Below are 85,198 nucleotides of genomic sequence, written 5' to 3'. Positions count from 1 at the left end.
TCAAAGAACTCGGATTCCTATTCTTTTCTGATTATTACCGACAAGTCACAACGTAAACTTAGGAACCGCCGTATACCGAACGGTACGTACGGTGGTGTGGGAGGTCGGCTGCTCAATTAATGAGCAGCCTCCTACCCGATTGGAAACTTAGCTCAGAAAGGATATTTCCTCGTGATGTAGAATAAATGAGAATTACTCAGGTGGGAATTGGTGGAAAAAAGGAGGTATACAGGATTGCACGGCATCCGAGTCATTTTATTTGATCTTGATGATACTCTTATTCATTTTGATGACTACTGGAAGGACAGTTTGATCGAAACCTTCCGGAGGCATCCGGCTACCAAAGCCATCGATCCTAAGATTTTGTTTGATCTGCTTTGGGAAAGGAACAAAGTTTATGAGCAACTTTATCATAATCAGGTGATCACACTGAGAGAATTCCGAAATCAACGATTAATCGATACAATGGCACTCATGGATTGTGAGATGGGTGAGAAGACCGCGGACGACTTCAACGATCTTCATAAAGAAACGAGCCTGCACTTTATGAAAGCCGATCCGGAATTAGTTGCATTATTAACGGACCTCTCTGCGGTCTACCAATTAGTCATAGTCACAAACGGACTAAAGACCAGGCAGCACGATAAAATTGACGCACTGGGGATCAAAGCTTTATTTGCCAAAGATTCGATTCTCATTTCGGAAGAAGTAGGTCATGAGAAGCCAGATATCGAAATGTATAATCAAGCATTATCACGATTTTCAGTTCGACCAGAAGAGGCTTTGTTTATAGGGGACTCCTGGAAAAATGATGTCGAGGGTCCGATTCGTGCGGGCCTCAGAGCAATCTGGTATAACAGAAAAAATGAGCTTATTCCTAGGAATGGAATTCAACCTTATGCCATGATCAGAACCATTCATGAATTAAGAGAGATATTATAATACCTTAGGCGGTGACCCCATGGAATCCATCCAGCTTTTATTAGCCCAGAAGTTCGGAGACATCGAAAACCGTATAACTCAGGCGCTTGACCAGCTTAATGATGAGCAAGTCAACTGGCGGCCGAACGAATCGAGCAACAGTATCGCCAATCTGATCATTCATATGTGCGGAAATCTCAACGAGCGCGTGGGTAAAGGGATCCTGCAGAAGCCATATTCTCGCGATCGGGACCAAGAGTTCGAGTACACCTACACCGCGAAAAAGGAACTGCTCGACCTAATGCGTGCCACGTTTGAAGAGACGATAATCACCACCAGTCAAGCGACGGACGACATGCTCGAAGCAACTCAAACGGTGCGTCAAAATGAGCGAACGAACCTGGACATCCTGCTGCAATGCGCGACACATATGTCCGAGCATCTGGGGCAGATTCTGTATATCGGCAAAATGCTGTTGGACGAGCAGTACATCAGCACTTCGATTCCAAGGAGTAAGAGGTGAGAGCATGCGAATGCGAGCGGAAAACGAAGTGCTGGACCAGCTCCAACAATACGCGCAAACCGACCCGAAGGTCCGAGCCGTCCTGTTGAACGGTTCCAGAGTGAATCCGAATGCACCTCAGGATTTGTTTAATGATTACGATGTGGTTTTTGCTGTAGATGAACCGGAATATTATGCACGCCATCAAGAATGGATCGGCACGTTTGGTGAGCTGATTATGATGCAGCAAAATACGATTCAGGAGCATGGGGAGCAATGGTATATTTTTCTCATGCTGTTTATGGATGGCGTTCGAATAGATCTCAGCTTTAAAAAGGTGGAGTATATCAATGCTCACGATGAAGATAGCTTAACGAAGGTGCTGCTGGATAAAGATCAGCGGATCAAGCCGTATGCGCCGCCAAGCGATCAATCCTATGTGACCCATTGCCCGTCGAAACAAGAGTATGATGACGTGCTCAATGAGATCTGGTGGTGTTCGACGAATGTGGCCAAAGGGATATGGCGGGAGGAGCTCTCTTATGCCAAATTCATGCTGGATGTGATCGTCAAAGATGCTGTCATCAAGCTGCTCTTGTGGCATGTGGGCCTTCACCATGACTGGTCCGCGAATGTGGGGAAGGCTGGAAAATGGCTGGAAGACTTTTTATCGCCGGAGCTGTGGGAAGCTTTTGTTCGCACATATCCTGGTGTCCGTTATGAGGAGCTATGGGATGCGCTGCTGGCCACGGGCGAGCTGACGCGAACAGTTGGCGTGGAGTTGGCCGAGCGGCTGGGATACGACTACCAAGTGGAGGATGATCGGCGAGTGACGGCTTATCTGCATAAAGTTCGGCAGCTCCCGAAGGATGCGGAATATTTTTGATGAAGGTGGGAGGATCGAAGGTTGGGCTATATTGATGAATTGCGGGCTTTAGTGGGCCATCGTCCACTTATTTTGGTCGGAGCGGTGGTTGTCGTGGTGGATGCCGACGGACGGATCTTGATCCAGCAACGCCGATTTCCTTATGGCCGATGGGGACTTCCCGGCGGATTAATGGAGCTGGGGGAGTCCGTGGAGGATACGGCCAGACGAGAGCTGTTTGAAGAAACGCAGCTGACCGCAGGAGAGCTGAAGCTGATCAACATATACTCGGGTCCGGAGCAATTTATTCGGGCGGCCAATGGAGATGAGTTTTATGCGGTGACGACGGCATTTTATACGACGGAGGTGGAGGGGGAGCTGGTGATCGACCCCACTGAAGCGCTGAATTTTGAGTATTACCACCCCAGCGAGCTGCCAGAGGATATGGTAAAAAGCCATCGGCGCATTCTTCAAGAGTTTCTGGAGCGCCATTATAGTGTAACCCAACATCTAAGAGGTGTCGATGACGATGACGAGAGCAGAAATTGAAATTGTAAAGCCGGATAACGCCGCCCTGCTGCAATTAATAGATCAGCTAGATGCCGATTTATTGGACCGTTACCCAGCGGAAGAAGTGCATGGGGTAGATTTTCAAGACCCTCAGATTCATGAGATTCTATTTATTGTTGCTTACGTGGATGGCCAAGCCGTTGGCTGCGGCGCGATTCGACCGCTCGATTCGGAGTCCGTGGAGCTCAAACGATTTTTTGTAGCGCCAGATTACAGAAACCAAGGCATCGCCGCGCAAATGCTTCATTTCCTTGAGCAAAGAGCGGTCGAGCGCAAGTACCAATTCATTCGACTGGAAACGGGAACGATGCAGCCGGAAGCCAACCAATTTTATGAAAAGCATGGGTACGATGAAATTGCGCAATTTGGTATGTATGTGGGCAGCGAGTACAGCATTTGCTATGAGAAAAGGCTGGGCTGATTACGGACGAGGCACATCATGGAGCGCCGCCTCATACGTATGGTATCGTCAATAGGAGACGCATGTCCCCTGCTGATGCGTTTTTTTGGGCTGTACTGCAGCTTATACTCGGAATCAAGTGGAACCAAATACATAAATTACCTCCGCTTCGGTGAATCTAAACTAACTGAAATGTAATGAGGTGGAGGGTTAGCCCAATGAGTTACGCAAAAGGAGAAGCGTCATTACTTCGTGAACCGAATCAACGCAAATTGTTGTTCAGCGCCGGGCTCAGCTGGCTGTTCGATGCGATGGATGTGGGCATCATTTCATTTATTGCCGCCGCCCTGACGCTGGAATGGAAGCTGAGCGCCCAGCAGGTCGGGCTCTTGACGGCGATCAATTCCGTCGGGATGGCGGTGGGAGCGGTCGTAGCCGGCTCGCTCGCGGATCGATATGGACGCCGATCGATCCTGATCTGGACGCTGCTCATCTTCTCCGCGGCCAGCGGGCTGTCGGCGGTGGCGGCTACGTTCACCGTGCTGTGTACGCTGCGGTTTTTCACCGGCTTCGGGCTCGGCGGCGAGCTGCCGGTCGCTTCGACGCTCGTCTCCGAATCGGTGGCGCCGAGGGACAGAGGACGCGCCGTTGTTCTGCTGGAGAGCTTCTGGGCCGTCGGCTGGATCGCATCGGCGTTGATTGCGTTTTTCGTTATCCCGCACTATGGGTGGCGGATGGCATTCGTTATCGGCGCGCTTCCAGCGTTGTATGCACTATATCTGCGGCGGGCAATTCAAGATTCACCGCGGTATACGGAGCAGCAAAGCCGTAAGCTTCCATTTGGCGAACGGGTAGCCTCGGTATGGTCTGCAGATCATCGGCGATCCACGCTGACGGTTTGGATTCTGTGGTTTATGGTGGTGTTCTCGTATTACGGCATGTTCCTGTGGCTGCCTTCCGTGATGGTGATGAAGGGCTTTGGGCTGGTCAAAAGCTTCCAATACGTCCTCATCATGACGCTGGCGCAGCTGCCGGGCTATTTTACTGCTGCGTATTGTATCGAGGCGTTCGGTCGGAAGTTTGTCTTAGTAACCTATCTGCTGCTCGCGGCGGGCAGTGCGTTATGGTTCGGCAATGCTGCAACGGAGGGGAGCTTAATCGGGGCGGGCATATGCCTGTCGTTCTTTAACCTAGGGGCATGGGGCGGGATGTATGCGTACACCCCGGAGCTGTACCCTACGGCGGTCCGGTCTACCGGGGTCGGTCTGGCCGCTTCCTTTGGGCGGATTGGCGGCATCATCGGCCCGTATCTCGTAGGGCTGCTGGTGGCGAGGGGGACGGCGATCACGGCGATTTTTGTGATCTTTTTTGTGGCGATGGTGATCGGGGCGATGGCGGTGCTGTTTTTCGGGAAGGAAACGAAGGGGATGGACCCGGACCGGGAGGTCAGCAATCGGTTCGTCCCGAAGCGGGTGTAACGATAGCTCATCATGCTGCCATTGCTAAAAGGAATGCTGCTAGGGCTTTCCATCGCTGCGCCGGTCGGACCGATCGGCATCCTGTGCATTCGACGCACCCTCGCTTTCGGCAGGCTGTACGGCTTTTTATCCGGCTTGGGGGCGGCAACGGCGGACGCTTGCTATGGCCTTGTCGCGGGCCTCGGCTTAACGCTGATTATGAACTTCCTGCTCGATCAAAAAATGCTGCTGCAAGCCGCCGGCGGCCTTTTCCTGCTTTACTTCGGCATCCAAACGTTTCGCTCGAGTCCAGCCACGGACCCGGCGAAAGCGAAGAGCGAATCGCTGCTCAGCGCTTACCTCAGCACGCTGATGCTGACCTTGTCCAACCCCATGACGATCCTATCGTTCGTGGGGTTGTTTACCGGGCTGGGCCTAGGAGCTGGCCAAGGTGCTTTATCTTCTACAGTTGCTTTTATCGCGGGGGTATTTACGGGCTCGGCGTTATGGTGGCTCACGATCAGCGTGATAGTCGGCATTTGGCGGGATCGGCTCAAGACGGGCGCGCTGAAGTGGGTAAATCGAATCTCCGGGGTCATTGTGATCCTGTTTGGCATCATCTCCCTACTTAGCCTTCTGTAACTTATAGAAGGCTGTTCGCGCAGCATCCGTACAACCCGAACAACTACTTGCCGTTGTTTCGTGAAGGCTGAAGCAGCGCAGGCCAGTGACCGACGCCTAAACTTTTTCATCGCAGGAAGCAGGGAATTCCTCCATCGATCGGGAATGAACATAGGATGAACTTAACTTGGAAGATATCAGATCTGATCTAGTCGGAGAGAGGATGATCCATATGAACATAACGATCGTGGGAGCGGGCGCGGTAGGCGGATATTTTGGCGGGAGGATGCTGGAGGCGGGCCTGGACGTTACCTTCCTGGTCCGGGAAAAACGGGCGGAGCAGCTGCGTGCCACCGGTTTGCGGCTTCGCAGCTATTACGGGGATGCAGAGCTTCACAACGCCAGCCTGGCGCTTCACGCCGATGAGATCAAGGCATGCGATCTGGTGATCGTGGCGGTCAAAAATTACCAGCTACCAGCCGTTATCGATTCGATCCGCAACCTGGTTGAGCGAGGGGCGTTGGTGCTGCCGCTGCTCAATGGCGTCGAGCATTTTGAGGTGCTGAAGCAAGCCTTTGGGGAAGCGGCAGTGCTGGGAGGCATGTGCCAAGTGATCGCAACCTTGGATGAGGAAGGGGCGATCGTGCAAATCGGCCAGGCGCAGGAGATGGTGTTCGGACCGCTGAGTCCTGGGCAGGAGCCGGTTGCCCAAGCGCTTAGCGAAGCTTGCGCCGGAGCGAAGATGCGTGCGATGTATCGCGAGGACATTTTAGCGCAAATTTGGCAAAAGTACGCTTTTATTACTGCATTCTCCGGGATTACGACGGCGTCACGTCTCACGATCGGTCCAGTGATCGCCTGTGACGCGAGCCGCGAGGTGTTCCATCGGGTGCTGACGGAGATGACCGAGTTGGCTGCTGCCAATGGCGTACCGCTGCCAGAAGGGTTTGCGGAGCAGACGGTCGGTCGGATGAGCAAGCTTCCCGGCGAGTCCACCTCCTCGATGCATAAGGATTTCCTCAAGGGCTTGCCGCTCGAGGTCGAAAGCCTCCAAGGCGGAGCGCTCCGCATGGCGGCGGGGACCGGTATTCTTTTGCCGACAGTTTCGACGCTGTATGGCTTGATAAAGCCGTTTGAATCGGGAAGCACTCCCAATAAAGCCTGACTGACCAACCAGATGAGCTGTCTCTTATGAAGAGTCGGCTTTTTTCTTTGCTTTTTTGCAGAAACAAGTAAAAATTATGGATATAAAGTAAAATTCGCCTCATTTGAACCGGCACTCTCTTTCCCTATAATCAGGTTAGGCACCAGAAAATGTAACCTAATTGTGGAGGGTAAGGAGCATGAGCCGAGCGTGGACCAAAGTCGATTTGCTAACCCGCCTTGCCGACCGCACCATTGGCGGAAACCCGGACGAGCCGCACAACGATACCGGTATCGGACCTAATATTTGGCAGTGGCACCAGGGCGTGGCGCTGTATGGGCTTGTCAAAGCGTACGAGACGACGAATAAGGCGAAATACAAGGAGTTTATCCGGAGCTGGGTGGATGGGCACCTGGAGCGCCGGGATTTTGGCAAAAGCATCAACACCACCGCCCCGCTGCTCGCGGTATTGAAGCTGTACGAGTGGACAGGTGAGCAAAAATATTACGATCTATGCGAGGAATTCGCAGATTGGTGCATGGCGGAAGCGCCTCGTGCGGAGGAAGGAACCTTCGAGCATTCGTGTACGGCCAATTCATATCCGAACCAAATTTGGGCGGACACCCTGTTTATGGGCTGTTTGTTCTTGACGCAGTGGAGCCGGGTGACGAAGCGCCGAGTGTATGCAAGGGAAGCGGTCAGGCAGTTTGCGCTGCATTACAAATATTTGCATGACCCTGCAACTGGACTGCTGTATCATGGGTACTACGGCAATGAGCGCCAGAAGCGGGGAGTCATCTGGGGCCGGGGGAACGGCTGGTATGCCGCTGCCTTCCCGGAAGTGATTTCGCTGCTCGACTCGGAGGAACCGCTTCGCGAGACGCTGATTGCCGATTTCAAGAGGTTTATCAAAGGCGTTGCCGAGGCGCAGGATACGAGCGGAGCATGGCACACCGTCATGAACGCGCCGCATACATATCTGGAGCTGTCCGCTACCGCAGCGTTTACATACGGTCTGGGGCAGGCCATCGAGCGGGGCTATTTGGACCGAGCTTATGTTACGCAATATGATCGCGGTATCAACGCACTGATCCGTCACATCAATGAGCAGGGCGAGCTGACGAGCGCGTCGGGCGGCACCTCGGTGATGCCGAACCTGGAGGATTACAACGCCGTGAAGTATGCGCCGACGTATTTTGCCCAAGGGCTGGCCATGATCGCTTTAAGCGCCGTGTAAGCCGATTATCGAAACCGCTTCCAAATGCATTTGGTTCAAAAAAGAAATCAATCAGGGGTGACCTTCATGAAAAAACGAATGACGACCGCCATTTTGTCGCTGGCCTTGCTGGCCGCCGGATGCTCAAGCAGTGCGGGAACAGGAACGAGCACCGGTGAAGCGCCGAAGACCGGAGGAGGGGGCTCGGAGAAGAAGGCGGAGCAGCCGGCCGCTGCCAAGGTGTCCAGTGAGCCGGTGGAGCTGGTCGTGTTTTCCTCCAGCGGCGACTCTTTAGAGAGCTTTAACGAGCGTTTTGGAAACGCTATCGCGAAGAAATTCCCGAACTACAAGATTAACTACATCCGCAACGAAAAGGGCAAAACGCTGCCCGAGCTGCTAGCAGCCGGCCAAGTGATCGATATTTATTTTGATTCGATCCGGGTGTTTATCGGCAGCCTTCAGTACGACATGCAGCTCGACATGGACGATCTGGTGAAAAGCCATAACGTGGATCTGTCGAACCTGGAGCCGACGGCTCTCGATGGGATGCGCAAGCTGTCCGGCGGCAAGCTCTGGGGCATTCCGGTCACGAACAGCAACATGGCGCTGTATTATAACAAGGACATTTTCAACAAATTCGGCGTTCCGCTCCCGAAGGATGGCATGACTTGGGATGAGGTACTCGATCTGAGCAAAAAGCTGACGCGCTTCGAGGATGGCAAGCAGTTTCTTGGGCTTGGTGTGGCGACCACGCAAATGCTCAGCATGACGCAGCAATCGCTGCCGATCGTCGATCCGAAATCCGGCAAGTCTTCCTTATCCGACGACCGCTGGAAGAAGATGTACTCCACGCTTTATGAAGAACCGGCGAAGCCGCAGGGCTACCGGGAGTATATGAAAACGATAAAGGGCAACATCCCGAACGTCGACGAGTTTCATAACAAGCAGAACCTGGGCATGCTTGTTTACTTGAGCTCGTACTTCCAGGTGAATGCGAAAGAGCTCAAAGGCGTCAACTGGGACATGGTTTCCGTTCCGACCTTCAAAGATATGCCGGGTGTCGGCGTGCAGCCTTATCCGGGCTATTTCAGCGTTACCAAGCAATCCAAGCACAAGGATGATGCCATGGAGGTTATTAAGTACTTGATTTCCGACGAAGTGCAAATGCAGTTGTCCAAGACCGGCACGATGTCCGCGCTGAAGACGGATGCAGTGAAGAAAGCGTTCGGCGAGCAAAGCGAGTACAAGGATCACAACCTGAAAGCCGTTTATTTCAACAAATTCGCCGAAATGTCGCAAAAAACGAAGTATGATAACGCGCTGCAAGACGCTTATTTTGCTCCGATGAAGCAGGTGGCTTCCGGGGATGTGGACATCAATACTGCGCTTCGCCAAGCCGAGGAAGTGGCCAATAAGAAGCTGGACGAAGAAAAGAAGAAATAACGAGGGATGGCAAAAGACCGGGTAGAGACGAAACGCTCTCGCCCGGTTCCATTTTTTTTTATGGCAATCGGCGGGTGGACTCGGTATAGTAGAAGACAATGAGACATGGATTTGAAGCGCATTGGAGGCTGGATTCATCATGAGGAAGCGGACGAAACAAACGACGCTCGTGGCCGTGCTCGCAGCGATTGTGCTCGGCTCGACAGCCATCGGATTGCTGACGTCGAAGGCATGGAATGCCGCTGCAGGCGTAAAGGAGGAGCCAATGGAAGTGCAGCAAACAAGTGCTGGTGCACAGGTTCAGTCGCCGCCTGCTGCATCGCAAGCACAGGGGCAAGGGAACGGGGGTACGCTGATCGCTGCGATGACGAACAATTTGCTTCTGGAAGCGCTGTATAAATTTCCGACCCGGCTGGGCAGCGGGTTCGCGCCAAGCGGGGCGGTGAGCGTGAACAGCGACTGGGAGCAAGGCAAGAAGGGCTCGGTCATGTATATCGAGCAGCAGCGCTACGGAGCGGATTATGTGATCGCGGGCCTGATGACGAAGAAGAGCGACATCATGGATACCGGGATGAAGGTGATCCAGTGGGGCTTTGATCATCAAGGGGCGAACGGGGGCTTCCCGGATACGGGTGATCCGTTTCACAGCACGGAGTTTTTCTTGGAGGCCTCGTCACGGGCCATGCTGCTGCTGAAGCAGAACGGGGATCCGGCCTATACGGAGACGGTGGCGAAGTATACGCCGAAAATTAGTGCCGTCGCGCACTGGATGATGCTTCCCGAGGTGAAGACGCGCGGGAATAAGAACAATGCGCCTTATTCACACCGCCGGTGGGCTGATGCCGCAGCGCTGGGTCTTACCGCCGAGCTGACGGGAGAGCAGGCGCTCGCTAAGGAAGCGGAGGCATATGCCCGGGAAGGGCTGACACTGATGAAGCCGGACGGCATGTTCCCCGAGAAGGGCGCAGGCGATGCCAGCTACCAAGGGGTAGGGATGCTGTTCGCCGCCCGCTTCTATTATGTGTGTCATGACGAGGAACTGCGGGGTCAGGTGAAAGAAGCGGTCCGCAAAGGGCTGGATTGGGTGCTCGCGAATATGAACGACAATGGCGACATCGTCTATGACAATGCCCGGACAGGCGTAGAAGCCGGACGATCGGGTGCGATCAAGACCTATGATTACAAATCGCTCCTGTTTGCCCTCGACTTGGCTTCGCACATGACAGGCGATTCGAAATATGCCGAGGCGGCTCACAAGCTTGCGCTTGGAAGGAAATGGATTAGTGGTTGATAGGCTTGTTTTGATAGCGCTTTTCCGGTATGCTAAAGGCAAAAAGCGCAGCCGTTTGGGAGCTTGTGATTGGTGAGGGTGTTATGCAGAAGAAAAAGACGCGCAAAGGGTATCAGCTTCGACTGGACGAGATGATTCAAGCTTTGCGAGATGATATTATATCGGGCCGGCTGGCCATCGGAGCCTTCCTGCCCTCCGAGAGCGATCTCGAGAAGCAATTTCAAATCGGCAACAGCTCGGTCCGCAAGGGCTTGGAGCAGCTGGTCGACGAAGGACTCATCGAGAAGATCCCTAGGGTAGGCAATCGCGTCATCAGCCCCGGACCGGAGCGTGTGACGATCAAGTTCGGGTACTTCGGCTCGCTCGGCAAGCAAGTCGAAATGGAAGCGCTTATCAAAGAATTTCATGCTCAGTTTCCGCATATTCAAGTGCAATCGCTGGAGCTGCCGTCAGGGAACTTCAGCAAAGCGCTGAAGGAATATATGGAAGCGGAGCTGCTGGATGTCGTCTTGATCAACAACAATACATTCCAAGACTTCGTTGAAAAGGACTGTACGCCGTTATTCGAGCCGCTGGAAGCAGGCGATTCGTTCCCTTCGTTCTTAACGGAGCCTTTCAGTCGAGAGGGGCAGCTGCTCGTTCAGCCGTTCGTCTATTCGCCGGTTGTTTTGTGCTACAACAAACATCATTTTCAAGAGCAAGGGGTGCCGGAGCCGGACCGCAGCTGGTCCTGGAACGATCTATTCCGTTATGGAGAGCAGCTGGCCATCCCTAATGAGCGATTTGGCTTCTACTTCTATTTGCCGTCGCGCAACCGTTGGCCGATCTTTTTGCTGCAGAGCGGTTCGGAGTTCCATAAGGACGAGACGGGGTCGTATCAGCTGCGGGGAACCCCGCTCATGGATGGTCTGGAGGAGTGCAGGGAGCTCCTTCGCCGCACCGATGTGTTTCCGGCGATGTTGTCGGAGAGCAGCGACGATGCGGAAGCGTTTTTTCAGGACGAGAAGGTGTCGATGATTATGACGACGTACTTTTTCCTGAACGAAATGAAGCAGGCGCAGGTACAGTTTGATGTAGCGCCTCTGCCGTTGCCTCATGTGGGCGATAACAAGACGCTTTTGATCATTGTCGGGCTCGCTGTCAACAGCAAGTCCAAATCCAAAGAGGCGGCCAAGCGGTTTGTCCAGTTTTTGTCCTCATATGAGATGCAGCTGCGTCTACGCACCCGCACACTGAACATTCCCGCACATGAGCGGGCAAGCGAATCGTCGCAGGACGAGCTGGCGTATCGGCCATCCCGGTTTTCCATGTACCGCGAGCTGGAGCCGACCTATCATTTGATCACGGCGTTAGGACTCCGCAATGAGCAGCTAAAGGCGATCCAGAGGGACGTCATGCTGTTTTTGTCCGGTTTTCATGATCGCGAGACGCTGTGCGACCGGGTGGAACGCAAGCTTCGTGAATCGGTAGTCATAGTGTAAGGGGTAAAAGGGATTCGATCATTGGACTTGTCCAATGCGAATCCCCTATTTTTTAGGGCGACGCTTTTGGTCCTAAGTTCGTTGTGAAAATGTGTTGTTGACCGCGCTTACATTGTCATATATAGTTAGTTACGGGGTTAGTAGAGGGTTACATATCGAGGCGGGCTAGTCTAGTTTGATTGCTACTGGGGAGAGTGACGACATGATCTATAACGGAATCAAGTTTCATAACACGGTACAATTGGAAAAGAAAGAGCATCTCGGAGGACTGAGACTTCACCGGTTTCCGCAAGAGGTTCGGCATGCGATCGGGGACAAGGGCCGTACCAAGGCGGTCCAGTCCAATAACTGTGAGCTCCGCTTTGTTACGGAGGCGCCAACGGTTCGGGTGACGTTGTCGTCGCTGGAAACGAGCGGGAAGGTGCTGGTATTTCGCGGTGACTTTTTCCACTCCTCGCATCAGCTTCAGGCGGGCGCCATCCAGACGATTACACTGGAGGTACCGGAACGGTTCGCAGAGGTGAATCCGGAAATTTTGTCCAATAGGGCGTTTTCGCAGGGCGTATGGCGCATTTTCTTCGAGCGGTTTACGGCGGTCTTTTACGATATCGACGCCTATGGTTATGAGGTGCGTCCTCCGCAGGCTGATGAGGTTCCGCGTCTTACTTTTGTCGCCTACGGCTCTTCCATTACACAAGGGGCTGGCGCGCAAAGTCATTACAACTGTTATGTCCAGCAGGCGGCCCGACGTCTCGAGGTCGATGTGCTCAATCTAGGCTTGAGCGGTTCCTGCTTGTGCGAGCCTGAGATTGCCGATCACATTGCGGAGCGCAGCGATTGGGATTTTGCATTCTTCGAGCTGGGTGTCAACATGCGATCGGTGTTTACTCCTGAGGAGTTTAAGAGCCGGGCAGGCTATGTACTGGATCGCGCCATGGAGCGCCATGGGGATAAGCCGATTTTCTTGACGACGATTTATCCGAACCGGGCGACCTATTTTAAAAATGATTCCCACGCCTTCGTAGACCACGAACGGAAGTTTAACGAGATTTTGCGCAACTATGCACTGCAAAAAAATCACCGCCAGCTGCACCTCATTGAAGGCAGCGAGATTATGACGGACTTCACAACGCTAACCAGTGATTTGATCCACCCGTCGGATTACGGTCACCTGCTGATGGGTGAGCGTTTGGCAGAAATTATGAGGCCGGTCGTAGAGCAGCTTCGGACCAAGCATACCAACTAGACGAACAAGGAATGATGAGGCGTGAAAATAGAAGATAAGGTTGCAAGATACGGTTGGGCGCAGACAGCATTAAATCAGCTGCAGGCGGAGCTGGACGAGGCGATGCGTGTAGAGACGGATATTCCGGTCGAACCGGGAGGCTGGTGGCATCAATATGTTTGCCCGGAGCATCATAGCGAGCTGTTGTTTGATCCGCACGAGAATGATGCCTCTGTATTTACGTGTCCTCACGGCTGCAAGCTGGAGGGAGAGCCTTACCGTGGGGCGTGGCTCGTGTTCAAGCATCAAGCGATGGCCCGCCGTGCGCTGGAGGCTGCGGTCGTGTATGCCGCCACCAAGGAGTTGCGCTATGCCGAGTGGAGCCGCAGCATCTTAGAGCGCTATGCGCAGCAGTTTCCGCTCTATCCGGTTCATCCGGATTCGCAGCCTTGGATGCTTCGCGGACGCGCTTTCCATCAAGCGCTGACGGAGGCGTCGTGGGCGACCACGTTGATGCGGGCTTATTTGCTGCTTCGGGATGAAGGTGTGTTTGATAAGTCCGGGCTCGATGAACCGTTCCGGCTGTTCTTTTCGATGCTTGAAGAAAGTGTAGCTCAGGCTCGTGAGATTCTGGTGGAAGAACGTCAAAAGCCGGAGAGCAACTACACCGCTTGGCTGAATGCGGAGCTGGCTTGTCTTTACGCTTTAAAGCAAGATCATGTGAAGATGCGTGAGATTATCGAGGGAAAAGCAGGTCTGCGCCATCACCTGACCATTGGGGTAAAGCCGGATCAGATGGAATACGAGGGCAGTGTGTATTACCACGTGTTTGTGCTTCGGGCTTATCTGATCGCAGCGGAAATGGCGACTAGACTCGATTTTTCCGTCTACGACATGCAGGGAGAGCAGGGGCAATCGTTCGAGGGCATGCTGGATGCGTTGGTGCTTTTGGCCAGCGGCAGCGGTGAGCTTCCTTCCTTGCACGATGGTCCGTACGAGCGTGTTCCGTATTCGCGGGAGATTGCGGAAATTTTGGAAATCGGGATGATGCGCTACCAGAAGCCGGAATATATCCCGTTGCTCATGGCGGTCTATCGGACGCTGAATGAAGAAGGGGCTAGAGCAGGGCTTGAGGCGCTGCTGTTAGGGGAGGGCGACGGAATGGTGGATTCGAAGCCGATTCTTAAGCCTGCGGTATGCTTCGAAGCGTCTGGCTTCGTAGTAGGGCGGTTGGAGAGCAGTCCGCTGGCTTTTTACACCGACTTCGGCAAGCATGGCGGGTCGCATGGGCATTTTGACAAGCTGCATCTGACCCTGGAGCTGCAAGGGGAGTGGATTGCCCCGGAGCTTGGCATGGTGCCTTACGGATCGGCGCTGCGAAAAGAATGGTATGCGGCGACGGCGAGCCACAATACGGTGTTGGTCGGCGGCAAGTCCCAGCAGCCTCATGAAGGTGAGTGCGTCTCGTTTCAGCAAGTGGATGGCGCTGTGTACTCGTGGTTGCGGTCGAGGGAGGCTTTTGAAGGGTGCACGTTGAACCGGCACTTGTACTTAACCAAAGAGTGGCTTTTGGACTGGTATGTGGTGGAGCTGGAGGAAGCGGCCGAGATCGACTGGTGGATGCACGCACCGGTGCTGACGGCTTCGCAGCCGAATCACTGGCGGCCTGACGAAGGCGTATTGGAGGAGCAAGGAGCTTATTCCTATGTCAAGCGGAGGCTGACCTGGAAAGGCGAGTATGGAGCTTTATGCCAAACGCTGCTGGAGGGAGAGCGAGGAGGACGCGTTACGATGTCCAGCTTGGCGTTTCCGACCTCGGCTTTAACGATCGTTCAAACGCCTGGTACCTCGAAAGACCCTTCGCGATCGTTCCATGGACTGCTTCATCGGCAAACCGGGCGCATGGCCGAATTTGTGACGGTGTATCGGGCCGGCGAGGAACCGGTGGATATCGTCTGGCTGGGTACGGATGCTTCCGGGAACAAGGCGGTTCAATTGCATGTCGCGGGCCAAACCTGGGGCTGCGCGCTGGAGGTCGAGGCAGGGATACGTGTCAGTGTAGTTTAGTTGATGGATGCATGTATGGAGCATGGAGAGGCGGAATTTTCCTTTCGAACATTGAACCGGGAGAGGCCGCCTTTCCGTTTAAATACCTCTTTAAGCTGGAATGGGAAAGGGGAACCGATGAAGCGATTGCTAGGTGAAAAAGCAAGCTTACTCCGCCTAGGCGGGCTGCTCCCGGTGCTGGCGCTGTCGGCCTGTGCGGGCTTACATTTGACGGGTTCTTCCGTCATCCCGTCGGCTTCGGCCTCGGCGCAGCTGGAGTCAGCCGCAGTGTCTCCTGTGGTGGCGCCAGTGGCAGCAGAAGCCTCGGAGCCGGTGGTGGAGCTGTTCGCGGACCAGTTTGATGATCCGGACAGCTATGGCTCTACCGGCGGCATTGCGGTGCCGGCGCCATGGGTCCAGGAAGGAAAGGGCGGGAACGTGGCCAAAACCTCCGCCTCCTCTGCGGCTCCCTCGCTGCCCAATATGGTGAAGCTGGACGGCTTGGATGCCCTCTCGCTGCTGCTCGACACGACAGGCTTCCGCCATCTGAAGCTGAACTATGCGACTAGGGCGTCGTCTTATACCAGCGGTTGCGTCGTTGTGGAGTGGTCCGCGGATGACGGGGTCACGTGGACTACGCTGGAGCAGTTCAAGCCGCCGCAAGGCCAGAGTAGTGAAGGGATCAAGAAAAAGTCCTGGGCCTTAAGCGATGCCGCTGACAACAATGCCCATGTCAAGCTTCGATTCCGCACGGAGGATACCGTGAAGGCCAATCTGTACCTCGACAGCGTGTCCGTTACAGGGCAAGCCATTCCTGGCGTGGCATCTGCGGCGACTGCGGTTAGAGAATCCCCGGATGCGCTCGCTGCAACGGTCAATAAGCCCTTTAACGCACCGAAAGGGGTTAAAATGTATGAAGACGTTGAGATCGGCACGGCAGGGAAGCGGCCTTTGTATACGTCGATCGCCGTTCCGGAAGTGGCTCCCGACAGCCCCATGCCTGTGGTTGTCTATATTCACGGCGGCGGCTGGAATCATGGCGGACGGAAAGATGCGCTGAGCGCGATCAGCAGCTATGTGACCAAGCGGGGCTACATCGGCGTGACGCTTGATTACCGGCTTACGACGGAAGCGCCGTTTCCGGCTCAGGTGCAGGATGTGAAGCTGGCGATCCGTTACTTAAGGGCGCACGCCGAGCAGTATCATCTCAATCCGTCGCGGATCGGGGTGTGGGGCTCGTCCGCCGGAGGCCACCTGGCATCGCTTCTGGGCACGACAGGGGATCTCGTCTCCGGCCAGATCGATCTGGAGGGCACTGGAGGCTGGGCCGAGTATTCGGACAAGGTGCAGGCGGTCGCGGACTGGTATGGCCCGGCCGATTTTACGACTGATTTTGCCAATAAGTACAGCTCGGTTACAGCACTGCTAGGTGGGAAGAACGCGAGGTCCGTATCCGAGCTGGCGAAGCAGGCGATGCCTGGCACGTATGCGTCAGCTTCAAATCCGCCATTCTGGATCCGGCACGGGGAGGCGGACTCGACGATTCCGTACGCGGACAGCGTGGCCTTTGCCGAGCAGCTGAAGGCGGCTGGGGTCGAGGTCGTCGATTTTAAAACGGTGCCCGGCGAGGGTCACGGCTTTACCGGCGACGCTGCCGCTCAGGCGACAAAGGAAGCGTGGGCGTTCATGGACCGCTACGTGAAGAACGCGGCCGTTTCCGAGCCGATCGTATACAAGGCGGAATTGGCACCGTAACTCAGACAACAAGGAGGACACGATAAATGAAAGCCTCGATCAAAGTTTCACTCCTCATCGCAGCCACGGCTATCGCGATGTGCGCCACAACTGCGTGCGCTGTGCAAAAGCCGAGCAGCGGCAGCAATGCCACCGGATCAGCGCAGCCGGCACCAACGGCCACACCAGCCGCTGCGCTGCCAACTGCAGAGCCGAAGCCCCTGGTGCTGGCTTCGCCCGATAAGCCCGGGCTGTACAATGCCGACGGAGCGGCGCACCAGCTGCACGCCGACAACCCCGTCAAAGGCAAAACGATCAACGTCGTCGAGCTAGGCGCCGATCCGGCGGATAACGACAAGGACGACACCATCGCCATTAATGCGGCCATCAAAGCGGCTCAGCGGGGGGACGAGGTGTATTTGCCGAACGGCGTGTACAACTTGAAAAGCGAGCTGTCCACTGACAAAGCGGCCAATATCGAGCTCAAAAGCGGAGTCAACCTGCGCGGAGAGAGCCAGGATAAGGTGATTTTGCTGTCCAGCTTCGATAAGAGCGGCTCAAATACGAAAGTCATCAAAGCGCTGGGCTTAGAGGATATCGTCATCTCCAACCTGACGGTCAGCTCCGTTTTCAAAGGCAAATATACAACGGACCATGTGAACAACAATCCGGATCGCGGCGGTCCGGTGACCGGCATCTATATTGAGGATGCATCCGGCAAAGGCTCGCGCAGCATTACCATCGATCACGTCACTGTGGAAAAGTATCAGCGCATGGGCATACGCGTCAGCAACAGCCGGGATGTCATTGTCCGCAACTCCCTGTTTCGTAATGCTACCGATCTCGGCGGTGGTGGAGCAGGGTATGGCATCACGTTCCAAGGGATCCCGAAGACGGACCGCAAAGGGACCGATAACGACTCCTTGTTCAACCTGGCAGAAAACAACCGCTTCGAGGGGCCGTATATTCGTCACGGCGTGTTGATCCAATTTTACTCGCATAACAATGCCGTGCGCGGCAACACGTTCCACCAGACGCAGCTGGATTCCATCGATTTGCACGGAGAATTGGAGTATTTGAATGAGATTTACAACAACAAAATGGAGAACATTACCGGCGGCGCAGGCATCGGACTAGGCAATACGGGCGGCACCGCTCCGAGCAATCATTCGGCATCAGGACCGCTGAATTACATCCACGACAACACGATCACAGGCTCGCGCAACGGCATCACGGTCACGATGGGCAGCCCGAAGACGATTATCGAGAACAACACGATTACCGGAAGCAAGGTCAAGAACGGCACCGGCATTACGATCCAGAATGGACCGGATACGATTGTGCGGGGCAACCAAATCACGGACAACACGGCCGATAACTTTTGGGGTATTCTGCTCACGCACGATCCAGGTGATAAGAATGCCAAGGCCATCGGCGAAGGCGACCCGAAAGGCGTGCAAATCTCCGGCAATAAGGTGACGGGCAACAGCAACGGCGTCAAGATTGCGCAAGGCACCGATATCGTTCTGAAGGATAATCAAATCGAGCAAAACCGTGGATCGAACCTGGTCAATCAGACGGCGGGAGGTAAGTAAAGTTTTAGATTCTTATTATTTTTATTGATTTATAAATAAAAGTTAAAAAGTGGAAATAACAGCAATCATCACCAGCCTTGATTTTACATTAGGATAGGTGCAAGAGCTGATCCGAACTCTTCTTCACAGATTCGCTATAGTGACGGTTCCCTTTTTTAAACGAAGGGAGGTGCGCGAACAGAAAACGAACGCCTTTGATGGTAGTGGCAGATGCATGCAGACATGACACAACCGGACAAACCGAATCTAAAATGCGGTGAAGGAGAGGAACTTAATGGTTAAAAAGCGCAAATGGTCGGCCTTGATTATGCTTGTCGCGATGCTGGCTTCGCTGTTCGTTGCGATGCCAAGCGCAATGGCGGCGACGCTCTTGAGTGAGGATTTCGAAGACAGTGTGGCTAACGGGTTTTCCACGGAAATCGGCGCGTTCAGTGTGGCTACGGACGGCACGAAGGTGTATGCAACGAGCTCCGCGACGGCGCGCAGCTATGCCGGCAATAGCACATGGACCAATTATTCGGTACAGGGCAAAGTAAAAGTCACCTCCTGGAGCTCCACGACAAGCTATACCGCTGGACTGCTTGGGCGATATACGGATTCGAGCAATTACTACTTATTCGTCTATGAGCTGGGCGAGCTGCGGCTGAAGAAAAAAGCGGGCGGCACCATCACGACGCTTGCCAGCAAGGCCTATACGTTCAACCTGAACACTTGGTACACCTTCAAGGCCAACATGAGCGGTTCCAGCCTCGCTTTTTATGTGAATGGCGTACAGGAGCTGACAGCCACAGACAGCACCTTCTCATCCGGGAAAGCGGGGTTGATCTCGATCGCGGGCAATGAATCTCACTTCGACGATATCCAAGTAGCGGACATCGTCACCGCCTCTTCTTACGATAACGCCGTGCTGGCCGATAGTCCGGTCGGCTACTGGCCGATCTCGACCAGCGTCACAACGGACCAGACCGGACACGGGATGACCGGTACGTATACCGGCAGCCCGACGGCTACGACGCTGCCGAACGGCGAAGCGGCCGTTGCGTTCAACGGTGTGGATCAATACATGACGATCGCGGATAACGATTATCTGGAGGTCACACGCACCGGGATCATCACGATTGAAGCCTGGATGCGGCCGGATGTCCTGGAATTCCCGCATGCGGAAAGCAGCGGCTATGTTCATTGGATGGGGAAAGGAACCTCAGGCCAGCATTCCTGGGTCGCGCGGATGTACAGCTACACGAACACCGAGAACCGTCCGAACCGGATCAGCGGGTACTCGTTCAACCTGAGCGGGGGACTCGGAGCCGGGTCCTATTTCCAAGATACCGTGACCGCCGGCCAATGGATCCACTATACCTTGGTCATCAACACCGTGAACACGGACGCAACCTATACGACGGGCTACACCAAGATTTTCAAAAATGGCGTCCTGCGCGATCAAGACAAACTATCTGATTACAGCATCATTCCGGGCAACGGAACCGCACCGATGCGAATTGGTACGCGCGACCTGAACTCGTTCTTCCAGGGGGCGGTTGGAAAGGTGGCAGTGTACGATTACGAGCTGACTCCAGCACAGCTGACGGCCCACTACAACGCCATGACGCAATAAGCAGCGAATATGCACCCAAAACAAACGCAATCCCGGCAAGCAAGCCGCTGGGATTGCGTTTTTGCTTGCTTTTGCAGATTCATGAATTCTTATCAATTTTATGGATAGTTAAAAAAAAGCGAACCTTTCGAATTGCTCGCTATATTCAAGACAGCGCCGGCCGGGCTATGATAGGCTCAAGCAAATGATAACGAAATCTTAACGCCTAGGAGGTGCCCATGGATAATACAGCGATCCTTACATCGAAGAAAGAAATCCCGCGCTCGACACCGAAACAGGCGATGAAGTCGCGGTGGCAGCATTGGAAGAAAGGGAAGTATTTGCTGCTTCTGTTTTTTCCAACATTCCTCTATTACTTAATCTTCAAGTACGCCCCCATGTTCGGCCTGATCATTTCCTTCAAAAATTACAACTTGTTCAAGGGCGTATGGGCCAGCGATTGGGTAGGGTTCAAGTATTACTTGCTGTTTTTTCAAAACCCGGACTTCTTCAAGCTGCTGAGGAACACGATCATGCTGGGACTGTACAAAATCGTCTTCGGCTTCTCCGCTCCCATTATCCTCGCCTTGCTGATGAACGAGGTGAAGCGGGTCTTCTTCAAACGCTTCGTGCAAACGGTCAGCTACCTGCCTCACTTCATTTCCAACGTCGTGGCAGCGAGTATGGTGCTCATGTTCTTGTCGCCTTCGAGCGGGATCGTGAATCATTTTTTGCAGTCGCTGGGAATGACGCCGATTCACTTCATGGCGGTGCCGGAGCTGTTTCGTCCGATCTACGTTATATCGGAAATTTGGCAGCACGTAGGGTGGGAGACGATCATCTATTTGGCCGCTCTCACGTCGATCGATCCCCAGCTGTATGAAGCGGCGGAGATGGATGGAGCCGGAAGGTGGAAGCGGATGGTGCACGTCACTCTTCCCGGGATCGCTCCGGCGATTGTCATTCTGCTGATTTTAAACGTAGGGCACGTGCTGGATATCGGGTTTGAAAAGGTGTTTCTGATGTACAACCCGGCTGTGTACGAAACGGCGGATATTATAAGCACCTATGTGTACCGGACGGGGATTAGCCAAGGAAACTACAGCTACGCGACGGCGATCGACCTGTTTACAGGCATCGTGAGTCTAATCTTCATTACTTCCGCCAACTGGGTCGGCCGAAGGCTCGGCGAAACCAGCTTGTGGTAGCGGGCAGAGAGGAGAAGAGAACACCGATGAAAGCCAAATGGGGATGGGCCGATCTAGTCATTACCGCTTTGCTGCTTGTCGTGGTCGTCGCCACGCTGTATCCTTTCTTGTACATGATCGCCGTATCGTTCAGCCAGGACATCTATGTGCTGAAGGGTGAGATTACGCTGTGGCCTAAAGGGTTTAACCTGAAAATGTATGACATCGTGCTCAAGGACCCACGGATCTCGAGCGCTTATGTGAATACGATTCTCTACGTTGTTATGGGTACGGTGCTGTCCTTGTTCCTGACCTCTATGGGGGCGTTTGCCATCTCGAAGAAAGAGATGCCGCTGCATCGAACGTTTACGATGATGATTGTGTTCACGATGTTTTTCAGCGGGGGCATGATTCCAACCTTTCTGGTGGTCAAGCAGATCGGGCTGATCGATACCATCTGGTCCATGATCGTGCCGACGGCCATCAGCACCTGGAACTTAATCGTCATGCGCACCTTTTTCTCCGCGATGCCGAAGGAGCTGGAGGAGTCCGGCAAAATCGACGGGCTGACCGATCTGGGGATTTTCTTCCGGCTTGTGCTTCCGCTCTCGAAGGCCGTGCTTGCGACGATAGGCTTGTTCTACGCCGTCGGGATTTGGAACAATTTCTACTCGGCACTCTTGTACCTGCGGGATCAGAACCTGTTTCCACTGCAGGTGGTGCTGCGCAATATCGTATTGCAAGGGCAGATCATTTCTGCCAACGTCTCCAGTGTAGGCGGAGATAACTTGGTGGTGGAGGATTCCTTGAAGTTCGCAACCATCGTCGTATCTACCGTACCAATCCTGCTCGTCTATCCGTTCCTGCAAAAGTATTTCGTCAAAGGGGTTATGATCGGTTCCGTAAAAGGCTGATCAAATCCGCTTATCCATGGGTTTAATGATTTCTAAATATAGAAACAAGAAAAAGGAGACTGGCTCTATGAAAAAAGGGATGTCGATGTTGTTGATTGCCGGCTTGACCGTATCCGTTCTGGAAGGCTGCTCGGGTGGCGCAACCCAAGCTCCTGCAGGGGGCAGCGCGCCTGCTTCCACACCGAGCGGAACGCAGCAGCAGGCACCACAGGCTCAAGCACCGGTGAAGCAAACGTTTACGATGCTGGATAACTCACACCCGAGCTGGCCGTATGACAAGAATGCGCCGGTATGGAAGATGCTGGAGGAGAAAACGGGTGTCACGCTGGATGTGCAGGTGCCGTCAGGCAATATCGCCGATACGCTGAGCATCACGATCGCTTCGGGCAATTTGCCGGATATCATGTATACGCCGGATAAGAAGCTGGCGGATAAATATGGGCAGCAGGGCGCGCTGGTGAACATTTTGGAGCACGTCAATGAAATGCCGAACCTGAAGAAATGGATGGAAAAGTACCCGACTGAAACGCAAAATGCGATCGCTGCGGACGGCAAAATGTACATTTTGCCTAATGAGGGCATCGGCGAAACGAACCGGATGAACTGGATGTACCGCGAGGATGTGTTCAAGAAGCTGGGGATTGCGCTACCGCAAAACTGGGATGATCTGTACGGGGCGCTGAAGAAGATCAAAGCGGCATATCCGAACAGCTATCCGTTTGCTTACCGCGCAGGTACGGACTCGGCGATTTTGTATCTCCGCAACTTTGCACCGGCGTTCAACACCGGATGGGACTATTACTACGACTTCGATAAGAAGGAATGGCGATACGGTCCGACCGAAGACAATTTCAAGACGATGGTGACCTACCTAAATAAATTTTACAAGGAAGGCTTGATCCCGCCAGATTTCATGACTGTGGATACGAAGCAGTGGCAGGACCTGATGTCAACGGAACGGGCTTTCGTCACCGTCGATTACATCGGCCGGATTGACTTCTTCAACACCGCCCTGCGCAAATCGATGCCTGAGTATAACCTGGCGTTTATGCCAACCCCTGCGGGCGTGAACGGCTTTCAGAAAAATGCCTTCACTCAATACGTCGAATCCGGTTTAATGGTATCTTCCACTTCGAAGAAGCTGAAGGACGTCCTGAAATACATCGATTTCTTCTACAGCGACGAAGGCCGTACGCTTACGAGCTGGGGGAAGGAAGGCACGACGTTCAAGAACGAGGGCGGCAAGAAGACGTTTATCGAAAAATTCGCCGACGTCTCCGATCTGCGTAAGAAGACCGGCTTATCGACAGACGGTACGTACGCCTGGTTCGACTACGATGCCCATCTGTCATTGTCTTCTCCAGAGCTGCAAGTAGCTTACAAGGAAGCACCGAAGTATGACAGCAAGCAGCAGCCTCGTCCGGCGTTCAACGCGCAAGAGACGGAAGTGCTGACGACGGTTGGCGACGTAATCACGAAGAAGCGCGACGAGAACCTGTCCAAGTTCATCATGGGTACACGCAGCTTGGAAGAATGGCCGAAATATGTGGATGAAATGAAAAAGCTGGGTATTGACAAGACGCTGGATATTTACAAGAAAGCGTACGAGCGCTCCGCGAAGAAATAAGGTGAAAAAGGACTAATCGGGGTCATAGTTTAGCAGCCCTTGATTAGTCCTTTTTTTGATCCACGCTTACCCCAAATGCATTCGGCGATACTCGCTCGGGGTGAGTCCGGTATGCTTCTTGAACATGCGGTTGAACGATGCAACGGTATAATAGCCTACGAGCTGTGCGACGTCCTGGATTTTCAGATCGGTTTTTTGAAGCATTTCCGTGGCCTTATCCATGCGCACCGAGTTGACGTACTCGCTGAAGTTGATATCCGTTTTTTCCTTGAAATAAGTCGATAAATAGGCGCCGGTAATGTTCAGCTTATCCGCCAGCACGTCCAGCGACAGATCGCTGCCGAAATGCTCGTTCACATACGTCGTCACGAAGCTTGTAATGTGATCGGTTGCTTCCTTCTTTTGCTTGATCACGCTTGCGGACTGGGTGAGAAACTCCCTGAAATAGCTCTGAAACTGCTCCAGCGTGCGGCAATCCTTCAGGGAATCAGCCGGTGACGGCTTGTCGTCCAGCCAAGAGATTGGAATATTGATCGAATACATTGTTTTGATGATGAGGTTCACAATTTCCTTGGATAAGGAGTTGATCTGAAACAGGGAGGCATCCCGCTTCACGGCGTGCTCTAGAGTTTTCATCACTAGCGGAATCGTAATTGTCTCGTTGCCGGAGGATAAATTGGCGGTAAGCTCTTTGAGATCCGACTGCGAAAACCAGATTTCCGGTGGAAGCTCCGTTTTGTCATAGATGATTTGGACGCCTTCGCCCAGCTTGCGGCACTTCTGCAGCTGGCCCACCTGCTCGAACATGGCGTTGAATTCCATGGCATTCGCATTGACCGGACTGACCGCGATCGTCACGTCACAGTACCCCGCATCCAGCTCCAAAATGCCTCTGACCTTATGCAGCAGCTCTTTTGTCGTGGACGTATCGACGGTTTCGACAAACACAATCGTAAGAATTTGATCCTTTTCAATCTGGAACGTCAATGAATCCTTGTAGGTTTGCGTAAAGAGGGAATGAATGAATTCCTTGATATAGTACGAGGCCCGGTTCGGGTCCATTCCCATCTCGGACAGCAGACTCTCCTTGTACATGACCTGATACAGGATGAGCTGGAAGGGACGGTCGATGGCCATCGACAGCTTCGCGTCTTGAATGTCGGTATGGATCATTTTCACTTTGTTCATGTAGGCGTAATGCTGCAGCAGCGAATTTTTGGCCAGCAGATCGTTGTGAATGTCGACATTCGTTCTAAATAAATCGTGGAGCTTTTGGCTGATTACATTGAATTCTTGGATGGTGCTGAGCGCCGGAGACTTGTTCTTGTCCATTTCTTGGATGGATCGAATGATCGCCGAGAGCGGATTGTGGAACTTCCCGGCAAAAAAGATCGAAACTACGACTCCAATCAAAATGGAAACGATGAGCAGCACCGCCATGATGACATTCAAACGGACAATTTGCGTCGAGATGGCGTCGAATGGAACGACCGTCAAGTAGGTGAATCCGGTCTCAAGACCTTTTTGATAAAAATAGTAGTCCGTGCCGCTCACATAATGTCCGGACTTTTCCGTGCCTGCCCTAACCTGTACCGGGTGGTTCAGATTGGTTGCGGAGAACGCTTCCTTGCCTGATTCATCGTAAATATAGAACGAGGTATCCTTCTGCACTAGGCTGAACGTGGTGTACATCTTGGCGCTGTCGAGCATGCCAATGATCGCAAAGTTCGGGTTCGCCGCACTTTTGAACACAATTGGATTAAATCGGCCCAGGTAATTGGTGTAAAAGCTGTTCTTCTCAATAAAGTCCGTGGCGGGATAAATGTGGAACGAAAACGGCTTTTGAAGCTCCTGCTCCCAAAATTGCTTCGTATACTGCGTCGATTGAAAAAATTTGTTGAACATCGTTTCGGTCGGACTGGCGCCGCTTTTGTCGAGGGCATAGTTTTGGCGTGGGAAATAGTAAATGACATTGTACAAAAAGAGCTGCGAGTTGGTTAGCGTATTTTGCAGATCCTTTTGAATCTCGCTGGCAATATAGTAGTCGAAGGGCAGGGAATCGTTCTTCAAAATTTCGGTCTTATTGTTAAAGTAGTTCCCGATCATCATGCTCTTGATTAGCTTAATGTGCTTCTCGTAATTGACGACCGTGGCGTTCAGATTCAGACTGCTGTTCTTAATAATCTCATCACGGATATTACTGCGGAAAAAGGTAAACGTCATCACATTGAAGGACACGAGCAGCAGGATGATGATCAGAAAGCTGATGAGCAGCCGATAGAACAAGGTCCCGCTGTATTTTTTGTGGGGAAAAATGTTGGCGAGCATAGCAGCCTCCCATCGCGATTCTGACTTGTTGGAGTTATTATAGCACAATAAAATGGGCAGGGAATGATTGTAAGCGAACCTGATTATAAACAAAAATTTAGAAAAGTGGGTCAGTTTGTCGAGTCGTGAGGAATGGTGAAGAATGGTGGTATTTATTCCCAGATTGATTTATCATGAAGCTTAGATAGACCATTTTTCATATCTGAAGGGGAGTGTATTTATGAAGGAACGAAAATCGGAAGTGGGAGCAAAGCCGGAGCGCGTCAAGGAGCAAGTGGAATCTTATGAATACGTGGACCGACCGGCGCCGAATCCGTATGTCGAAGAACGCTATGAGATTATTGAAGGTGTGCGGTATGATTTGTCTCCGGCGCCAACCATTTTGCATCAAAAAATTGCCGCTCAACTGTATTTGGCCTTGCATTCTACGTGCCATGCGAACGGTACAATTCTGTTTTCACCCATCGATGTTTATTTGGATGAAGACAATTGCTTTCAGCCGGATCTTGTTATGGTTCTGCATGAGCGGGAGCATATTATCACTCCGGCCCGCATTGAGGGAGCTCCGGACTTGGTTGTAGAAATTTTATCCCCCAGCACGAGCACCAATGATAAAATTCGCAAAAAACGCCAATTTGAAAAGCATGGAGTTACGGAATATTGGATCGCTGATCCAACGCATTTCACGATTGATCAATTTGTACTAGTCAATGGGGAATTTGTGCTTCATGAAAGCTACGGCGCCGGAATCGGTGATGTGCTGACCTCGGAGCGGTTTACCTGCATTCATATCGAGCTGGACAAGCTGTTCGGAGCGGTAAAGTGAGGCATACGATTTCTCACGCGGAAGCGGGGGGATCACAATCGGCGCTTCGATCAGCTTCGGTAAAGCGCGGGCTTGCTCCGGCGTGACATCCGGGACGAGCAGCGGGCCGGTCTTGGAGATTGGAGCCGCCTTCCATCGGCGGACCACCTTATCGACCCCGACGGGGTAGATCGTCAGCCGGCCTTCTGGATCAAGATGAAACCGGATGAAGTTTTTCCAATCCTCAATCTTCAAGGCGGAGAACGCTTCATTGCTGTGAAAGCCAAACCCGTTTAATGAGATGAGGAAGTAAACCCCCATTAGGATCGAGCCGACGATCCAGCCTCCAACGGCAATCAGCAGACCGGTCAATGCCATTGCAGGCAGGGGCTTCGTCGGAAGCATACCTGTCGCTTGAAGTGAGTATATTGTGCCGCAGCTAATCAAGAAAGCCGCAGCGGCGTGCATTACCCCGTGCAAGCCTCCGGCCAGCCCCTTGAACCACCGACTTGTAGAATCTGCAAACTGCCAGAAGCCGAATAAGAGCAGAAGGATGCACATAATGCTGCTGGGAGAATGCGCGATGAGGTTGCCGGCTTCCTTCATGATCCCTCTGAAGCTAGGTAGGGATGTGCCAGCAGCGATACTCGTGATCGGGAGAGCCACGAAGAAATACAGCAGGGCGGTTAAGCTGCCAAACCACTTATTGTTCCACGGACCAGCAGGTTACGCCAGCAGAGACGGCTGGAATCGTGAACGCGCGGGTAATCCTGCATCCTTTTGAACTCGCGTGTCTTGTGGATCGGACTATCCGCTTCTGAGCTGTTGTCATAGAGCGCTTCCGTTGTGAATTCATGGGTCGGATGCAGGAACGCGCCTCCGCCACCCGCCGTTATTTTCTCCACCTTGAGGCTCTCACTGACCCGCTCGTCATCGCTGGCAGGAATATGCTCGAAACGTCGATAGTGATGCAAGTCACCAGCGATGGACACTTGAATGCGAGCCTCTTGGGCTTGAACGAGCCGCTCTAGGAACGCCAAATTTTTCTCAGCGAAGGTTGGGTCCGTTTCACGGTATTTTTCCGTCGTCACCCAATACGGCTCGGCATTGCACAGCATGACTCGGTCTCCGGCTTGCATATGGCTGATAACCTGCTTGAAATAGTTCACCTGCGGATCATCGATATCCGACTGCAGCTGCACATCCGCGCCGAGCACCCACCAGCCATGAGGCAGCTTCAGGGCAAAATAGCTTTTTCGATGCTTCGTCTGCCAGCCGTTGAACCACCTGGATGAGCAGAACAGGCGGGTAAAAGCGATCAGCCCGTCATACCAATCGTGATTGCCGGGAATGGCGAACACTTGGGGAGGCTGCTGCTCCTCCGTGAACCCTGAGGCCAGATGATAGGGAGTCACCAGCCGGCGCTCGTATTCCTGGCGGCTTGCCGTCGGGTACACTTGATCCCCGCCGAAAATCAGCACAGACCCACGAGAGGTAACCCTTGTTACGCCGCTGTCCGGCTCCTGCAGGTGCAGCTCCGGGCGGTCTGATGATCCAAGCTCCCGCTGTAAGCCTCCATCAGGCGGTAGTCGGAGTAGCTGCCGAATAAGCCGGACAGCAGTGCCTTGAGCCCCGTCTGCAGCAGCAGCTTAGGGTTGTATCACTCGGCCATGGCGGGCCTGGCTTTGGGATCGCGGAGCATCCGATCGGCAAGTGAAGGGATTTTGCGAGGGGCGTCCGGTCCCTCTTTTTTATCCTCATGAGGAAACATCGTGAGATCTCCTTTTGGCATCGCATCGTATCGAATACAATCGCCACGTTCGTTTCCTTCACAAAAATATGCGGGCTTTTTTTCATCCATTCCTGATTGCGCGGGCATGATGTAACATTTCACCATGAAAAGTAAAAAAAGCCCTATATAATGCCTGAGGGCTCATAGTGTATGATTAAGAAATGTGATTTCATTAAAACTTGATGAAGGGGATGGACGCGGTGCATTCTGAAATCAGCTTAGTGGAGAAACAAGAACAACGGTGGAGACGGCTTGAACCACAAATTGTGGCGGACCCAGCCAGCTACTGGTTTGGTTCAACGGATATTACGGTGACCAACGTGACCGAGCTTTTAGCTACGGCTGTACCGCTGTACTGTCATTCGCAATCCCGGTACTATCGCGATTCGGACATGCTGCAGCGAATAATTGCCGCAACGAAGCAGCTGCATCGGAGACAGCTTGCCAGCGGATGCATCTCGTTAATGAATTGCAATATTGACTCGCCTCCCGATACGGCGTTCGCGGTTCATCTGATTGGGATAGCATATCAGGTGCTCGTGAAAAGCGGCTTCAGCGAAGCGAAGGAAGCGGAGCAGCTGCTGAGGCAGTTTCTGGAGAATACCAAGCCGTGCCTGCTCACCGGCGGAATTCATACCCCGAACCATCGCTGGGTTATGTGCAGAGCGCTTGCGCTGTTGTATGAAATTTTTCCAGAGGATGCGCTGCGAGACAGGGCCTACCAATATTTAAATGAAGGCTTCGATCTTACCGAGTATGGGGAATGGACGGAGCGCAGTAACGCGGTGTACAACCCGCATTGCGATCTGGCACTGTATCATGTGTACCGGGTTTTCGGACATGAACCGTCGCTGGAAGCGGGCTGCCGCAATTTGAATATGATGCTGTACCTTCTGCATGCGGATCATACCATTGTCACGGAGTATTCCTCCCGTCAGGACCGGGGCTCGCAGGAATTCATGGGCGGCGAATATGAAATCGCTTACCGTCTGCTGGCGGCAGAAACGAATAATGCGCAGTTTGCGTCGATGGCCAAGCTGGCTGCGAAGTCGAACAAGCGGCCGACGCTGGAGCTGATGTACTGGCTGCTGTATCCGGAAAAGATGGCTTGGGCCGATCAGCACGACGCGCCATTGCCGACCGAATATACGAAGCTGTTCGACTCTGGACGTCGGGTTCGCGTCCCCAAAGAAGGGGGCAACCGGGAAGGCTTCGGTCCGATGCATGGTGCAGCGGTGCTGCGTCACAGGAACGGCCCTTTAAGTGTCACGGCGATGGCTGGACAGCAGGATTGGCTGCATGTTCAGTACGGGGAGGCCAAGCTGATCGCGTTCCGTCTGGTGATCGGATACTTCGGCCTAGGCGGCGTGTCGTTCCCAACGATTCAGCAGGTGGATGAACGGACCTATCGTTTGCATGTCGATCTGTTATGGGGCTACCAGGGGCCGCTCGAGCAAGAGATCGCTGCACCGTATGGAGGCTATTTCAGCGACATGCCGAATCATCTGCGGGAGCTTACCCATGCCGTTAGACTGCCTGTGACTGTTGAGCTGTCGCTCCAAGACAACGCGATTGAGATGGCCGTTGTGGCGGAAGAGGTGCCGCAATTGATAGCACAGCTGGTGGCCGCTTTTGATGATGCCGGGGAGCTCGAAGGGGAAGGGATCGTTCAGCCGAAGAGCAGCTTGTATCAACTACGCCAAGGTGCTGCCGTTTATCGGAAAGGGACGGACTGGATTCGCATCTCGGAGGGCGCCCATGAGCATACCTACGAGGTAATCCGCGGGGACAATATGGACTTTGGGCGGAAAAATGTGACCATCAACCTGGTGGGACCTGTACGACGCCAAGTGACGATGGAGTATGGCCGCACAAGCGCTGAATAGTAAGCAGGAATGGATTAGGGGATGGAGGCTACGTATAGCGGTATTGTATGGGGGCAGGAGCAACTCACAACGAGCTAAAAGTTAGAGGATGCACAGCAAAGGACCGTCCGGCGATCTTTTCGGACGGTCCTTTGCTGTGCCGCTTATCGCGAAAACACCAGCTTGATGTCTTGCGCCACATTGCCAAAATGCTTGCCGAACAAGTTTATACCACCACGATGGCGGGCGTCGGGCTTGACCTCGAAGCGGACCACAATCGGCTTTTCAGGACTTAGCTGCAGCTCATGAACGGTGACCGCTGCGCTTCGTTCGCCATTAATATATGCAGCAGTTTCGTCCACCAACCATTCCGTCAGCAGGCCGTATTGCGTGCCGCCCTTCCACCAGACGGGCGTCAGATGCCCCTTCGTCTTACCGAAATCGCCCGGGCTGGTAAAGGTGCCGAGTTCATGGCCATTGACCGATAAGGTGATATCGGAGAGCCATTCCTCATTGTACTCGAAGGTCTCCGAGCACAGCTCTGCACTTACCCTCAGCTCTCGAATCGGTAGCTGATCCACGGCGACAGGGTATGGGAACGAATATTCAACATACCCGTCCTCGCTGAACCAGATCAGGTTCGCCTCCGCACGCTCCGGCATATAAAACGTGGCGATTTCATCCACACTGCCGACGGTGCCCTCATTGTTCACCAGCCCGCAAGGCGCTTTGATCTGAAACGCGGTGTACATGCCCACCGGCATATGGATCTCCTTCACCTTGAGCGATTCACTCGGCACCATGGGCAGATCCAGGGTCAACGAATCGCAGGTGCGGGAGCAGATTTTGCCTCTACCCAGCTTCTGCGCGGTTTCGATCAATCCGACCTCCTCCAGCATCTGCACGTTGATCGAGATCGTCGGCTGCGCTACGCCGAGCATCTTCGTCAGCTCGCCGACACTCATCGGCTTTTCACTCAGCGCTTCTAATATTCTGAGCCGCAGCTCGCTGGAGAGCGATTTGGCCAGATCCAGCAGCAGAGGAGCGGCGACGCGTTTATTTGTGTTGTTGTCTTCCATCTGTTAGCTTCACCTTCTATCTTCCTGGTTGCAACTTTCTAGCCCTAGTGTACCTAATCTTTCTTAATATTGCAAAAACTAAATGAATATAAAATATTATTAATATTAAAGGCGAATAGAAAGCCGCCAGAAGGAGGAGGCTGAGGCTGGACCACACCACAGTTCCATCGTTCTGACGGCTTACTCCAACGATTACTTCGTAATCAAGACTGAGTCAATGTAAAAATCGTTCGTGCTGCCCGAGCTGCTGGCCAGGTAAATGCTGTCCAGCTGCGTGACCGCGTTGCGGAACTGGGCGCCCGATTGCTTCAGCACGCCATCCACGTACAGATCGAATGTGTCGGTGGCAGGATTCGCCACGATCGTAAAGGTGTACCACGTGTTCGCCGTGAAGGTGAAGCCCGGAATGGCGACGCCGGTACCGGCGCTGTTATTGTAGTACAGCCCCGTGCCGGAGCGGTATAAGCTGACCCCATCGGTGGAACCGCTGCGCAGGATGAATTTCGGCTGGGAGCCGACCAGGTCATCCCTGTATTTCCACTCCGCGACGATAGTGCCGGTCTGTCCTGTGAAGGTGCGGACAGCGACTGTATTGCCGGAGGTGTTCGTGTCCAACAGGCGTAGACTCTTATCCGTCGGGCCCGGATTGTCGGCGACCGTTGTGCTCGTCGAGGAGCCGTTCGTGATCGTCCAGCCGGATGGGGCTGCGCCTGTGCTCATGGTCTCGAACGTATCGTTCACCAGCGTCGAATTGTCCGTCACCGTCCAAGTGGAGAAATTATACACACGCTGCTTGCTGCCAAAGGTAAGCGTCAGCGTATTGCCGTTATAATCCTGATGCATCCAAGGATCATCCAGCAGCGGCCAAGTGGTGGTGGAGAAGGTGAAGGCGGCCCCATTGATTTTGTCATATCCGGTATTGTACATGTTGTGCTTGGTTTCCATCGTCGTGCCGTCCAGTGCCGTATAAGAAATGATCGGGCCGTCCGAAGGCGTGGAGTTGAACACCACGGTGCTGAATTTAGCATCGACAGCCGTTTTGAAATTGTTCAGCTTCGTCGTATCATCCGCTCCGGCATAGGTGCTTGGGTCGGCCGTCTCCACTACGATACCGATTTTGGTGGCATTTTGCTGGAAGTTCTGCGTGCCCGTTGTCCAAGTGAACGGCGAAGTCACGTGAAGCGCGACCATAACCGGACCGTAGTTCAAATAAATGCGTCCCGTCGTCGTGGAGTTATTGATTACGGCCGTGTAGTTCGTCGGAATCCAGCCATAAATCCAAGGATTCGGGTCGGTGGCAGGAATGTCGTACACCCCGATAATCGTCCCGTTGTGCTGCAGGACATGCTCATATGCCGTAGCTCCGAAGTTCGTTACCTTAGTGCCCAGCGGATGCTGCACAAGGAAGGTGCTGTTGCCGGTAGTTCCCTGCCATGCCACGCCCCAGCGAAGCATTTGCTTGAAGTAGCCTGTGAACCGGTTGACGTAGTTGCTCATCGGGTTGATATAATCGCGATCGCTGTAGACACCGTAATTTTTGTTCATGTAAGTGGTCAGGTATTGGTAGTAGCCTGTCGTCCATTCCGTTTTGTCGTAAAAATGGGTCTCCTTATGCGTATAAGCGGTCGTTCGTGCTTGCGCAATCTGCGCTATGATATCCGGCATCCGGTAGCTGGAGGCTACGGCTTGCGCACTGTAGTACAATTCGTCGCCGTCCATGTCCGCTGTGGACGGGCCGCCGAAATAAAGCCACAGCAAAGCGCTGCCTGCGCGATAGTCCGTTTGCGCATGAATCGGCTCGTAGATCCGCTCTTGCGCCGCCGCCCAATGGCCGTTCAGCCACTCGCCTGCTGCCGAGGCCAGCATCCACTCCGCCGCCAAGCCGGCTTTATTTTTCAGCGTGGCGTCTTTCGCTAGGTCCGCCAGTGCACGGAAGGCATTGTAGTGGTAAGCGAAGTACGTGTTGGAGTTGAATTCACGCTCGCCATAATGCACATAAATGTTGATATAATCATTGACCGTCTGCTGCCCTGTCGGGTCCGCGGTAGTGAAGCTGCTTCCAAACGTGTCCGTGGGCCACGTTTCAGAAGCCAGGTAGCGGGCAGTGGCTGCCATAATAATTTTGTTCTGCGTGCTAAGGTCATCCCCATAGTGCGTATTGCCGACCATGACGCTCTTCGTTTTGTCGATCAGTGCTTGGTCGTACAAGTAGCCGTAGCGCAAGTAGCAGTCCATCGCGGCCAGCAGGGTGAAGTGCTCGGTGGTATTGTCCAGCGCATAGCTTACGAAGGACCGGGCTTCGGCTAGCCTCGCCGTGTTGCCATTGACAGCATAGTCGTAAAATTTGGATTCGGCGACCCAATAATCTTTTTGGTAGTTGGTGGTGGTGCTGGCTTGTGCGGCAAAGTGCGAGATAAGGGAGCTGGCTCGAGTGTTAAAATCCGTGGTAGTGGAAGCTTGCACCGTAGGGGTTGAGAATGGCATGACACTTACGCACTGCAGTAAAACAAAAAACGATAATACGGTGGCGAACACCTTCAGGTGTGCCGGTCTTATGCTTTTTCTCCTCATAATGAATCCTCCCATAGTGGATTGGAGTCAGCGGCTGCTGACTGAGTAAAACATCGACTCACCCCCATTGAAAGCGCTTCATTAATATCCTAAGGGAAGAAGGGTTGAATTAATATGGGGCTGTTCTTACTTTTTATTGATAATTTTTGCAAACGCATGGAGAACGGTAAAATTTATGGATAAAAAGTAAAATTCACCCGATAGGAGCGACTTCGCGCTTCAGCTTATAATAAGGGGGCGAAGTTTACCGGCTACTAGTCAACCTGTCGACCCTTGTGTATGATTAGGTAAACGACCGTTCTTGAGAAAAGGGGAAGCACAGCTTATGATAGCATCGGGGATGGAGCTTGCTGCTTCATGCATGGCTGATTATGTATCCGGTTACAACCCGCAAACGAATGCATTAAGAGCAGGTCTGCTGCAAGCCGATTTGAGCGTGGAGAGTCCGTTCGTGCTGTTGGCCGTTCGGCCCAAGGGCTCTTATTGGCTCAAGGATAAGCTCGCGCGGGACAAGTGGAAGCAGTACCAGCAGCAATTATCCGACCTGTGCGGACGATTGAGCGGTGAATTTGAGGGCTCGCAGGTTGTGCCGTTCGCGATCACGCCTTACACGATGCTTGCGTTCATCCATCCGGAAACGTCGATTTGCCGGAGAGCCAGCCGGATGGTCGAAGGGGGAGTGGAAGGTGCAGGTGCAGGCAGCATCTCCCTGTCAATCATCTTAAGCCCAATCTGCGTCGGACTTGCGCAGCTGCGCGATGCCTTCGACGAGACGATGCGGACGGCGCAGAAACGGTATTTTCAGCTGCCGGAGCTGGATTGCAGCGAGAAGCCGGCCGGACTGGATTTTGTGCTGGAGAATCCGTCGGAAGGCGGCCTGCAGTCGTACTTGCTGTCGCAGCTGTCCGGGATTGTGGAGAAAAGCGACGGCAGCATTCTGACCGCACAGAGCTTGCTCGCGGCGGTATGCCTCGACATTTACCGTTATGCCGACAAAGCGGGGATCACTCCGGAGATTAGCTACAGCGACACGGTGGAGCAGGTGTTTCAATTGGACAGCCTTAGCGATGCGTACGACTATCTGCACCGGCTGATGATGTCCAGCAGACCCTATACGGGAACTATGAAGAAGGAATATTCGCCGGTCATCAAATCGGTCTTAGCGTACGTGAACACCAATTATGCAGAGAACGTCAGCTTATCGCTGCTTGCCGAGCTGTACCACATGAACGCCAGCTATTTGAGCCGGCTGCTCAGCCAGGAGACCGGGACCACCTTCGTCGATCTGCTCGCCAAAACGCGAATTCATCATGCCAAACGCCTGCTGCTGGAAGGGAAGCACCGGGTGCGGGAAGCGGGAGAAGCGGTCGGGTACAAGGATTATTCGCATTTTTACATGGTGTTCAAGAAATTGGAGGGCGTCTCTCCTAAAGAATATATAAGACAACCGTTCTAATAGCGGGGAAGGATTCAGGAGGTTGGAACACGATGGAAGTTCCTTTGAACCGGCGCGAGCTGCTGTTGACCATTGATAAAGTCATTTCCGGGATGAAAAATTTAAAAGTTACGATTGAAGAGGACACGCCGGAAAGCATCATCTCGATCAACAAGTGGGATTGGTCGCAGGGGGTCGGTCTGTTTTCCTTGTACCGGTATTATAAAGAAACGAACAACCGCGAGATTCTTAGCTATCTGATCGATTGGTTCGATGCGCGAATCCGTGAAGGGCTGCCCTCGAAAAATGTCAATACGATGTGTCCGCTGCTGACGCTGACTTATTTGTACGAAGAGACGCATAATCCCGAGTACCTCGAGCTGTGCAAAGAATGGGCCAGCTATGCCGCAGATGAGATGCCCCGAACTCCGGAGTTCGGCATAACCCATGTCACCCTCGAAGGGGAACATTACGGGGAGCTGTGGGACGATACGCTGTATATGACCGTCCTGTTCATTGGACGAATGGGTGTGCTGCTGAACCGCGACGATTACGTGCAGGAGAGTGTGCGGCAGTTTCTCGTGCATATGAAATATTTGACCGATACGCAGACGGGGCTGTTCTATCATGGGTGGAGCTTTGTCGGCAAGCACAATTTTGCCAAAGCGCTGTGGGGACGCGGCAATGCGTGGTATTCCGCGGGTCTCGTCGATTATTTGGACATGGTCAAAATCCCGCTGGGCGTCGAAATTTTTCTCGTCACCTCCCTGGAGCGGCAGGTAGAACAGCTAGCGCTGCTGCAATCCGAGTCTGGCATGTGGCATACGCTGCTGGACGATCCGAGCTCCTATGAGGAGACGTCGGCGACAGCCGGTTTTGCATACAGTATGCTCAAGGCGATCCGCAAAGGCTATATCGTGGACGAGTATGCCGATGCTGCCTTCCAGGCGATGAAGAGCGTTCTGGCCAAAATCGATGAGCAAGGCATGGTACACGGCGTTTCGTATGGTACGCGGATGGGGCATACGCTCGATTTTTACAAGCGGATTCCGCAATGTCCAATGCCTTATGGCCAGTCGATGGCGCTGCTGATGCTGGTGGAGAGTCTGCATCATATCCCTGAGTGATTTCGATAGTCGAATACAATTCTTGATGCTCTGAGTGCGCTTGCGCTCAGGGCTTTTTTTATTTCAACGACCATTGGAAGGACAGGAATGTAAAAGTTTTGGTTGACGAACGATGAAAAACGAAATAAACTAAGTCAGTAATTTAGTAAATTACTAATTTAGTAAATAGAGTTGAGGTGGCTCACATGTTTTCAAACCGGTACATTCGAACCATTCTGCTTTCACGAGTGCTGCTGCAGCTAGGCGTTTGGATTCGAAATTATGCAGTCCTTCTGTATGTTACCCAGTTAACCAGCAATAATCCGGTATACGTGTCATTGATATCGGCAGCAGAATTTGCACCGATCTTTTTGTTTGCCATTATTGGCGGAACTTTAGCCGACCGTTGGCGCCCCAAGCGGACCATGGTATGGAGCGATCTGCTATCCGCCTTGTCCGTGGTGGTCGTCTTGGTGGCGGTGATGAACGGAGGGTGGATGGCGCTGCTTGTCGGATCGTTTGTTTCGGCCAGCTTGTCGCAATTTTCTCAGCCGTCGGGCATGAAGCTATACAAGCGGAATGTGCCCGAGCATCAGCTCCAGGGGGTTATGGCCATTTCACAATCGCTCGTTGCGGGCTTAGTCATTTTAGGACCGATCATAGGAACGTTTATTTTTTTCAAGTTCGGCATTGCGGTTTCGCTAACTTTGACGGCGCTTCTTTTTTTGGGGTCCTCCTTGATTTTATCTACCCTGCCTCGAGACCATGAAGAAGAAAAGCTTGAAGCCCGCAGTCCCTTCATGAAGGAGCTGTCGGCTGGATTTCGATACATCGCATCCAATCGTTCCTTAAGAACGCTAAGCTTTACCTTTGCCGCTTCGGGTCTAGCCGTCGGCTTAATTCAGCCGCTTTTGATCTTTGTTACGATGGAAAAGCTGGGGCAGGACAAATCGTTTTTGCAATGGCTGGTGGGGACGAACGGGGCCGCGATGCTGGTAGGAGGGGCAGTGATCATGATCATCGCCAAAAAAGTAAAGCCCCAGCTAATGCTTGCCGCAGGCTTGCTGGTCAGCGCTCTTTGCACGGTTGGGGTAGGAGCCTCTTCGGTGATTTGGTTAACCCTTGTCTTTCAATTCATGAGTGGCTTGTTCAACCCTTGCATCCATATCGGAATCCAAACGATGATTATGAGAAACACGGAAGCCGAATTTATTGGACGGGTTTCCGGAGCGATTGCCCCTGTGTTTATGGGGATGTTGGTGCTGGGGATGCTGACTTCCGGCTTTTTAAAGGACTCGTTGTCCCTTTGGGTCGTGTACAGTGTAAGCGGCGCGCTAATGGTGGTGGGTGCAGCACTTTTAACCCCGCTTTTTGTTAAACGTGAAGGAATAACTACCCAAGTCTGACCCATACTAACTGGTAGGAGGTGGGTTAGGTGGGTATCGTTTGGGATACGATTATCCGGGCGTTCATTGCCTTCGCGCTCATTATGGTGATTACGAAGGTGCTGGGCAAGCATACGATTGCGCGGATGACTTACTATGATTTTGTCGCTTCGATCACGCTGGGGGCGATCACGGGCAATATCGCTTTCAACACCTCGATGAAAACGTGGCATTTGGCAGTCTCTTTTCTCAGCTTCAGCGGGATCGCCTATATTGTCGCATTTATTTCCCTTAAAAGCCGCAAAATTCGCAAATGGCTGGCAGGCAAGCCGACCGTAGTCATCGAGAACGGCAAAATTTTGGAGCAGAATTTAAAGAAAATTCAAATTACGCTCGATACGCTCAATCAGGAGCTGCGGGAAAAAGATATTTTTGACCCGGAGGAAGTGGAGTATGCCGTGCTGGAGCTTAATGGAAAGCTGTCGGTGCTCAAGAAGCCGCAATACAGGGCGCTGATGCGTAAGGATTTCAACCTGCCCAGTCCGGCACAGAGCCAGTTTCCGATTGAGCTCATTATGGACGGCCAAATCATAAAGAACAATCTGGAGCTCTCGGGCGTCTCCACCGCATGGCTCTCGAAGCAGCTGCAGCTGCGGGGTGTCACAGCGGAACAAGTAAGCTATGCGGTCATGCGACCGAACGGGAAGCTGTTCTGTGATCTGTATTGGGACAACATCCGGCATCCGATTGATCAGGAGTAGGGGAGCGTTTTCGCATTGCGACAAGGGAAATTACAATTGAGGAGCTTACATTGGCTGTTAGGGTATGAGGGGGAGCGATAGAAGCTCTGCCCTCATTTCTTTTTGGGGCGGGATATTAGCACAGTTTCGTATCATTTCACGACAGTTCTGTGACTGGAGCGAAGAGGCTGGGGAAGATTATAATCAATAAAGAAAGCGCTAACAAAACCAATATATGGGATTTGTGGGAGGTGAGCTGCAGCTTTTACATAGGTGTATTGTGCTAGGAAAAGCATAAGCATTCTTTTCTATTTCAGAGAGGAGATTTCTAATGGCCCATACGAAAAAACGCAAACGCACTTTCTTGAAAACGCTGGCGCTTTGCTTGAGCATGATCGCGGTGACGAGCGCTTGGCAGACACCGTCCTCGACCGTTCATGCGGCCGCGCAGGATAACAATGTGATGTGGAGCGGCTTGTTCCACGACCAAGGCCCGGTGTATGACAACAATTTGGAGCCGACCAGCGCGCAGAGCGTCACCTTGAAATTTCGGACCTACACCAACGATATTACCACGGCCAATATCCGGTATTACGATTCGGCAGACAGTGCGTACCATTGGGTGGCGATGACCAAAGTAGGCAACGATGCAACCGGCAACTATGAGTTTTGGCAAGGTACGGTTCCGGCGAGCAGCTCGGTCAAGCATTACCACTTCCAAATCAATGACGGCTCGAAGACGGTCTGGTATGATGCGAAAGGCCCATCCGATACGGAGCAGACAACCCGCGATTTCTTTATTATCCCAGGCTTCAAGACTCCGGACTGGATGAAAAATGGCATTATCTATCAAGTGTTCCCCGATCGCTTCTATAACGGAGATACCTCCAATGACATTCAAACGAATGACGACCGGTATAATGGGAATTTGGCCGAAAAGAAAGCATGGGGCAGCGCTGTTGCGGCAAGTGCCGGTTACAACAACAATCTAGTGTTTTTCGGCGGGGATTTGGATGGCGTAAATCAAAAAATCAGCTACATCAAGGGCACGCTCGGTGCTAATATCCTGTATATGAATCCGATTTTCAGCGCCCCGACGAATCACAAGTACGATACCGAGGACTACTATACCGTTGACCCTGCTCTAGGCTCCAACACTCTGCTGCAGACGCTGGTCTCCAATATGCACAGCAGCTCGAACGGACCACAGGGCTATGTGGTGCTGGACGGCGTGTTCAATCATACGGGCGATACGAATAAATGGTTCGATAAATATAATAAATGGTCGACCCAAGGGGCCTACGAATCGCAGACGAGCACCTGGTACAACTACTACACCTTCCAGGCGTGGCCGAACACGTTCTCGTTATTCGGAACCTCCAGCCGGCTGCCTAAGCTGAATTATGGTGCCACAGGCTCGGCGGTACGCAATGATATCTACAACAACAGCAACTCGGTGGCCAAAACGTATTTGTCCGCACCGTACAATATCGACGGCTGGCGTCTCGATGCTCCGCAGTATGCCGATGCAAACGGCGGGGGCGGCAGCAACAGCACGAATCATACGATCTGGCAGGAATTCCGCACTGCAGTGAAGTCCGTCAATCCGAACGCGGTAGTCTTCGGCGAATATTGGGGCAACGCGTCCTCCTGGGCGTCGACGGGCGATCAGTGGGATGGCGCGACCAACTTCGACGGCTTTACGCAGCCGGTTTCCGAATGGATCACGGGCAAGGATTACAGCAACAACGCGGCTTCGATTCCGACGTCGCAATTCGACACCTGGCTGCTCGGCACACGGGCCAACTACCCGACGAATGTGCAGCAGGTCATGAGCAACCATCTCAGCAATCACGACATCACTCGCTTCGGAACGCGCGCGGCAGGCGACATTTGGAAAACATATCTGGCGCTCTTTTTCCAAATGACGTACGTGGGAACGCCGACGATTTACTATGGCGATGAGTATGGTATGCAGGGCGGTGCAGATCCGGACAATCGCCGTACCTTCGACTGGACACAAGGCACGACAGCCAACAGTGCCGTCGCTCTGACGCAAAAGCTGATCAGCATCCGCAGTCAATATCCGGCGCTGCGCACCGGCTCCTTCATGACGCTGCTCGCTGATGACGCAACGAAGGTGTTCTCCTACGGACGGTTTGACAATACGAACCGGATCGCGGTGGCACTGAACAACGACTCGTCCAGGAAGTCGATCACCGTTCCTGTTTCGAAGCTTAGCGTAGTGGACGGCAGCACGATGACCGATAAAATTACCGGAACCGTGTACACCGTTTCGGGCGGTAATGTAACCGTCTCCGTCGACGGGCATTATGGTGCAATTCTGGTGCAATAAAGCGACACTGGGGAGGGGCTGATTGCAGCCCCTTTTTTGATCATTTCGTCGATATGTACGGCTACGGCTATGCGCAAGTATCCAAGGCGAGGGAGGCGCCAGTGCGCCGCGTGCAAAGCGGGAAACACGCATTGGAGAATGCCGCCGAACCCGTGCGCCGAGTGCAAAGCGGGAAACCCGCTTTGTAGAGTGCCGCCGAGCCCGTGCGCCGCGTCGTGCAAAGCGGGAAACCCGCATTGGAGCGCGCCGCCGAGCCCGTGCGCCCGTGTGCAAAGCGTGAAACCCGCATTGGAGAGCGCCGCCGAGCCCTGGCGCTCCGTGCAAAGCGGGAAACCCGCATTGGAGCGCGCCGCCGAGCCCCGAGCTCCGCGTGCAAAGCGTGAAACCCGCATTGGAGAACGCTGCTGAGCACGTGCGCCCGTGTGATGTCCCAGCCTCAACATTTAGATTTGGTAAATGTTGAAAAGAGTGGTTGTCAAAAAAGGAGCGGCTATAGTATATTGATAATATTCAAAGGGAAAGCGCTTACCTCGTTTGGACGCTTTTACCATTTTCCCCTGGAGGTGCACCTCTGAACCATACGATTATTGACATCGCGAGATTCGCCGGGGTTTCCAAGTCTACTGTATCTCGTGTTATTTCGGGCAACGGATACATTAGTCCGGAGACGCGCAAGAAGGTGGAGCACGCCATTGAGCATTTGCAGTACAAGCCGAATGCTGTGGCTAGAGCCATGGTCTCGCAGCGAACCTACAACATCGGCATTATTATTTACCGGAAGGACTATCCGATTGTATCCCATCCGATCTACGGGAAAATATTGGACGCGATTCTCTCCGCAGCGGAGCAGCTCAATTACTCGGTATTCGTGTCCACAGACAAGGAAATGTCGCTTCGCTCGGCGGATTACATGCTGGAAAAGCGAGTGGACGGGCTAATTCTGATCAGCCGGTTAAGCCAAGAGATGATCGGGCATATCGATAAGTTCAACATCCCGTATCTGATGGTGAACGGTACGGCAGAGAACAGCCAGGTGATCCAGCTGGTCAACGATGATCTCGCAGGCGGCAGAATGGCAGCCGATCACTTATATGAGCTGGGGCATCGGAGGATCGGCATCATAGCAGGACCGCAGGAGCATCGAAGCCATTATTTGCGTTATGCAGGCTTTTATGAGCGGATGAAAGAATTAGGCTGTGAAATTCCGCAAGAGCATCTGTTTTTCTCGCAAACCTCGACTTTTGAAGCTGGTAGGGACGCATTAAAAGCAATGTGGGAACGTTCCCAGACACGTTTCAACAAGCCGACGGCGATTTTTGCAACAAACGATATGCTGGCGCTGGGCGCTATGCGGGTCATGCTTGAGCAGGGCATGCGCGTGCCAGACGATATTTCTGTGGTCGGTTCGGACAACATCGATGCGGCCAACTACTGCACCCCACCGCTAACCACCATACATACGGAGAAAGAAGCGATGGGACAGGACGCAGTACATATCTTGAACCGTCTGATTCAGAAGCTCGAGTTCGGCACGAAACAAACCCAATATCATCCACGGTTGATCGTCAGAGGCACGACGGGACCGGCATGCAGCTAATCATTCATTTTCTAATCACATGACAAAGGGGTAAGGTACAATGCTAAAGAAAACAGGGATCTCGATTTTGGCGTCAGCGTTGGTATTAGCTTCACTTACAGCATGCAGCAGCGGGCAAGGAACTCAGGGAGCGGCACCGAAAGAAGCGCCCAAAGCGGAAGAAACCAAGGCAACTCCTCCGCCAGCATCGAACGAGCCGGTTACGTTAACCATTACCAACCACAAGAGTGTCGGCTTTACGGAAAGCGATTTCCAAAAATATTTTGTTGAGCCGGTGAAGAAGAAGTACCCGAACATTACGCTGCAGTACATTAAGCCGACCCAAGGTCAAGAACTGGAAGACCTCGTTGCGGCAGGCAATACGCCGGACCTTATTTTTGCCAGCAACGGCTACTTCGCTTTATTGAAGCAGTTGGATGTTATGCAGGACTTGAATGAGTACGTGAAAAAATATAATGTGGACTTGTCCATTTACGATCAGCCGATTATGGAGCGTATCCGCCAGGCGGGCGATAAAGGCGAGCTGTACTCGATTCCGTTTTCCCTGAACTACGGGATGATGCTTTACAACAAGGATATTTTTGATAAATTCGGTCTTCCGTATCCGAAGGATATTATGAGCTTTGAGGATATTCTGCCGATTGCGAAGAAAATCAACCGCACCGAGAACGGGATTCAGTATATCGGCTTTGAACCGAACTATGCCGATACGATCGCCGGGCAATTAGGAGTTCCGGCCGTTCTGGCCAATGATAAGCCGACGCTCGATCTGCCGGAATACAAGCGCGTATTCGACTTCATGAAGCAGGTGTATGACATACCAGGCCAAATCGGTCCGGGCGACAAGTTCAACTGGGGCCGCAACGGCTTCCTGAAGGATCAGAACGTAGCGATGTTCCTGGAATGGTCGAATGATGCTGCCGCTCCGCTGGAGGAGGCTGCCAAGGGAGGCTTCACGAACTGGGATATTGCGGCGCTGCCGAACTTCCAGGATAAGCTGGGCAATGGGCGTACCGTGGACTCGCATATGACCTTTATTTCGAAGACGAGTAAGCATAAGGAAGAAGCATTCAAGGTGCTGCTCGAGACCGTCTCCAAAGAAACGCAAATGATTGTCAGCGCTAACGGTCGCATCAGTGCCATTCCTGATAAGGCGATCCAAGCCAACTATGCGAAAAATTTCTCCAGCTACAACGGCAAAAAGGTGCAAAACATTTTCTTAACCAAGCAAACGCCAGCACAAAAATCGTCGATCTACGGCTCCAAGGCGTCGAGTATTATCCGCGATGAGCAGAAGAATATGGCGCTGGGCAAAAAGGACGTGAACACCGCGCTCAAAGATGCGCAGGAACGCGTTATCAAGAACGTCGAGGAAGAGAAGAAGAAGTAAACGAGAGCAAATCCTTCGGTAAACAAGAACTAGGCCGTCCTTCATTCAGAGATGAGGGGCGGCCTTTTTTTGACGTTGTGTTGGTTTAAATCGTACCCAAGTGCTGAGCAAGGAATTGATGGATGTGCTTCACCATCTGCTCCTGGGATGCTTTCTTCTCCTCGAGTGTCAGCTGGGACACATAATTGCCCGTTCGCGGATCGATCTGGATCGAATTGAGCGGCTCCCCCGGCGACATCTCGAGGCTTCGCTTCGAGGTAAACAGGGTCTCTCTTTTATAGGTCGTAAATAGGATTTCGCTCTCCGACAGCACCAACGCCAGCCCCTGATTCCAGTAGCCTTTGCTCTCACCGCCGCAGCGGTTCAGCTCTTCGATGTAGTGCGCCAGCATTTCTTCCTCGCCGGCATCTCTGCGGTCCGGATAAATTCGTTTCACGTATACGCCGGGCTGTTTGTCGTCTGGGAACTTCTCGATGTAAAGACCGGCATCGATCGACATCGTAGGCATACCGGACGCTTGATGGTAAGCAAATGCTTTTCCGAGGGCATTTTGCAGCGGATCGTTCCCTTCCTCCAGGACATGCAGCTCGATTCCCTGCTCTGCCAGACTGACGAGCTCGATCGGAAGGTCGCTGACGATTTCTTTTATAAACGCAAATCGGGTTTGATTTCTAGTGCCGAATAACAGCTTCCGCATGGGGCGTCACCTCTTCCCTTACTTTACAACCAATCGTCGCCAAAAGAAAGACAAAGCTGCCCAATCTGGGCGCTTGTGAACCGGAACACCCGCGGAGGATAAATCATAATTGTATAGTATGTGCTGTCGAGGAGGGTCAGAGCAGTCGCTCATAGACAACGGATCACCGGTTCGCGATCGATCGGATGTCCTGCTTGCCAGTCCCGCATCTCCTGCGTTATTCCCAAACAAAAATACGGAGGTTTTACAAATGAATGAGTTTAAAAATGAGTTACAGAAACTGAATGTTTCCGACTTTAAGGCAGGTGAAGTAGTCCCTTCTCAAAATCAAGCTCCTTATGATGCGCGTCAATGCGGTCATGGCGGAGGACATTGTGGTGGACACGGCGGCTGTGGGCATTGCGGCGGTTGTGGGCATTGTGGTGGCTGCGGATTCCGTTGTTTCCGTTGTGTGAACTGCTTTACTTGCTTCTTCCAGTGCTTCCGCTGCTTTAACTGCTTCCGTTGCTTCTAAGTCGTAAGCGTTAGGAGAAAAAGCCCCTGCCGCTTCGATTTCCAGTCGGGCAGCAGGGGCCGTGCTCCATCCAAAATAAGTAGGCAAGAGGGACAAAGCCCAGTACATAAGATAACAGTGAACCGTTTCTACGAAATGTCCTTTTAGGGGGAGTGAAATGGCTACACTGAAGGATACGATGCGTCCAAAATTGAATGGGGATACGTTCGTTGTTCCGGACCCGAAGGGCGAGGTGTTTTTTCGCAACAATCGAGGCTCGTTCAAAATGGAAGGCGATGCAATTGACCAATGGATTGAGAAGCTGATCCCGGTATTTACGGGGGCGCACACGCTAGGTGAATTGACGGACGGACTGCCGGAGCCCTTCCGAACTAGGGTGTTCGATATTGCTGCGGTGCTGCATCAGAACGGATTTTTACGGGATGTTAGCGGTGAGCCGCCTCATCAGCTGCCAGCGGGAATCGTGGAGAGGTATGCATCACAGATTGAGTTTCTCGATCATCATGGCGGATCAGGCGCAAACCGGTTTGAGCACTATCGACAGGCGAGGGTGCTGGCGGTCGGTTCGGGGCCTTTTTTCGTTTCCTTGGCGTCGGCGCTGCTGGAATCGGGACTGCCGTGCTTTGATTTCCTGCTGACCGGTGAGGCGCCGACGAATCGGGATAGGCTGAAGGCGCTGGAAGCCCATGCGCAGGTGCATGATCCGAGGGTGTACATAAAGGAACTTGGCTTCAGTGGAGCAGGCGCGTGGCATAAGGCAATTCAGCCGTATGATTCGGTTTTGTATGTGTCGCAAGAGGGGAATTTGGACGAATTGCGTGCGATTGAAGCGGCCTGCCGCGAAGCGAACAAGCGGTTCATTCCTTCGGTGGTTGCCCACCAAACGGGAGTCGCAGGACCACTCGTCCAGCCCGATGGAGAGCAAGCGTGGGACTCGGCGTGGCGCCGCATCCATGAGACGGCGGTGCGCAAAGACCCGCAGCTGCACTCGTTTTCTAGCACTGCGGGCGCGCTGCTTGCGAACGGGATCGTTTTTGAGCTGTTCAAAAGTGTGACAGGCACGCCGGATCCGGAACGAAAGCATTCGGTGTTCCTGCTGAATCTGGAGACGCTGGAAAGCAATTGGTATACGTTCCTGCCTCATCCGCTCGTATGCGGGCATGCTCAGGTTGAGGAACCGTTTGATGCGCATACGGTACTGGAACGAAGCATAGGTGTGCCTACTGCCGAGCAAGAGTCGCTGCTTCCCTTCTTTGAACGGCTGACCTCGGCGGAAACCGGCATTTTTCATGTCTGGGAGGAGGGGGAGCTGCTGCAGTTGCCGCTCGCACAATGTCGTGTGCAGACGGTGAATCCGCGCTCTATGGGGCCGGCAAAGGTGCTGCCGGATCGCATCTGCTCCGGGCTTACGCATGAAGAGGCTCGAAGAGAAGCCGGACTAGTGGGGCTCGAGCAGTATGTAGCACTGTTGGCGAGGCCTCTGATTCAGGAGCGTAAACCTTCGGGCGCGCGTTTAGGCATTGGGGCCGGCGGCACGCTTGCGGAAGGCGTTTGCCGGGGACTGCAGCAATGTTTAGACGAAAAGCTGGTTCAGCGCTCGTCTACTTCAGGCAGGAAAACGACGATCACGCCAATTCAGCTGAATCCAGTGGCGGATGAGCGCTGCCGGTTTTATTTGAAGTCGCTTACCACCTTGCAAGGACCACCGCAGCTGGGGCTTGGCGAAGATGTGCTTGGCTTCCCGGCGGTGTGGGTGGAAGCGGGTGGACAATGGCATGTAGCCGTCGATTTGAATCTCACGCTGGCCATGCGAAGGGCGCTTCAGGAAGCGCTGCTATGTGCGCAAAATCAAGTAGGAGGGGCTGGTCTAACGGAGGTTGCTGTGCGGAGGGTCTCGCCGCTTCACATTGATATTCCTACGTGTGCGGTTCCACACGAGGAGATCCTCAAGCAAGCATTGCAGATATTAGACCGTAACGGTCGGCAGCTAAACGTAGTCCGGCTGGCACTGGAGCCTTTCTTGAGCGATCAGCAGAACCCTGCGCTGGAAGTCGCGGGCGTGCTGCTGCGGGAGGAGGTGTCGCCGTGAAGCCTGTTATCGCTGTGATCGGTGAAGGGGTGTTAGCGGATATCGTTGCCCGCGAGCTGGAACAGGAGCTGGGCTCCGCTTGCCGTGTGGTTCGGCTAGGCCAACCGAACGAGGCAGGGCTAGGCGAAGCGGCCTTGGCTCTAGTGCTGCATGATGCCTGGCAGCCTTCGATCCATGCGCAGGCGGAGCAAACCTTTCAAGCTTCGGGCATTCCCTGGCTTCGGGCATTCGCCACCTTTGGCGAAGCTGTGATCGGGCCGCTTGTGCGCGCAGGTGTGCAAGGGTGCTCCGTCTGCGCCGATCTGCGGTTCCTCATGGCAGGGAGCAACCGGCCGGAAATGCACATGCTTCATGAGCGGCTCGCGGAGCATGGCGGCAAACCGCGCGATCCGTGGGCGTCTGTTGCCGGCCTTCGGCAGACGGCACAGCTGCTGCTGGAGGAGGTTCAACGGCTTCTGTCCGGCCAGCCGAGCCGCTTGGAAGGCCGAATGCTGCTGGTTGATCTGAAGTCGCTGCGGACGTCGCGGCATGCTTTTTTGCCTAATCCGCTATGTCCGGTGTGCAGCAGCTTGCCCGAAGACTCAGCGTCTGCGGCCCGTATTGAGCTCAAGGCTAGTCCAAAGCTCAGCCCTGACAGCTTCCGAACGCGTTCCATGGAGGAGCTGAAGCCTGTGCTGGCTCGCGATTATTTGGATTTTCGCACCGGCTTCCTCAATGGGAAAATGACGGATCTCACCTCGCCGTTCGCCGATGTCAGCGTCAATCTGCCGCTAATGATTGGAGACGAGGGAACTGCGGGCAGGACGCACACCTATACGGATAGCTTGCAAACCGCGATTCTTGAAGGCTTGGAGCGCTATTGCGGTCTGTCACCACGCGGCAAGCGCTCAGCCGTCCATGACAGCTACAGTCGACTCGCCGATTACGCGCTGAATCCGCTGGCGGCCGGTGTTCACGCGAGAGAGCATTATGCAATGACTAATTTTCCTTATAAGCCGTTTGACCCCGATGCTTCGTTGGATTGGGTATGGGGCTATTCGCTGGTGCAAGAGCGGTCCATTCTGGTGCCGGAGCTGCTGGCCTATTATAGTCTGGGCTTTGGCAGCGGGTATGTGTATGAGACATCCAACGGCTGCGCTTTAGGCGGAAGTCTGGTGGAGGCGATTTTCCACGGCATTATGGAGGTGGTGGAGCGCGACTCGTTTTTGATGACTTGGTATGCGCAGCTTCGCCTTCCAAGGCTCGATTGCCGCTCAGCGGATGACCAGGAGCTGCAGCTTCTAATCGACCGGATGGAGACCGTCACCGGCTTTGATCTGCATGTGTTTAACTCCACGATGGAGCATGGCATCCCCAGCTTATGGGCGATCGCGAAAAACCGCAAGCCGCGCGGCATGAATCTCATCTGTGCCGCAGGGGCACACCTGGATCCGGTCAAAGCGCTGAAAAGCGCGATCTACGAGCTGGCCGGCATGGCGCTGTCGATGGATGAGAAGTTTGAAAGCAGCAAGGATGTTTCTCTCCGGATGCTCCGGGATCCGTATCTCGTGCAGTCGATGGAGCACCATTCGATGCTCTACGGGCTGCCGCAGGCGGAAGAGCGGCTGCACTTTTTGCTCGAGAACCGCAGCCGGACGCAAACGTTCGGCGAAGCCTTCAAGCCTCACCCAAGGCATACGGATTTGACCGAGGATCTCCAAGGGATTGTTGCATCTTTTCAGCGTCTCGGGCTGGATATCATCGTCGTGAACCAAACAACGCCGGAGCTGCAGCGCAATGGGCTGCATTGTGTGAAGGTGCTTATCCCGGGCATGCTGCCAATGACCTTCGGGCATCACTTGACCCGATTGACCGGGCTGGAGCGTGTGCTCCGAGTGCCGCAGCAGCTGGGGTACACCAAGAAGCCGCTGACGTTGAAGCAGCTGAATCCGCACCCGCATCCGTTTCCATAAAGCAACAGTTGCAAAGGTTGACAACTGTTAAAGGCAGAATCTCTTTAACAGCTGCAACAGTTGACAACTATTAAAGGAAGAATCCCTTTAACAGCTGCAACAGGAAGGGAAGGTGAAGCGTGAGCCAAAATCTGGAGCAATTTGTGCGGCATCTCCATCATGAAATCGACGAATACAGACCGGTGGACTGGGAGGTGGATTGGGCGGACGCGCCGCTGCCTTACAAGCTGTATCGCGGTGTGCCCGCAGTGAAGCTGCCATCGGAAATTCCGTTGACCTTAACGGAGCGAGCGGTTGAGGATGAGGTCGATGTGACGGCGATCAGCCATTTTTTGTGGTATGTGTTTGGACTGGCGCAGGTGAGTCAAATGGCTTACGAGACGGATACGGACGATGCGTCTTCCGAGGAAAGCCCGGTTGCTGTGATGCAGTCGATCCGCAGGCTGGTGCCTTCCGGCGGCGGCTTGTATCCGAGTGAGCTGTACATGTATCTGAAGGTGAAGGGGCTGGCCGAAGGGATTTATCACTATGATGCGGCCCATCATCGACTGGTTGTGCTGCGGGAAGGCAATTTTGACGCGTATTTAGAAAAGGCGCTGGGGCAAAGGTGCAGTATTTCGGAGTGCTTTGGCGCAGTTTTGGTGACGACCGTGTATTGGAAAAATTTTTTCAAATACCATTATTTCGGCTACCGACTGCAGGGGCTCGATACCGGCGTGCTCATGGGGCAGTTGCTCGAGGTGGCCAAACGGTTTGGTTTTAAGGCTGGGGTTTACTTCGAGTTTCTCGATCAAGCGGTGAATCATTTGCTGGGAGTGAGTGAGCAGGAGGAAAGTGCATTCGCTGTGATTCCGTTGTCGATCAAGTCCGTTGACGAGTGGGTTTTAAAAGGGGCTGAGCCAAAGGAACGCTGCACCTGCGCTCAGCTTTGCCGGGAGCTGCCGAACGTTCGGTATGAGCAGTACATCCGATCCCGAAAAGTCATCGAAAGCCCAATGCTGGTCCGGATCAATGAAGCGTCGGCGCTGAAGGATTCGGCCGCTTTTCGCTGGAGAGGGTTGAAGGAGGCGGACAAACGCAGAGCGTTGAAAGGGCAAGGCGTGGTACAGCTGCCGCAGGTGGAGCGGCTAGCGTATGATTTGCTGGAAGCGAGCCGGAGGCGCTACTCTCCAGGGATGGACTTTATCGCGCGAAAAGTAACGGTGGCGCAGGCTGCGTCTCTTCTGAATGAAGCGGCTGCTTCATTCGCTTATACGAATGATTTGGATGGAGAAGAGAGGGTGACGGTTTACGGGTGCTTTTACGGGGTGGACGGCATACCCGATGGGGCATACCGGTATGATGCCTCACAGCATGGGCTTCACCCTGTACGACCCGGTGATCAGCGGGGCTGGCTGCAAAGCGGGATGTCGCTGGACAATGTGAATTTGTACCAGGTTCCATTGTGCCTGCACGTGGTTGGGCCTAAGGATCACCTGATCGGAGCGCTCGGTTACCGTGGTTACCGCATTCAGCAGATGGAGGCCGGCATGCTGGTTCAACGCTTGATTTTGGCTGCCTGTGCGCTGGGCTTTGGGGTTCATCCTCTGCTGGGCTATGAAGTATCGACGATAGATGCGCTGTATTCTCTGGAAGCTGAAGGGATGACCGCGCTGATTCAGCTCCCCATCGGGCCGTATCGGCCTCGTCCACGGTTTGAGGGGGGACTGCACGGTTGACGTTAAGAAGCCGCTGAATGTCGAAGGGCGACACTCGGCGGCTTTCATGGTTACTTCGCGTATGGTCGATGATTACATGCCGTACGGGTAAGGGTACATGGTATGATAATGGTGAACCCATGGATATTGATAGCCCATCACATGGTACGGATCATGGTAGTTCCAATAAGGGTTCCAATCGGAAGGCTCCTCATCCGTATGATCGATGATCACATATTCATGAAAATAGTAGTCATGGCTGTAAGGGTCATGTGCGTAGGATGTAGGTTGAGCTTGGGTTGTTGTAGGGTAAGCTTGGGTTGTAGGGTAAGCTTGTGTTGTCGGGAATGCTTGGGTGTAGGGTTGGGTGTAAGGCTGGGGATACGGTGACTGCATTTGCTGTCCCATCGTTGCCGTGGGTGTTGCAGTTGGCATGGTCCATTGGGTCGGTTGAGCGCTCAATCCTGTTCCTGGTTGATAGGGTTGATACATCGCATGTGCCTCCTTGTTGCAACTGTTTTCATACTCACCATATGCAGCAGGCGCCACGATGGGCACTTATCCCACAAAGTAGGACCCGCCCAAGTTGCACATCATTTTGTAACATCTCCGATGTATGATTTCTATGATGGGTTGGCTAAATTTAGAAACTGCCACATTCTGACGTGGCTCGTTGGAGGGTACACGGTTTGAGCGAAAAAGATTACAATACACGCACCAACGTACAGAAACGGCTCACCAGGCTGCTGCTGCTCACGCTCACGACAAGCTTAGCTTTCATGGGCGCCAGCTGCCAGCAGTCGGCCGCAACAGCGACACAATCGACAGCGGAAGTCGCGCCGCAGGTCAAAGAGCAGCCATCGGACACCCGGACCGCGATCGAGAACCTGAAAATTACCTCGCCGGACAAGCTGCACCCACGGCTGATGGCCACAAGCAAAGATTTTGAGCGCATCAAGCAGCTGATCGGAACGGACCCGCAGGCCAAGGCGTGGTACAAAACCCTGCAGACGGCAGCGGGTAAAACGCTCAAGGAGCCGGTCGTCAAATATGAGCTGCCGGACGGTGTGCGGCTCTTGCCGATCAGCCGGAAGGTGCTGGAGCGGACGATCCAGCTGTCGCTCATGTACAAGCTAACCGGCGAAAAAGCATACTTGGATCGCGCCTGGGGCGAGCTGAGCACCGTCTCGGATCCGGCGCTGTTCCCCGACTGGCATCCGATTCATTTTCTCGATACGGCGGAGATGACGATGGCGGCCGCGGTCGGCTACGACTGGCTGTACTCCGATTTGAGCGAGGACCAGCGGAATACGCTGCGAACGGCGATCATGGAGAACGGTCTGAAGCCAGCGCTCAGCGTGTATCGAGGGAAGGCGGATGCGAAGAAAATCGCTACCTTTTGGAAAACGACGACAAACAACTGGAACTCCGTGGTCAACGGAGGCATCGGCGTAGGGGCGCTGGCTATTGCGGACGAATCGCCGGAGACGGAGGCGCTCTCGGGGGAGATTTTGCAGCAGGCGGTGCAGTCCATCAAATCCTCCTTAAAAATGTACGCGCCGGACGGCGGCATGCCAGAGGGGCCTGGCTATTGGGATTATGCGACCGTGTACATCGCTTATTTCTTATCCTCGCTGGACTCGGCGATTGGAACCGACTATGGCTTGTCGCAGATGCCGGGGCTGTCCGAAACGGGCTATTTTCCACTGTATGTGGAGGGCGCAGGGCAAGCCTTCAACCTGGGAGACGGCGGGACCGGGACGATCAGCAAGGCGCCGCAGCTGCTGTGGTATGCGGATAAGTTCCACAAGCCGGAGCTCACCTACGGGGTGAAAAATGGGTCGAATCCGATGAATCTCATCTGGTATAAGCCTGCCACAGTGAAAAGTCCGACCGAGGCTGGCGCGCCTTTAGATAAAAGGTATGTCGATCCGGAGACGGAGTTTGTGACGATGCGCAGCTCCTGGAACGCCAACGATGCGATGTTCGTAGGGCTCCATACAGGCGATAACGAAGCCAATCATGGTGACCTCGATGCAGGGGATATGGTGCTGGATGCGATGGGGGTCCGATGGGCAATGGAGCTTGGATCGGATGACTACAACCTGCCTGGCTATTTTGATATGAATAAAGGGCGCTGGAATTACTACCGCAAGCGGGCCGAAGGCCAAAACACGCTGGTGCTGAACCCCGGTTCTGGCCCTGATCAAAGTCCCAAAGCTAAAACCTCGATCGAAAGCTTCATCTCCGAGCCTAATCGAGCCATCACAATCGCGAACCTAACGAACGCCTATGCGAAGGATGCGACATCGGTCAAACGAGGCATCGAGCTGCAGCGAGCGACCCAAAGCGTGCTTTTGCGAGACGAAATTCAGCTGAAAAGCCCGGGCGGCATCTGGTGGTTCTGGCATACCCAGGCCCAAGTAGAGGTAAGCAGCGATGGCAAAACCGCGATTCTATCCAGATCCGGGAAAAAGCTCGCTCTGCGCCTGCCGCCAGACGATGAAGCGCAGTTTAAGTTGATGAATGCAGAGTCGCTGCCGACCTCGCCGAATCCGCCGAAGCAGGCCGTCAACAAAGGCATCCAGAAGCTGGCGATTCACTTAGAAGGCGTAGAGCAGACCGCGATCACGGTACAGATCGATCTGATGCGCGGGTCCGAGGAGCAGCTGCCGCCTCTTGAAGCAGCGAAGCCGTTGTCCGATTGGCCGAAACGATAACGGTATATTTGATTCGGTCACCTAAGGGAAGTACAATAATATGGTAAAAATCATTTATCCCATCTATTCAGGAGGTTTTTGCATGAGAGCGGCTTATATTTTTGGATTGCTGGAAAGATATCGCAACCGTTTGGTGCAGCTCGCAGAGAGCTGTCCGGAGGAGAAGCGCAACGTAGTGCCGACAGGGTTTAACAACAGCATCCACTGGCAGATTGGTCACGTGCTGACCGTGACGGATCGTCTCGCCTTTGCCCTAGCGGAGCAAACTCCACTCGTTCCGGCTCACTACACCTCGTACTTCGGCAACGGCACGAAGCCGGCGGATTGGCAGGACGCCCCTCCATCCTGGGATTCGATCATTGCTGACCTGAAGGCTCAGCCGGGCCAGATCCAAGAAGCGCTGGGGGACAAGCTGGAATTACCGGTGAAGGAAAACTTCCTGAAAGCCGAGAATATCGGCGAGCTCATTGCCGGCGGTATCACACATGAGTGCACACATCTGGGGAACATCATGGCTTTGATGAAGGTTTTGAAATAAAGCAAGTCAAACTGCCGTAAGACAGCTTCAGATTGTGGAGAAACCCATTTTTTATGCAGGGTTTCTCTTTTTTTGCCTCAAAGTTATATTATTGTAACTTTCAATGGTTCGTTATAAGCCAAGCGGTCCATGGAGTCTTGCTGCAAAGCGGAAAGTCCGCTTAGGAGCTCGCGTCCGGGCTTGGTCGCGCCGAGCAAAGCGTAAAATCCGCTTAGGAGCCCGCGCTCGGGGCTACAAGACTATCCCTTCATTTAAAGCTGAGATTAGGTGGTTGTTACAGTCCACCTAGTCTCAGCTTATTTCATCAAATCTTAGTTAAGTAAGACATGCATACCTCGGCTGTCTCATATCCATCAGGGTGTAAGATATCCATTTATTGGAGGTAAATGCCTTGGCGGACAAAAAAATCATTGTGGTGTTGGGGGCAACCGGTGCGCAGGGAGGAGGGCTGGCTAGGGCCATACTAAATGACCCAAGCGATGAATTTGCCCTTCGTGCCGTCACTCGGGATGTGAACAGCGGAAGCGCAAGGTCGCTGGCGGAAGCCGGAGCGGAAGTGGTGGCAGCCGATTTGGATGATCCGGACAGCATCCAGCGGGCGTTTGATGGAGCGTACGGCGCATTTTGTGTGACGTTTTTCTGGAACCATTTTTCCCCGCAAAAAGAGTTCGAGCACGTGCAAATCATGGCGGAGGCAGCCCAAAAAGCAGGCATCCAGCATTTGATCTGGTCGACACTCGAGGACTCGCGCAAATGGGTGCCGCTCAGCGATAACCGCATGCCGACGCTGCTGGAGAAATATAAAGTGCCGCACTTTGATGCCAAAGGCGAAGCGGATCGATTCTTTATTACGGCAGGTGTGCCGACAACGTTCCTGCTGGCCTCGTATTATTGGGAGAACATGATTTACTTTGGCATGGGTCCCAGACGGGGAGCCGACGGCTCGCTTACGCTCACCTTACCTATGGGAGAGAAGAAATTAGCAGGCATTGCCGCCGAGGACATCGGGAAGTGCGCCTTCGGTATTTTCAAGGGCGGTCCGGCACAATTTGCGGGTAAAACGATCGGGATCGCGGGGGATCATTTGACCGGAACGGAGATCGCCGGCGCCTTGACGAAGGCGTTGGATCAGCAGGTGAGCTACAATGATGTGTCGCCGGCGTTGTATCGCAGCTTTGGATTCCCGGGAGCGGATGATCTGGGCAATATGTTTCAGCTGTACCAGGAATTCGAGCAAGTGGTGATCGGGGTGCGGGATATCGAGGGCTCTCGAAAGCTGAATCCTCAGCTGCAATCGCTGGAGCAATGGCTGTCGCGGAACGCCAGCCGCATTCCGATCGATCAAGCGAATACATAGTGTATAGAGGAACGAATACGAGAAGCCACTTCGATGGTGAAGTGGTTTTTTAGTTGCTTTAAACATTATAACGTTATATTTACTTTGCATATTTTTTGTGCTATTTTAACAATATAACGTTATATTCTGTTTGCGGAGAAAGGTGAACAACATGAGAGAGCGATTTGTTTTGCACAACGCCCGGCTTGTCCATGGGCAGCGAGTCGATATCGTGATCGAAGACGGCCGCATTGCTGAAGTGACTGGCGCCGGTAGCGGACTAAATGAGCAAACCCAAATCATCGACTGCACAGAGCTATACGTTTCCAGCGGTTGGATCGATATGCATGTGCACGCTTTTCCCGAGCTTGATCCGTACGGCGATGAAATCGACGAGATCGGCATCAAGCAGGGTGTAACGACGATTGTAGATGCGGGGAGCTGCGGCGCGGATCAGATCGCGGATCTGGCAGCAAGCACTGAAGGTGCGCTAACGAGAGTGTTTGCCTTTTTGAACATTTCGCGGATCGGCTTGCGTCGGATCGACGAATTGTCGGATATGGCATGGATTGACAAGGAGCAAGCGATGCAAGCGATTCAGCAGCATCAAGCGTTCATCGTCGGCTTGAAGGCGCGCATGAGCCGAAGTGTGGTCGGCCCGAACGGGATAGAGCCTTTACGTGCAGCGCGCAAGCTATCGGAAGCTTCATCACTCCCGATCATGGTGCATATCGGCTCCGGGCCGCCGCGGATTGAGGAGATCGTCCCGCTGCTGCACAAGAATGATATCATCACGCATTATCTTAACGGGAAAGCGAATAATTTATTCGATGCCGAAGGGAAGCCGCTTGAGGTTCTAGTGGACGCGGTGGGGAGAGGGGTACATCTGGATGTCGGACACGGCACGGCCAGCTTCTCCTTCCGGGTGGCGGAAACGGCCAAGCGGCATGGTATACCTATCGGCACGATCAGCACCGACATTTATCGCGGCAACCGGATCAACGGTCCAGTGTTCAGTATGGCGAATGTACTCTCGAAATTCCTCTACCTAGGGTATCCCCTAGAGGAAGTGATCGAAGCGGTAACTTCGCGTGCGGCCAGCTGGCTGGGAAAATCGGAGCTAGGCCGGATCCAAGTCGGAGACACAGCGAATTTAACTTTATTTGCAGTTGAGCAGCAGCCGGTGACATTAGTGGACTCCGAAGGAGACTCGCGTTTGGCCGAGCGAAGCATTATAGCTAAAGGAGTGGTAGCAAATGGCAAGTTCATTGAATGCGAAGTACGGTCTTAAACGCGTTATTAACGCTAGCGGGCGCATGAGTATTCTTGGGGTGTCTGCTCCGACGGATTCGGTCATGGAAGCAATGAAAATCGGTGGGCAGCAATATGTAGAGATTGCCGATTTGGTCGATAAAGCAGGGGATTACATCGCACGGATTCTGGGCTCGGAAGCGGCTGTAGTTGTAAACTCGGCCTCCAGCGGCATCGCGCTTTCTGTGGCTGCCATCGTGACCCAAGGGAATCGCCGCAGAAGCGAGCGCCTGCATCAGAACGAGATTCGCAAGAACGAAATCATTATGCTCAAAGGGCACAACGTGCAGTACGGGGCGCCGGTGGAAACGATGGTGTACCTTGGCGGAGGTAAGGTTGTCGAAGTCGGGTACGCGAACGAGGGGAAAGCGGAGCATATTGAAGATGCGATCTCTGAGAACACGGCGGCGATTTTATATGTCAAGTCCCACCACACCGTGCAAAAAAACATGATCTCGGTAGAAGAAGCTTGGGATATCGCACAGCGCAATGGCGTTCCTATGATCGTCGATGCGGCGGCGGAGGAGGATCTTCAGAAGTATGTCAAATACTCCGATCTGGCGATCTACAGCGGCTCGAAGGCGATCGAAGGCCCTACCTCGGGGATTGTCGGCGGGAAGCGCACTTATATTGAATGGCTGAAGGTCCAGCTGCACGGCATCGGGCGAAGCATGAAGGTCGGCAAAGAAACGACATTCGGGCTGCTGCAAGCGCTGGATGAGTATGGCGTGAAGGAAGATAAGAGCGAGCAGGAGAAATCGCATCTCGAGGTGCTCATGCCGCTGAATGATCTGAAGGGCATTAAAGTGACGGTTGTACAAGATGAAGCGGGACGGGCCATTTTCCGGGCACGTATTCAGATTGATCCGCAGCTGTCGGGCACGAACGCTAAAGAGGTGGTCAAAGCGCTGCAAGAGGGCGACATTGCCATCTACACACGAGATTATGGGGTAAGACAAGGCTATTTCGACATCGATCCGCGCCCTTTACAAGGGGACGATATGCAAGTGATTGAAGCCAGATTACGCGAAATAGCAGGAGGAAACTAACATGTCCAACATTGCCAAACGTTTTTATAAAGGCCGTGCGGCCCTGAATGTGCTTGCAAACAGCGTGGAGAATGCCAAAGATGTGTTCGATGCAGCGGAAGGCTACGTGCTGGTTGGCGTGCTGTCCAAAAACTACCCAACGGTGGAGACGGCCGTCGAAGCGATGAAGAAATATGGCAGAGCTATTGATGAGGCGGTCTCCATCGGTTTGGGCGCAGGAGATAACCGTCAAGCGGCGGTCGTAGCCGAGATCACAAGACACTATGCAGGCGCACACATTAACCAAGTATTCCCTGCCGTCGGCGCTACGCGGGCGAATCTGGGGGAGCGGGACAGCTGGATCAACAGCCTGGTTTCTCCTACGGGACGCGTGGGCTATGTTAACATTTCGACGGGTCCAATCAGTGCAGCACAGGACGAGCACGCCATTGTGCCTGTAAAAACAGCCATTGCGCTTATTCGCGATATGGGCGGGAACGCACTCAAATATTTCCCGATGAACGGATTGGCGTGCGAGGATGAGCTTCGTGCCGTAGCCAAAGCCTGCGGTGAAGAAGGCTTCGCGCTAGAGCCTACAGGCGGTATTGACAAGGAGAACTTTGAGGCCATCTTAAGGATTGCACTTGAAGCAAACGTTCCACAAGTGATTCCGCACGTTTACTCTTCCATTATTAATAAAGAAACAGGAAATACGAACGTGGAAGATGTGCGCGAGCTGCTCGCGGTCATGAAGAAGCTGGTTGATTTGCATGGCTAAAACCGTTGCGGCTTTTGGCGAGGTCATGATGCGCTTGCAGGTGCCGGGGTACGATCTGCTTTCCCAAGCGAGTACGCTCAACTATTCATTTTCCGGCTCCGGGGTGAATGTCGTCTCGGCGCTGACCCGGTACGGGCATACGGGGTACCTGGTATCCCGTTTGCCGGCAAACCCGGTGGGCGATGCCGCCGTCACGTATCTTTTGAAGCTGGGCATTGCGCCAACGTACCTGATGAAAGGCGGCAATTACGTGGGGATGTATTTTCTCGAGAACGGGTTCGGTGTGCGGCCTAGCCGTGTAACATACTCCAATCGCCAGGAAAGCAGCTTCAATACGGCGCCGGAGGGGACGTATGATTTTGACTCGATTGCAAAACCTATGGATGCCATTCATTTCTGCGGCATTACGCTCGCCATGAACGATGGGGTGAGGAAGCAGATGAAGGAGCTCGCTCAAGCGGTGAAGCAGCAGGGCGGCCTCGTGGTATTCGACTGCAATTACCGTCCCTCCCTGTGGGGAGAAGGCGGATATGAGAAGGCGAAGCCGCATTATGAAGACATGCTAGAGCTGGCCGACATTGTCATGATGAATGAAAAGGACGCCATGTTCACCTTGGGGATGACTACGACACAGGAGTCGCGGCAAGCCCAATTGGAGGAGCTGATTCCAGAGGTTGCACGCCGGTTTGACATTTCGGTCGTCGCTGGAACGCATCGGTCCATCAACGGAGACAATACTCATTCCTTGAAGGGCTTTATGTACAAAAAACACACCTTCACCTATGCTAATCCGCTCTCCTTTTCGGTTTATGATCGAATCGGCGCGGGCGACGCGTTCACGAGCGGAATCATTCACGGAGAGCTGGAAGGCTTCGACACGGAGCAGACGGTAGCTTTTGCCTCGGCGGCAGGAATGCTGGCCCACACGGTTGTAGGCGATACACCGATGTCGTCTGAGCGCGACATTTTCCGGGCGATGTCCGAGTCTGCACGCGACGTAGAAAGGTAGGGGAAGCGCGTGAACTTGTCCCGCAAGAAAAAGCCTCTCTATCTGCAGATCAAAAATATTGTGAAAGACCGCATCCTGCACGGCATGTATCCGCTGGGATCGAATATTCCGTCAGAGCCGCAGCTGGAGGCGGAGTTCCAGGTCAGCAAAATCACGGTTCGCAATGCGATCAAGGAGCTTGCCCAGGAAGGGTACCTGGAGACCAGCAGCGGCAAAGGGACGAAGGTCATCCGCAATACGTCGGCCTCCAAGCTCTCGAAGTGGAAACGATTCACTGAACAGCTGGTGGAAGAAGGCCATAGCATTCGAAAGCAGCTGATAAAAGCCGAGGCCATTCGAAATGCGGAGGGCTCGGAGCCGTTTCGTTGGTTTGGTGAAGTGTGCTACGGCATAGAACGGATGTATCTGCTGGACGGCGAGCCTTATATTCATTTCACCCACTATCTTACGAAACGAATGAACTCGCTGGAAAGCTCGGATTTAAGCGGGGAGTCCTTATACAACCTTATTGAAGAGCAAGACATCTCACTCGAAAAGTATCGGGATGAATTTGCCGTGGCGATCGCACCGGCCTACATTGCAGATGCTTTGCGTGTTCAGGAGGGGGCACCGCTCTTGAAGCGAACCCGTTATTCCTATGCTGATACCGGGGATGTGGTTGAATACAGCATAGGCTACTATAACACCGAGCTGCACCAGTATGTGGTGAATTATGATGTTTAGAGAAAGAGACGAGGGAGCAACATGAATCTTTACTTACTGATGATTACCCTGATTTCCATTGTCATTGTCATTCTGGGCGTGGCCTGGTGGAAGTGGCATGCGTTTATCAGCTTGTTGGTGGCAAGCTTGTTCTTGGCCATCATGTCGGGGCTAACGCTAGATAAGATCGTCAGCTCGTACGAGACCGGCGTCGGCAGCGTGCTGGGGCACTTGGTCGGCATATTGGCGCTAGGTACGATTTTGGGCAAAATGATGTCCGATTCCGGAGCCGGCACACAGGTCGCGAATTTCTTCATTCGAATTTTCGGCGAAAAGCGGCTGCCATGGGCAATGCTGCTGTCCGGGTTTATTATCGGGATTCCGGTCTTTTTCGATGTAGGGATTGTGATGCTGCTGCCGCTGGTGATTTCGATTCATAAGACGACGAAATATAACATTTTGCTGATCGGCCTGCCTCTGATTACGGGCTTGTCTATTGTGCATGGGCTGGTACCACCTCATCCTGGTGCGATGACCGCGATCGGCATCTATAAAGCCGACATGGGCAAGGTGCTCATTTACTCGCTCCTGATTGCGATTCCTGCGGCGATCATTGCGGGTCCGCTGTTTGCTCAGTGGGTACATAAGCGGGTGGTGCCGCAAGGAGAGCCTTCGCTGCTCGGGCACACGATTGAAGTGGAAAAAATGCCGGGTACGGGCATTTCCTTCTTCATCATTTTGCTCCCGGTCATCTTAATGATTTTGGGCGTTGCCGCGCCGTACTTGGGCTTACCGAAAGGACTTCTGAATTTTCTGAGCTTTATCGGAAACTCGGTGATCGCGCTGTTGATTTCCGTCTTTGCTTCGTTTTACTTCCTGGGTATCCGTCAAGGGTTCAGCAAGCACCGCATTGATAAAATGGCTCATGAATGCTTAATGCCTGTAGGCTCGATCATCTTGATCATCGGTGCCGGCGGCGGCTTTAAGCAAATCCTGATTGCAAGCGGCGTGGGTACGGCGATCGCACAGATGTCGGAAAGCATTTCGCTGTCGCCGATCGTGCTCGCGTTCTGTGTTGCCGGCTTGATCCGGATTGCGACGGGCTCGGCAACCGTGGCGCTGACGACCGCAGCGGGGATCGTGTCTCCGATCATCGAGCACATGTCAGGCGTGAACCTCGAGCTGCTCGTCATTGCGACCGGCGCGGGCTCGCTCATGTTCTCGCACGTGAATGATGCCGGGTTCTGGCTCGTGAAGGAATATCTCGGGCTGACCGTCAAAGAAACGTTCAAAACGTGGACCGTATTGGAGACGCTGCTTTCGTTCATTGCCTTCTTTACCGTGATGATCATCGATATGTTTGTGTAATAATGGACCCGGCGTTGTCCCCTCCTAGGGATACGTCGGGTTTTGCTGCAATTAGGCGGGTCGATGCATTGACGGATAGGTTCGGTAGGGGTATCATGAAAGCATGCGGAAACCGAAAAAACCAATTCGGTTTCCAAGGTTCGACATCAGGAGGGAAGCTCATGGAAGATTCGGTCAGATTGCGCATTATGCGGGGAGCGGCCGACATGTTTAACGCCAAGGGGTACAAAAGCGTGACTTTAAGTGAGCTGGCCACGCGGCTTGGGATGAGCAAGAAGACGCTGTACTTATATTTTAGCTCGAAGGAAGACATCGCATGGGCCGTCATCGATATGACGCTTAGTGCGATCGCCGCTTTGGTCGCTGAGCAGAAGCAGCGCAATGGCGATCCGCTGAGCATGCTGCAAGAAACGTTTCAGGGCATCAAGCAGCAGATTGTGAAGCTGAATCCGCTTTTTCTGGAGGACATTCAGAAGTTTGCGCCTGCGTTGTGGGATCAGCTGGAAGCGTTCCGCGGCCGACAGCTGGAGTTCATCGGCGGCGTGCTCACTAAGGCGATGGAAGCCGGGCTTATTCGCGAGGTGAATCCACGGCTAGTATCGGCCATTATTTTGGAAACGATTCAGCGTACGGTGCGCCCGGATTTTGCAGCCAAGCAAGGAGTGACGATGATGGATGTGGCGGATGCCTGGTTTGATTTTATACTGGCTGGTCTTCGAAAGCCGAATTAATCGATGGGGAGCGTGCAGAGCATGAGTCCATATGTGCTTGAATTTAGCCGAATTGATAAAAGCAGCCTTCCGCATGTCGGAGGAAAAGGTGCGAATCTGGGAGAGATGACGCTGGCGGGGTTTCCGGTTCCTTCGGGCTTTTGCGTGACGACCGATGCTTATCGCGACTTTCTTGCGCAAAGCGAGCAAATGGCCGGCTACTTCCAGCAGCTCGATGCGATTCAAGCGGATCAATTGAATGAGATCGCGGTGCTGGGCCGTGCGATTCGCGAGCATCTGGAGCAGGTAGCCATCCCGGAGGCGATCCGAGCGGCCATTGTGGCCGGCTGGAAGCAGGCAGGCGAGCAGGAGGCGTATGCTGTCCGGTCCAGTGCCACTGCGGAGGATTTGCCGATGGCGTCGTTTGCGGGCCAGCAGGATACGTACCTCAATGTCCGCGGCGAAGCTCAGCTGCTGCAGGCGATTCGGAAGTGCTGGGCTTCGCTGTTCACCGACCGCGCCATTTCCTACCGGGCCAAAAATCGCTTCGATCACCGGGCCGTCCTGCTGTCTGTGGTCGTACAGCGCATGGTTTTCCCTGAGGTGTCCGGCATCCTGTTCACGGCCGACCCGATCAGCGGGCATCGGGGCACGGTTTCCATTGACGCAAGCTTCGGTCTGGGGGAAGCGCTCGTATCCGGTCTGGTGTCGGCCGATTTGTATCAGGTGCGCTCCGGAGCCATTTTCGCCAAAAAGATTGCCCGCAAGAAAATTGCCATCTACTCGTTGTCGGAAGGCGGGACGGTCACCAAGGAGCTCCCTGAGGCAGAGCAGGAGCGCCAAGCGTTAGGGGACGCTCAGATTGTGGAGCTGGCCGCGCTGGGAGAGAAGATCAAGCGGCACTATGGCTCCGAGCAGGATATCGAGTGGTGCTATGCGGCGGGGCGCTTTTATATCGTGCAGAGCCGCCCGATCACCTCGCTGTATCCGCTCGCTCATGTCGCTGTTCAGCCGGGGGAAAGCCCGCATCTGCTCGTCTCCTTCGGTCATCAGCAGATGATGACGGAGGCGATGAAGCCGATGGGCTTGTCGCTGATCCGCACGATGTTTCCCTTCGGCAAAGCGAGCGTGCGTGCGGAAAGTGAGCTTACGGCGACGGCCGGCGGCCGCGTCTATATCGATATTACGAAGCTGTTTGCGCTGAAGCCGGCCCGGGAGAAATTCCCGCTCATCATGCGAAATATCGATGAAATGATGGCCAGCGCCGTTGAGCAGTATGTTCAGCAAGAAACGTTTATCCGAGGGATTCCTCCACAGCCGGGACTCAAAAAGTCCATCGTCGGCTTCATCGGACCCATTCTGCTGCGTGCCGTGCGGAATATTCTGTTCGCTCCGATCGCGGAAGCCCGGCCGAAGGTAGAGGCGTTCGTGGAGAACTCCGTACGGCGGGGGAGAGAAGGGCTGTCTGGCATTAGCGGGGCGGAGCGGATTATTCGCATTCAAGAGCAGATCGGATCGTTCATGCGCAGCGCGTTTGCCAATCTGCTGCCCTATCCGCTCGCCGGGATGCTCTCAAGCCGTCTCCTTCGCGTGCTGATCTCCAAATGGCTGGGCGAGGAGGCTTCAGATCTAATGGCTGTGCTCAACCGTTCGCTGCCCGGCAACGTGACGAGCGAGATGGGGCTCATGATCGGCGATTTGGCTGACGCGGCCCGCCCATATCCGCAGGTGGTCGAGCTGATTCGCAGCGGCGATCCGCAGCGGTTTCGGGAGCGCCTGCGTCAAGTCGAGGGCGGGGAAGCGTTCGGCGCGGCCTGGGATCGGTTCATGGGGCTGTATGGCATGCGCTGCCCGGGCGAGATCGATGTGACGCGTCCACGGTGGCGCGACGATCCGAGCACGCTGCTGCCGTCGATCGACAGCCACATGCGCAGCCAGCAGCCGGGTGAGCACCGCGCCAAGTTCGCGCAGGGCGCCGCGGAGGCAGAGGCGGCCATCCGCGAGGTGGTAGCGCGGCTGCGGAAGCAGCCCTTCGGCAGCGTCAAGGCGAAGCTGCTGTCGCGCCTGATGTATGCGTTCCGCAGCTTGATGGGCTTGAGAGAGCATCCCAAATATATGATGATCCAGCATTTTGGCATGATCCGCGAGGGGCTGCTTGATGAAGGGCGCAGCTTGGTTCAGAAGGGAGTGCTGCAGAGCGCGGACGAAGTCTTATTCCTGTCGCTTGATGAGCTTTTGCAGCTGACGCAGGGGCAAGGTCCATCCGAGCTGGCAAAGCTGTTGGAGCAGCGCAAGGCTGACCTGACGCGCTACCGTGAGCTGTCGCCGCCGCGCCTCATGACAAGCGAAGGCGAGATCCTCAACGGGCGGCGGAAGCAGCAGGACGCGCCGGAAGGGGCCTTGCTCGGGACGCCGGTCTCCGCCGGTGTCATTGAGGGCATAGCCCGCGTGGTCCTGCGGCCGGAGCACGCGAACTTGAACAAGGGCGAGATTATGATCGCGCCCTTCACGGACCCAGGCTGGACGCCGCTGTTTCATTCGGCGATCGGGCTGGTCATGGAGGTCGGCGGGCTCATGACCCATGGCGCAGTTGTAGCGCGCGAGTACGGATTGCCGGCCGTCGTCGGCATCGACAATGCCACCAAGCTGATTCGCGACGGCGACCGCATCCGTTTGGACGGCACGCGCGGGTATGTGTTGGTGCTGGAACCGAGCAAGAAGGAATAGCAAGAGAAAGCAAAATAGTACATGTTTCGCAGCATGGAAATCCATGGTTTCTTTCCGGCAATGGGAGTAATCTAACAATAGTCTGTTGTACGTGCTGGCTCCCAGAGAGGCGCATAAGGCTAGTCTACTTGTAAAGAAGGTCTCTTCAGGATGGAAGCATGGAAGCGAAATTTGTTGATTTTATGGTTCGGTACGTTTTTCAGCTCGGCGGGCATTGGCATGATTATCCCGTTCCTGCCGTTGTACGTCCAGGAGCTTGGCATCCACGATGTGAAGCAAGCGGCTCTGTGGGCGGCGATGATTTTTGGAATCAATCACGTGATGATCGCGCTGACATCCCCCATGTGGGGCAAATTTTCCGACGTGTACGGGCAAAAGGTGACGATGGTCCGCTCCGGCATCGGATTGTCCATCATTATCGCGGCCATGGGACTGGTCCATACGCCGTTCCAGCTGCTGCTGCTCCGCGCCTTGTTCGGAACGATGGGCGGCTTCTCGACGTGCGCGGTTGCGCTGATGGCGATTGAGACGCCGAAAGCCGAGGTGGGCAAAGCGCTGGGTACGCTGCAGACCGGCCAAGTTTCTGGGCAGCTGCTCGGGCCCTTGCTGGGCGGACTGATGGCGGAGTGGCTCGGAATGCGCAGCTCGTTCTTTTTCACGGGTGCGTTTATTTTTATCGCTACGGTGCTGGTGCTGTTTGGGGTACACGAAACGAGGAAATATGCGAAGTTTAAGTTCTCCGATTTGAAGCGTGCGAAGAACGGGGAACACAAGAACGCTGACGCGGCCAAGCGGCCGAATAAAGTGCAGCTGCACGATGTCATCAAGCGCACACCCGTGATTTTGACCCTGTTCGTGTCGACGTTTCTGATCGCGGCCAGCTTTCAGAGCATCAGCCCGATCATTACGCTGTATGTCAAAAGCATGCATGTCGAGCAGCACGTCGAGATCATTGCAGGGCTGATCTTTGCATCCAGCGCGCTGGGGACGATGATCTCAGCACCGATACTCGGGCGCATCGGCGACCGGTACGGACACTTAACGATACTGCTCTGCAGTCTGCTGCTAATTTCAATCCTGTATATTCCGCAGGCCCGGATTACCGATCCGTGGATTTTGATGGGGGCGCGCTTCTTAAGCGGGTTATGTGTCGGCGGGCTAATCCCTTCCATCAGCTCCTTGCTGCGCAGCTTGACGCCGTCCTCGATTCAAGGCAGCGTCTTCTCCTACAATGCCAGCGCGAATTCGGTCGGCAATGTGCTGGGTTCGTTGTTTGGCGGTATCGTGGCGAGCAATTTAGGCATTCCGGTCGTGTTTTATATTATTTCGGTCGTATTCTTTCTCCATTTTGTAATGCTGGGGATTCAGGCGAAGCGGATCAATCAATCGCGCAAACAGGTGGAGTCCGCAACATAAAAAAGCGGCGATGCAGTGCAGTTCGGGATGAACGCTGCTCGCCGCTTTTTTTTGCCTGGATGGAGGTGGTGCTTACTTGCGTGTTATCTGTAACAGCCAGCTGTCCGTGCGGTTCAAGGTCAGTGTTCTTCTCGTGCGGTTGACGACCGAAACGGCCAAGAAAAGGATGACAGCATCGCCGGTCGTGTTATTGAACAGCACTTTATTCGGGCGCAAATCGCCGAAGCCGCCGCGGGCACGGAAGGTTCCTGTCGAAGGCAGCGCTTTGACGACAAATTCGAAGCCATCGTTCGAAACAAGAAAGTTGACCCGGTTCAAGATAAGCTTTTGGCCTTTTGCGACCGTGATGGTTATGATTTGCAGGTCCTTGCTTTTGCCGGCGCCTACAGCGATCATGTTTTTACCGCCTACAATTCCATTCAACTGAAGCATATTCTATCACCTCCATTTGGTAGCGTCTTATACTATATTCATAGTTTTGGAGATTGAAACGGCGCCAGCAGTGTACCTTATGGTAAAATAGGGTAATAGTTTCTAATTCGAAGAGAGGCAGGGATGAGGGATATGAAACCGATTACACTTGGAATGGTCGGCTGTGGGCAAGTTAGCAACCGTTATTTTGAAATGGCGGCCAAGCTGGAAGGGGTACGGTTTGCTGCGACTTGTGCAAGGAGGCTGGATAGCGCGCAGGCCAAAGCCGAAGCCTACGGCGTACCGCGCTGGTACGACGATTACCGCGAGATGATGGATAAGGAGGAGCTGGATGCTGTCGTCGTTACGACGCCGCATTCCGTCCATGCGGAGCCGGTGCTCGCCGCGCTGGAGCGGGGCTTGCATGTGCTGAATGAGAAGCCGATGGCCACCTCCTTCGAGGATTGTTCGCGTATGGTGACGCTGGCGGAGGAGAAGGGCGCGATTTTTATGAGCCTGCCGTTCGATCTGAATCCAGCTTTCTTGGCTGCTTCTGAGTTTGTCGATGAGCGAGTGATCGGTAAAATCACCGGCGCCGAAGCGCAGCTCTCCTTGCCCGGACCGCCGCGGGATAATTGGTATTACAACAAAGCAATCGCCCATGGCGGAGCGATGATGGATTGTATGGTATATCCGGTCAGCCGATTGATCGCGCTGCTGGGGCCTGCCGTTAGCGTCATGGCTGAGGTGAATACGCTGATTCCGAAGCGGATTGTCGGGGGAGGCAAGCGCGTCCAGAGCGATGTGGATGACAATGTGACCCTGATCGTCGAGTTCGCAGGCGGTCAGCATGCCGTCATTCGCACATTATGGGGGATGTCCTTCAAGCAAAATAACACCTTGATCTACGGGCGCAGCGGCACGATCGCCTTGAATGACAGCGGGCTTCCGCTCGTGATCCATTCGCCGGGACAAGCGATACCGGATGCCGAGCAGGTTAGTTGGCGCGGGATGAACGAGTGCTATGTGCCGCATGAGAAAATCGCGTCCATCCCGACAGAGGATTACATAACGCATTTCGTCCGCTGCCTTCGCGCCGGGGAGCAGCCTGTCCAGTCTGGACGTCAGCAATTGCACGTGCACGAAATTCTCTTCGGTGCATACCGCTCGGCGGAATCCGGTGAGCGATATACGCTGACCACAACGTTTACACCGTGGGCGAAGCTGAAGCCTTCGATTTTTGATACGCGCAGCGAGTATATTTGAGCGACACCACCCGCAGATTATGGTAATATAGTGTTATGCACACGTGCACAATTGCATAATATCAACGAAAGCGGGCGGAGTTGAGCGTATGAATATTCTAATTTTAGGCGGTACCGGTGTAATCAGCAGTCAAATCTCGCAGCAGCTGATGGAAGCGGGTCATCAAGTCACCATTTTTAACCGGGGCTCGAAAAAGCTGCCGCAAGCCGAGCGCTACGAATGGTTAATTGGCAGCAGATCCGATACAGCGGCGTTCCAAGCCTTGATGGCTGAGCGCTCGTTTGATACGGTCATCGATATGATCAGCTTTACCGCTCAGGATGCTCGGATGACGGTGGACACGTTCCGCGGGCGTACAGGGCAGTTCATTTTCTGCTCCACGGGAGCGGCTTATAAACGGCCTTTCCGCACTACACCAGTGCAGGAGGATGCGGAAGTTCTGTTCGATGATCCAGCCTTCCCGTATGCGTATGAGAAAGCGTTGATGGAGCAATATTTGCAGCAGGTCATTCAAGCGGAGGGCCTTGCGATCACGATCATTCGTCCGTCGCTGACCTACGGGGTTGGCGGTGCGAATCTGGGAATCTTGCGCCAAAATTATAATATCGTCCATCGGATTCGCAACGGATTGCCGCTCTTGATGTTTGGAGACGGGAAGCTTCCTTGGAGCTTTACTTTTGCGCCTGATTTGGCCAAAGCGTTCGTTGGGGCCGTTGGAAACGAGCGGACCTTTGGTCAAGCGTACCATGTGACAAGCGAAGAAAATCGAGTTTGGGATGATCTCTATCTGGAGTTCGGACGTGTTCTGGGCGTGGAGCCGAAGATCGTGCATATTCCGACCGAGCTTCTGATGAAAGCGGATGCCAGCTTGTTCGCTCATCTGCATTATGAAAAAAGCTACGCAGGCTTGTTCGACAATTCGAAGATTAAGCGCGATGTGCCATCCTTTGAAGTATCGATTTCTCTCAACGAAGGCCTGCGGATGATGCTGGACTGGTATGAGCGCGACGGCCACACGGTAGATGAGGGAAAAATGCAGCTGGAGGACCGTTTCGCAGCCGTTCATTCCGAGTGGGTGCGTCAGATGGAAGCGTTTGGAGTGTAGGAGCACCGTGTGTCTCCAAGGGAAAGGGCCTTACATGTTAGCCTTGGCTAAGATGTAAGACCCTTTGTTTGTTCAGAGGCCCGCCTCATCCTTCATAAGCAGGACAACAGGGCAATGATCGCTACCGGTCACATGCGCATCAATCTGTGCGTCCGTCAAGCTGGGAGCCAAGCGAGCCGAGCAGAGGAAGTAATCAATCCGCCATCCGACATTTCGTTCGCGCACCTTGGGCATATTAGACCACCAGGTGAACGCATCGGTACGATCCGGATAAAAGTGCCTGAAGCTGTCGAGAAAGCCGCTGTCCAGCAGCTGCGTCATTTTCTCTCGTTCTTCCGTTGTAAAGCCGGAATTGCCTTTGTTGGACTTGGCGTTCTTGAGGTCGATCTCTTGGTGCGCCACATTTAAATCCCCGCAAACAATGACCGGCTTGATAGCGTCCAGCTGCTGAAGGTAGGCACGAAACCGGTCCTCCCACACCAATCGATAGTCAAGCCTCGATAGATCGCGTTTGGCATTCGGAGTATAGACGGTAATCAAGTAAAAGGCTTCGAATTCCAGCGTAAGGATTCGCCCCTCGGGCTCCTGATCTTCCTCGATCCCGTACCGGACTGAAATCGGCTTGATTTTTGTAAACACGGCGGTGCCGGAATAGCCCTTTTTGATGGCGTAATTCCAGTATTGGGAATACTCCTCGCCGATCTCCAGCGTGATTTGCCCCTCTTGCAGCTTCGTCTCCTGAACGCAGAAAATATCCGCGTCCGTCTGCGCAAAATACTCGGTAAAGCCTTTATTGACACAGGCTCTCAGTCCGTTCACATTCCAAGAAACCAGCTTCATGATCGTTGTTCTCCTATTCCTTTGTAAAATGCAGTTTGTCCCGTTTCCATCGCCCAGCGCTGGTTGCCATAATCGTAATGCCACCATTCGTTCTCATAATTAGCGAAGCCTGCGGAGGTCATAGCGTGGTACAGCAGCCTTCGGTTGTCCCGGATCTGCAGCTCCCTCTCATCGGGCTCGCTGAGCTGCTCGAACCATGTCGTTTGGGCCTTCACCGTGAAGTCGTCAAAATCCGTCCCCATGTCAAGCCAGCCGCTAGCGGTTCCAATCGTTAAATCGACTGCGCCTCCGGTCATATGCGGAGAAGGAGTTTCGATATTAGGCGAAGGATAAGCGACGTATTTCGCTACTTCTTTTGCCACTTCCTCTTCCGAACGGAACTCGCCTCTGGCTTCGATATCCCGCTTGATCATGCGATACAGCTCCAGCTGCACCTCATACGGCCGGTAGCCGTCCAGCACGACGAAGAAGTGTTCATCCGGCAGGTGCTTTGCCGCTTCGATTAGCTTCGTTACAACGCTCTCGCGCAGGAAACAATCGGCTAAGGCTCCGGCTATATTCGTCTGATGGTAAAACGGATACACTTGAATTTTCGGAGAGAGTCCGGTTAACGAGATTAGCGGCTCGCCGCATTCCTGGATGGGAAGCGTCCGATAGTTTCCCTTTGGAGAAGGGTGGGGCGCAATGGGCTTTGGCTTCATGTTTAACGCACCTTTTTCATGTAATTTGTTTCTACTATTTTCATGGTATAGTTTAGCAATTTTTAATATATTGGCTTTCAAGTTTCGACTGCATCCTGCAAGCTCGTCCTGCTATAGTTATTTCAAAGTATACTGATGAACGGGGCGTGAATGCAATGTTCGTGTTTATGTACACAAATCTAGAGGGGTTAAAGGTGTACCGCGAAAGCAAGGAAGAAATGGTGGCTTACAACGAATCGTTCAGCGATTACCGGATTCAGGTACAGGTGCAGCCGTATGAGATCCGGTCCGGAGAAAGCGAAGGTACGCTGTACAAGTTTAAAGTCAGAGGCGCCAGATAGCGTGAGAGGAAGGTCCCGAGCTTCGGGACTTTTTGTTTTTGTCTCAAGATTTGTTGTCTTTACAGAAGGAACATATGTTTGGTAAAATTATGAAATCATGGTAAATGGGCAGGGATGAATGGTACAGTGGAACTAAAATTCGTCGATAAAATCAATGCTTGGCTGGGCTCGCATGCTTCGCTAAGGCTCCTGCAGATGTCGGCTTTTATTCGCAGCATTTGTCAGGGGATTGCCGTCGTTGTGATGAGCCTCTATCTGAAGGAGCTGGGCTGGAACGCTGGCGCCGTCGGGGGACTGCTGGTCGCAAGCGGCGTGTTTAGAACCGTTGTTACCTCGTTCGCAGGGGAGCTGGTCGCGCGGCTCGGCTCGAAGCGGTACTTGCTGCTTTTTGAAGCACTTACGGCAGCCGCGGCGCTGCTCATCACGTTCACCACCAACACCATCGCTCTATGCGCAGCGGTCATTGTGGCGGGCTTTGGCATGGGGCATACCGGCTCCGGCGGCCCAATCTCGCCGATCGAGCGCAGATGGCTTGGCGCATTCGCGCGAAAGAACGCAGACCATATCTATGGCATGAACGCGCTGCTCGGCTACTGGGGGCTGGGGATCGGATCTTTGCTTGCCGGAACAACTCCCATCCTGCACCAATGGCTGCCAGGAGTGAATGCATACAGGCCGCTGTTTGCCGTGATTGCACTGTTCTCGCTGTGTGCCATGGCCGTTTTGCTGAAGGTAACCGGTGGCGAGCGGAAAAAACCGCAGATGGAAGAGACGAAGGGTGCGGCGGGACCTGTTGAAGCTGTGGCGGTGCAAGCTGCACCTGCTCAAAGATGGAGTCTGAGGAGCTTCATCGGGTGGGGCATTGTGGTGGCCATTGCGATTGGTCTATGGCTTTCGCTGCGGCAGCATATGCCTCCACTTTGGTCAGCGCTGCTCCCGGTTTTTTTATTCTGCTTCTTAATTCTGGGGACGCTTATACGGGCTTCGTTCGGCCCCCGCGACCAGCTGCTAACACTCGTGAATTTATTTAACAGCATCGCTGTGACGTTAGCCAGCACCATGTCGTCCTATTGGCTGGCGGCCCGATTCGGTGCATCGACCTCGATGATCGGATTGGTCATTTCGGCTTCCTATCTCATGACAGGCTTGACCTCGCTCGCAGTGATCCGCGCATCGAAGCGCTACGGCTCCGTGAAGCCGGTTGTAGGCTTGCAATTGGCGGGAATCGCATGCGTCCTTGTAATGCCTTGGGTGCCTTGGTTCCTAGGCGCGGCAGTCTTATATATTTGCTGCACCATGTTTAACCTGGGTACGAGAGGGAGCCGCTCTGTAGTCATGAACATACAGCGCAGCGCGGGGAGCCGGAATTGGCAGAGTAGACTCACATCTTTTATGCTTCGGCTGGGCGTCGTACTGTGGCCGGGCGCTTTCGGGCATATGATCGAGGGTGGAGCCTTCGTGCTGCCGTTCTATATCGCAGCGACAGTACAGACCGTGTCTACTGTATGGTTCGGCCAAGCGCAGAAGCTGCAGCAGGTTGAAATCCAGCGGTAAGCGCAGTACCATTAAGCTTGTTCAAGCTGGACAATTGACAAGACAGGAGTGCCATACCTATGGCTAATGTTAGCTTTATTTATGCTCATCCGGATGATGAGACGTTTCTGAGTGCTGGCTTCATTCGGCAGCTTGCCGATGCAGGCCATCCGCCCTCGATGCTGCTTTCGACCAGAGGAGACGCGGGGAACAAGAACGGCGACTATATACATTGGTCCCGTGAGCAGCTAGGCGAGCTTCGAGAGCGTGAGATGAGCCGTGCCGCGGAGATTTTGGGACTCGCCGAAGTAGAGTATCTCGGGCTGCCGGACGGCAAAACCGCCGAAGCGGACGAGAGCACGTTTTTAGAGGGTGTCATTCGGTTCATCAATCACCATCGTCCTCGAACGCTGGTGACGTTCCCCTTGGATGGCGGCAATCGTCATCCCGATCATATGGCCATCTCGCGAATGACAACGAAAGCTGTGCTGAGCGGGCGCTGCCCGTCGGTTGAGCAGTTGTACTACATCATGTCCGCTGCATTAGCTGAGGAGGGACGCAAGCCCACCTTTCAATTGGATGTGGAGAGGCAATGGAGTATGAAGGCGGATGCTTTACGTGCCCATGATTCACAGAAGCTGGCGATAGGACGGTATTTCGGCCCGTTGGATACATTCCCTGAGAATCGGCGATATGAGTCATTTATTTTAGCTTGGGAGCTGGGGGAGATCTGGCCGGAGAAGGATGCGGAGCAAGCTCTTCGGGAGCTGGATTTATTGCAGGAAAATTAGTTTGACCGCTGAAGTGCGCCAGAGTGTAATTATTCCAATTCGTGTGAGTCAAGCGATGCTGGGGAGGAGTTATCGTATGCGCTATGTAGACAGCTGCTTTTCAGAAATAGAAGTGCGGAGGGATATAGCTTTCACGGAGGCGGTTAACAATCTGGGAGAGCTTGAGAAGCTGAAGCTGGATGTTTATATGCCTCAAGGTGATACACTGGAGCGCAGACCTGCGATTCTGTGGGTTCATGGCGGCGGGTTTCGGCCAGGGAATGACAAGAGCCAGAGTTATATCGTGACCTTTGCTGAGCGGTTCGCCCAGAAGGGATATGTATGCGTTTCTGCGGATTACCGGGTGAGAGAGCAGCCGGGGGACGATTTCCAAGGGACGATGTCGGATGCGCTAGCCGATGTGACCCAAGCCTTGGAGTGGATTCGAGCCAATGGCAGCCAATACGGGATAGACACGGAGCGGCTATTCATAGCTGGAGGCTCAGCCGGCGGAATGATCAGTGTGAATTTGTGCTATGGTGACGGCTCCTATGGTACTCAGGCCGACCTAAGCGGTGTGATCGGGATGTTAAATCTTTGGGGTACCCCTGGGAATTTGAAGCTGGCTCTGCATTCCGGCAGCATTCCTGTCCTTACCGTACATGGAACAGCGGATCAGCTGGTCAGTATAGAGAACAGCTACCGATTGATTGAGCAGCTCAAGCATGCCGGCGTGCCGCACGTCTTTATTCCGTTGGAGGGGGCACCCCATACCCCAGTGAAGCATGTGGACGAGCTGGATGAGGCGTTTTCTCAGTTCTTGCATGGCATATTGGCCAAGCTTTGAAGCTCGACTGCAGATGGCAGTCTTCGTTCGGGTTAGCGTCGTTTGACTAATGGCCAGCCGACCACAGCGAGAAGCAAGGCTAACAGGATGAAGCCCAGGGCCATCCAATACGGGTTTAAGCTCAAACTATCCACGAACATCTTGATCCCCTTTATATGTCTAGATCACACAATCTTCACAAGATTCGTGATGGATTTGACTTTTGGGGCTGTATATGCATATTGTAAAATTTTCCTCCAATCGTTTCTCTACCGTCTGCTGAAGCAGGCGGTTTTTCGTATGGAATGGAACCGCTTCAAAAGTCTTAGGAACAGGTATCTCTCTATGATATAGTGGAAAGAATGAATAATCCGTACGGAGGAAATTAGTCATGAACTCTAACGCATTCCATTCGATAGAATATGAGCTCGCTTTGCTGGTACGCTTGGCTACCTCTTATAGTCCTAGACCGGGAGGTCTGGACCGCTCGGAGTACTTGCTGCTGTGTGAATTAAGCGAGAGAGGGCCGATAGGCATCAACGAGGTCGCAGAGCTGTTATTGCTGAACATTTCAACGGCTAGCAGACAAGTAGCCACATTGGAAAAGAAGAACTATATCACACGATATCCCGATCCCACAAACGGTAGAATCAGCCTTTTACAAATCTCTCCCGAAGGGAAGAGCATGCTGGATGCCATGCGGGCCGTCCGCTCACGTGCCTATGAAGAAATTTTTAAAGACTGGTCCTCGGACGAAGTCCATGATTTGACAAGCAAGCTGGGACGACTGAACAGAGATTTGAAGCGTTGGAGGAAATAGGGCTTCCATGGGGCGTTGTCACAAAATATTAAAAATTTAGTTTCACACTACAACTTGTTTTATTGCACTAAAGTTGTATAATACAAGTTGTATATAGCAATGGACGATTTCACGGCCGATCTTAATCGAGTGAACGGAAACGGATAAGCAAGTCGATTAAGCTGAACTTCCGCATCAGAAACCGCCCTAGTAGATCCACAGCAAAAATTGATGACCCCTATCGGAAGGATGATCGTGATGAAAAAGCACAAGAAAAAAGCAGGAACCAAGAAAAACAAACCGTTTTCAATGAATTATGCGAATCCGAGGATGGCGGCTCCGGATCCGACGCGCAAATGGGAAAACACTTCGCCCGAAGCCCAAGGATTCCATTCCGGCCGATTGCTCCAGCTGTTTGAAACGCTGCCTGAGCGCCATGTACGCAGTATTGTGATCGTTCGAAACGGTTTCGTTGTCGCCGAAGCCTCCGATAATGAGGTATCGATCGAAGCCCCGCAGCTGGCATATTCTTTGACGAAGAGCATCCTGTCTGCGCTAGTCGGCATCGCGATTTCGGAGAAGAAGCTGCATCTCGATCAGAAATTGAGCTATTGGTTCCCTCAGCTTGCTGGGGAAGCGAAGGGGGAGATTATGATTCGCCATTTGCTCACCATGACCTCAGGACTGGAGTGGTACGATTGGGATAATTCCTCGTCCGAGCAAATGATGTATTCCTCCGATTGGATCGAGGCAGTGCTGAAGCATCCGGTGGCCTGTGAGCCAGGCTCGAGGTTTAATTACAGTAATGGGGATACGCATTTACTGGCGGTCATTTTGGAAATGGCCATCGGGCTGCCATTGTTAGAGTATGCCCAAACTAAGCTATTCAAGCCGCTGGGCATCTCAGATGTGGAGTGGGCTGTCGACCCGCAAAATCATCATATCGGCAGCTGGGGAACGAAATTGACCGTACATGACATGGCAAAAATGTATCAGCATGGCGGCACGTGGAACGGTCGGACAATCATACCTTTTCAATGGATTAACGAGAGCTTAACCCCAAAAACAGGAACCTATAGTGCTGATGGCTCGCTGCTTTTATACGGCAATCTGTGGTGGATGAGAGCACTCAAAAATGTTCCTTTTAAAACCTACTACGCCTGTGGGGCCTTTGGGCAAAGAATTTATGTCGTACCCGATTTGAAGCTGATTGTAGCGATGACTGCCCATTCCTCAGATGTCAATATGCCGGATCTAGTGCTTGAAGGGGTCATTCAATCGATTATGTTAAATAGCGGCACCATTTCAAGGATAGTGTAACCCAATGAAAAATTAGTATGCTCACACCAAAAAGCCTCCAAATCTAACGGCAGCAAGCCGTAGACTTGAAGGCAATTTTTTTTACAACGCGTTGTGCTAGTTAAAGCAGCAGCATGCCGGCAATCCCGGCAACGATACCGATGACAACGACGGAGGCCGCGACGAACCAAAGCACTTTGGCTGGGAACGAACGGGAAACCATAAGCAGCGACGGCAGGCTCACAGACGGCAGCGTCAGCAGCAGGGCTGATGCGGGACCCGTGCCAAGACCGAACGACATCATCGTTTGTACGATGGGAATCTCCGCGGCCGTTGGAATGACGAACAGCATCCCAGCGATTGCAAACCCAATAATCGCGATGAGGCTATTAGAGGCAGCTTCGCCAAGGTGCGGGAACAGCCAAGCCCGTGCAGCGCCAAGCAATAGAACGGCAAGAATATACGCCGGAACGATATGCAGGAGCATCGACCAGATGCTCCGTCCCCAACGGGACAAGAAGGAGCCGGTGTGCTCTTCTTGTATGGCTTCTTCCGCAGGCTGGGTTACTTCCTTAGGCAGCTCGGCGTTTCCAGCATAGCGGTTTGCAAGGTAGCTGACACCGAACGTAAGCAGAAGCCCGAAAACGAGACGCAGCACCGTGAACTTCCACGATAGGACGAAGCCCATGAAAATCAAGGTAGCCGGATTGATCGTCGGATTCCCAAGCCAGAAGGCGAGACAGGTCCCGACGGAAACGTTCTTTTTGCGCAAGCCGACCGCCAGTGGGGCCGCGCAGCAGGTGCACATCATGCCGGGGATCGAGGCCAAGCCGCCGATGGCGGTACTGCGGAAATTGGCCCGCCCGAGTACACTCAACAGCCATTGCGTAGGAATCAGCACTTGCACGAGCGAGCCGAGCAAAATGCCTAACACCGCCGCTTTCCAGACGGAGTTATAGTACGCTTTTGTATACTCCCACGCGGAAGTCCAGGACGGTGCAGGGGCTTCCGGATTTTTGCCGGACACAATGGAGGCGCCGATCGAGTGCTTGACCGCTGCATCCATCGCTTTGTTGTAGTACGGGTACCATTTGACATAAGACAACCCGGCAATCGCAATCAGCAGGAAAATAATGACGCTTAGAATGACTTTCTTGGGATGGCTCTGCTTCCCAGCAAGCCCAGTGGAATGTGACATGACTTCCTCCATTAATTATGTGATCGGGAAACTAGGAAATATATATTTTATCATACACCAACCTGTAGGATGAATGCCAGAACCTTATCCATAGGAGATGAGGGATACGATTAGTACCATTCCTTTTTCTCATGAAGGGTTTTGTAAGAATTTGTAGAATATTCTATTTGAATTTATTATAGATATCCAGGATTGGATGAAGGGGATTTAGCCATGCACCCAAAGCTCCAGGAATTAATCAATAGTTTGGAAACGATTCAGCAGTCCAGCGTGGAGGATTTGAACTTATTCGTCTTAGACATGGACAAGGTGGTTGCAAAGCTGCCAGGAAGAAGGATCAATCTTGCGTTTGAAGTGGGGGATCATTTTGATGGAAAGCTCAAAGGCAGTGTAACCCATACCTCCAAGCTCCGAGGGGAAATCGTTCGGCAGGAGCGGGGACCGGAGTTTTTGGGCATTGCTTATGTGGCGACAAGCGTACCTGTGTACGATGGGAACGAAGTGGTCGGCTTCTTCACAGCCGTGGCTTCCAATGAGAAGGCGGATGTGATTCAAAAGAGCGCTGATCGACTGGCGGAATCAGTCGATGAAGCGGCGGCTTACACGGAGCAAATGACCGTTGCATCGCAGGAAGTCGCGGAGCAAATTCAAGGCGTGCTTCAGGATTCCCATTTGTTAAACGAGAATATCAAGCATGTGACATCCATCCTTTCTTTCGTCGAAGAAGTAGCTTCGCAATCCCATTTGCTTGGACTCAATGCAGCCATTTTAGCGGCTAGAGCAGGGGAGCATGGGATGGGCTTTAATGTGGTCGCGACTGAAATTCGGAAGATGGCCGACAATAGTAAAAGCGCCGTATCCAACATTTCCACGATTTTGCACGAGATTCAAAAATATATCGTGAATATCGATGCTTCAATCGGACGCATGTCAACGTTTACGCAAGAGCATGCCGCAAGCATGGAAGAGCTGAGCGCCTCGTTCGAGCAGATCGATAAGACGGCACATGATTTGGCTGCGGTCTTGAACAAAACCCGATAGTGATGATACATAATCCCTGTTAGCCCGCCGAACTGGCGGGTTTTTTGCTGTTTTTTCATGGTGCAGTAGGATTCAACTAAGCTTACACCTCTAAACCCTTGCGCACCAACGGTTTCGCGCCTCAGTAGCAATTTTTAATACCCTGCATCTAAAGTGATGATTCTTAGCAGCCGGCCTGGAGAATATGCAATAGTGAAAGCGCAATCTCAGGAATGCGGCTCTTCAAATCACGACAGAAAAAAGGAGGGGGGAGACGGTGAGAGGTCGTGCGAGCGTATTTTCGACGGTCAACGGGCTGCTGTTTATGGTGACCGCGATCGTGATGCTGTACCCGATGTGGCACGAGCTGTGTTTGTCGTTTAGTTCCATGGAAGAGGCCATGCGGGGCGGGATCTTTTACCTCCCAAGGGGATTCACGGCGGCGGCGTATGATCGGGTGGTTCATTCCAAGTATTTGTGGCTCGCGTACCAAAATAGTATTTTTATCACCGTTGCTGGAACGGTTGTGAGCGTGTTCCTGACCTCAACGACGGCGTATCCGTTATCGAAGCAGGATTTGCCGGGGCGCAAAGGCTGGTTGGTGTACCTGCTGTTCACGATTTTGTTCAGCGGCGGCATTATCCCAACGTACTTGCTGGTCAAAAGCCTGGGGCTCATCAATTCGCTCTGGTCGCTGATCGTCCCCACGGCCATCTCGGCGTTCAACGTGATCGTGATGCTCAGCTTCTTTCGCACGCTGCCTGCGGAGCTGGAGGATTCGGCGATGATGGATGGCGCGAATGTGCTGCGCATCTTTTTCTCGATTGCGCTGCCGTTATCCAAGCCGGTGCTGGCGACAGTCGCGCTTTGGGAGGCGGTTGGACTGTGGAACAACTATTTGTACGCTTTGTTCTATTTGAATGACAAGAGCAAGTACGTGCTGCCGATCTTGCTTAAAGACATCATCCGCGGACAGGAGCTGGCCCAGACAACAGGCGAGCTGACAGGCTCCTCGACGGAATCGGTGATCGCCGCAACGATCGTCCTTGCTGTGCTTCCGATCGTGTGCGTCTATCCGTTTTTGCAAAAATATTTTGTTAAAGGCACATTGATCGGCTCGGTCAAGTCATAAACTTTAAAGGAGGCTTGTTCCATGAAACCTATGAAACCCAAGGTCAAAACCATCATCGCCTGCACCTCCGCTGCACTGCTCGCGCTGGGGGCGGCCGGCTGCAACAGCACTTCGTCCTCAGCCACGCCGCAGCCCACGAAACAGCCGGAGGCCAAAAGCAGTGAACCCGCACCGGCAGCAACGCCAGCTAAGGTCGATAAGGTGACCTATAATATTTTTCGAAGCTTTAATGCACCGGAGTATCCGGCTGACGGCGGGCCGGCCAAGCCTATCGTGCTGGACGCGATGGACAAAGCGGGCCTCAAAGGCATTGACTACAAGGTCACGCTGGCCTCCGGCGACGAGTATTACCAGAAGCTCAATCTGCTGGCTGCCTCGGGTGAGCTCCCCGACATGTTCAATGTCAATATTCCGACGATGAGCCGGTTCGCCGACGAAGGGCTGATCATTCCGCTCGATGATTTGATCAAAGATATGCCCAACATTCAAAAGGTGATCAAGCAGGAGGATATCGAAACGCTCCGCTACAAAGGCAAGCTCTACGCGCTGCCTGTCGGCTTCCGTCCGGAAGCGTTCAACGGTCCGAACATCAGCGGCTTTGTCATCCGCAAGGATTGGCTCGACAGCTTGGGGCTCAAAGAGCCGAAAACGCTAGATGAGCTGCACGACGTGCTCAAGGCGTTTACATTCAACGATCCGGACAAGAACGGCAAGAAGGACACCTACGGACTCTCCACGACCAAAATGAAATCGAATACGACGGAGCCGCCGAATTTTAGCGCGATTTTCGGTTCTTATGGCATCATTCCGACGTTCTGGCATGAGCGCGGAGGGGTGCTGAAGCAGGGCATGGTGCTGCCGGAAACGAAGCAGGTGCTGCAGCTGCTGCAAAACTGGTTCAAGGAAGGCATTATCGACCCCGACTTCCCGATTATGGAGACGAAGCAGCTTCAGGAGAAGGTCATCAACTCGAAGGTGGGCGTGTTTGAAGGCAGCGCCTTTGACGGCGATCCGAAGCAAGCGCTCAACAGCTCCCTGCTTAAGGCGAATCCAAGCGCGAAACTGCTCGTTATTGAACCGCCGACCGGACCGAACGGGAAGAAAGGCTGGGCGGAGAGCTCGCCGTCGTATAACGATATGCGGGCGATTTCCAGCAAGGTGAAGGATCCAAAGCGGCTGCTGCAGATGGTCGATTGGGCGGTAGGGCCGGGCTTCAACCTGGTGACGTACGGCGAGGAAGGGAAAGATTTTACCTTTGATAAAGACAAAAACAAGATCGATATGAAGGTCGAATCGTACTCCGAATTGTATAAAAAAGGCTTTTCCAACCCGATTCGCTTCCTGCAAGTTGTTGACCGGCGCTGGATGGCGGACGATGCGATCAAGGGCATGGTGCTGTCCAACGATCCGAAAAACCTGATCAAAAACGAGTTCTGGAAAACGACGCAAGCGATGATCGACCATCCGGATCTGATCACGCTCTGGAACGAATATTATGCGAAAATCATCACCGGCGCATGGTCTGTCGACAAGTTCGATGAGTTCGTTCAGAAGTATTACCAGCAGGGTGGCAGCGACATCGAAAAGCAAGTCAACGACGAATGGAAAAAGACGAAGAAGTAGCTAGCACTGATGAGGCCTGAAGTGGGCGATCATTAAGGGAGAGCGAGGGCGACCTATGTTCAATAAGCTGCTAACGTCCTATATGGTTACGATCTGTCTGCTCTCCCTGTTGATCGGATCCGTCTACATGGTCTTTTACAGCCACGAGGTTAAAAGCGAGTACGAGCGCTCCACCGCAGAAGCGATGAGCAGCATGTTGTCCCATGCCGATACGCTCGCGAGCAATATCGATCAGCTGACATTGCAGCTATCTTTGCTGCCGGAGCTGAGTCCAATGCTGAGCAATCCGTTTCAATACTCGATCCTCCAGTTTGGCAATGTGAAGGAAGCGCTGCGCAATCAAATTACGACCAACAGTATGCTGTACTCGATTTATGTCTATTTCAAGCTGAACAATAAGGTGCTGACCACGAGTGAAGGGCTGTATCCGCTGGATGAATTTTATGATGAGGCTTATGTCAAACGCGCGGATGCGAAGCAGCAGGAGAAGCGGCGGTCTGTGAGAGTGCTGAGCAGTACGGTCGATCGGCAAAATGTAGAGGTCATCACGTGGGGCCGTCCGATCCCGCTCACTTCTAGTGTTCCGCTTGGCAGTCTGATCGTGAATGTGAAGCGGAGCGTATTTTTCGAGGTGCTGTATAATTACGCGAATGTGAGCAGCTCGGATCACGTCTATGTGCTGGATTCCTCCGATTTTCACGTGCTGTCTGGGCCGCCCCTGGAAGATTTGTCGCAGTCGCTGCGGGATTTGGCTGTCCAAAATAAGCTGACCGGTGCTGCCGGTCTTCAGCGGATCGAGCTGGGCGGGGAGGAATTTTTTGCAGGATTCATGAAAGGGGAGCAGTTCGACTGGACAGTGGTGAAGCTGATCCCGTATCACAGCTATGTGGAGGTGCTGCGTGCAAAGCTTGGCGAAGTGATTCGCATCGAGCTCGTCGTGCTGCTGATCGGGTTTGCGCTGGCGTATTTGTTCTCGATGAGGCTGTCCCGTCCTTGGAAGCAGGTGCTAGCTTCGTTCACAGGGGGCGCGCAATCGGCGCGTCTAGCGGATGAGAGCACGCTTGTTAGTGAAGCGATTGCCCGGCTGCTGAAGGAAAATGAGCACATCAAAGGGACGCTCCGGCAGAGCGAGCCAATCATTCGGTACCGCCTGCTGTACGACATGCTGGTGGATAGCCTGGCCTCCCCGGATGTGACGGAGCAGCAGCTGGCGAATATCGGAATCGCTTTTCCACACCGTTATTTTGCTGCGCTCGTTGTTGTGGCGGACCTGCGCAAGTACGAATTTCACGAGGACTATAATCGCATAAAGCTGCTGCTGTTTAGCCTGACTGAAGAGGCGCTCGGCAAAAGGCTGCTGGCGGTCGGTACGATTTTGGATCATATGCATTTCGGGTATGTGCTCAACTTTGAGCAGGGGGAGTGCGGGGACGATTTTGAAGGGGAGCTAAAGCAGCAGCTAAAAGAAGCGGCGGACGAAGTCAATGCGATGGCGCAGACGGATTTCGATTTGACGCTGCAGTTCGCGTTTGGCCGGGTATACGGCAGCTTGACTCAGGTGTATTCCTCCTATGTCGATGCCAAGCGGGCGGCGAATTGGAAAGCGCTGCTGCATGAGCGGGACGTAGTGTTTTTTGGCGACAGTGTGGGGACGGTCCGGTTCGATTATCCGTTGGAATTGCAAAAAGAGCTGATCGCCCGCATTATTACCATCGATCGGACGCAGGCGGATGAGGTACTGACTGACTTTTTCACGCGCTATGTGTATAACCGCAACTACCCTCGGGAGCAGGCGCAGGAGACGATCGTGATGCTGATGAGCTCGATCATCCAGCATTTGTACACGCAGGGCTATGAAATGCCGAGTATCCCTTACAGCTCTAAGCGGGTCGGGGAGTGCAGGAACAGCTCGGAGCTGGAGCGGCTTCTTCGCGAGTGTGTGCATTTGCTTATGGATCAGCTGGAGCAGCTGCAGGGGAAAAAGCATGGCAATGCCTATTTGAAGCAGGCTACCTCGTTTATGGAAGTGGCGTATCACGAGATTGCATCCGTGGCCGAGGTTGCGACGCATGTCGGGATTAGCGTCAGCTATTTGAACAGCTTGTTTCGCACCGAGCTGGGCACCTCACCGCTGGATTATTTGACTAAGGTACGGATCGAGCAGAGTAAGGCGCTTCTCACGGATCGCGGGTATCGTTATTCGCTGCAGGACATTTGCCGTCAAATCGGGTATAACGATGTACAGAGCTTTATCCGTTTTTTCAAAAAGCATGAGAGCATGACCCCCGGGGAATTCCGGAAACGAAAGGAGTGCTCGTTATGAACGCACCCTCCGCGCCTGCAGCCGATGTACCTGCAGCATCGCTGGTCCGCCAGCACCCGCTTCGGAAGCTTGCGCGCAAATACATGTATCATTACGTGCTGCTGCTGCCGGGTATTATCTATTTTTTCATTTTCAAATATGTGCCGATGGGCGGCGTGCTGATTGCCTTTAAGGATTATAAGCTGGCCAAAGGCATTCTAGCCAGTGACTGGGTCGGTATAAAATGGTTCGCGCAGCTGTTCGCTGACAGCGGATTTTGGAACTCGTTTGAGAATACGATTCTGATTAGCTTCTATAAACTGATCTTTGGCTTTCCGGCACCGATAATTATGGCGATACTCCTGAATGAGATTTTTAACAGCACCTTCAAACGGATTATTCAAACGATCATTTATTTCCCGCATTTCTTGTCGTGGGTTGTGCTTGGCGGTGTGCTGTTTACGTTTTTGTCGCCATCGAGCGGCTTCCTGTCCTTGATCGGGCTATCCACCTCACCGCTTACGACACCGGATCAGTTTCGCTCGCTGCTCGTGATCTCTGGGATCTGGAAGGAGGCGGGCTGGGGGACGATCATTTATCTGGCTGCGATTGCAGGGATCAATCCGGAGCTGTTTGAGGCCGCACGGATCGATGGGGCTTCGCGGTTTCATCTGATGCGTCACATTACGCTGCCTTCGATTTTTGGCACGATCGTTGTTCTGCTGATTTTGCGGACGGGGCAAATTTTGTCGGCGGGGTTTGATCAAATTTTCATCCTGTACAATCCCGTGGTTTACAACGTTGGGGACATTATCGATACCTACGTATACCGGGTAGGGTTGACGATGGGGCGGTTTTCGTTCGCGACTGCGGCGGGGCTGTTCCAATCGGTGGCTGGGCTTGCGCTGCTGCTGTTTTCCAACTGGCTGTCTAAGCGGTTTACGGATCAGGCCTTGTGGTGAGTTTTTGTACCTGTATGAAAAAAATCGCCTTATAGCGTGCCGAGCGGGCATGATGCTATAGGGCGATTTGGGTTTAATTAGTTGCTCCTGAAAAAGTCGAATTTGACAAAGTCACTTTTTTGACTACGACTTTTTATATCGAAAAATTACCATGTAATCCCAGTTAGTTGCTCTATTTGATCATTTGAGCCGCTCT

Annotated in this window: 68 protein-coding genes; 58 read left to right on the top strand and 10 right to left on the bottom strand. The window is 53.4% G+C overall.

The genetic code is table 11. The annotated features are described in order from the left end of the window. Positions 1 to 234: 234 nt before the first annotated feature. The 20 genes from FPZ49_RS22360 (at position 235) to FPZ49_RS22265 (ending at position 23,833) form a co-directional block, all read left to right on the top strand. The gene (locus FPZ49_RS22360) at positions 235 to 942 is read left to right on the top strand and encodes an HAD family hydrolase (protein WP_186446006.1); all 708 of its coding nucleotides are present in this window, start codon (positions 235 to 237) and stop codon (positions 940 to 942) included. A 19-nt stretch (positions 943 to 961) separates the two neighbouring features. Next, the gene (locus FPZ49_RS22355; protein WP_144851197.1) at positions 962 to 1,444 is read left to right on the top strand and encodes a DinB family protein; all 483 of its coding nucleotides are present in this window, start codon (positions 962 to 964) and stop codon (positions 1,442 to 1,444) included. Positions 1,445 to 1,448: 4 nt separating this feature from the next. Further along, a complete protein-coding gene (locus tag FPZ49_RS22350; RefSeq protein ID WP_261381542.1) occupies positions 1,449 to 2,309 on the top strand; it encodes an aminoglycoside 6-adenylyltransferase in 861 nt (286 codons plus the stop codon). A 21-nt stretch (positions 2,310 to 2,330) separates the two neighbouring features. Continuing rightward, positions 2,331 to 2,837: an NUDIX hydrolase gene (locus tag FPZ49_RS22345; RefSeq protein WP_144851195.1), complete on the top strand. Its 507-nt coding sequence runs from the start codon at positions 2,331 to 2,333 to the stop codon at positions 2,835 to 2,837. Next, the gene (locus FPZ49_RS22340; RefSeq protein ID WP_144851193.1) at positions 2,818 to 3,279 is read left to right on the top strand and encodes a GNAT family N-acetyltransferase; all 462 of its coding nucleotides are present in this window, start codon (positions 2,818 to 2,820) and stop codon (positions 3,277 to 3,279) included. Before FPZ49_RS22345 ends, FPZ49_RS22340 begins: the two co-directional genes overlap by 20 nt. A gap of 197 nt (positions 3,280 to 3,476) precedes the next feature. Then, positions 3,477 to 4,736, top strand: a complete 1,260-nt coding sequence (locus FPZ49_RS22335; RefSeq protein ID WP_144851191.1) for an MFS transporter — start codon at positions 3,477 to 3,479, stop codon at positions 4,734 to 4,736. 12 nt (positions 4,737 to 4,748) lie between these two features. Next, entirely contained in the window at positions 4,749 to 5,357 is a 609-nt protein-coding gene (locus FPZ49_RS22330; protein ID WP_144851189.1) for a LysE/ArgO family amino acid transporter, read from the top strand. Between the two features lie 211 nt (positions 5,358 to 5,568). Continuing rightward, a complete protein-coding gene (locus FPZ49_RS22325) occupies positions 5,569 to 6,501 on the top strand; it encodes a ketopantoate reductase family protein (protein WP_144851187.1) in 933 nt (310 codons plus the stop codon). A 178-nt stretch (positions 6,502 to 6,679) separates the two neighbouring features. Continuing rightward, positions 6,680 to 7,717, top strand: coding sequence for a glycoside hydrolase family 88/105 protein (locus FPZ49_RS22320; protein WP_144851185.1), 1,038 nt, complete (start codon positions 6,680 to 6,682; stop codon positions 7,715 to 7,717). A gap of 66 nt (positions 7,718 to 7,783) precedes the next feature. Continuing rightward, a complete protein-coding gene (locus tag FPZ49_RS22315; protein WP_186446005.1) occupies positions 7,784 to 9,139 on the top strand; it encodes an ABC transporter substrate-binding protein in 1,356 nt (451 codons plus the stop codon). A 139-nt stretch (positions 9,140 to 9,278) separates the two neighbouring features. After that, entirely contained in the window at positions 9,279 to 10,430 is a 1,152-nt protein-coding gene (locus tag FPZ49_RS22310) for a hypothetical protein (RefSeq protein ID WP_144851180.1), read from the top strand. A gap of 83 nt (positions 10,431 to 10,513) precedes the next feature. Then, complete coding sequence (locus FPZ49_RS22305) at positions 10,514 to 11,911, top strand: extracellular solute-binding protein (protein WP_186446004.1); 1,398 nt, start codon at positions 10,514 to 10,516, stop codon at positions 11,909 to 11,911. Between the two features lie 202 nt (positions 11,912 to 12,113). After that, positions 12,114 to 13,157 (top strand): SGNH/GDSL hydrolase family protein, encoded by a 1,044-nt coding sequence (locus FPZ49_RS22300; protein ID WP_144851176.1) that lies wholly within the window; start codon positions 12,114 to 12,116, stop codon positions 13,155 to 13,157. Between the two features lie 21 nt (positions 13,158 to 13,178). Then, a complete protein-coding gene (locus FPZ49_RS22295) occupies positions 13,179 to 15,203 on the top strand; it encodes a heparinase II/III domain-containing protein (RefSeq protein WP_144851175.1) in 2,025 nt (674 codons plus the stop codon). A gap of 117 nt (positions 15,204 to 15,320) precedes the next feature. Next, the gene (locus tag FPZ49_RS22290; protein WP_144851173.1) at positions 15,321 to 16,937 is read left to right on the top strand and encodes an alpha/beta hydrolase; all 1,617 of its coding nucleotides are present in this window, start codon (positions 15,321 to 15,323) and stop codon (positions 16,935 to 16,937) included. A 26-nt stretch (positions 16,938 to 16,963) separates the two neighbouring features. Continuing rightward, on the top strand, positions 16,964 to 18,511 hold the full coding sequence (locus tag FPZ49_RS22285) for a right-handed parallel beta-helix repeat-containing protein (protein WP_144851171.1): 1,548 nt from the start codon (positions 16,964 to 16,966) through the stop codon (positions 18,509 to 18,511). 274 nt (positions 18,512 to 18,785) lie between these two features. Next, positions 18,786 to 20,126, top strand: a complete 1,341-nt coding sequence (locus FPZ49_RS22280) for a LamG domain-containing protein (protein ID WP_261381541.1) — start codon at positions 18,786 to 18,788, stop codon at positions 20,124 to 20,126. A gap of 281 nt (positions 20,127 to 20,407) precedes the next feature. Then, positions 20,408 to 21,313 carry an ABC transporter permease gene (locus FPZ49_RS22275; RefSeq protein ID WP_144851205.1) on the top strand — a complete coding sequence of 302 codons (906 nt, stop codon included), beginning with the start codon at positions 20,408 to 20,410 and terminating at the stop codon, positions 21,311 to 21,313. 26 nt (positions 21,314 to 21,339) lie between these two features. Continuing rightward, positions 21,340 to 22,206, top strand: a complete 867-nt coding sequence (locus FPZ49_RS22270; RefSeq protein ID WP_144851169.1) for a carbohydrate ABC transporter permease — start codon at positions 21,340 to 21,342, stop codon at positions 22,204 to 22,206. A 67-nt stretch (positions 22,207 to 22,273) separates the two neighbouring features. Next, positions 22,274 to 23,833, top strand: coding sequence for an extracellular solute-binding protein (locus FPZ49_RS22265; RefSeq protein WP_144851167.1), 1,560 nt, complete (start codon positions 22,274 to 22,276; stop codon positions 23,831 to 23,833). Between the two features lie 66 nt (positions 23,834 to 23,899). Here the strand turns inward: FPZ49_RS22265 and FPZ49_RS22260 are convergent, their stop codons facing one another. Continuing rightward, positions 23,900 to 26,161, bottom strand: a complete 2,262-nt coding sequence (locus FPZ49_RS22260; RefSeq protein WP_144851165.1) for a helix-turn-helix domain-containing protein — start codon at positions 26,159 to 26,161, stop codon at positions 23,900 to 23,902. 220 nt (positions 26,162 to 26,381) lie between these two features. On the opposite strand from FPZ49_RS22260, the gene FPZ49_RS22255 reads away from it, so the two are divergent. Beyond that, positions 26,382 to 26,987, top strand: a complete 606-nt coding sequence (locus FPZ49_RS22255) for a Uma2 family endonuclease (protein ID WP_144851163.1) — start codon at positions 26,382 to 26,384, stop codon at positions 26,985 to 26,987. A 665-nt stretch (positions 26,988 to 27,652) separates the two neighbouring features. Here FPZ49_RS22255 and FPZ49_RS22250 read toward each other — a convergent pair. Further along, positions 27,653 to 28,423, bottom strand: coding sequence for a hypothetical protein (locus tag FPZ49_RS22250; protein ID WP_222429948.1), 771 nt, complete (start codon positions 28,421 to 28,423; stop codon positions 27,653 to 27,655). Between the two features lie 535 nt (positions 28,424 to 28,958). Between FPZ49_RS22250 and FPZ49_RS22245 the strand changes: the two genes are divergently transcribed. After that, a complete protein-coding gene (locus tag FPZ49_RS22245; protein ID WP_144851159.1) occupies positions 28,959 to 30,644 on the top strand; it encodes a hypothetical protein in 1,686 nt (561 codons plus the stop codon). 143 nt (positions 30,645 to 30,787) lie between these two features. On the opposite strand, the gene FPZ49_RS22240 is transcribed toward FPZ49_RS22245, so the two are convergent. Next, entirely contained in the window at positions 30,788 to 31,702 is a 915-nt protein-coding gene (locus FPZ49_RS22240) for an ArsR/SmtB family transcription factor (protein WP_144851157.1), read from the bottom strand. A gap of 192 nt (positions 31,703 to 31,894) precedes the next feature. Then, positions 31,895 to 34,273, bottom strand: a complete 2,379-nt coding sequence (locus FPZ49_RS22235) for a LamG domain-containing protein (protein ID WP_144851155.1) — start codon at positions 34,271 to 34,273, stop codon at positions 31,895 to 31,897. Between the two features lie 325 nt (positions 34,274 to 34,598). On the opposite strand from FPZ49_RS22235, the gene FPZ49_RS22230 reads away from it, so the two are divergent. From FPZ49_RS22230 to FPZ49_RS22200, 7 genes are all read left to right on the top strand, one after another. Further along, complete coding sequence (locus FPZ49_RS22230; protein WP_144851153.1) at positions 34,599 to 35,729, top strand: helix-turn-helix transcriptional regulator; 1,131 nt, start codon at positions 34,599 to 34,601, stop codon at positions 35,727 to 35,729. A gap of 32 nt (positions 35,730 to 35,761) precedes the next feature. Continuing rightward, positions 35,762 to 36,835, top strand: a complete 1,074-nt coding sequence (gene bglB / locus FPZ49_RS22225; RefSeq protein ID WP_261381540.1) for a beta-galactosidase BglB — start codon at positions 35,762 to 35,764, stop codon at positions 36,833 to 36,835. 185 nt (positions 36,836 to 37,020) lie between these two features. Beyond that, the gene (locus FPZ49_RS22220; protein ID WP_144851152.1) at positions 37,021 to 38,220 is read left to right on the top strand and encodes an MFS transporter; all 1,200 of its coding nucleotides are present in this window, start codon (positions 37,021 to 37,023) and stop codon (positions 38,218 to 38,220) included. 29 nt (positions 38,221 to 38,249) lie between these two features. Beyond that, positions 38,250 to 38,960, top strand: a complete 711-nt coding sequence (locus FPZ49_RS22215) for a DUF421 domain-containing protein (protein ID WP_144851150.1) — start codon at positions 38,250 to 38,252, stop codon at positions 38,958 to 38,960. Between the two features lie 310 nt (positions 38,961 to 39,270). After that, positions 39,271 to 41,295: a glycoside hydrolase family 13 protein gene (locus FPZ49_RS22210; RefSeq protein WP_144851148.1), complete on the top strand. Its 2,025-nt coding sequence runs from the start codon at positions 39,271 to 39,273 to the stop codon at positions 41,293 to 41,295. A gap of 571 nt (positions 41,296 to 41,866) precedes the next feature. After that, the gene (locus tag FPZ49_RS22205) at positions 41,867 to 42,892 is read left to right on the top strand and encodes a LacI family DNA-binding transcriptional regulator (protein ID WP_144851146.1); all 1,026 of its coding nucleotides are present in this window, start codon (positions 41,867 to 41,869) and stop codon (positions 42,890 to 42,892) included. Between the two features lie 40 nt (positions 42,893 to 42,932). Next, a complete protein-coding gene (locus FPZ49_RS22200; RefSeq protein ID WP_144851144.1) occupies positions 42,933 to 44,282 on the top strand; it encodes an ABC transporter substrate-binding protein in 1,350 nt (449 codons plus the stop codon). A gap of 85 nt (positions 44,283 to 44,367) precedes the next feature. On the opposite strand, the gene FPZ49_RS22195 is transcribed toward FPZ49_RS22200, so the two are convergent. Then, positions 44,368 to 44,979, bottom strand: coding sequence for a non-canonical purine NTP pyrophosphatase (locus FPZ49_RS22195; RefSeq protein ID WP_144851142.1), 612 nt, complete (start codon positions 44,977 to 44,979; stop codon positions 44,368 to 44,370). Between the two features lie 118 nt (positions 44,980 to 45,097). Between FPZ49_RS22195 and FPZ49_RS22190 the strand changes: the two genes are divergently transcribed. The 4 genes from FPZ49_RS22190 (at position 45,098) to FPZ49_RS22175 (ending at position 51,252) form a co-directional block, all read left to right on the top strand. Next, the gene (locus tag FPZ49_RS22190) at positions 45,098 to 45,493 is read left to right on the top strand and encodes a heterocycloanthracin/sonorensin family bacteriocin (RefSeq protein ID WP_391563851.1); all 396 of its coding nucleotides are present in this window, start codon (positions 45,098 to 45,100) and stop codon (positions 45,491 to 45,493) included. Between the two features lie 157 nt (positions 45,494 to 45,650). Continuing rightward, positions 45,651 to 47,582 (top strand): putative thiazole-containing bacteriocin maturation protein, encoded by a 1,932-nt coding sequence (locus FPZ49_RS22185; RefSeq protein ID WP_144851138.1) that lies wholly within the window; start codon positions 45,651 to 45,653, stop codon positions 47,580 to 47,582. Further along, positions 47,579 to 49,534 (top strand): TOMM precursor leader peptide-binding protein, encoded by a 1,956-nt coding sequence (locus FPZ49_RS22180; protein ID WP_144851136.1) that lies wholly within the window; start codon positions 47,579 to 47,581, stop codon positions 49,532 to 49,534. Before FPZ49_RS22185 ends, FPZ49_RS22180 begins: the two co-directional genes overlap by 4 nt. Before the next feature lie 119 nt (positions 49,535 to 49,653). Next, a complete protein-coding gene (locus FPZ49_RS22175) occupies positions 49,654 to 51,252 on the top strand; it encodes a SagB family peptide dehydrogenase (protein ID WP_144851133.1) in 1,599 nt (532 codons plus the stop codon). A 72-nt stretch (positions 51,253 to 51,324) separates the two neighbouring features. Here FPZ49_RS22175 and FPZ49_RS22170 read toward each other — a convergent pair whose 3' ends face one another. Then, positions 51,325 to 51,723, bottom strand: coding sequence for a hypothetical protein (locus FPZ49_RS22170; RefSeq protein ID WP_144851131.1), 399 nt, complete (start codon positions 51,721 to 51,723; stop codon positions 51,325 to 51,327). A gap of 197 nt (positions 51,724 to 51,920) precedes the next feature. On the opposite strand from FPZ49_RS22170, the gene FPZ49_RS22165 reads away from it, so the two are divergent. The 12 genes from FPZ49_RS22165 to FPZ49_RS22110 all read left to right on the top strand — a co-directional run bounded on the left by FPZ49_RS22165 (position 51,921) and on the right by FPZ49_RS22110 (position 66,874). Next, a complete protein-coding gene (locus FPZ49_RS22165) occupies positions 51,921 to 53,951 on the top strand; it encodes a heparinase II/III domain-containing protein (RefSeq protein ID WP_144851129.1) in 2,031 nt (676 codons plus the stop codon). A gap of 82 nt (positions 53,952 to 54,033) precedes the next feature. Beyond that, on the top strand, positions 54,034 to 54,489 hold the full coding sequence (locus FPZ49_RS22160; protein ID WP_186446000.1) for a DinB family protein: 456 nt from the start codon (positions 54,034 to 54,036) through the stop codon (positions 54,487 to 54,489). Between the two features lie 391 nt (positions 54,490 to 54,880). Next, positions 54,881 to 55,846, top strand: coding sequence for an NmrA/HSCARG family protein (locus FPZ49_RS22155; RefSeq protein WP_144851124.1), 966 nt, complete (start codon positions 54,881 to 54,883; stop codon positions 55,844 to 55,846). Between the two features lie 151 nt (positions 55,847 to 55,997). Then, positions 55,998 to 57,116, top strand: a complete 1,119-nt coding sequence (locus tag FPZ49_RS22150; RefSeq protein WP_144851122.1) for an amidohydrolase/deacetylase family metallohydrolase — start codon at positions 55,998 to 56,000, stop codon at positions 57,114 to 57,116. Then, positions 57,082 to 58,185, top strand: a complete 1,104-nt coding sequence (locus tag FPZ49_RS22145) for a DgaE family pyridoxal phosphate-dependent ammonia lyase (protein WP_144851120.1) — start codon at positions 57,082 to 57,084, stop codon at positions 58,183 to 58,185. The genes FPZ49_RS22150 and FPZ49_RS22145 overlap by 35 nt, the downstream gene beginning before the upstream one ends. A gap of 1 nt (position 58,186) precedes the next feature. Next, positions 58,187 to 58,942 carry a 2-dehydro-3-deoxy-phosphogluconate aldolase gene (dagF, locus tag FPZ49_RS22140; RefSeq protein ID WP_144851118.1) on the top strand — a complete coding sequence of 252 codons (756 nt, stop codon included), beginning with the start codon at positions 58,187 to 58,189 and terminating at the stop codon, positions 58,940 to 58,942. Further along, positions 58,935 to 59,951, top strand: a complete 1,017-nt coding sequence (locus FPZ49_RS22135; RefSeq protein WP_144851117.1) for a sugar kinase — start codon at positions 58,935 to 58,937, stop codon at positions 59,949 to 59,951. Before dagF ends, FPZ49_RS22135 begins: the two co-directional genes overlap by 8 nt. A gap of 9 nt (positions 59,952 to 59,960) precedes the next feature. Further along, positions 59,961 to 60,674 (top strand): GntR family transcriptional regulator, encoded by a 714-nt coding sequence (locus FPZ49_RS22130; protein WP_144851115.1) that lies wholly within the window; start codon positions 59,961 to 59,963, stop codon positions 60,672 to 60,674. Positions 60,675 to 60,695: 21 nt separating this feature from the next. Then, the gene (locus FPZ49_RS22125) at positions 60,696 to 62,021 is read left to right on the top strand and encodes a GntT/GntP/DsdX family permease (RefSeq protein ID WP_144851113.1); all 1,326 of its coding nucleotides are present in this window, start codon (positions 60,696 to 60,698) and stop codon (positions 62,019 to 62,021) included. Between the two features lie 161 nt (positions 62,022 to 62,182). After that, positions 62,183 to 62,752 (top strand): TetR/AcrR family transcriptional regulator, encoded by a 570-nt coding sequence (locus tag FPZ49_RS22120; RefSeq protein ID WP_186445999.1) that lies wholly within the window; start codon positions 62,183 to 62,185, stop codon positions 62,750 to 62,752. 21 nt (positions 62,753 to 62,773) lie between these two features. Further along, a complete protein-coding gene (locus tag FPZ49_RS22115) occupies positions 62,774 to 65,458 on the top strand; it encodes a phosphoenolpyruvate synthase (RefSeq protein WP_144851109.1) in 2,685 nt (894 codons plus the stop codon). A 150-nt stretch (positions 65,459 to 65,608) separates the two neighbouring features. Next, a complete protein-coding gene (locus FPZ49_RS22110) occupies positions 65,609 to 66,874 on the top strand; it encodes an MFS transporter (protein WP_144851107.1) in 1,266 nt (421 codons plus the stop codon). A 72-nt stretch (positions 66,875 to 66,946) separates the two neighbouring features. On the opposite strand, the gene FPZ49_RS22105 is transcribed toward FPZ49_RS22110, so the two are convergent. Beyond that, positions 66,947 to 67,306, bottom strand: a complete 360-nt coding sequence (locus FPZ49_RS22105; RefSeq protein ID WP_144851104.1) for a hypothetical protein — start codon at positions 67,304 to 67,306, stop codon at positions 66,947 to 66,949. Positions 67,307 to 67,438: 132 nt separating this feature from the next. Between FPZ49_RS22105 and FPZ49_RS22100 the strand changes: the two genes are divergently transcribed. Both FPZ49_RS22100 and FPZ49_RS22095 read left to right on the top strand, forming a co-directional pair. Beyond that, a complete protein-coding gene (locus tag FPZ49_RS22100) occupies positions 67,439 to 68,551 on the top strand; it encodes a Gfo/Idh/MocA family protein (RefSeq protein ID WP_186445998.1) in 1,113 nt (370 codons plus the stop codon). Positions 68,552 to 68,639: 88 nt separating this feature from the next. Beyond that, complete coding sequence (locus FPZ49_RS22095; RefSeq protein WP_144851099.1) at positions 68,640 to 69,656, top strand: NAD-dependent epimerase/dehydratase family protein; 1,017 nt, start codon at positions 68,640 to 68,642, stop codon at positions 69,654 to 69,656. Positions 69,657 to 69,728: 72 nt separating this feature from the next. Here the strand turns inward: FPZ49_RS22095 and FPZ49_RS22090 are convergent, their stop codons facing one another. Then, positions 69,729 to 70,496 carry an exodeoxyribonuclease III gene (locus tag FPZ49_RS22090; protein ID WP_144851096.1) on the bottom strand — a complete coding sequence of 256 codons (768 nt, stop codon included), beginning with the start codon at positions 70,494 to 70,496 and terminating at the stop codon, positions 69,729 to 69,731. Further along, positions 70,493 to 71,197, bottom strand: coding sequence for a M15 family metallopeptidase (locus FPZ49_RS22085; RefSeq protein ID WP_186445997.1), 705 nt, complete (start codon positions 71,195 to 71,197; stop codon positions 70,493 to 70,495). The genes FPZ49_RS22090 and FPZ49_RS22085 overlap by 4 nt, the downstream gene beginning before the upstream one ends. Before the next feature lie 194 nt (positions 71,198 to 71,391). On the opposite strand from FPZ49_RS22085, the gene FPZ49_RS35940 reads away from it, so the two are divergent. The 6 genes from FPZ49_RS35940 to FPZ49_RS22060 all read left to right on the top strand — a co-directional run bounded on the left by FPZ49_RS35940 (position 71,392) and on the right by FPZ49_RS22060 (position 76,786). Beyond that, positions 71,392 to 71,538 carry a hypothetical protein gene (locus FPZ49_RS35940; RefSeq protein WP_222429947.1) on the top strand — a complete coding sequence of 49 codons (147 nt, stop codon included), beginning with the start codon at positions 71,392 to 71,394 and terminating at the stop codon, positions 71,536 to 71,538. A gap of 126 nt (positions 71,539 to 71,664) precedes the next feature. Then, positions 71,665 to 73,092 (top strand): MFS transporter, encoded by a 1,428-nt coding sequence (locus FPZ49_RS22080; RefSeq protein ID WP_186445995.1) that lies wholly within the window; start codon positions 71,665 to 71,667, stop codon positions 73,090 to 73,092. A 59-nt stretch (positions 73,093 to 73,151) separates the two neighbouring features. Beyond that, complete coding sequence (locus FPZ49_RS22075) at positions 73,152 to 73,862, top strand: PIG-L deacetylase family protein (protein ID WP_144851090.1); 711 nt, start codon at positions 73,152 to 73,154, stop codon at positions 73,860 to 73,862. 76 nt (positions 73,863 to 73,938) lie between these two features. Continuing rightward, a complete protein-coding gene (locus tag FPZ49_RS22070) occupies positions 73,939 to 74,688 on the top strand; it encodes an alpha/beta hydrolase (RefSeq protein ID WP_186445994.1) in 750 nt (249 codons plus the stop codon). A 370-nt stretch (positions 74,689 to 75,058) separates the two neighbouring features. Beyond that, positions 75,059 to 75,487, top strand: a complete 429-nt coding sequence (locus tag FPZ49_RS22065; RefSeq protein ID WP_144851084.1) for a MarR family winged helix-turn-helix transcriptional regulator — start codon at positions 75,059 to 75,061, stop codon at positions 75,485 to 75,487. A gap of 237 nt (positions 75,488 to 75,724) precedes the next feature. Then, on the top strand, positions 75,725 to 76,786 hold the full coding sequence (locus FPZ49_RS22060) for a serine hydrolase domain-containing protein (protein WP_186445993.1): 1,062 nt from the start codon (positions 75,725 to 75,727) through the stop codon (positions 76,784 to 76,786). A gap of 100 nt (positions 76,787 to 76,886) precedes the next feature. On the opposite strand, the gene FPZ49_RS22055 is transcribed toward FPZ49_RS22060, so the two are convergent. Then, positions 76,887 to 77,963: a permease gene (locus FPZ49_RS22055; protein WP_144851078.1), complete on the bottom strand. Its 1,077-nt coding sequence runs from the start codon at positions 77,961 to 77,963 to the stop codon at positions 76,887 to 76,889. A gap of 213 nt (positions 77,964 to 78,176) precedes the next feature. Between FPZ49_RS22055 and FPZ49_RS22050 the strand changes: the two genes are divergently transcribed. From FPZ49_RS22050 to FPZ49_RS22030, 5 genes are all read left to right on the top strand, one after another. Next, positions 78,177 to 79,004 carry a methyl-accepting chemotaxis protein gene (locus FPZ49_RS22050; RefSeq protein ID WP_144851075.1) on the top strand — a complete coding sequence of 276 codons (828 nt, stop codon included), beginning with the start codon at positions 78,177 to 78,179 and terminating at the stop codon, positions 79,002 to 79,004. A 256-nt stretch (positions 79,005 to 79,260) separates the two neighbouring features. Beyond that, positions 79,261 to 80,115 (top strand): carbohydrate ABC transporter permease, encoded by an 855-nt coding sequence (locus FPZ49_RS22045; RefSeq protein ID WP_144851072.1) that lies wholly within the window; start codon positions 79,261 to 79,263, stop codon positions 80,113 to 80,115. Positions 80,116 to 80,136: 21 nt separating this feature from the next. Further along, positions 80,137 to 81,738, top strand: coding sequence for an extracellular solute-binding protein (locus FPZ49_RS22040; RefSeq protein WP_144851069.1), 1,602 nt, complete (start codon positions 80,137 to 80,139; stop codon positions 81,736 to 81,738). Positions 81,739 to 81,793: 55 nt separating this feature from the next. Then, on the top strand, positions 81,794 to 84,061 hold the full coding sequence (locus FPZ49_RS22035; RefSeq protein WP_144851065.1) for an AraC family transcriptional regulator: 2,268 nt from the start codon (positions 81,794 to 81,796) through the stop codon (positions 84,059 to 84,061). After that, a complete protein-coding gene (locus tag FPZ49_RS22030) occupies positions 84,058 to 85,002 on the top strand; it encodes an ABC transporter permease (RefSeq protein WP_144851062.1) in 945 nt (314 codons plus the stop codon). The genes FPZ49_RS22035 and FPZ49_RS22030 overlap by 4 nt, the downstream gene beginning before the upstream one ends. The last annotated feature ends 196 nt before the right edge of the window (positions 85,003 to 85,198 follow it).

The organism is Paenibacillus cremeus (assembly GCF_007786445.1).
Lineage (GTDB): Bacteria > Bacillota > Bacilli > Paenibacillales > NBRC-103111 > Paenibacillus_G > Paenibacillus_G cremeus.
Note: the sequence above shows the minus strand (reverse complement) of the source record. Positions and strands in the feature narration are given on the sequence as shown.

Bases quoted from the DNA above. Each gene is read 5' to 3' on its own strand.
- FPZ49_RS22355 (WP_144851197.1), top strand. From the start codon at position 962: ATGGAATCCATCCAGCTTTTATTAGCCCAGAAGTTCGGAGACATCGAA.
- FPZ49_RS22350 (WP_261381542.1), top strand. From the start codon at position 1,449: ATGCGAATGCGAGCGGAAAACGAAGTGCTGGACCAGCTCCAACAATAC.
- FPZ49_RS22340 (WP_144851193.1), top strand. From the start codon at position 2,818: ATGACGAGAGCAGAAATTGAAATTGTAAAGCCGGATAACGCCGCCCTG.
- FPZ49_RS22335 (WP_144851191.1), top strand. From the start codon at position 3,477: ATGAGTTACGCAAAAGGAGAAGCGTCATTACTTCGTGAACCGAATCAA.
- FPZ49_RS22330 (WP_144851189.1), top strand. From the start codon at position 4,749: ATGCTGCCATTGCTAAAAGGAATGCTGCTAGGGCTTTCCATCGCTGCG.
- FPZ49_RS22325 (WP_144851187.1), top strand. From the start codon at position 5,569: ATGAACATAACGATCGTGGGAGCGGGCGCGGTAGGCGGATATTTTGGC.
- FPZ49_RS22320 (WP_144851185.1), top strand. From the start codon at position 6,680: ATGAGCCGAGCGTGGACCAAAGTCGATTTGCTAACCCGCCTTGCCGAC.
- FPZ49_RS22315 (WP_186446005.1), top strand. From the start codon at position 7,784: ATGAAAAAACGAATGACGACCGCCATTTTGTCGCTGGCCTTGCTGGCC.
- FPZ49_RS22310 (WP_144851180.1), top strand. From the start codon at position 9,279: ATGAGGAAGCGGACGAAACAAACGACGCTCGTGGCCGTGCTCGCAGCG.
- FPZ49_RS22305 (WP_186446004.1), top strand. From the start codon at position 10,514: ATGCAGAAGAAAAAGACGCGCAAAGGGTATCAGCTTCGACTGGACGAG.
- FPZ49_RS22300 (WP_144851176.1), top strand. From the start codon at position 12,114: ATGATCTATAACGGAATCAAGTTTCATAACACGGTACAATTGGAAAAG.
- FPZ49_RS22290 (WP_144851173.1), top strand. From the start codon at position 15,321: ATGAAGCGATTGCTAGGTGAAAAAGCAAGCTTACTCCGCCTAGGCGGG.
- FPZ49_RS22285 (WP_144851171.1), top strand. From the start codon at position 16,964: ATGAAAGCCTCGATCAAAGTTTCACTCCTCATCGCAGCCACGGCTATC.
- FPZ49_RS22280 (WP_261381541.1), top strand. From the start codon at position 18,786: ATGGTTAAAAAGCGCAAATGGTCGGCCTTGATTATGCTTGTCGCGATG.
- FPZ49_RS22275 (WP_144851205.1), top strand. From the start codon at position 20,408: ATGAAGTCGCGGTGGCAGCATTGGAAGAAAGGGAAGTATTTGCTGCTT.
- FPZ49_RS22270 (WP_144851169.1), top strand. From the start codon at position 21,340: ATGAAAGCCAAATGGGGATGGGCCGATCTAGTCATTACCGCTTTGCTG.
- FPZ49_RS22265 (WP_144851167.1), top strand. From the start codon at position 22,274: ATGAAAAAAGGGATGTCGATGTTGTTGATTGCCGGCTTGACCGTATCC.
- FPZ49_RS22260 (WP_144851165.1), bottom strand. From the start codon at position 26,161: ATGCTCGCCAACATTTTTCCCCACAAAAAATACAGCGGGACCTTGTTC.
- FPZ49_RS22255 (WP_144851163.1), top strand. From the start codon at position 26,382: ATGAAGGAACGAAAATCGGAAGTGGGAGCAAAGCCGGAGCGCGTCAAG.
- FPZ49_RS22240 (WP_144851157.1), bottom strand. From the start codon at position 31,702: ATGGAAGACAACAACACAAATAAACGCGTCGCCGCTCCTCTGCTGCTG.
- FPZ49_RS22235 (WP_144851155.1), bottom strand. From the start codon at position 34,273: ATGAGGAGAAAAAGCATAAGACCGGCACACCTGAAGGTGTTCGCCACC.
- FPZ49_RS22230 (WP_144851153.1), top strand. From the start codon at position 34,599: ATGATAGCATCGGGGATGGAGCTTGCTGCTTCATGCATGGCTGATTAT.
- bglB (WP_261381540.1), top strand. From the start codon at position 35,762: ATGGAAGTTCCTTTGAACCGGCGCGAGCTGCTGTTGACCATTGATAAA.
- FPZ49_RS22220 (WP_144851152.1), top strand. From the start codon at position 37,021: ATGTTTTCAAACCGGTACATTCGAACCATTCTGCTTTCACGAGTGCTG.
- FPZ49_RS22210 (WP_144851148.1), top strand. From the start codon at position 39,271: ATGGCCCATACGAAAAAACGCAAACGCACTTTCTTGAAAACGCTGGCG.
- FPZ49_RS22200 (WP_144851144.1), top strand. From the start codon at position 42,933: ATGCTAAAGAAAACAGGGATCTCGATTTTGGCGTCAGCGTTGGTATTA.
- FPZ49_RS22195 (WP_144851142.1), bottom strand. From the start codon at position 44,979: ATGCGGAAGCTGTTATTCGGCACTAGAAATCAAACCCGATTTGCGTTT.
- FPZ49_RS22190 (WP_391563851.1), top strand. From the start codon at position 45,098: ATGTGCTGTCGAGGAGGGTCAGAGCAGTCGCTCATAGACAACGGATCA.
- FPZ49_RS22185 (WP_144851138.1), top strand. From the start codon at position 45,651: ATGGCTACACTGAAGGATACGATGCGTCCAAAATTGAATGGGGATACG.
- FPZ49_RS22170 (WP_144851131.1), bottom strand. From the start codon at position 51,723: ATGTATCAACCCTATCAACCAGGAACAGGATTGAGCGCTCAACCGACC.
- FPZ49_RS22160 (WP_186446000.1), top strand. From the start codon at position 54,034: ATGAGAGCGGCTTATATTTTTGGATTGCTGGAAAGATATCGCAACCGT.
- FPZ49_RS22150 (WP_144851122.1), top strand. From the start codon at position 55,998: ATGAGAGAGCGATTTGTTTTGCACAACGCCCGGCTTGTCCATGGGCAG.
- FPZ49_RS22145 (WP_144851120.1), top strand. From the start codon at position 57,082: ATGGCAAGTTCATTGAATGCGAAGTACGGTCTTAAACGCGTTATTAAC.
- dagF (WP_144851118.1), top strand. From the start codon at position 58,187: ATGTCCAACATTGCCAAACGTTTTTATAAAGGCCGTGCGGCCCTGAAT.
- FPZ49_RS22135 (WP_144851117.1), top strand. From the start codon at position 58,935: ATGGCTAAAACCGTTGCGGCTTTTGGCGAGGTCATGATGCGCTTGCAG.
- FPZ49_RS22125 (WP_144851113.1), top strand. From the start codon at position 60,696: ATGAATCTTTACTTACTGATGATTACCCTGATTTCCATTGTCATTGTC.
- FPZ49_RS22120 (WP_186445999.1), top strand. From the start codon at position 62,183: ATGGAAGATTCGGTCAGATTGCGCATTATGCGGGGAGCGGCCGACATG.
- FPZ49_RS22115 (WP_144851109.1), top strand. From the start codon at position 62,774: ATGAGTCCATATGTGCTTGAATTTAGCCGAATTGATAAAAGCAGCCTT.
- FPZ49_RS22110 (WP_144851107.1), top strand. From the start codon at position 65,609: ATGGAAGCATGGAAGCGAAATTTGTTGATTTTATGGTTCGGTACGTTT.
- FPZ49_RS22105 (WP_144851104.1), bottom strand. From the start codon at position 67,306: ATGCTTCAGTTGAATGGAATTGTAGGCGGTAAAAACATGATCGCTGTA.
- FPZ49_RS22100 (WP_186445998.1), top strand. From the start codon at position 67,439: ATGAAACCGATTACACTTGGAATGGTCGGCTGTGGGCAAGTTAGCAAC.
- FPZ49_RS22095 (WP_144851099.1), top strand. From the start codon at position 68,640: ATGAATATTCTAATTTTAGGCGGTACCGGTGTAATCAGCAGTCAAATC.
- FPZ49_RS22090 (WP_144851096.1), bottom strand. From the start codon at position 70,496: ATGAAGCTGGTTTCTTGGAATGTGAACGGACTGAGAGCCTGTGTCAAT.
- FPZ49_RS22085 (WP_186445997.1), bottom strand. From the start codon at position 71,197: ATGAAGCCAAAGCCCATTGCGCCCCACCCTTCTCCAAAGGGAAACTAT.
- FPZ49_RS22075 (WP_144851090.1), top strand. From the start codon at position 73,152: ATGGCTAATGTTAGCTTTATTTATGCTCATCCGGATGATGAGACGTTT.
- FPZ49_RS22070 (WP_186445994.1), top strand. From the start codon at position 73,939: ATGCGCTATGTAGACAGCTGCTTTTCAGAAATAGAAGTGCGGAGGGAT.
- FPZ49_RS22065 (WP_144851084.1), top strand. From the start codon at position 75,059: ATGAACTCTAACGCATTCCATTCGATAGAATATGAGCTCGCTTTGCTG.
- FPZ49_RS22060 (WP_186445993.1), top strand. From the start codon at position 75,725: ATGAAAAAGCACAAGAAAAAAGCAGGAACCAAGAAAAACAAACCGTTT.
- FPZ49_RS22055 (WP_144851078.1), bottom strand. From the start codon at position 77,963: ATGTCACATTCCACTGGGCTTGCTGGGAAGCAGAGCCATCCCAAGAAA.
- FPZ49_RS22050 (WP_144851075.1), top strand. From the start codon at position 78,177: ATGCACCCAAAGCTCCAGGAATTAATCAATAGTTTGGAAACGATTCAG.
- FPZ49_RS22040 (WP_144851069.1), top strand. From the start codon at position 80,137: ATGAAACCTATGAAACCCAAGGTCAAAACCATCATCGCCTGCACCTCC.
- FPZ49_RS22035 (WP_144851065.1), top strand. From the start codon at position 81,794: ATGTTCAATAAGCTGCTAACGTCCTATATGGTTACGATCTGTCTGCTC.
- FPZ49_RS22030 (WP_144851062.1), top strand. From the start codon at position 84,058: ATGAACGCACCCTCCGCGCCTGCAGCCGATGTACCTGCAGCATCGCTG.